This is a genomic window from Bacillus sp. FSL R5-0560 (assembly GCF_037966305.1).
Lineage (GTDB): Bacteria > Bacillota > Bacilli > Bacillales > Bacillaceae > Bacillus > Bacillus mojavensis.
Genome location: NZ_CP150195.1, coordinates 984,900 through 1,100,242, shown reverse-complemented (window position 1 = coordinate 1,100,242; position 115,343 = coordinate 984,900). Strand labels below are relative to the sequence as shown.

At 42.5% G+C, this 115,343-nt stretch carries 117 protein-coding genes, 1 tRNA gene and 2 pseudogenes (2 of these 120 cut by a window edge); 37 read left to right on the top strand and 83 right to left on the bottom strand.

Annotation, left to right across the window (positions count from 1 at the left end):
* Together khtT and khtU are read left to right on the top strand one after the other, a co-directional pair.
* Positions 1 to 293, top strand: the 3' portion of a protein-coding gene (khtT, locus tag NST56_RS05490; RefSeq protein WP_010333581.1) for a K(+)/H(+) antiporter subunit KhtT. 205 nt of this gene lie to the left of the window's left edge; 293 of the gene's 498 nt are visible here — the last part of the coding sequence; its start codon lies off the left edge, out of view; its stop codon occupies positions 291 to 293.
* 7 nt (positions 294 to 300) lie between these two features.
* Positions 301 to 1,521, top strand: a complete 1,221-nt coding sequence (gene khtU, locus NST56_RS05485; protein WP_339180571.1) for a K(+)/H(+) antiporter subunit KhtU — start codon at positions 301 to 303, stop codon at positions 1,519 to 1,521.
* Positions 1,522 to 1,539: 18 nt separating this feature from the next.
* On the opposite strand, the gene NST56_RS05480 is transcribed toward khtU, so the two are convergent.
* On the bottom strand, positions 1,540 to 3,045 hold the full coding sequence (locus tag NST56_RS05480; protein ID WP_326217163.1) for a coproporphyrinogen III oxidase: 1,506 nt from the start codon (positions 3,043 to 3,045) through the stop codon (positions 1,540 to 1,542).
* Positions 3,046 to 3,156: 111 nt separating this feature from the next.
* Positions 3,157 to 4,023 carry a Cof-type HAD-IIB family hydrolase gene (locus tag NST56_RS05475; RefSeq protein WP_010333578.1) on the bottom strand — a complete coding sequence of 289 codons (867 nt, stop codon included), beginning with the start codon at positions 4,021 to 4,023 and terminating at the stop codon, positions 3,157 to 3,159.
* 486 nt (positions 4,024 to 4,509) lie between these two features.
* Between NST56_RS05475 and NST56_RS05470 the strand changes: the two genes are divergently transcribed.
* On the top strand, positions 4,510 to 5,583 hold the full coding sequence (locus NST56_RS05470) for a DNA alkylation repair protein (protein ID WP_339180565.1): 1,074 nt from the start codon (positions 4,510 to 4,512) through the stop codon (positions 5,581 to 5,583).
* 44 nt (positions 5,584 to 5,627) lie between these two features.
* On the opposite strand, the gene NST56_RS05465 is transcribed toward NST56_RS05470, so the two are convergent.
* Entirely contained in the window at positions 5,628 to 5,981 is a 354-nt protein-coding gene (locus NST56_RS05465; protein ID WP_010333576.1) for a YlbF family regulator, read from the bottom strand.
* Between the two features lie 92 nt (positions 5,982 to 6,073).
* A complete protein-coding gene (locus NST56_RS05460) occupies positions 6,074 to 7,207 on the bottom strand; it encodes a DUF445 domain-containing protein (protein ID WP_339180562.1) in 1,134 nt (377 codons plus the stop codon).
* 262 nt (positions 7,208 to 7,469) lie between these two features.
* On the opposite strand from NST56_RS05460, the gene NST56_RS05455 reads away from it, so the two are divergent.
* From NST56_RS05455 to NST56_RS05430, 6 genes are all read left to right on the top strand, one after another.
* Entirely contained in the window at positions 7,470 to 8,561 is a 1,092-nt protein-coding gene (locus NST56_RS05455) for a YheC/YheD family protein (RefSeq protein ID WP_339180559.1), read from the top strand.
* A complete protein-coding gene (locus NST56_RS05450) occupies positions 8,551 to 9,912 on the top strand; it encodes a YheC/YheD family protein (protein WP_339180557.1) in 1,362 nt (453 codons plus the stop codon). The genes NST56_RS05455 and NST56_RS05450 overlap by 11 nt, the downstream gene beginning before the upstream one ends.
* A 158-nt stretch (positions 9,913 to 10,070) precedes the next feature.
* The gene (locus tag NST56_RS05445; protein ID WP_010333572.1) at positions 10,071 to 10,280 is read left to right on the top strand and encodes a YheE family protein; all 210 of its coding nucleotides are present in this window, start codon (positions 10,071 to 10,073) and stop codon (positions 10,278 to 10,280) included.
* Between the two features lie 210 nt (positions 10,281 to 10,490).
* On the top strand, positions 10,491 to 10,694 hold the full coding sequence (gene sspB, locus NST56_RS05440) for a beta type acid-soluble spore protein SspB (RefSeq protein WP_010333571.1): 204 nt from the start codon (positions 10,491 to 10,493) through the stop codon (positions 10,692 to 10,694).
* A gap of 106 nt (positions 10,695 to 10,800) precedes the next feature.
* Positions 10,801 to 10,926 (top strand): hypothetical protein, encoded by a 126-nt coding sequence (locus NST56_RS05435; protein WP_081720765.1) that lies wholly within the window; start codon positions 10,801 to 10,803, stop codon positions 10,924 to 10,926.
* 37 nt (positions 10,927 to 10,963) lie between these two features.
* On the top strand, positions 10,964 to 11,584 hold the full coding sequence (locus NST56_RS05430; RefSeq protein WP_339180554.1) for an NAD(P)H-binding protein: 621 nt from the start codon (positions 10,964 to 10,966) through the stop codon (positions 11,582 to 11,584).
* A gap of 45 nt (positions 11,585 to 11,629) precedes the next feature.
* Here NST56_RS05430 and NST56_RS05425 read toward each other — a convergent pair whose 3' ends face one another.
* Both NST56_RS05425 and NST56_RS05420 read right to left on the bottom strand, forming a co-directional pair.
* Positions 11,630 to 13,651 carry an ABC transporter ATP-binding protein gene (locus NST56_RS05425; protein WP_339180552.1) on the bottom strand — a complete coding sequence of 674 codons (2,022 nt, stop codon included), beginning with the start codon at positions 13,649 to 13,651 and terminating at the stop codon, positions 11,630 to 11,632.
* Positions 13,648 to 15,405, bottom strand: coding sequence for an ABC transporter ATP-binding protein (locus NST56_RS05420; RefSeq protein WP_268446633.1), 1,758 nt, complete (start codon positions 15,403 to 15,405; stop codon positions 13,648 to 13,650). The genes NST56_RS05425 and NST56_RS05420 overlap by 4 nt, the downstream gene beginning before the upstream one ends.
* Positions 15,406 to 15,850: 445 nt before the next feature.
* On the opposite strand from NST56_RS05420, the gene NST56_RS05415 reads away from it, so the two are divergent.
* The gene (locus tag NST56_RS05415) at positions 15,851 to 16,351 is read left to right on the top strand and encodes a universal stress protein (RefSeq protein WP_339182092.1); all 501 of its coding nucleotides are present in this window, start codon (positions 15,851 to 15,853) and stop codon (positions 16,349 to 16,351) included.
* A gap of 125 nt (positions 16,352 to 16,476) precedes the next feature.
* Positions 16,477 to 17,838, top strand: a complete 1,362-nt coding sequence (gene nhaC, locus NST56_RS05410; RefSeq protein ID WP_286058808.1) for a Na+/H+ antiporter NhaC — start codon at positions 16,477 to 16,479, stop codon at positions 17,836 to 17,838.
* Positions 17,839 to 17,875: 37 nt separating this feature from the next.
* Here the strand turns inward: nhaC and dat are convergent, their stop codons facing one another.
* Positions 17,876 to 18,727, bottom strand: a complete 852-nt coding sequence (gene dat / locus NST56_RS05405; RefSeq protein WP_268447633.1) for a D-amino-acid transaminase — start codon at positions 18,725 to 18,727, stop codon at positions 17,876 to 17,878.
* A gap of 282 nt (positions 18,728 to 19,009) precedes the next feature.
* On the opposite strand from dat, the gene NST56_RS05400 reads away from it, so the two are divergent.
* Positions 19,010 to 19,858 carry a polysaccharide deacetylase family protein gene (locus tag NST56_RS05400; protein ID WP_339180548.1) on the top strand — a complete coding sequence of 283 codons (849 nt, stop codon included), beginning with the start codon at positions 19,010 to 19,012 and terminating at the stop codon, positions 19,856 to 19,858.
* 25 nt (positions 19,859 to 19,883) lie between these two features.
* Here the strand turns inward: NST56_RS05400 and NST56_RS05395 are convergent, their stop codons facing one another.
* From NST56_RS05395 to NST56_RS05385, 3 genes are all read right to left on the bottom strand, one after another.
* Positions 19,884 to 20,627 carry an NAD-dependent protein deacylase gene (locus tag NST56_RS05395; protein ID WP_339180546.1) on the bottom strand — a complete coding sequence of 248 codons (744 nt, stop codon included), beginning with the start codon at positions 20,625 to 20,627 and terminating at the stop codon, positions 19,884 to 19,886.
* Between the two features lie 82 nt (positions 20,628 to 20,709).
* Entirely contained in the window at positions 20,710 to 21,825 is a 1,116-nt protein-coding gene (mscY, locus tag NST56_RS05390; protein WP_339180544.1) for a small-conductance mechanosensitive channel protein MscY, read from the bottom strand.
* A 150-nt stretch (positions 21,826 to 21,975) separates the two neighbouring features.
* Entirely contained in the window at positions 21,976 to 22,083 is a 108-nt protein-coding gene (locus NST56_RS05385; protein ID WP_003224203.1) for a YhdX family protein, read from the bottom strand.
* Positions 22,084 to 22,316: 233 nt separating this feature from the next.
* Between NST56_RS05385 and NST56_RS05380 the strand changes: the two genes are divergently transcribed.
* The 3 genes from NST56_RS05380 to crcB are packed head-to-tail and all read left to right on the top strand — an operon-like array spanning position 22,317 to position 23,783.
* Entirely contained in the window at positions 22,317 to 23,042 is a 726-nt protein-coding gene (locus tag NST56_RS05380; RefSeq protein ID WP_339180542.1) for a glycerophosphodiester phosphodiesterase family protein, read from the top strand.
* Positions 23,035 to 23,427, top strand: coding sequence for a CrcB family protein (locus NST56_RS05375; protein WP_268447629.1), 393 nt, complete (start codon positions 23,035 to 23,037; stop codon positions 23,425 to 23,427). Before NST56_RS05380 ends, NST56_RS05375 begins: the two co-directional genes overlap by 8 nt.
* Positions 23,427 to 23,783, top strand: coding sequence for a fluoride efflux transporter CrcB (crcB, locus tag NST56_RS05370; protein WP_339182089.1), 357 nt, complete (start codon positions 23,427 to 23,429; stop codon positions 23,781 to 23,783). The genes NST56_RS05375 and crcB overlap by 1 nt, the downstream gene beginning before the upstream one ends.
* 13 nt (positions 23,784 to 23,796) lie before the next feature.
* Here the strand turns inward: crcB and NST56_RS05365 are convergent, their stop codons facing one another.
* Together NST56_RS05365 and NST56_RS05360 are read right to left on the bottom strand one after the other, a co-directional pair.
* Positions 23,797 to 25,182 carry a hemolysin family protein gene (locus NST56_RS05365; protein WP_326330491.1) on the bottom strand — a complete coding sequence of 462 codons (1,386 nt, stop codon included), beginning with the start codon at positions 25,180 to 25,182 and terminating at the stop codon, positions 23,797 to 23,799.
* 673 nt (positions 25,183 to 25,855) lie between these two features.
* Positions 25,856 to 27,037, bottom strand: coding sequence for a pyridoxal phosphate-dependent aminotransferase (locus NST56_RS05360; protein ID WP_339180539.1), 1,182 nt, complete (start codon positions 27,035 to 27,037; stop codon positions 25,856 to 25,858).
* Positions 27,038 to 27,198: 161 nt separating this feature from the next.
* On the opposite strand from NST56_RS05360, the gene NST56_RS05355 reads away from it, so the two are divergent.
* The 3 genes from NST56_RS05355 to NST56_RS05345 all read left to right on the top strand — a co-directional run bounded on the left by NST56_RS05355 (position 27,199) and on the right by NST56_RS05345 (position 30,099).
* Complete coding sequence (locus NST56_RS05355) at positions 27,199 to 27,630, top strand: MerR family transcriptional regulator (RefSeq protein ID WP_010333555.1); 432 nt, start codon at positions 27,199 to 27,201, stop codon at positions 27,628 to 27,630.
* A 58-nt stretch (positions 27,631 to 27,688) separates the two neighbouring features.
* A complete protein-coding gene (locus tag NST56_RS05350; protein ID WP_010333554.1) occupies positions 27,689 to 29,023 on the top strand; it encodes a hemolysin family protein in 1,335 nt (444 codons plus the stop codon).
* 176 nt (positions 29,024 to 29,199) lie between these two features.
* Entirely contained in the window at positions 29,200 to 30,099 is a 900-nt protein-coding gene (locus NST56_RS05345) for an NAD(P)-dependent oxidoreductase (protein ID WP_339180537.1), read from the top strand.
* 25 nt (positions 30,100 to 30,124) lie between these two features.
* Here the strand turns inward: NST56_RS05345 and NST56_RS05340 are convergent, their stop codons facing one another.
* From NST56_RS05340 to NST56_RS05330, 3 genes are all read right to left on the bottom strand, one after another.
* Positions 30,125 to 31,252, bottom strand: a complete 1,128-nt coding sequence (locus NST56_RS05340) for an FAD-dependent oxidoreductase (protein WP_339180534.1) — start codon at positions 31,250 to 31,252, stop codon at positions 30,125 to 30,127.
* A 93-nt stretch (positions 31,253 to 31,345) separates the two neighbouring features.
* The gene (locus NST56_RS05335) at positions 31,346 to 31,945 is read right to left on the bottom strand and encodes a 1-acylglycerol-3-phosphate O-acyltransferase (RefSeq protein WP_010333551.1); all 600 of its coding nucleotides are present in this window, start codon (positions 31,943 to 31,945) and stop codon (positions 31,346 to 31,348) included.
* A gap of 124 nt (positions 31,946 to 32,069) precedes the next feature.
* A complete protein-coding gene (locus NST56_RS05330) occupies positions 32,070 to 33,077 on the bottom strand; it encodes an aldo/keto reductase (RefSeq protein ID WP_339180531.1) in 1,008 nt (335 codons plus the stop codon).
* Positions 33,078 to 33,273: 196 nt separating this feature from the next.
* Here NST56_RS05330 and sigM point away from each other — a divergent pair, with 196 nt between their 5' ends.
* The 3 genes from sigM to NST56_RS05315 are packed head-to-tail and all read left to right on the top strand — an operon-like array spanning position 33,274 to position 35,109.
* Positions 33,274 to 33,765: an RNA polymerase sigma factor SigM gene (gene sigM / locus NST56_RS05325; protein WP_024120735.1), complete on the top strand. Its 492-nt coding sequence runs from the start codon at positions 33,274 to 33,276 to the stop codon at positions 33,763 to 33,765.
* On the top strand, positions 33,755 to 34,831 hold the full coding sequence (locus NST56_RS05320) for an anti-sigma factor (protein WP_339180527.1): 1,077 nt from the start codon (positions 33,755 to 33,757) through the stop codon (positions 34,829 to 34,831). The genes sigM and NST56_RS05320 overlap by 11 nt, the downstream gene beginning before the upstream one ends.
* Entirely contained in the window at positions 34,819 to 35,109 is a 291-nt protein-coding gene (locus tag NST56_RS05315; RefSeq protein WP_010333547.1) for a hypothetical protein, read from the top strand. Before NST56_RS05320 ends, NST56_RS05315 begins: the two co-directional genes overlap by 13 nt.
* Before the next feature lie 29 nt (positions 35,110 to 35,138).
* On the opposite strand, the gene NST56_RS05310 is transcribed toward NST56_RS05315, so the two are convergent.
* Positions 35,139 to 35,570 carry a GNAT family N-acetyltransferase gene (locus NST56_RS05310; protein WP_339180524.1) on the bottom strand — a complete coding sequence of 144 codons (432 nt, stop codon included), beginning with the start codon at positions 35,568 to 35,570 and terminating at the stop codon, positions 35,139 to 35,141.
* Between the two features lie 108 nt (positions 35,571 to 35,678).
* On the opposite strand from NST56_RS05310, the gene NST56_RS05305 reads away from it, so the two are divergent.
* Positions 35,679 to 37,085, top strand: a complete 1,407-nt coding sequence (locus NST56_RS05305) for a PLP-dependent aminotransferase family protein (protein WP_339180521.1) — start codon at positions 35,679 to 35,681, stop codon at positions 37,083 to 37,085.
* 37 nt (positions 37,086 to 37,122) lie between these two features.
* Here NST56_RS05305 and NST56_RS05300 read toward each other — a convergent pair whose 3' ends face one another.
* The 4 genes from NST56_RS05300 to citA form a co-directional block, all read right to left on the bottom strand.
* Entirely contained in the window at positions 37,123 to 38,478 is a 1,356-nt protein-coding gene (locus NST56_RS05300) for a sodium-dependent transporter (RefSeq protein WP_339180518.1), read from the bottom strand.
* Between the two features lie 117 nt (positions 38,479 to 38,595).
* Complete coding sequence (bcaP, locus tag NST56_RS05295) at positions 38,596 to 39,993, bottom strand: branched-chain amino acid transporter BcaP (protein WP_168747299.1); 1,398 nt, start codon at positions 39,991 to 39,993, stop codon at positions 38,596 to 38,598.
* Between the two features lie 247 nt (positions 39,994 to 40,240).
* Complete coding sequence (locus tag NST56_RS05290) at positions 40,241 to 41,110, bottom strand: SDR family oxidoreductase (RefSeq protein WP_339180515.1); 870 nt, start codon at positions 41,108 to 41,110, stop codon at positions 40,241 to 40,243.
* A gap of 71 nt (positions 41,111 to 41,181) precedes the next feature.
* On the bottom strand, positions 41,182 to 42,282 hold the full coding sequence (gene citA / locus NST56_RS05285; protein WP_333513084.1) for a citrate synthase CitA: 1,101 nt from the start codon (positions 42,280 to 42,282) through the stop codon (positions 41,182 to 41,184).
* Between the two features lie 108 nt (positions 42,283 to 42,390).
* Between citA and citR the strand changes: the two genes are divergently transcribed.
* A complete protein-coding gene (gene citR / locus NST56_RS05280; protein WP_168747296.1) occupies positions 42,391 to 43,266 on the top strand; it encodes a transcriptional regulator CitR in 876 nt (291 codons plus the stop codon).
* A 69-nt stretch (positions 43,267 to 43,335) separates the two neighbouring features.
* Here the strand turns inward: citR and NST56_RS05275 are convergent, their stop codons facing one another.
* Positions 43,336 to 44,337 carry a peptidoglycan endopeptidase gene (locus tag NST56_RS05275; RefSeq protein ID WP_229147624.1) on the bottom strand — a complete coding sequence of 334 codons (1,002 nt, stop codon included), beginning with the start codon at positions 44,335 to 44,337 and terminating at the stop codon, positions 43,336 to 43,338.
* Positions 44,338 to 44,873: 536 nt separating this feature from the next.
* On the opposite strand from NST56_RS05275, the gene NST56_RS05270 reads away from it, so the two are divergent.
* Positions 44,874 to 46,250, top strand: coding sequence for an alkaline phosphatase (locus NST56_RS05270; protein ID WP_010333539.1), 1,377 nt, complete (start codon positions 44,874 to 44,876; stop codon positions 46,248 to 46,250).
* Between the two features lie 30 nt (positions 46,251 to 46,280).
* Here the strand turns inward: NST56_RS05270 and spoVR are convergent, their stop codons facing one another.
* The gene (spoVR, locus tag NST56_RS05265) at positions 46,281 to 47,687 is read right to left on the bottom strand and encodes a stage V sporulation protein SpoVR (protein WP_029441196.1); all 1,407 of its coding nucleotides are present in this window, start codon (positions 47,685 to 47,687) and stop codon (positions 46,281 to 46,283) included.
* Positions 47,688 to 47,988: 301 nt separating this feature from the next.
* Here spoVR and nsrR point away from each other — a divergent pair, with 301 nt between their 5' ends.
* A complete protein-coding gene (nsrR, locus tag NST56_RS05260) occupies positions 47,989 to 48,429 on the top strand; it encodes a nitric oxide-sensing transcriptional repressor NsrR (protein ID WP_229147619.1) in 441 nt (146 codons plus the stop codon).
* Between the two features lie 152 nt (positions 48,430 to 48,581).
* Positions 48,582 to 50,015, top strand: coding sequence for a LysM peptidoglycan-binding domain-containing protein (locus tag NST56_RS05255; protein WP_339180505.1), 1,434 nt, complete (start codon positions 48,582 to 48,584; stop codon positions 50,013 to 50,015).
* A gap of 42 nt (positions 50,016 to 50,057) precedes the next feature.
* Here the strand turns inward: NST56_RS05255 and NST56_RS05250 are convergent, their stop codons facing one another.
* Positions 50,058 to 50,381: a YqzG/YhdC family protein gene (locus NST56_RS05250; protein ID WP_168747292.1), complete on the bottom strand. Its 324-nt coding sequence runs from the start codon at positions 50,379 to 50,381 to the stop codon at positions 50,058 to 50,060.
* Between the two features lie 201 nt (positions 50,382 to 50,582).
* Between NST56_RS05250 and NST56_RS05245 the strand changes: the two genes are divergently transcribed.
* Complete coding sequence (locus NST56_RS05245) at positions 50,583 to 50,825, top strand: YhdB family protein (protein ID WP_010333534.1); 243 nt, start codon at positions 50,583 to 50,585, stop codon at positions 50,823 to 50,825.
* Positions 50,826 to 50,839: 14 nt separating this feature from the next.
* Here the strand turns inward: NST56_RS05245 and NST56_RS05240 are convergent, their stop codons facing one another.
* The 14 genes from NST56_RS05240 to NST56_RS05175 all read right to left on the bottom strand — a co-directional run bounded on the left by NST56_RS05240 (position 50,840) and on the right by NST56_RS05175 (position 65,898).
* Positions 50,840 to 51,364, bottom strand: a complete 525-nt coding sequence (locus NST56_RS05240; protein ID WP_168747291.1) for an NADPH-dependent FMN reductase — start codon at positions 51,362 to 51,364, stop codon at positions 50,840 to 50,842.
* Positions 51,361 to 52,008, bottom strand: coding sequence for a response regulator transcription factor (locus NST56_RS05235; RefSeq protein ID WP_339180502.1), 648 nt, complete (start codon positions 52,006 to 52,008; stop codon positions 51,361 to 51,363). The genes NST56_RS05240 and NST56_RS05235 overlap by 4 nt, the downstream gene beginning before the upstream one ends.
* Positions 52,005 to 53,147, bottom strand: coding sequence for a GAF domain-containing sensor histidine kinase (locus NST56_RS05230; RefSeq protein WP_339180500.1), 1,143 nt, complete (start codon positions 53,145 to 53,147; stop codon positions 52,005 to 52,007). Before NST56_RS05230 ends, NST56_RS05235 begins: the two co-directional genes overlap by 4 nt.
* Before the next feature lie 144 nt (positions 53,148 to 53,291).
* Positions 53,292 to 55,037 carry a phospho-sugar mutase gene (locus tag NST56_RS05225; RefSeq protein ID WP_339180497.1) on the bottom strand — a complete coding sequence of 582 codons (1,746 nt, stop codon included), beginning with the start codon at positions 55,035 to 55,037 and terminating at the stop codon, positions 53,292 to 53,294.
* A 133-nt stretch (positions 55,038 to 55,170) separates the two neighbouring features.
* A complete protein-coding gene (gene glpD / locus NST56_RS05220; protein ID WP_229148167.1) occupies positions 55,171 to 56,838 on the bottom strand; it encodes a glycerol-3-phosphate dehydrogenase in 1,668 nt (555 codons plus the stop codon).
* Between the two features lie 140 nt (positions 56,839 to 56,978).
* Positions 56,979 to 58,469: a glycerol kinase GlpK gene (gene glpK, locus NST56_RS05215; protein WP_010333529.1), complete on the bottom strand. Its 1,491-nt coding sequence runs from the start codon at positions 58,467 to 58,469 to the stop codon at positions 56,979 to 56,981.
* Positions 58,470 to 58,487: 18 nt separating this feature from the next.
* Complete coding sequence (locus tag NST56_RS05210; RefSeq protein WP_010333528.1) at positions 58,488 to 59,312, bottom strand: MIP/aquaporin family protein; 825 nt, start codon at positions 59,310 to 59,312, stop codon at positions 58,488 to 58,490.
* Between the two features lie 169 nt (positions 59,313 to 59,481).
* On the bottom strand, positions 59,482 to 60,057 hold the full coding sequence (gene glpP, locus NST56_RS05205; protein ID WP_339180494.1) for a glycerol uptake operon antiterminator GlpP: 576 nt from the start codon (positions 60,055 to 60,057) through the stop codon (positions 59,482 to 59,484).
* Between the two features lie 30 nt (positions 60,058 to 60,087).
* Positions 60,088 to 61,440 (bottom strand): aspartate aminotransferase family protein, encoded by a 1,353-nt coding sequence (locus tag NST56_RS05200; RefSeq protein ID WP_339182086.1) that lies wholly within the window; start codon positions 61,438 to 61,440, stop codon positions 60,088 to 60,090.
* A 133-nt stretch (positions 61,441 to 61,573) separates the two neighbouring features.
* Positions 61,574 to 62,488, bottom strand: coding sequence for an AEC family transporter (locus NST56_RS05195; RefSeq protein ID WP_339180492.1), 915 nt, complete (start codon positions 62,486 to 62,488; stop codon positions 61,574 to 61,576).
* Between the two features lie 112 nt (positions 62,489 to 62,600).
* Complete coding sequence (locus tag NST56_RS05190) at positions 62,601 to 64,142, bottom strand: bifunctional GNAT family N-acetyltransferase/carbon-nitrogen hydrolase family protein (RefSeq protein ID WP_010333525.1); 1,542 nt, start codon at positions 64,140 to 64,142, stop codon at positions 62,601 to 62,603.
* A gap of 15 nt (positions 64,143 to 64,157) precedes the next feature.
* Positions 64,158 to 64,820: an HAD family hydrolase gene (locus tag NST56_RS05185; RefSeq protein ID WP_010333524.1), complete on the bottom strand. Its 663-nt coding sequence runs from the start codon at positions 64,818 to 64,820 to the stop codon at positions 64,158 to 64,160.
* 122 nt (positions 64,821 to 64,942) lie between these two features.
* A complete protein-coding gene (locus tag NST56_RS05180) occupies positions 64,943 to 65,365 on the bottom strand; it encodes a CBS domain-containing protein (protein WP_010333523.1) in 423 nt (140 codons plus the stop codon).
* Positions 65,366 to 65,502: 137 nt separating this feature from the next.
* Positions 65,503 to 65,898, bottom strand: a complete 396-nt coding sequence (locus NST56_RS05175; protein WP_339180488.1) for a YhcU family protein — start codon at positions 65,896 to 65,898, stop codon at positions 65,503 to 65,505.
* Between the two features lie 111 nt (positions 65,899 to 66,009).
* Between NST56_RS05175 and NST56_RS05170 the strand changes: the two genes are divergently transcribed.
* On the top strand, positions 66,010 to 66,918 hold the full coding sequence (locus tag NST56_RS05170) for an RluA family pseudouridine synthase (RefSeq protein ID WP_326192501.1): 909 nt from the start codon (positions 66,010 to 66,012) through the stop codon (positions 66,916 to 66,918).
* Between the two features lie 33 nt (positions 66,919 to 66,951).
* Here the strand turns inward: NST56_RS05170 and srtA are convergent, their stop codons facing one another.
* Together srtA and NST56_RS05160 are read right to left on the bottom strand one after the other, a co-directional pair.
* On the bottom strand, positions 66,952 to 67,548 hold the full coding sequence (gene srtA, locus NST56_RS05165) for a sortase SrtA (RefSeq protein WP_268446603.1): 597 nt from the start codon (positions 67,546 to 67,548) through the stop codon (positions 66,952 to 66,954).
* Entirely contained in the window at positions 67,545 to 71,120 is a 3,576-nt protein-coding gene (locus tag NST56_RS05160; RefSeq protein WP_339182083.1) for a 5'-nucleotidase C-terminal domain-containing protein, read from the bottom strand. Before NST56_RS05160 ends, srtA begins: the two co-directional genes overlap by 4 nt.
* A gap of 141 nt (positions 71,121 to 71,261) precedes the next feature.
* Here NST56_RS05160 and NST56_RS05155 point away from each other — a divergent pair, with 141 nt between their 5' ends.
* A complete protein-coding gene (locus NST56_RS05155) occupies positions 71,262 to 71,918 on the top strand; it encodes a spore coat protein (RefSeq protein WP_229147607.1) in 657 nt (218 codons plus the stop codon).
* Here the strand turns inward: NST56_RS05155 and NST56_RS05150 are convergent.
* Positions 71,844 to 72,819: pseudogene (locus NST56_RS05150) on the bottom strand (hypothetical protein); the annotation flags it as partial. The gene NST56_RS05155 and the pseudogene NST56_RS05150 overlap by 75 nt on opposite strands.
* A 122-nt stretch (positions 72,820 to 72,941) precedes the next feature.
* The gene (locus tag NST56_RS05145; protein WP_010333516.1) at positions 72,942 to 73,511 is read right to left on the bottom strand and encodes a YhcN/YlaJ family sporulation lipoprotein; all 570 of its coding nucleotides are present in this window, start codon (positions 73,509 to 73,511) and stop codon (positions 72,942 to 72,944) included.
* Between the two features lie 154 nt (positions 73,512 to 73,665).
* On the opposite strand from NST56_RS05145, the gene NST56_RS05140 reads away from it, so the two are divergent.
* Positions 73,666 to 74,103 (top strand): hypothetical protein, encoded by a 438-nt coding sequence (locus NST56_RS05140; protein WP_326192500.1) that lies wholly within the window; start codon positions 73,666 to 73,668, stop codon positions 74,101 to 74,103.
* Between the two features lie 265 nt (positions 74,104 to 74,368).
* Here NST56_RS05140 and NST56_RS05135 read toward each other — a convergent pair whose 3' ends face one another.
* The 21 genes from NST56_RS05135 to NST56_RS05035 form a co-directional block, all read right to left on the bottom strand.
* The gene (locus NST56_RS05135; protein ID WP_339180480.1) at positions 74,369 to 75,541 is read right to left on the bottom strand and encodes a Rap family tetratricopeptide repeat protein; all 1,173 of its coding nucleotides are present in this window, start codon (positions 75,539 to 75,541) and stop codon (positions 74,369 to 74,371) included.
* A 213-nt stretch (positions 75,542 to 75,754) separates the two neighbouring features.
* Positions 75,755 to 77,068, bottom strand: coding sequence for a hypothetical protein (locus NST56_RS05130; RefSeq protein WP_339180477.1), 1,314 nt, complete (start codon positions 77,066 to 77,068; stop codon positions 75,755 to 75,757).
* Positions 77,069 to 77,189: 121 nt separating this feature from the next.
* On the bottom strand, positions 77,190 to 77,585 hold the full coding sequence (locus NST56_RS05125) for a cystatin-like fold lipoprotein (protein WP_133488375.1): 396 nt from the start codon (positions 77,583 to 77,585) through the stop codon (positions 77,190 to 77,192).
* A gap of 53 nt (positions 77,586 to 77,638) precedes the next feature.
* Complete coding sequence (locus NST56_RS05120; protein ID WP_339180471.1) at positions 77,639 to 78,145, bottom strand: hypothetical protein; 507 nt, start codon at positions 78,143 to 78,145, stop codon at positions 77,639 to 77,641.
* 14 nt (positions 78,146 to 78,159) lie between these two features.
* Positions 78,160 to 79,149, bottom strand: coding sequence for a bifunctional lytic transglycosylase/C40 family peptidase (locus NST56_RS05115; protein WP_253600789.1), 990 nt, complete (start codon positions 79,147 to 79,149; stop codon positions 78,160 to 78,162).
* A complete protein-coding gene (locus NST56_RS05110) occupies positions 79,146 to 81,599 on the bottom strand; it encodes a hypothetical protein (RefSeq protein WP_339180466.1) in 2,454 nt (817 codons plus the stop codon). The genes NST56_RS05115 and NST56_RS05110 overlap by 4 nt, the downstream gene beginning before the upstream one ends.
* Before the next feature lie 3 nt (positions 81,600 to 81,602).
* Positions 81,603 to 81,929: a YddF family protein gene (locus tag NST56_RS05105; RefSeq protein WP_041904620.1), complete on the bottom strand. Its 327-nt coding sequence runs from the start codon at positions 81,927 to 81,929 to the stop codon at positions 81,603 to 81,605.
* A gap of 15 nt (positions 81,930 to 81,944) precedes the next feature.
* Complete coding sequence (gene conE / locus NST56_RS05100) at positions 81,945 to 84,440, bottom strand: VirB4-like ATPase ConE (protein ID WP_339180461.1); 2,496 nt, start codon at positions 84,438 to 84,440, stop codon at positions 81,945 to 81,947.
* A complete protein-coding gene (locus NST56_RS05095; protein ID WP_339180458.1) occupies positions 84,328 to 84,852 on the bottom strand; it encodes a conjugal transfer protein in 525 nt (174 codons plus the stop codon). Before NST56_RS05095 ends, conE begins: the two co-directional genes overlap by 113 nt.
* 12 nt (positions 84,853 to 84,864) lie before the next feature.
* Entirely contained in the window at positions 84,865 to 85,113 is a 249-nt protein-coding gene (locus NST56_RS05090) for a hypothetical protein (RefSeq protein WP_094231416.1), read from the bottom strand.
* A gap of 11 nt (positions 85,114 to 85,124) precedes the next feature.
* Positions 85,125 to 86,189 (bottom strand): conjugal transfer protein, encoded by a 1,065-nt coding sequence (locus NST56_RS05085; protein WP_339180454.1) that lies wholly within the window; start codon positions 86,187 to 86,189, stop codon positions 85,125 to 85,127.
* Between the two features lie 27 nt (positions 86,190 to 86,216).
* On the bottom strand, positions 86,217 to 86,366 hold the full coding sequence (locus NST56_RS05080; protein WP_003328171.1) for a hypothetical protein: 150 nt from the start codon (positions 86,364 to 86,366) through the stop codon (positions 86,217 to 86,219).
* 23 nt (positions 86,367 to 86,389) lie between these two features.
* Positions 86,390 to 86,662, bottom strand: a complete 273-nt coding sequence (locus NST56_RS05075) for a hypothetical protein (protein WP_339180451.1) — start codon at positions 86,660 to 86,662, stop codon at positions 86,390 to 86,392.
* Positions 86,663 to 86,678: 16 nt separating this feature from the next.
* Positions 86,679 to 86,945, bottom strand: coding sequence for a hypothetical protein (locus NST56_RS05070; protein ID WP_106034475.1), 267 nt, complete (start codon positions 86,943 to 86,945; stop codon positions 86,679 to 86,681).
* Positions 86,946 to 87,210: 265 nt separating this feature from the next.
* Entirely contained in the window at positions 87,211 to 88,269 is a 1,059-nt protein-coding gene (nicK, locus tag NST56_RS05065) for a DNA relaxase NicK (RefSeq protein WP_339180448.1), read from the bottom strand.
* Complete coding sequence (conQ, locus tag NST56_RS05060; protein ID WP_339180445.1) at positions 88,262 to 89,704, bottom strand: coupling conjugation protein ConQ; 1,443 nt, start codon at positions 89,702 to 89,704, stop codon at positions 88,262 to 88,264. Before conQ ends, nicK begins: the two co-directional genes overlap by 8 nt.
* Positions 89,705 to 89,739: 35 nt before the next feature.
* Positions 89,740 to 90,117: a YdcP family protein gene (locus NST56_RS05055; protein WP_019716387.1), complete on the bottom strand. Its 378-nt coding sequence runs from the start codon at positions 90,115 to 90,117 to the stop codon at positions 89,740 to 89,742.
* A 47-nt stretch (positions 90,118 to 90,164) separates the two neighbouring features.
* Positions 90,165 to 90,281, bottom strand: coding sequence for a hypothetical protein (locus NST56_RS05050; protein ID WP_142394250.1), 117 nt, complete (start codon positions 90,279 to 90,281; stop codon positions 90,165 to 90,167).
* 205 nt (positions 90,282 to 90,486) lie between these two features.
* On the bottom strand, positions 90,487 to 90,747 hold the full coding sequence (locus tag NST56_RS05045; RefSeq protein ID WP_339180438.1) for a hypothetical protein: 261 nt from the start codon (positions 90,745 to 90,747) through the stop codon (positions 90,487 to 90,489).
* 53 nt (positions 90,748 to 90,800) lie between these two features.
* Positions 90,801 to 91,061: a hypothetical protein gene (locus NST56_RS05040; RefSeq protein WP_339180435.1), complete on the bottom strand. Its 261-nt coding sequence runs from the start codon at positions 91,059 to 91,061 to the stop codon at positions 90,801 to 90,803.
* Positions 91,058 to 91,249: an ICEBs1 excisionase gene (locus NST56_RS05035; protein WP_339180432.1), complete on the bottom strand. Its 192-nt coding sequence runs from the start codon at positions 91,247 to 91,249 to the stop codon at positions 91,058 to 91,060. The genes NST56_RS05040 and NST56_RS05035 overlap by 4 nt, the downstream gene beginning before the upstream one ends.
* A 176-nt stretch (positions 91,250 to 91,425) precedes the next feature.
* On the opposite strand from NST56_RS05035, the gene NST56_RS05030 reads away from it, so the two are divergent.
* From NST56_RS05030 to NST56_RS05020, 3 genes are read left to right on the top strand one after another with little or no spacing between them, the layout of a single operon-like run.
* Entirely contained in the window at positions 91,426 to 91,803 is a 378-nt protein-coding gene (locus tag NST56_RS05030) for a helix-turn-helix transcriptional regulator (RefSeq protein WP_268447599.1), read from the top strand.
* Complete coding sequence (locus NST56_RS05025; protein WP_339180428.1) at positions 91,800 to 92,321, top strand: ImmA/IrrE family metallo-endopeptidase; 522 nt, start codon at positions 91,800 to 91,802, stop codon at positions 92,319 to 92,321. The genes NST56_RS05030 and NST56_RS05025 overlap by 4 nt, the downstream gene beginning before the upstream one ends.
* Before the next feature lie 21 nt (positions 92,322 to 92,342).
* Positions 92,343 to 93,485 carry a site-specific integrase gene (locus NST56_RS05020; protein ID WP_268447597.1) on the top strand — a complete coding sequence of 381 codons (1,143 nt, stop codon included), beginning with the start codon at positions 92,343 to 92,345 and terminating at the stop codon, positions 93,483 to 93,485.
* Between the two features lie 174 nt (positions 93,486 to 93,659).
* On the opposite strand, the gene NST56_RS05015 is transcribed toward NST56_RS05020, so the two are convergent.
* Positions 93,660 to 95,051 (bottom strand): L-cystine transporter, encoded by a 1,392-nt coding sequence (locus tag NST56_RS05015; RefSeq protein WP_168747278.1) that lies wholly within the window; start codon positions 95,049 to 95,051, stop codon positions 93,660 to 93,662.
* A gap of 172 nt (positions 95,052 to 95,223) precedes the next feature.
* Between NST56_RS05015 and NST56_RS05010 the strand changes: the two genes are divergently transcribed.
* Positions 95,224 to 96,303 (top strand): diguanylate cyclase, encoded by a 1,080-nt coding sequence (locus NST56_RS05010; RefSeq protein WP_339180423.1) that lies wholly within the window; start codon positions 95,224 to 95,226, stop codon positions 96,301 to 96,303.
* A 5-nt stretch (positions 96,304 to 96,308) separates the two neighbouring features.
* Here the strand turns inward: NST56_RS05010 and NST56_RS05005 are convergent, their stop codons facing one another.
* Positions 96,309 to 97,136: a MetQ/NlpA family ABC transporter substrate-binding protein gene (locus tag NST56_RS05005; protein ID WP_339180420.1), complete on the bottom strand. Its 828-nt coding sequence runs from the start codon at positions 97,134 to 97,136 to the stop codon at positions 96,309 to 96,311.
* A 446-nt stretch (positions 97,137 to 97,582) separates the two neighbouring features.
* Between NST56_RS05005 and cspB the strand changes: the two genes are divergently transcribed.
* Positions 97,583 to 97,786: a cold shock-like protein CspB gene (gene cspB, locus NST56_RS05000; protein WP_010333511.1), complete on the top strand. Its 204-nt coding sequence runs from the start codon at positions 97,583 to 97,585 to the stop codon at positions 97,784 to 97,786.
* A gap of 92 nt (positions 97,787 to 97,878) precedes the next feature.
* On the opposite strand, the gene NST56_RS04995 is transcribed toward cspB, so the two are convergent.
* The 18 genes and pseudogenes from NST56_RS04995 to queG form a co-directional block, all read right to left on the bottom strand.
* Positions 97,879 to 98,820 carry an ABC transporter permease gene (locus NST56_RS04995; protein WP_010333510.1) on the bottom strand — a complete coding sequence of 314 codons (942 nt, stop codon included), beginning with the start codon at positions 98,818 to 98,820 and terminating at the stop codon, positions 97,879 to 97,881.
* Complete coding sequence (locus NST56_RS04990) at positions 98,813 to 99,730, bottom strand: ABC transporter ATP-binding protein (RefSeq protein ID WP_010333509.1); 918 nt, start codon at positions 99,728 to 99,730, stop codon at positions 98,813 to 98,815. The genes NST56_RS04995 and NST56_RS04990 overlap by 8 nt, the downstream gene beginning before the upstream one ends.
* A gap of 16 nt (positions 99,731 to 99,746) precedes the next feature.
* Complete coding sequence (locus NST56_RS04985; RefSeq protein WP_339180416.1) at positions 99,747 to 100,445, bottom strand: ABC transporter ATP-binding protein; 699 nt, start codon at positions 100,443 to 100,445, stop codon at positions 99,747 to 99,749.
* Positions 100,442 to 100,813, bottom strand: coding sequence for a GntR family transcriptional regulator (locus NST56_RS04980; RefSeq protein ID WP_010333507.1), 372 nt, complete (start codon positions 100,811 to 100,813; stop codon positions 100,442 to 100,444). The genes NST56_RS04985 and NST56_RS04980 overlap by 4 nt, the downstream gene beginning before the upstream one ends.
* Positions 100,814 to 100,818: 5 nt before the next feature.
* Positions 100,819 to 101,598, bottom strand: a complete 780-nt coding sequence (locus NST56_RS04975) for a hypothetical protein (protein WP_010333506.1) — start codon at positions 101,596 to 101,598, stop codon at positions 100,819 to 100,821.
* A gap of 169 nt (positions 101,599 to 101,767) precedes the next feature.
* On the bottom strand, positions 101,768 to 102,142 hold the full coding sequence (locus tag NST56_RS04970) for a hypothetical protein (protein ID WP_010333505.1): 375 nt from the start codon (positions 102,140 to 102,142) through the stop codon (positions 101,768 to 101,770).
* 12 nt (positions 102,143 to 102,154) lie between these two features.
* Positions 102,155 to 102,685: an NAD(P)H-dependent oxidoreductase gene (locus tag NST56_RS04965; protein ID WP_010333504.1), complete on the bottom strand. Its 531-nt coding sequence runs from the start codon at positions 102,683 to 102,685 to the stop codon at positions 102,155 to 102,157.
* 22 nt (positions 102,686 to 102,707) lie between these two features.
* Positions 102,708 to 104,312: an MFS transporter gene (locus NST56_RS04960; protein WP_010333503.1), complete on the bottom strand. Its 1,605-nt coding sequence runs from the start codon at positions 104,310 to 104,312 to the stop codon at positions 102,708 to 102,710.
* 40 nt (positions 104,313 to 104,352) lie between these two features.
* A pseudogene (locus NST56_RS04955) lies at positions 104,353 to 105,019 on the bottom strand (HlyD family efflux transporter periplasmic adaptor subunit).
* 35 nt (positions 105,020 to 105,054) lie between these two features.
* Positions 105,055 to 105,519: a MarR family transcriptional regulator gene (locus NST56_RS04950; RefSeq protein WP_010333501.1), complete on the bottom strand. Its 465-nt coding sequence runs from the start codon at positions 105,517 to 105,519 to the stop codon at positions 105,055 to 105,057.
* A 159-nt stretch (positions 105,520 to 105,678) separates the two neighbouring features.
* Entirely contained in the window at positions 105,679 to 106,857 is a 1,179-nt protein-coding gene (yhbH, locus tag NST56_RS04945) for a sporulation protein YhbH (protein WP_010333500.1), read from the bottom strand.
* A gap of 178 nt (positions 106,858 to 107,035) precedes the next feature.
* The gene (prkA, locus tag NST56_RS04940; RefSeq protein WP_010333499.1) at positions 107,036 to 108,931 is read right to left on the bottom strand and encodes a serine/threonine protein kinase PrkA; all 1,896 of its coding nucleotides are present in this window, start codon (positions 108,929 to 108,931) and stop codon (positions 107,036 to 107,038) included.
* A 358-nt stretch (positions 108,932 to 109,289) separates the two neighbouring features.
* Positions 109,290 to 109,997, bottom strand: a complete 708-nt coding sequence (locus NST56_RS04935; RefSeq protein ID WP_326331235.1) for a hypothetical protein — start codon at positions 109,995 to 109,997, stop codon at positions 109,290 to 109,292.
* A 10-nt stretch (positions 109,998 to 110,007) separates the two neighbouring features.
* Positions 110,008 to 110,721: a polymer-forming cytoskeletal protein gene (locus NST56_RS04930; RefSeq protein ID WP_268504763.1), complete on the bottom strand. Its 714-nt coding sequence runs from the start codon at positions 110,719 to 110,721 to the stop codon at positions 110,008 to 110,010.
* Positions 110,712 to 111,353, bottom strand: coding sequence for a YhbD family protein (locus NST56_RS04925; RefSeq protein ID WP_339180408.1), 642 nt, complete (start codon positions 111,351 to 111,353; stop codon positions 110,712 to 110,714). The genes NST56_RS04930 and NST56_RS04925 overlap by 10 nt, the downstream gene beginning before the upstream one ends.
* A 116-nt stretch (positions 111,354 to 111,469) precedes the next feature.
* Positions 111,470 to 111,952, bottom strand: a complete 483-nt coding sequence (trmL, locus tag NST56_RS04920) for a tRNA (uridine(34)/cytosine(34)/5-carboxymethylaminomethyluridine(34)-2'-O)-methyltransferase TrmL (protein WP_339180406.1) — start codon at positions 111,950 to 111,952, stop codon at positions 111,470 to 111,472.
* Positions 111,953 to 111,990: 38 nt separating this feature from the next.
* The gene (locus NST56_RS04915) at positions 111,991 to 112,920 is read right to left on the bottom strand and encodes an amidase domain-containing protein (protein ID WP_268470834.1); all 930 of its coding nucleotides are present in this window, start codon (positions 112,918 to 112,920) and stop codon (positions 111,991 to 111,993) included.
* A 79-nt stretch (positions 112,921 to 112,999) separates the two neighbouring features.
* The gene (gene queG / locus NST56_RS04910) at positions 113,000 to 114,145 is read right to left on the bottom strand and encodes a tRNA epoxyqueuosine(34) reductase QueG (RefSeq protein WP_029441191.1); all 1,146 of its coding nucleotides are present in this window, start codon (positions 114,143 to 114,145) and stop codon (positions 113,000 to 113,002) included.
* An 83-nt stretch (positions 114,146 to 114,228) separates the two neighbouring features.
* Here queG and NST56_RS04905 point away from each other — a divergent pair, with 83 nt between their 5' ends.
* Positions 114,229 to 114,852 carry a hypothetical protein gene (locus NST56_RS04905; RefSeq protein ID WP_168747268.1) on the top strand — a complete coding sequence of 208 codons (624 nt, stop codon included), beginning with the start codon at positions 114,229 to 114,231 and terminating at the stop codon, positions 114,850 to 114,852.
* Positions 114,853 to 114,942: 90 nt separating this feature from the next.
* Here the strand turns inward: NST56_RS04905 and NST56_RS04900 are convergent.
* Positions 114,943 to 115,016: transfer RNA gene (locus NST56_RS04900), tRNA-Gly, on the bottom strand.
* A 193-nt stretch (positions 115,017 to 115,209) separates the two neighbouring features.
* On the opposite strand from NST56_RS04900, the gene NST56_RS04895 reads away from it, so the two are divergent.
* Positions 115,210 to 115,343, top strand: partial view of a helix-turn-helix transcriptional regulator gene (locus NST56_RS04895; protein ID WP_168749409.1) — the 5' portion only. Its footprint extends 67 nt past the window's final position; 134 of the gene's 201 nt are visible here — the first part of the coding sequence; its start codon is at positions 115,210 to 115,212; its stop codon lies off the right edge, out of view.

Below are 115,343 nucleotides of genomic sequence, written 5' to 3'. Positions count from 1 at the left end.
TGGTCTATAAGCCGCAGGCGCTGGAATCCATCGAGATGGCGTTTAGCGACCTCATTATTGAATGGTTTAAGGTGGAAAAAGGCGCGAAGTCAATCGGGCGCACCCTCGGCGAACTTGATGTCCGTCAAAACTATGATGTCACTGTCATCGCCATCATTAAACACAACCAACAAAAGTTTTTAAATCCGGGTGCTGACTCGGTGATTGAAGAAGATGATACACTTGTCCTCTCAGGTGAAAGAAAGCATCTGAAGAAGCTGACTCATGATTTTCTTTCTAGAGAGGGCGTGTGATCTGCGGATGGATCATCTTGTGTTTGAAGTCGGAACCGCGCTTGTGCTTGTGGCGATTGCCAGTGTCATCGCAAATAAAATTAAGTTTTCAATTATCCCGTTTCTCATTATTTTAGGGATGCTGCTAGGCCCTCATGCCCCTAAAGTCGGGATTATTGACCTCACGTTTATAGAGAGCAGTGAAATCATTGAGTTCTTCGGGCGGATGGGCGTGCTTTTCCTCCTTTTCTATCTCGGACTTGAATTCTCTGTCGGAAAGCTGATCAAGTCTGGAAAATCCATCGCAATTGGCGGATCAATTTATATCTTGATTAACTTCAGCCTTGGACTGCTTTATGGCTTTATCACCGGGTTTTCTTTCCTGGAAGTCCTTGTGCTGGCAGGCGTCATCACCATTTCTTCAAGCGCGATCGTCGCAAAAGTGCTGGTCGATTTAAAAAGAACGGCCAACCCGGAAACCGAACTGATTCTCGGCATTATTATGTTTGAGGATATTTTCCTTGCCGTGTATTTGTCTGTTGTTTCCGGCCTTGTGCTTGGAGACGCGACATCAGTCGGGAGTGCGCTTTTGTCCATTCTGATCGCATTTGGCTATATGCTACTGTTTTTTATCGCAGCCAGAAAGCTCCCGCCGCTTTTGAATAAGCTGTTGGACATTCGCTCGAATGAAGTGTTTATTATCGTCATTTTTGCAGCGCTCTTTTTCATCGCCGGGTTTTCAGAGACAATTCATGTGGCAGAAGCCATCGGCGCGCTGCTGCTCGGTTTGGTCTTTTCAGAAACAGAGCATTCCGATCGGATTGAGCACCTTGTCGTTCCGTTTCGCGACTTTTTCGGCGCGATGTTCTTTTTCAGCTTCGGCCTCAGCATAGACCCTTTTTCACTTGGTGAAGCGGTTTGGCTGGCATTGGGAGCTGTGATCCTGACCATATTCGGAAACTTTATCGCCGGAATGGTGGCGGGACGCCGCGCAGGGCTTTCTCATAAAGCCTCATCTAATATCGGTCTTACGATCGTATCACGGGGAGAGTTTTCGATTATCGTCGCCAATCTCGGCATAGCCGGCGGCCTGTCAGCCACATTAAAGCCATTCGCCGCACTATATGTCCTTATTCTGGCGATTTTGGGGCCATTATTAACAAAAGAATCAAAATGGATTTACCGCCAGCTGAACAAGGTGTTTAAATGGAAGCAGGACGTTCAGCCTGTGAAAAAACAGCGGGGATAAAAAAAAGCAGCACTGTGATCAGTGCTGCTTTGTCGTTCTCTCAAAAATCTGCTCTAAATATTTGATCTTTTCGTCCGTGTAGTGCTCAAATCGGTCATTGTATGATTTCGGGTCTTTCGGATTGGCAAAGTGTGTGATTTTCCCTGTATCCGGATCAATAAATTTACTTGCCGCACCGCAGCCGATGCCGATAATCGTCTGCACTTCTTCCATAATCATAATGTTGTAGATGCTTTCCTGGCCCGGAATCGAATACCCGACGTTTTCCAGATTTCCAAGAATATTTTTCTGGCGGTATAAATAATACGGCACGTATCCATGCTCTTTCGTCCAAGCTACCGCATCATCCATCATTTGAGAAACCTCTTCTCTCCCCGCAACTTTGTATTTATGTTTATTTCTTGTCATTTCTGACGCCCGCTTAAAGGAAAGGGTGTGAACAGTCAGCGATTCCGGCATCAGTTTCCCGGTTTCTGAAAGGCTGTGTCTGAACTCCTTCACGCCTTCGCCAGGCAATCCGATAATTAAATCCATATTGATATTATTCATGCCGTGCCGGCGTGACAGATGATATTTTTCAATGGTCTCTTCCACCGTATGATGACGGCCGATCGCCTTGAGCGTTTCGTTTTCATAGGATTGCGGGTTAATGCTGATCCGGTCAATATCATATTTGTTCAACACGGCAAGTTTTTCTTCAGTAATCGTGTCGGGGCGGCCGGCTTCCACAGTAATTTCACGAATATTTTTCACATCCGGGAAGGAGCGAACCATTTCTTCATACAGAAGATCCATCTCTTCCGCTGTAATGCTGGTAGGCGTCCCGCCGCCAAAATAAATGGTTGTGACCTTGACGTCATGCTCCTTCAGCCATTCGCCGATTTTCTGCATTTCGTAATGCAGCCCCCACAAAAATGAGCCGACTCTGCCTGCTTGTCCTTGGATGGCGTACGCAGGGAAGGTGCAATACGCACATTTGGTCGGGCAGAAAGGAATACCGATATAAATACTGACTTCTTCCTTTACTTGATACAAATCAGGCACCGCCGCCAGCTGCCGGTCGACAATTTGCTGCATCAATTCGATTTTCTCATCATGAATTAAATAGTCTTTTTTCAATTCTGCATGCGCCTGTTCCTTCGGCATCCCGCTTTGCAGCTTTTTATGAAGCAGCTTCGTCGGGCGGATTCCCGTGAGGATTCCCCACTTTTGCGTCATGCCCGTATGCGCTTGAAGAAGATTTAAGTAAACATAAGAAATTGTGTTTTTTACTTGTTTGAAAGCTTCTTTTTCATTCATATCAGGAGAAAAAGATTTCGTATGGTGTTCCTTAATTCCGGTTCCTTTCACTTCTCCTGAAACCGTCACATGCTCATCCGTTTGCGTACACGCTAAAGAGATGACAAGATCCGCCGGCTCCTCTCCGCCGTAGACAAGATCGCATTCCTCATAAAACAAATTTGCGATATTCTGCAGTGGCCGATGAAGGCGGTCATCGTGTATGCCTTCTATTTTCATTTGCAACTTCATCACCTAATTTATCAGATTCAAAACTTTCTTAAGTGTACAGAAATAAGTAGCTAAAATCAATCCGGCAAAAAAGCCGCCGCACCTGTCTGGGCGCGAGCGGCTTTTTTATACGCGTTTCATGTGGAACTTATCGAGGAACCCTTTTCGCTGCTGCATACGGAAATATTCCTTCATCATATATGCGACGCCTTGCTCGTCATTTGATCTCGTGACCCAATCGGCCTTTCTCTTAATTTCCGGTGCAGCGTTCCCCATTGCTACTCCAAGGCCGGCAAGCTCAATCATCGGAAGATCGTCTTGCTGATGGCCGATAGCGACTACATCCTCCATCGCCAGTCCCAGTTCCGAAGCGACAAGTGCAAGGCCCGCTTCCTTCGAAACTCCCTTTGGAACAATGTTCATTTTCTCATCGTTTACGCGAATCACGTCAACCGCCGGGAAGGCTTTTGTGATCGTTTCTGTAATGTCTTGCTGAATATCGTGTTCTGTATACACTTCGATGACGGGCGCACTAACCGGTTCATCCATCAGAAGATCGCTTAACGATTCAACAAACTGAACCGGGTAAAAGATGGGATCTGACGGGTGGATCAGCGCTTTTCCAAGCAAATTTGAATTGACCTTTTTCTTGTTTCCAATCGAATATTTCTCGTGAAGAAGCCTGATGTTGCATTGATAGCTCTCAAGCACTTGAACGATATTAAAAGTATGGTCGTCAGAAATTCTTTTTTCAAAAAAGGGCGCGTCTATTTTCTCAGCGATATAGGCGCCGCTGTGGGTGATCAGCTTTGCATCAAGCTTCAGCGATTTTGCTATTTTCTGAGCCGAGCGAAAATGGCGGTTGGTGACAAGTGTGACGTAAATCCCTTTTTTCTTAACATATTCAATCGCATCTTTCGTCGCCTGATGAATTTTCCCATTCGATCGAAGCAGCGCTCCATCTATGTTTAAGGCAAGCAATTGTTTTGACACAGAGATGTCCCCCTCCTTGATGACTGTACTTGTGTATAGGATATGACCCTGTCTCTGTGTTTAGAACAACCTTTTCTGTACAGCAAAAAAAGCCTGACTCAGCAGGCTTTATTTATGCAAACATGATAGGATACGATCGAAGCAGCCATTCTCCCTAATATCGTTATTTCGATTTACGAAAAATCATGTATTAGGAACCCCTTATTTGACCAATGATGCGCTCCGAACACTTACTCTCTGTTGCTTATCCCCTCTATATAACGGCATGATATGCGACCGTATCCATTTGAAATAGGTAAGTGTAGGCGCTTTCAATGTTATTATCGCAGTTTTCTCTGCAGAAGACAAGGGTTTTTTTAACTAAAAAAAGTAACCAATATCTGTGTAACTAAGGTAGCGTAGAATGTTAATTATTGGATATCATCCCTTGAACAAGAACATACATTCGCATATAATAGAAACAATCAACTGAAAAGCGGTGGTCCGATGACTGTATTAAAAGAAATTTATAATCAAGAACTGATCTCTCAATTAATAGATACTGTAAAAAAAACCTATCCAGCGTTCAACAAAGACAGATTCGAGGAACTCTTAATGCAGGAAGAATGGCCTGCGCTCGCTTTAAAAGAACGCATGCGCCGCATTACCGTTGCTTTATACGAAACATTGCCGAAACATTACGGTGAAGCGCTTGCAGTATTATGGGATGCAGCTCCTCATTTTAAGGGACTCAGCGGAATCATTTTTCCTGACTATGTGGAACAGTACGGATTAGAGCATTGGGATGATTCAATGAAGGCGTTAGAATACTTTACGCATTATTCTACTTCAGAATTTGCTGTGAGGCCTTTTTTGCTTTTAGATCAGGAAAAAATGATTGCGCAATTGCTGATATGGTCTAAGCATGAAAATGAGCACGTGAGAAGACTTGCGAGTGAAGGAAGCAGGCCCCGCCTTCCATGGGGAAAATCGGTACCCGCTTTAAAATTGGACCCCTCACCCGTGCTGCCGATCCTTGAGCAGCTGATGCAGGACGAGTCTTTGTATGTGAGAAAAAGTGTGGCCAACAACCTTAATGATATATCAAAAACACATCCTCACTTGCTGAAAAAAGTCGCTGAACAATGGTATGGAACACATCCTCATACAGACTGGATCATCAAACACGCTTACCGGACCTTGTTAAAAAAGGGCGATAAACAGGCTTTATCACTTTTTGGCTATCATGATGCTGATTCGATTCAACTGCAGGATTTAACATGCGAGTCCAGCCGTATTTCTATTGGTGAAACCCTCAAGTTTACTTTTCATATTCATTCAAACAGGGACCAAAAAGCAAGAATTGAGTACGCCATTGATTACGTAAAAGCCAGAGGCCAGCGTCATCGAAAGGTATTTAAAATAACAGAAACGAATATAGGAAAAAACGAAACAAAATCATATACCAAAACGCAATCATTTAAGGATTTATCTACAAGAAAACATTACAAAGGAATTCACACATTATCAGTGATCATTAATGGAGAGGTCAAAAAGTCGCTGGATTTTCAAATTTGCTGAACGAATAAAAAAATCCCTTCTTATCCAGAAGGGATTTTGATTGATTAGCCTTCGACACTGCCGTAAAGCTCTTCTAAAGGCTTCATGATGATTTTGTTTAATTCGCCGATCAGCATACTCATACGCTGCTCCGCCTCCATCAGCTGAGAAATTTTTTCGTGCTGCTGCACAAGCGCAACAGTTTTTTGAGCCTGCTGCACTTCGTCTTCTGTAATTTCTTCTCCAGCCATTTGTTTTTGCTGAAGTCTCAGCTGCACATCACGGAAGTTTTCGAACATTCGTTTCGCAGACTCGTCTGCGTTTACTTCATCGTACAGGTTTTTTAAACGGGTAAACTCTTCGCTCCCGCGCAATGCATTTTCCAGATCATACGCTACATCATAAAAATTAACAGCCATTGTACATAGCTCCTTTCATCATTGCCAATTGACATACCCCTCCACTATAACAGACTATGGAGCTCCTTTCATTAATCGAAACCCGTTTCTTCTTAAAAAAGGATGACAAACAAAGCTTGAATCGCACCTATGATTCCGCCGAGAAGGCCGCCCAAATAGGTTATCATTTTAAATTCTTTTTTCGAAATCGACAGCACCATTTCTTCAAGACGCTGTACCGGGAACTGATCCACCTGCTCCTTTACAATTTCCTCAAGGCGCATTCGTTTTAATACACTTTCGAGATTGGTTGAAATCCCCTCAAGCAATTTGTCTAAAAGCGCCGGCAGGACACGATGGCTCAGATCATCTTCATAGCGGGCAGTAAGCGAGCCAATCGTATTTTCAAAAAACGGAGCAGTTGAAAATGCTTGCAGCACTCTTCGCTTCAGGCTAAAGATTAATACTTTTGCGTTCCATTTTTCGTCCGCTTCATTAAATGTATACTCCTTCAGCTTGCCCCATTCGTTTTTCAGAAGATCAGAAAGCAGCTTATTCGTTTCCTCATTCCGCAAAAACTTCAGAAGCTCCGGCAGCACGCGATCAGCAAGGCTTGAATTACCGAGAAACATTTGCACCATACTTCCAAGCATACCGCGTTCTTTTAAGAAGTCATCAATCATATTGCCGAGACGGATTTTTCCTTCTTCACTTTCAAAATAATGAATGCTTCGCGATAAAATATAGCCTGAAATCATCGGTATCTTCTCTTCAAGCTTTTCCTGCACTTCCAATGGCAGTGCTTCTTTTAACGTTTGATGCTCATATCGGCGGAATAGTTCATTCAATTTATCATCCGTCCAGCGGCTGATCCAGGCATCTGCCGCTTCACCCGGATGCTTTACTCCGATTTTTTCAAGCGCTGCTTTTACTGTCATTTCAGATAACGACAGGTTCTGAATCAGCTGTTCCCCGACTTGCAGCGCCTGCTTTTTGGCTGAATCTGAGACAAGCCGCTTTTTAATACCCTCAGGTGTTAATAAGTGGTTTACCACCATCAGCCCCATTTGTTTCGCAAGCTCATCACGTCTTCTTGGAATCAATCCCGGAGTAAAAGGGACTCGTTTTCCAAACAAATAATATGCCTTATACGGCCTAAATAGCATTTGAATTGCTAAATGATTGGTCACCGCGCCGATAACTGCGCCGATCACGATCATAAATATAAAGGTTCCTGCAATACCCATTCCTGCTCATCTGCCTCCATCTGTGCTTTTACTTTTTCATAAATAGAATGACCTATTTGTATTATAGAGGTTGGTGTGATCACTTAGCAAACAAGGAGACAAAACACAGTGCCATAAAATCAGCTTGTTTAACAGGAATAGGGCAAGATGCTGAATCGTAATCTGTAAAGTAGACTACCGACAGCTGTGTTCCTGATGTTTTTTGAAGCGTTACGCTGCTGACACCCGCCGGCAGCTTTTTAATAAAAGGGGGAGTCTCACCATGATAACACTCGGTTTTATGTCCTTAACCCGCCAGCATGAGCAGGATTTTTCCGCAGAATTGGCCGTAAGAGCGCCCGAATTCGGCATACGTTTGATCCGCTTTACACCGTTTGACATTTTGCCCGACACCCTGCGTGTCAAAGCGCTGGTTTATCATCCAGCGAGCAGCAATTGGAACGAAACAGAACTTGCGATTCCCGATTATATTTATGACCGCTGTTTTTATGGGAAGGATTCACAATCCCAAAAAGCAAAGCCGATCGTTGAATGGCTCAAAAAATATCCGAAAACCGAATTTATCGGGCGGGGTCTTCCTGATAAATGGACGGTGCTTCAAGATTTGCAGGAGCATTCTGTGATCAATCCTTACATTCCAGAAACCATGAAGGTGAGCCGATTTGAACAAATCCATTCGTATTTATTGAAAGGAAAAGCCTGTATTTTAAAGCCGGCGTTCGGTGCTGGCGGCAGAGGCGTGATACTTCTGGAGTTTGGCAAAAAAAACATAACCGCCACCTACCATATCGGAAAGGATAAACAGACAAAATCCTTTTCTAACCAAGCTTCTTTTAAAACCTGGTGCAAAAAAGTGCTGCAGCACCAATATTTGATACAGCCTTATTTAAATATCCAAGATAAGGAGCAATACCCTTGTGATATTCGGCTATTTATGCAAAAAAATGAGGACGGTGAATGGCATACCGTTGGAAAGGCAGTGAGACGCGGATACAAAAATGGGCTGCTGGCCAATTTATCAGGCGGATCGGATACGCTTACATTTGATACATGGTTTGAAAATATTCCGAAAAAACAGCAGGTAGTTCTACTGGATGACGTATTCTCGATTACCCAATCGGTTCCTTATTATCTGGATGAGCGATACGGGCCGTTATTTGAACTTGGTCTGGATATATGCCTTGCGAAGGACGGGAGAATCTGGATCCTGGATATCAATTCTAAACCAGGCAGAAAATCAATACTTCATGTTTCCCCTGAGAAAAAAGAACATCTATTTACTTGTCCTCTTAAGCGGTGCAAATATCTATTTTCGCTGCAAAACCAGAAAGGAGTCCTTCCGCGTGAATCGTAAACGGTTTTTGATCGGCATAGACAAAAACAGTGAAAATACTCTGTTTCTGCCCTCCGCAATGAAGCAAGACGGCCTTTTGTCTGCCTCATTTGGAACGAAGGTTGTCAGATGCCATGTTACTTTCAGACGAAATCTCGAACAGACAGTGCTCCTCTCTGAAAATCTGTTTCACGAACTGTTGATACCGCACCGCAGCCGGGCTGATATTCTCATTCATGATCATTCAGTGCACATTGGTCCGTTAATCGGCATCTTCACCGCGGGGTTTACCGCCTCACTTGAGCGCCCTTTTAAGGATCGATCTCTCTTTTTTTCTAAACTGCTCACTTTGCATGAACAAACAGGAAGCTATTGCTTCGTGTTTGGCGCGCACCAAATCAATTGGCAGGAAGGGACGATTGAAGCGCTTCTGTATAGGGAAAACGGCTGGGAGAAACACATTGTCCCGCTGCCGAACGTCGTGTATGACCGTTTGCCAAACAGAAAAATCGAGAATTCAATTGTCTTGCAGAATACAAAAAACCGGCTGATCAATGAATATCAAATTCCATGGTTCAACAAAACATTTTTCAACAAATGGGATGTTCATCAATTGCTGGAAAAAGACCCAAGAACGGCTCCTTTTTTACCAAAATCAATCCTTCATCCTACTGTTGAGCAGATTGAAGAGCTGAGTGATTCATTCGGCAAGGTTTATATAAAACCGGCGGACGGAGCACTCGGCACCGGGATTTATCAGCTCGCCAAAACGGAATCCGGTTTGACTGTGAAACATACGAATGATGCTAAATCTTTTTCTTCAATCGACTATCCCGATGCTTCCGCATTTTTGGATGAATTTCAAAAACAGCATGATCCCGCTGTCTTTCTCGTTCAGCAAGGGGTACATTTAATTGAATTTGAGGGAAACCCAGCCGATTTCCGCGTTCATACAAATAAAAACGGGAAAGGGAAATGGACTGTGACTGCCATCGCAGTAAAAATTTCAGGAGAAAACAGCATTACAACACACCTATCCAATGGCGGGGAAGTGAAAACACTGGCCGAAGTATACGATGATCCGACGGAACGAATACGTGTCATTAAAAAGCTTTCTGCGGCGGCGCTGACCGCCAGCCAAGTGCTTCATGACCATATCGATGGGTTCGTTGGCGAGATTGGTTTTGATTTTGGCATTGATCAAAACGGTAAGGTATGGATGTTTGAAGCGAATTCACGTCCGGGCCGCAGTATTTTTTCTCATCCGAATCTGCAGTCTGTCGATTCTTTGACAAAACGAAGAAGCTTTGAATATGCGTCATATCTTTCGAAGATGGCGATTACCTCCCATGAATCGCTGTGGCCATCCTAATTTGCCCGCTTTATGTAAAAGCGGGCTTGAAGTTTATTCATCGCTGGGACAAGTCACATTATAAAGTCCCTTCAATGATGTTTTGCAACAATGATACAATGAATATAATTCGTTCGTATCCATGTCAATTGATATCAACTCAAGGAGCGTGGCCCCTGATGATTTCTCATTTCAGCTGGAAACCTTTGTTTCAAAAAGAAAAACTGCCCGGATGGACCATTTCGTTTTACTATAAAGGCACGCATTATGAAGGCATCTATCATAAAAACGGCGAGATTGAATGGGGAGGTTTGTATCCCGCCCGTGCTGATGAGCCTGCACTCAAAAACGAGGTACATGAATTGATGCTTTTTCATATTTACGATTAGCTTAGCCTGAACGGCTAAGCTTTTTTATGTTTCTCAAGATTTACCACTAAAATGCCCGCATGAGTTTCAGTCAAATCTAACATAATACGTAGTAACAAGCCGGCAAAGCATTGGGTTACGCCGAGACGGCAGTGACACCCGAGTCGGGTCCACAGACTGGTGCAACTCCAGTTAACCCAACCATATCAAATAAAAAAGGAGATTTTACACATGGCTAACCAAAACTCTTCAAATCAATTGCTAGTACCTGGCGCAGCTCAGGCTATCGACCAAATGAAACTTGAGATCGCTTCTGAATTCGGCGTTAACCTTGGAGCGGATACGACTTCCCGCGCTAACGGTTCTGTCGGAGGAGAAATCACAAAACGTTTAGTATCTTTCGCTCAGCAGAACATGGGCGGCCGCGTACAATAACAATTCAATAAATGGCTGACAGAAGGCGCGGTTTCCGCGCCTTCTTTATATTTGTCACCCTTTTTTCCTGCTCCACATATCCTAGAAAAAAAGGGAGGGAATCAGGGTGCCATTCATCGCGATTGTGAATTGGGAGCTGGTGCAGTTCGTAAGTATATCCATGATTAACGAATATGTTTCCCATCGTTCTGCATTCTTGTACAGGTATTCTTTCCCACGCTGTTCAAACTGAGTACATCCTTTTATAATGGGGGCGAGGAGGTTTTTTCATGAAAATTGCTTTATTTGGGGCAAGCGGCCGGGTAGGACAAGCCTTTTTAAAATTGGCAGGCAACGATGAACAACTTGATATTTACGCCTTGCTCAGGTCACCAAGTAATAAACTTGGCCTGCCGAAAGAACGGATCGTTATCGGGAATGCTCGCTGCCGGGAACATGTGAAAGAAATCATGAAAGATGCTCAGATCGTCATCAGCTGTCTCGGTACAGATGGCGATGATACGCTGTCAGCTGCCATGACACATATTCTTGCCATTATGCAGGAACAGCATATCCAACGGGTCATAACGATCGGCACCGCGGGCATTCTTAATTCACGGATTGAACCAGGAAAATACCGATTTGAAACAAATGAATCAAAACGAAAACTGACCCGCGCTGCCAAGGAGCATGCAAAGGTATATGAAATGCTCAAAGCTTCTTCCTTAGACTGGACCATTATCTGCCCCACATATCTTCCCGACGGAGAAGCAGCGGGTGAATACCGTGTAGAACGCAACGTCTTGCCGGTAGAAGGCAAAATGATCACTGTCGGCGACACTGCGGCTTTTCTGTATCACGAGCTTCTTACAGGAAACTATATCGGCTGCCGGGTAGGACTGGCTTATTAATGCGTACAAAAACCCAAAACATTGGATGTCTTGGGTTTTTGAAAGCTATGCAATGGAATGCTTCTGCCCTTTTTGCAGCTTATACATTTGATAATATTGCCCTTTTAATGCCATTAGTTCCTCATGATTCCCTTTCTCAACAATTTCGCCTTTTTCAAGCACTAAAATTTGATCCGCGTTTCTGATGGTTGAAAGCCGATGGGCAATGACAAATGTCGTGCGCCCTTGTTTCACTACATCCAGCGCCTTCTGGATCAGAGCCTCTGTCTCAGTATCAATATGCGCTGTTGCTTCATCCAAAATCAAAATGGCGGGATCGTACGCCAGAGCTCTTGCAAAGGAAATAAGCTGCCGCTCTCCCGATGATAGCGTGCTGCCTTTTTCAATGACAGGTTCGCTAATGCCTTTCGGAAGCTTTTCAAGTAGCGACTCAGCCCCGACTTGCCGCAGTGCTTCTATGATGTCTTCTTCTGAAATTCTTTCATCCTCCAGACTGACGTTAGAACCGATTGTTCCTGAAAATAAATAAGGGTCCTGAAGCACAATTCCCATATGGGATCTAAGTTCCTGCCTTGACATGCTGTAAATGCTTCTCCCATCGATGAGCACATCCCCTTTTTGCGCATCATAAAAGCGGAAGAGGATATTCAAAATCGAGCTCTTGCCTGATCCGGTATGGCCGACAAGCGCTACAGTTTCGTCTTGTTGTGCTGTAAAGGAAATGTGTTTCAAAACATTTTCTCCTTCTTGATAAGCAAATGATACGTCTCGAAATTCAACCCGCCCCAGCGCGCGCTCCTTCGCCGGTTCACCCGCTTCTTCCGTTTCCTTTTCTTCAAGCAGTTCAAAAACACGCCCGGCGGACACCCGCGCCAGTTCCAGTTTAGAAAACTGATTGACGATACCTGTAATCGGCTGGAATAAGCGGTTTAAGTAATCCACAAACGCGTATAGCACACCGATGGAAACAATTCCTGCCGCGTTTAGGCTTGCGCCGCCAAAATGCCAGATCAGACAAACAAACGCAAGGTTGCGGATCACATTCACAAGGTTGTGTGACATTAAAGAGTTTAAATTCAGCATCCTGTTCTGATAGTAATAATGAGATTCATTTAATTCCTCAAACTCTCTCATTGTTTCTTTTTGATGGCGAAAAGCTTGAATGATTGGCATCCCTTGAATGGACTCATTCATTTTTGCATTAATGTCACTATTGATCGAACGGATTTGATGATTATAGTAGGAAGCGTATTTCCGGTAGATAATCGACCACAGCCAGATGATCGGCACAATCGCCAAGCATAAAAACGCGAGCTTTACATCCAGCAGGAACAACGCCGTAAATATCCCGATCATATATATGCCGCTTGTCACAAACGTCGATAGCACTGTCACATATAAATCTCTGATTGCCTCGGTATCATTTGTAATTCTTGCGACTACTTTGCCCGCGGGAAGATTATCAAAATAACGGATCGGCAGTTTCTGAATGCGGGAAAACACATCCTGTCTCATCTTTTGAATAATGCGGTTGGCACTCATCTGCAATAAATAATGCTGCCCATATTGGAAAAATACCGAGAAGACAAGCAAACCGGCATACAGAAAAATGAGAAACGTCATCCCCTTCATTTCCGGCTTATAGAACTGAAAAATCTCCTGCTTTGTCAGCTGTTCAGCAGGATACGTCCGGCTTTCGTTCCCATTAGTGATCGTCAGCTTTCCGTCAGAAACCGTTCTGTTCCCGTCATAGCTGACAGCCTGATCAACGAAATAAAACGCCATTCCCACTTGATAAATATGGACTTCTTTCTCTTTAGCAGCCGATTCCTGCATCCGGTCCTCCCTGACGTAGGAAGTGCCGTTAAATCCAACTGCATTTTTATCTTTTTCTGAGACCTCATACCATGTTTTTTCAATGCCGAGAATGTGGTCGTCAATCATTTTTTTGCCGATAAACGGTCCGGTCAGCTCTGCCCCGACTGCAATCGCAAGCAACAGGACGGCAGTGATGAGCAATTTTTTATATAGGAGTGCGTATCTCCATAAGGTTTTTCCTGTCTTCATGCCCCTGCTCCCCCTTCTTCCGCATTGAACAGCTGCTGCCTTTCGTATTGTTCCCGATACCATCCGTTATTGGCCATCAGCTCTTGATGTGTGCCTCTCTCAGAAATCACGCCGCCGTCCATCACAAGGATGAGATCGGCATGCTCCACAGCGGATAAACGGTGCGTCAGAATAAATGTCGTTTTCTCTTGGCGGTTTTTCCTGATATTGCTGATAATGGCCGCCTCCGTTTTCGCATCTACAGCGGAAAGAGAATCATCCAGGATTAAAATCTCCGGATTCGCCATCAGCGCCCTCGCGATTGAAATTCTTTGTTTTTGCCCTCCAGAGAGTGCGACACCTTTTTCACCCACCATTGTCTCCAGACCGGCCGGAAGCATTTGCAAGTCTTTTTCAAAATGAGCTTCTGAAACAGCCTTCTTTACCTCAGCATCACTTGCGTCAAGCTTTCCGTACAAGATGTTTTCTTTTACAGACCGTGAAAACAGTAAATGATCCTGTGGCACATATCCAATCCACCCGCGGAGCCGATCAAGAGGAATCTGCTCAATCGGCACACCTGAACATGTAATGCTCCCTTCACCGGCTGGATACTGGCGCAAAAGCTGCTTAATGATCGTCGTTTTCCCGCTCCCAGTTTTACCGGCAATCCCGACAGTCTGCCCTTTTCGCACGGTAAAAGAAATATCCTGAATATTTACATTTGTTGAGCTTGGATATGTAAAGCTGACATGGCTGAAAACGATGTCTCCAGGCTCTTTTAGATCAGACGGCCGCTTGGGATCTGTCACGTCCGGTTCATAAGAAAGGGTTTCATTTACCCGATCTAAGGACGCGTTGCCGCGCTGCATCACATTAATTAATTCACCGATCGCAAACATCGGCCAAATCATCATGCCCAAATAGACATTAAAGGAAACAAGCTCACCCAGCGTCAGCTCATTGCGGAAAACAAGAAACGCTCCATACCCCAGCCCAATCAGATAGCTGGCGCCGACAAGCAGCTTAACAGTCGGCTCAAACAGAGAATCGATAAAGGCTACCTTCATATTCTTCCGGTACACATCGGCCGTCATTTCATTAAAACGGCGTTCATCATTCGTTTCCTGCACATAAGCGCGAATCACTCTCACACCCGAGACCGATTCGAGCACCCTGTCATTCAGCGCTCCGAATGAATGTTGTGCCTCTGTAAACCTTTCATGAATTTTACTTCCGTATATGCTGATCGCAACAGCCATAATGGGAAGCGGTAGTATGGCTGCAAGCGTCAGCTTCCAGCTGATCAAAAATCCCATCGTCAAAAAGATCGTCATCATAAACATCGTGGAGTCGACTAATGTCAAAATGCCAAACCCCGTCGTTAAACTGACAGCCTGGAGATCATTTGTCCCCCGCGCCATTAAATCTCCTGTTCTGTATTTTTCATAAAACGGAGGCGCCATTTTCAGCAAATGACCCATCAGCTTAGAGCGGAGAATTTTCTCCATCACATTCGCTCCGCCGAACAGCTGGTGCATCCAAAAATAAGACATGATATACACCACCGCCGTCAAACCTAAAAATACGCTGACATAAAACAGCAGCCCGCCTGAGGTAAACTCCCCCGATTTCATATCGTCGATGGCGTTTCCCAACAGTTTAGGCGGGAACATCTCAAGTACATTTACACATAATAAAAGCACAATCGCAATCGTATAGCGTAGCCAGTAGGCTTTAAAAAACCAGCCCAGCTTTTTCAATACTGAAAACATCCATCCCCATCTCCTTTATCTCGTCAGCCGCCTTCTATTTTTTCCTTGCAGCTCTTTTCGTTCAGTTTGTCATAACCAATCCTTGCCTCTGTATTTGTCTTCACATCCGATACACCTGTCTTTCTTAAGATTTTGTATATAAAAAAGGCATGAAGCGTCAGCTCCATGCCTTTTGTTATCGATTATGATGTACAGAGCGCTTTTCGGCGCGCGGATTAACCCAAATCAAAAAAAACAGAATAAGGGTTTGCCGCGCCAATATGAAACTGTTCTGTAAGACATATCATTCCTTGGCATAGCAAACCCTCCATTCATTCTGATTTTTCACTCTTTTTTCATAATATAAACAAAACCTTTTTTTGTCAATCATTACTACCGAGAAAAAGATTAAATAGATTTTATTTCGGGTATTGTATTGTACGACGTTTTTGAAAGGGTGAGAATGATGTTTCATGCTGACCGTATTATTGTTGCGTTTGACGGAAGTGAAAACAGTAAGAAAGCGCTTCAGACAGCCATTGATCTTGCGAAAACGGTAAATGCAGCCATTACAGTCGCCCATTCACATGATATGAAAGACAACCAGACCATCATCGACCCGCCGAGGCCCGCAGCAGGGGCAAGCTATATTGGCGGAGGCATGACAAGTGTTCCTGATCCGCTGATATCAGATGTTGCGCCACCGGAGCCAATGATTTATGAAGACCGTATGGAAGAAGTCATCGCCGAAGCCAGAATGATGCTGAATGATCAGCTGACAGAGGGAGATATCGATATATTAGAAGGTGACCCGGCTGAATCAATTATCGAGCATGCCAACCGGGTTTCAGCCGATCTGATTGTAACCGGAAGCAGAGACCAAAACAGACTGAGGAAACTTTTGTTTGGGAGTGTAAGTGAAAAGCTTTCGGCGAAATCAGACATACCGGTTCTGATCGTAAAGTGAGCACGCCATGTGCTCGCTTTTTTAAATTCATAATTGTGAAAAAACACGGATTTTCGTTTTTTTCTGATATAATGCTTTCGTGCCCAAAAGCACAAAAGCATTAAAGAAAATGGTGGGGTGTTGTTTTGGATTCTCAAAAAAAGCTGACGTTTCCGTTAGCCGTCGGTTTATTTATATTCATGTTAGGAGTCATTATCTCCTGCTTATTTTTTCTTCATACAGAACCGCATATCCCGCTGTTCCTATGCGTTGTCCTGCTTTCAGCAGCCGGTTTATGGTACGGTTTTTCCTGGAACAGCCTTGAAAAAGGAATTGTAAACGGGATTAAAAATGGTGTACAGCCGATTATCGTTCTGGCGCTGATCGGTATCTTAATCGGCGCTTGGATGTACAGCGGCGCCATACCGTCCGTTACTGTTTATGCATTGTCCTTTATTGAACCGAGCCACCTTCTTTTGACTGCTTTGTTTTCCTGCATGATCATCAGCACACTTGTCGGCTCAAGCCTGACAACAGTAAGTACAATTGGCGTGGCACTGATCGGCGTGGCAAGCGCGGCAGGTGTTCCGCTCGAATGGACGGCAGGGGCAGTCATTTGCGGAGCCTGCTTTGGTGATAAAATGTCACCGATGTCGGATACAACAAATTTTGCTGCGGGTATAGGCGAAATATCGATCTTTGAACACATTCGCCACATGATGGGCACAACCATTCCCGCCTTGCTGATCACTGTTGTCCTTTTTTACTTTCTTGGTTTATCAGTCTCAGCGGACGCTGCTTCAACAGATGATATTGCACACGTTATTGCCGGAATAAAAGATGCAGCAAATGTCACACCGTGGGCGCTTCTTTCTCCGCTCTTAGTTGTTTTGCTGGCGATTAAGCGCGTGTCCGTTATTCCCGTTCTGACTGCGGGTATTATTTCCTCGGGAATTTTGACAGCCATTTTCGTTCCCGACAGCAGCATTCAGGCTTTTATGTCAGCCCTGCAAAATGGCACCATGTTCGAAACTGACAATGAGGCAGCCGCTAAAATCATCAACAGAGGCGGACTGCAATCCATGATGGGCTCAGTTTCTCTTATTATGATCGCTTTTGCACTCGGCGGTTTAATGGAGAAAATCGGCCTGATCTCCGCACTATTGGAGGGTGTGATGAAAGGAATCCGTTCAAAGGGCAGTCTCATTGCAGCAACTGTCTGCTCAAGTATCGGTGTCAATCTTGCAACAGGCGAACAGTACTTATCTATATTAATACCAGGACAATCTTTTAAGTCTTTATATGACAAACAAAACATTCAGCGGAAGTTTTTATCAAGATCATTAGAGGACGGCGGAACCTTAATTAATCCATTGATCCCTTGGGGCGTCAGCGGGGCTTTTATGGCAACCGCGCTTGGTGTTCCCGTCATTGATTATATCCCATTTGCATTCTTCCTCTATATATCCCCGATGATCTCGATTCTAGTTGGATATGTAAAAAAATAAAAAGAGCGCCGCTTGCAAAGCGGGCTCTTTTTTATCATTAAAATGATACGCGGGCTGCCTGCTGAATGCATTCTTGAAAAGCCGCCTGCAGCTGTTTTGTCACCGGTCCGGGCACTCCGCTTCCAACTGATTTTCCATCAAGCGTCACAACCGGAATAATTTCTGCCGTCGTGGAAGAAATAAAGATTTCGTCCGCCTGTCTCAGCTCTTCCTCAGTAACGGGCTTCTCATCAAGCTCTATGCCGTTCTTTACAATGAGATCCAAAATATTCTTTCGTGTAATCCCATTGAGAATCATTCGGTTAGCCGGATGCGTCCGCACCGTACCGTTTAAAACGGCATAAACATTAGAAGATGTACCTTCTGTAACAATTCCGTCTCTTATTAAAATGCCTTCAAATGCTCCCGCTTCATAAGCTTTCTGTTTTGCCATCACATTATACAGTAAATTCAGACTTTTAATATCGCATCTCAGCCAGCGAAGATCCTCATCCGTGATGGCAGAAACGCCATATGCCTGCTCCTGTTCCGGCTTTTTAACAGAAAATGTATAGGCAGTCGTCTGCGGCTCAAGCCCCGCTTCATATTGGTGTTTTCGCGGAGCAACCCCTCTGGTGGTTTGAATGTAAACCGCTCCGTCGCTGACCGCATTTTCCTGCACAAGCTTTTGCAGGTCCCACTCTAAATCTTCTAAACTGAACGGCAGTGAAATTCCGATCTCAGCCGCGCTTCTGAATAAACGCTCCGCATGCTCGCGTAAGCCGAATAATATTCCTTTATACACCCTGATAACCTCGTAGATTCCGTCTCCAAACTGATAACCGCGATCTTCCACATCAATGGATGCCTCGTTCCGCTCCACCAGCTGGCCATTAACTAAAATCTTCATATAAGCCCTCCCTTTTTCGTATTTATCATGATGTCTAATCAAGCTGTCATTGTCACTCATTCTACCATATCAAACCAGCTGAAAAACAGAAAGATCAAGAGCTCGATAGCTGGGAAGGAGATTATTTTTTCCTTAAAATCTGACATTTCGACATTTTTTCTATGTTCTTTCCAGTTTTATTCCTGTATACTTGACTCGTAATACATAGGTTGTAAACAATGGCACCTTCAGAGCTGCCAATACAGCGGTATGTAGAGATTTTATGCCACTGGAGAGATTGATATGCGACAAACGAGAGGAGACGCTTCTCCTTCTGCAGTTTCGCTTGCTTTTAAATTTGCAAGTTTAGCAGTTTTATGTGTGCTGCTTTTGTTTATGGTGATTTTAGGTTATTCCAACAGCTCCTCGAAAGCAAAAGAAATCACTGTCACAACAAACAGCCAGCTTCGTGATGAGAAGGAAAGCCTGAAGCTGAAAGACGACTCCCCAGGCCTGCTCATAAAACATTTGCAGACCGAACAGAATATGGGAGACAAAACGGTTTACTTAACATTCGATGATGGCCCATCAGCCTATACAAACCGCTTGCTGGACGTATTGAAAAGCGCCGATGTAAAGGCGACATTTTTTATGCTGTCACCGCGAATGAACGAATTCAAACACGCGGTTAAAAGGGCCGAAAATGAAGGGCATGCACTCGGCTTACACGGAGTCACGCATAATAACAAATTGTTTTATCAAACGCCGACATCGCCGCTAAAAGAAATGCAGCAGGCGCGTGACACACTGGAAAGCATTACAGGCTATCGCACCGATCTCGTCAGAACGCCCTACGGGAGCAAGCCGTCTCTTACAGATTCACAAATTCGCAATCTAGAAAAAGACGGTTTTGTATACTGGGATTGGACGATTGACAGCATGGACTGGAAATACCGCAACTCAACATACGTAGCAGAAGTACTGCAGCAGCTTGACAATATGGAACACAGCCATTCAAATCGGCCGTATGTGATTCTCATGCACGATCTTCCTGCTACAGTAAACGCACTGCCGGTGCTCATCCATAAACTGAAAGAAAAGGGCTATTCCTTCGGTGTGTTAAAAGACACAATGGTTCCTGTTCACGAATAAAAAAGTGAGGCGCTTATCTGCGGCCTCACTTTTTTATGCCCAAGCTCCGGGCAAACTCTCCGATTTTTTGATGGATGACGAAATCAAACAAACTGTCGCAGTACGTCGGCTCCAGGTTAATAATAGCTTTATTAATGCCTGGAATCCGGCTTGCATCCTCAGGCACAAATCTGGCGGGAGCAACTTCAAGAGACGTGCCGATTACCAATAATAGGTCGGCTTTATCCAGCTTTTCATAAAGCGTGTCAAAATGCAAAACGGCATCGCCAAACAGAACGACATCGGTTTTTAATACCGTTCCGCACACCTCACCGTCATGTCCGACCGCAGTACACTCCGGCACATCATGCTTCAGCAAATGAGGGAGATCATATCGGGCGCCGCATGAGAGACAGCTCGCTGTTTGGATAGAGCCATGCAATTCGTATACATGTCTGCTGCCGGCTTTTCTATGAAGGCCGTCAATGTTTTGTGTGAATATATCCACCTGCTTCCCTTGTTTCTCCAGTTCAGCCAAAAGCAAATGCCCTTCATTCGGTTCATAGCTCCCGCTCATCTTCATTTGAAACAATTCTTTGAACTTAGGCCAAAACAGACGCGGTTGGCTTAAAAAATAATCGAGGCTCATCGCCTCCATCCTTGAGGCATCCTCAGTCCAGATGCCACCGGCTGAGCGGAAATCGGGTATGCCTGATTCTGTGCTCATTCCCGCTCCGGTCAGCACGACAATTCGCTGTGCTTCATTCAGCATGTTTTTGAATGCTTCCAATTCAACACCGCCTTACAGTCATGTTTTCTCTTATTTTACCATGAAAAAGACTTCGCCTCTTTGCAGACGAAGTCTTTCTTTTTTATGCCCGTTCCTTTTCCTCTTTATTTAGATTCACTTGGAACGGATCGTTTTGGTGCTTTTGCTTTACAACAACCATTTGGCCGGGATATGCAAACTCGACACCCTCTGCGCCAAGGATTTCGATGATTTTATAGTTGATGTCCTCTCTAATATCGAGGTTTTCAGCCCAAACCGTTGTTTTTGTATAGAAGTTGAAAAATAAATTGTAATAGCTGTCGGCAAACGTATCAAAATTGACCATGATCGTTTCATTATGAACGCCCTCATGCTCTAAGAGCATTGTTCTGAGAGAACGAATAGAGCGTTCAAGGTTCTCAATTGGCGTAGCGTAGGATACATGAATGGAAAACGTAATCTGGCGCTTGGTCATTCTCGTCCAGTTCGTGATGGCTTCCATCGACAGCGTGGAATTTGGCACCGTTACTAGCGCACCCTGCGCTGTTCTGAATCTTGTGCTTCTGAAGGTAATATCCTCTACAGATCCTGTCACTGTCGCCGTTTCCACCCAATCACCGATTGTAAACGGTTTTTCAGTGATAATGATGATCCCGCCAAAGAAGTTGCTGATCGTGTCTTTCGCAGCTAGCGCAAAAGCCAATCCGCCAAGCCCAAGACCAGCCACAAACCCATTGACGTCATAATTAAATTCCTGGGCGATCACGCTCACACTGAGCGCTATAATGACAAAACGGAGCAGTTTAGACAAAAACGGCGCCAGAATGTCATCCATATCCAGTTCGAAGCGCTGATTCACTTTATGAAAAATAAAAGATGATGTAGCAGTCAAATTACAAAGCCCCCAGCACAACAGCGCTACAATCAGCGAGCGATGTATTTTGCTGATCAGCGGCATCTGCTCATCTAAAAACGGTGAATAACGGATCGCCAAAAACAGCCCTAAGGCAACAAAAAACCATCTGGCAGGCTTATCGAATGCCACAACCACCTGTTTAAAAATTTCAGTTTTCGGTTTGTTTGTCATATTAAAAAGCAAATTAAAGAGATATCTTGTAAACAATTTTCTTAGTATAAGAAACAACAGCAACATTGCCAAACTGATGCCGGTTTGAATGATTTTATCAAGCGTGAAATATTGCTGCAGATAATCTAGCATGGCAGTCTCCCCTCTATCCCAATCGAATGTTTATTATACTAAAACATTCGGCAAAATGCTCCTCTAAATGTCTTTATAACATACAAAACCCCGGCGGAGCGCCGGGGCAATTTCTCATTTTAACCATTCAGCCAGATTCAATAGGGACAGTCACTTACTTTTTTTCGTTTGTGTCTGATCAAGGAGAGTTGCTTTTTGCATTTCAGCATCTGTTTCGGCCTTAATTCTTTCCTCCACTCTGATTCTCCCTTTTCCCATGATCTCGCCTCCTTTTTTGCTATTATAAAGTAACAGAATATTTTGTGAATATGTCGAAAGCACTATTTTTCTGTAGAAGTATGCTTGGATACGATGGGTGTTCCTATTTCAGTTATACGTTGCGGTCAGCCTGGACTATTCAACTATGACAGAAAAAAATCACAAGTTGGTATCGCGGCGCATATATGGATTTGATACAATAACAGAAATGCCCATATGAGGAGCTGACAAGCTTGTACACCATTGCCCACCGCGGAGCATCCGGCTACGCTCCCGAAAATACAATTGCTGCATTTGATCTCGCGGCAGAAATGAATGCAGATATGATTGAGCTGGATGTCCAGCTTACAAAAGACAGGCAGATTGTCGTTATACACGATGACAGAGTGGACCGGACAACAAACGGCTCAGGCTTTGTTAAGGATTTTACACTGAAGGAGCTGCAGGCACTTGATGCAGGAAGCTGGTACGGCCCCGCTTTTCAAGGAGAAAAAATCCCAACTCTGGAGGCGGTGCTCAAGCGCTACCACAAAAAAATCGGCCTTTTAATTGAACTAAAGGGTCACCCTTCGCAAATCGGGATTGAAGAAGAAGTGGGACAGATGTTAGGACAATTTTCTTTTTCTATTAACAATATTGTTCAATCCTTTGGTTTCCGTTCCATCCAAAGGTTCCGCGAGCTTTATCCATCGATTCCGACAGCCGTTATTACAAGACCGAATTTTGGCATGCTGTCCAGAAATCAGCTGAAAGCCTGCAAAGCTTTCGCAAATTATATCAATATCAAATACACACGTCTCAATCGTCTCATGATCGCTTCCGCCCATAAAAATGGATTAAAAGTGTTTGCATGGACCGTAAAGCATCAGAAAACAGCAGCCAAACTGCAGGCCATGGGCGTCGACGGGATTGTCACAGACTACCCGGACTACGTATTAAAGGATGGAAAACATGAATAGATATAGTGCAGTTTTTATTGGAGGCGCCCTTGGCGCTTGTCTCCGATACGGATGTAACATCAGCATAAACAATAATATATTTCCGGCTGCAACTTGGCTGGAGAACGCGGCAGGCAGCCTTCTTTTAGGCATTCTGACCGGTTTTTTTATGATTAGGGCGAAACGGCCTTTGCTATCGGCTTTTTTAGGCACCGGTTTTTGCGGAGGCTTTACAACCATGTCAACGTTTTCTAAAGAAACGGTCATGCTGTTGCAATCGCATTCGTCATTAGCTGTTTTGTATATGGCGGTCTCATTCATATCCGGAATCGGGCTTGCGCTCTTTGGCGTTTTGGCAGGACGGCGAATAGCCCAATTTCAAATAGGAAAGGGGCGGAAGCAATGATGACACTGGCTGGTATTTTCGCAGCGGGAGGACTCGGTGCTGTGCTGCGTTTTTGGCTTGGCAATATCATAACATCTAAAACGCAAAGCCTTCGTTTTCCAGTCGGCGTTTTGACCGTTAATATACTGGGTGCCCTCGGTCTTGGGCTTTTTACAGGGCTTCATGTGACAAATTCATCTGCAGCACTCATCATCGGCACCGGCTTTTTTGGCGCCTTTACCACGTTTTCCACTTTCAGCGTTGAAAGTGTTCAGCTCTTGCTGGCCAAGCGTGTAAAGGAAAGCATCCTATACATCGGTGTAACGCTTTGCGGGTCCCTTTTGGCGTTTTGGTGCGGCTGGACGCTGCTGACATAAAAAAACCTTGAGCTTATTTCTCGCTCAAGGTTGCACCGTTCAGCATGACTGGCTCGGGCATCGGCAGCGTATGGTGGGCCGTAATCCCGGTTGTCTGGCTGATTTCTTCTTTTATATCTATTTGCTTAATCAAACGGCCATCCATCTTCAGCACCTTTATTGTATATGATCCGATGCGAATGGATTCGCCAGCCTCAATATCAATGTTTTCTTTCAATATCAGCCCGCCGATGGTGTCCACGTCTTCTTGAATTGTCGCGCCGAGAAGGCTGTTCACCTGATCCATGCGAACCTTTCCATCCATAACATAATGGCGGTCGCCAAGCTTTTGAATCAATGGCTGTTCGTCTTCATCAAATTCATCTCTGATCTCGCCGACAATTTCTTCAAGAATGTCCTCTGTCGTGACAAGCCCCGAGGTTCCGCCATATTCATCCGACAAAATCGCCATATGAATGCGTTCACGCTGCATTTTAATCAGCAGATCATGAACCGGAATTGTTTCAATGACTTCGATCACTGGCCGCACATACGGATGGATCGTCATTTTCATTCTTTCCTCTTCTGTCATAAACAGCAAGTCAGAAAACAAATGCTTCGTATTGACCAAGCCGATGACACTGTCTTTGTCCCCATCTGTGACAGGCCAGCGGGTGTATTTTTCTTTCAGCATAACCTCCAGCATCTCAGCCATTGTCATATCCGTTGATACAGCGGCCATTTCCTTCCGCGGTATCATAATTTCTTTGGCAATGCGGTTATCAAATTCAAAAATCTTATTCACATATTTATATTCAGACGGATTAATCTCTCCGTTTTTTAAACTCTCAGACAACAGCATTCTGAGTTCTTCTTCAGAATGAGAACCCTCATGTTCTGACGCCGGCTTCAAACCAAACATGCCGCATAAAAGCCGCGCCGAGCCATTCAGGATCCAAATAAACGGAAACAGAAGCAAATAGAATAGTCGCAACGGACCCGCTATCAGCAAGGTTAGCTGTTCAGCCTTTTGAATCGCGACCGTTTTCGGGGCCAGTTCACCTACAACAACATGCAGAAATGTAATCAAGCCGTACGCGACCGCAAAAGAGACTGCATGAGAAACCGATTCCGGCAGGCCGAGCTGTTCAAACAATGGATGCAGCAGCCGTTCAAATGCCGGCTCCCCCAGCACGCCGAGTCCAATTGATGTCACTGTAATGCCCAGCTGGGATGCAGATAAATATTCATCCAAATCTGTAATGACACGCTTTGCGAGTATCGCCCGTTTGTTTCCTTCTGTTATAAGCTGATCAATTTTGGATCTCCTTACTCTAACAATCGCAAACTCACTTGCGACGAAAAATGCAGTTAAAGCAATGAGCACACCAATTAAAATCAGACTGTCAATATCGTCCATTTAACCTTATCCCCTCATTAAAGGATAAGGAGTCACCTCCTGATATAATCATTTTTCCTTAACATTGAGGTACGCGGTGTATTGTTGCCTAAGCAGAGGGCCCCATCATACCACCTCCAAGTCAAAGTTTGATTATAAATTGTATATTTTATTGTAACACAACTCATTACAAAAATGATTTTAAATTTTTAGACTTCTATCATAGGACAGCCTATTGATTCATCTGGCCAGCAGGTTCTTGATATCCGTGCATAGCCTTTCAAGACGATGCTAAGATTATTGGGCAAGGTGCTGTTCACTGAAATATCGGACATATATCTGTTTTTCAAGCTGAAGCTTGTACGGCTCATTCGCTCGTATCTGCTTCGGCGGCGTGCATAGGATAAAGTTCGTTTGAGGCCAGTTTGACTGTTAGATCATGACGTGTGCTTTTAAATGCTTACTAGATGTGTCTGGTCACACAGCACAGGCAAGGGCCAGGAATGGGCTCGACCAGTTTGCGTTATAAACGGTTTCTATCTTCAGGCCGGCTCTGCTGTTATGGTTGAATTTGGCGGTTTATTCGAGGGAGAGATAAAATCAGGAATTGAAAAACGGGCCAAAGCCTGGGGCATACGTCAAATAAAAAAGATAACAGCCTCGGGATCGCTGTTATCTTTTTGTGCGAGCTGGCTTATAAAAAATCTTTATATAAGGCGATAAAGATGTCGCGTGATTGTTTGATTTGCTCCAGCGGCACACTGAAGGATAAACGGAAGTGCCCTTTCATCCCAAAACCGCTGCTCGGCACAATTAACAATTTATACTTTTGCGCTGCATGCACACAAAATGCGACTTCATCTTCAATTGGCGACTTCGGAAAAATGAAGAAACCACCTTTTGGCATTTCAAATTCAAAACCGGCTTCCTTTAAAATGTCAACCATGACATCTCTGCGTTCTTTATAAGCGCTTGCGTCTATTCTTAAATCATCCATTCTCGCCACAGCCCGCTGCATCATGACAGGTGCATTTACAAACCCAAGCGTTCGATTGCAGTACACAAAAGCATTTATCAAAAGGTCGGCATCCGGCATGCTGCTGTCTAAGCCGATATAACCGAGCCGCTCCCCTGCTATGCCGAGGTCCTTACTGAATGAACTCGCCAAAATGACACGATGATACGATTGAAACGGATTTGCCAGCACTTCATCATAAATCAGCTGACTGTACGGCTCATCAAACAGTACATAGATGGTTTGGCCGTTTGTCTCTTCAATCTCTTTTAACAGAGCGCCTAGATCATCTATATTTTTCTGGCTGAGTACGGTTCCCGTCGGGTTATGAGGTGTATTCAGAATAAGTCCTTTCGTCTGCGGGGTAATCGCCTGCCTTACCGCTTCAATGTCAATCTCGAACCGGGCTGTCAGCGGGCAGCTGACAGCCTTCCCCCCATAGTTCTCAATATACAATTTATATTCTGCAAAATAAGGAGCGAGAATGATGACCTCTTCTCCCGGATTTAATATACTTTTTAGCGCCACATTCAATGCTCCGCCCGCACCTACTGTCATGACAACACGCTCAGCTGAAAACTCGGCAGCAAAGCGGCCGGCCAGAAATTGCGCGACTTTTTCTCTAGCTTCAGGGAGGCCCTGATTTTGTATGTATCCGTGATTTCCTTTTTCAGCTTCTTCTATTAATGCTCTCGTAAAGGCTTCAGGCGGTTCAACGACCGGGTTGCCGATTGAAAAATCAAACACCTGGTCATTTCCGAACTCTTTCTTCAGTTTCGCTCCTTCATCGAACAGCTTTCGAATCCACGATCCTTTATTAAGGTTCTCTTCAATTTCCCGCGATAAACCAGCCAATCTCATCTGTCCCTTCTGCACATATAAATTGAACATTCTATCTATCTATCTATGTTACTTCAACCAGAATTCGGATGCCACTTTTTCCATATCCGGCTTCCCGAAAAAACAATAAACTTGTGTAAGGCACCCTTCATATATTAAACTATTCTCATAACTATAACGTGATGGTTGGGAGGGATTTAGATGGGGCTGAGACTTATCGTATCAGTGAACTAGCGGCACTTGCCGGAGTAACGAAACGAACAGTTGATTATTATACGAATCTTGGTCTGCTGACGCCGGCCAGATCCTGTTCAAATTATCGTTACTACGATGAAAACGCACTTAAACGACTCATATTTATTGTAGATTGCAAGCAGCAGCGATTGGCCCTGTCCGATATTAAAGATCGACTGGAGAACCAGTTTCCCTCTTCAGCCATAGATCATGATGAAATTGGAAATCTGGCATCTGAAATTGATTATATGAATCAAAACATCTCCGGGATCTTGCATCGGTTTGAACGGCTGAAGCCTGAGGATCGTGACGAGCTGAAAAGCAAACTTACGCCCGAAAAGCTCGCCGTGTTCCAATCATTTATGCTGCTGTTAAGTTAAAACCATTTTACTAACAGGAGGTGTTACCTTCATTCTCATTGTAGAGTGAAGGTTCTAATTGGACATAGTGAATTTGATTTTAGTCGCTGTTTTAATTGCCCTGACGGCATTTTTCGTAGCATCTGAGTTTGCCATTATCAGAATCAGAGGCTCACGGATTGATCAGCTGATCGCGGAAGGAAATAAAGCAGCAATTGCCGCAAAAAGAGTGACCACGCATCTTGATGAGTATCTATCTGCGTGTCAGCTTGGAATTACATTGACTTCCATTGGATTAGGGGTTTTAGGGGAATCAACGATTGAAAGGCTTGTTCATCCGCTTTTCGTACAATTGGACGTACCAAGTTCCCTTTCACATATCATATCGTTTATTTTGGCGTATGCCATTATCACGTTCCTGCACGTTGTTGTCGGAGAACTTGCACCTAAGACAGTTGCCATCCAAAAGGCGGAAGCAGTGTCTATGCTGTTTGCGAAACCGCTGATTTGGTTTTACCGCATCATGTTCCCGTTCATCTGGCTTTTGAACAATTCCGCACGGTTATTGACAAAAGCTTTTGGCCTGGAGACCGTATCAGAAAACGAATTGGCTCACTCTGAAGAAGAGCTAAGAATCATTCTGTCGGAAAGCTATAAAAGCGGTGAAATTAACCAGTCAGAGTTTAAATATGTGAATAAAATCTTTGAATTTGACGACAGGCTCGCGAAAGAAATTATGATCCCGCGGACCGAGATTGTCAGCCTTCCGCACGATATTAAGATTTCTGAAATGATGGAAATCATTCAAATTGAAAAATATACCCGCTACCCAGTAGAAGAGGGCGATAAAGATAATATTATCGGGGTTATTAATATTAAAGAAGTGCTGACGGCCTGCATCAGCGGCGAGGTTTCTGTTGATTCCACCATCTCACAATTCGTGAATCCGATCATTCATGTGATTGAATCTGCGCCGATCCATGATTTGCTTGTCAAAATGCAAAAAGAAAGAGTCCACATGGCAATCCTGTCAGATGAATACGGCGGAACTGCCGGACTGGTGACGGTAGAGGACATTATTGAAGAGATCGTTGGCGAAATCCGCGATGAGTTTGATATTGATGAGATCAGCGAAATCCGCAAGATCGGCGAAGGCCATTACATGCTGGACGGTAAAGTCTTAATCGACCAAGTGAACGACCTGCTCGGCATTCATTTAGAGAATGAAGAAGTCGATACGATCGGCGGCTGGTTCCTTACTCAGAAATACGATGTTGAAAAGAACGATTCTATTATCGAAGAAGGCTGTGAATTTATTATTAATGAAATTGACGGCCACCACGTCGCTTATATTGAAGTGAAAAAGCTCGCAGCAGAAGAACTGATAGAAGTTGGAGAGTCACAAGAAGCATAATTTTGAAAAAGACACCTTTTATTGAGGTGTCTTTTTTATTCTGGTTCGTTTTTGACATTGTCATACCCCTCTTCTGAAAACTGCTGCTAATAAATCGGTCATCCGCGGGAACTCTAAAAAAGTGCAACTGCGAGAAAAACGAATATTTCCGCATCATTATAGAAAGGAGCGAAAACATGAAAGTTGTCGTAACTGGAGCAGCAGGTAAAATCGGACGCTGGGCTGTAAGAACGTTATTAGAGGCCGGCCATGATGTGACAGCATCAGACAGAGTATTAAAAGAAGAGTCCGCATCGAAAACATTTATTCAAGCAGATTTACGGGATTACGGCCAGGTATGTCAGCTAATCATGGGCTGCGACGCTGCAGTTCATCTTGGGAATATTCCTACAGATGTCAGGAATACCTCCCAGGCGATATTTGAAAATAATATGCTTGTTAATTTTAATATCCTGGAAGCCTGTAAAGATTTTAAAATCCGTAAGCTTGTGTGGGCTTCAAGTGAAACGGTGCTGGGATATCCATTTGTACCGGACGAGCTCAGTTACCTTCCCGTAGACGAGGAGCATCCAACGATCGTAAAGTCATCTTATGCGATGGCAAAACGGCTGACCGAAATCCTCTCAGATATGTATTCAAAGCTGATCAATACACAAATTGTCACTCTCCGCTTTGCGAATATATATGAGCCTGATGAGTACGAAAAAATCCCAGGCATGCACTGGAACGAGCAGCAAAAGGATATTCAAAAGAAAAATGCATGGGCGTATTGTGATGTCAGGGATGCTGCACATGCTTGCCTTCTAGCACTCGAAAAAAACAATCTCGGAAATGACGTCTTCCATATTACTGCCCCCGATACCATCATGAAAGAGCCTAGTGAAGACTTAGTAAAACGATTTTTCCCCGATGTATCTTTAAAGAGAGATATAAAAGGATATGAAACGCTGATGGCAATCGATAAAGCCAAAAAGGTCCTTGGCTATGAACCGCGTTATACATGGCGCTCTGTATTAAATAATGACGGCTCTCTTAAAGCACTGCCAGAGGATCAGCTCTCATTATCAAAAATATAAAAACCACAAAAAAAGCAGCAGGTGATCATCGAACTCCTGCTGCTTTTTTTATATCATAATCATCTAAATTGATATCCAAATCCATTCTAAGGGCCAGCTTCGCCAACTGCTCCCCCATATAGGGGCCCATTGTTAAACCAGACGATCCAAGACCGTTTGCGACTATCACCCCATCCCAGCCGGGAAGAGATCCGATCACCGGCACATCACCTGGTGTAAAGGGGCGTAAACCGACTCTTGCCTCTTGAACGGTGCTGTTTGCTAAGCCGGGAGCCATTTCTAATCCCTTGTTTAGAAGTTCCTGCAGCCCGCCAGCCGTTATCCTTACATCACGTTCGCCTATCTCATCTTCACGTGTCGCGCCGATAGCTATTCTATTGTCATGATAAGCTAAAAGATATTCTTTGGAAGGCGGCATCACTGCAGGCCAGCTGTCCATATGATTTACATTCGGCACCTGCACATACAGAATTTGCGCTTTTTGCGCACTTACTTTGAAGTGAATGCCTAAAGGCGCTAACAATTGATCTGCCCAAACACCGGCACAAACAATAACCTCATCAGAAGAATAGATTTCATTACCGACAGTGACGCCTGTGACACGATTCGAATGATGTCGGAGCGCAGCATCACCTTTTAAAATGACTGCGCCGTTTCTTTGAGCAGATCTCAATAATGTATCTCGCAGCACTTCTCCATCCACGCGGGCAGCTCCGCTTATATGAACAGAATGGTACCGTTCAGCAAGCAGAGGAAACAAATCTGCGGTTTGTTTTTCATGAAGAAAGGATATCTCACCGATTTCCAAGGCAGCTTGTTTACGCTCCCGCACACGTTTTTCGATCGTTTCGATCTTTTCTTTCTCGTGATGAATACTAAGAGCACCGACTTGAGCATAACCAATGTCCGTCTCGCCTTCTTTTCTAAGTTCTTCTATGAACCGAGGATAAAAGCGCGCTCCGTCCTTTGCCAGCCGGTACCAAGCCTGATCACGACGAGGAGACAGCCATGGACAGATAATGCCTTTCGCTGCATGGGTGGCCTGGCCCTTATCTTTCCGATCTATAACCAGAACCTCTGCACCCATTTTGGCTAGCTGATATGCTGTTGATGCTCCCAAAATTCCAGCTCCGACTATTATCATTTTTTTCATGAACCATAACCTTTCCCAATGATCAATTCCTCATTTAGTATAGCTAATGGCCCAGGAAATTATAAACAATCGGGATATTGGCGAGTGCATAAATTACAGTTGTTCCAGCTTCTTTTCAAGCTCTTTAATGCTGTGATTCAAAGCCTCTGTCATAGCCGCCAGCCTTTCCTTAGACGGAAGGTGGGCAAAATCAGCCTGCTGCAAAGGTTTACCGATAATCAGCTTCATTTTTCCTTTTTTGAACAACGCCTTTCCGCTTGAAGGTCCTTTATAAGCAGCCGGAACAAGGGGCGCTTTCCCCATTTGCGCAATTGTCACTGCGCCTCTCTTCAAAGGCACATCCTCAGAAGTTCTTGTTCCGCTTGGGAAGATTCCGACAATCTCTCCTTCTTTCAGCAGCTTAATCGGCGTTTTAATGCTGCTTGGGCCAGGATTTTCCCGGTCTACCGGAAAGGCATGAATTTTCTTCAAAAACGAACCGATCCATTTATTTTGAAAAAGCTCTTTTTTCGCCATGTAGTGTATTTGATAAGGAAGAATCCCGACTCCGAGTGTGATCACATCAACCCAGCCAGAGTGTGTACACGCGATGACAAAACCTGAATCGGCCGGAAGGTTTTCTTTGTTGTATACCTTCACTCCTCCGCGAAGAGAAAGAATAACTTTTAAAGCATTTGCACAAAACTTATACATATCGCACTTCCTTTGTCGTAATCAATGATTCTTTCTGTTACTTATTATAACAACATTTTTTATTACCTGGTACTAATTTTTAAGATTTCTCTTTTCTTAACGTCAAAAAGCTGAGGAATCATCCTCAGCTTTTTGTTATATACCCCTCTCTTGTCGGAGGCGCCATAAATTCCGGTCCAACCGGGTTTGATATCGTATTTTTCAAAATGGTATTAATGTCTTTTTTATCTTCATTGCTCAGCGTCCAGCCGGTAATTTCTGATACCGCCTCTATTTGATGAGGTTGTCTTGCCCCCCAAAGGGCAATTCCTGCTCCCGGCTGGTCTAAAATCCATCTCACGGCCAGATGAATCACAGATTTTCCATAACGTGTCTTCGCCAAGTCTTCTAATTGATTGACTGCAGAAAGATATTCTTTAAATCTCGGCTTCTGAAATTTCGGATCGTGATTTCGAAGATCGTCTCCCTCAAACGAATGATCTTCTGTCATTTTTCCCGTTAACAGCCCTCTGCATAAACTGCCGTATAATAGTGTTGTCAACTGTTTGTCTTTCGCATACGGGAGCACATTCTCTTCAATGTCCCTTTCAAAAAGATTGTAAGGAGGCTGGATTGTATGAAGCGGAGCAACAGCCCGAAATGTATCCATTTGTTCAACCGAGAAATTACTGACGCCGATCGCGCGTATTTTCCCGGCATCATATAATTCCTTCATCACTTCTGCCGTTTCCTCTATCGGCACAAGCGGATCTGGCCAATGCACCTGATATAGATCGATATAATCTGTCTGCAGCCGTTGCAGGGAATCCTCGACTTCCTGTATAATTCTCGCTCTGTTAGCATGGCGGAACAGCTGATTGTTTTTCCAATCCAGCGCCGTTTTAGTGGCAAGAACAACCTGATCTCTTGCCCCATGCTGCTTGATCGCCTTCCCGACAATTTCTTCGGACTGCCCGAAGCCATATGCCGGCGCGGTGTCAATCAGTGTGATCCCCTTATCAAGAGCGGCGCGGATGGTTTCGATCGATGTTTTTTCATCAGTGCCTCCCCACATGGTTCCGCCGATCGCCCATGTGCCGAGTCCAATTCGGGAGGCTTTTATTCCTGTGCCTGAGATACTGGTATATTCCATTGTGCCACTCCTTCACTTTTTCACTATGTTTTCCCTGATGGAAAAAATGTTAAACATTTCTCACCTCTATCTTTCAGGGCGAATTTTTTGTACTATAGAGTAATGGTGTTTGATTACGTATTAAAAAGCCGTTTGCATGTAATGTGCAACTTTAAACCTTTCTTATGCGTGTATAACATAGAGGGGAGAAAAGGCAGTGACGATCGATGAAATTTACCAAATGTACATGAATGATGTTTATAGGTTCCTGCTCTCCATGACAAAAGACAAGCATCTTGCCGAAGACTTGCTGCAGGAAACCTTTATGCGGGCATACATACACATTCACTCCTATGATCACAGCAAAGTAAAGCCCTGGCTTTTTCAAGTGGCGCGGAACGCCTTCATTGATTACGTCAGAAAGCATAAGAAAGAAGTCACCATTTCAGATGATTTGATTGGAAGCCTCTTTCAAACTGCTGTTCAGAGCCCTGCCCACCAGGTAGAGATAAAGGAAGTGCTGACTGGTTATATGTCCGAGCTCCCCGATAACTATCGGGAGGCGTTAACACTATATTATTTAAAAGAATTAAATTACAAAGAAGCATCCCATATTATGAATATTTCAGAGGCGAATTTTAAAAGTGTTTTGTTTCGTGCCAGACAGCGGCTGAAAGCACTTTATAATAGAGGTGTTAATGATGAATGAAGAATTTAAAAAGCGTTTTGATCAATATAAAAACGGTGAAATGAGCGATCAGGAAATGACCGCGTTTGAAGAGGAACTTGAGAAGCTCGAAGTGTATCAGGAACTGATTGATAGTGAGCTGCCAGACGATCATGATTGGGATGTCGACATCAGTCCTGAAAAACAAAAAGCCATTCTGGCCTACGGCAAACGGAAGTCTTATTTGCGTATTTCCGCTCTTGCCGTCATATCGACATTAATGATTTTGCCGCTATGTACGCTGGGAAGCTACCTCTACTACGGAATGGGAGGAAAACACAGCACCGGCAATGAATTTATGGAAACTGCCGCAGTCACTGTAGCCCTGACTATGCCAAATGTTCTTGTCGATACTTCTGGACTGAAGAGCCAGGTGAAGCTGTTTGGCATGAATACAGAATTCCCGCTGCAAAAACAGATTGGCACGAAAACAACTGCCGTGGGGAATGAACGGGTGGAAATGTTTTATGACAGAGTGAAAGCGCCGGTCGTCAACTACTATGACTTAGAAATCCATAAAGGCGGCCATTACTTTACACACCCATCAAGCGGATCTGAACAAACAACCGCAAAAGCGGAAAAAACATTAAAAGCTTTGCCTGAAGGGACTGTTTCCGAGGTCTACCTTTCTTATGACCGGGCATATCCGACAAAAGAAGTGTATAAAAAATTCAGAGGTTATGATGTAAGCTTTTTGTGGAACGCGATTGAAACAGAGAACAATACAAAGGATACCGCTTACGCAGAGCCGCTTGGCTACCCAGGGAAAGACTCAAAGTTCCTGGCTGCGCTTAATACAAAAGGGAAGTCAAACGGCGACCAATTTATCGATGCTTTAACTTACATATCGAAGCACGAAAAATGGGCGCAGGTCATTTCAAAACGAAAAGACTTAAAAGTAGATTCCCGCTTGGATTATGTAGAGAAAAATGGTGTTAATGTATACGGCTCTGTCGTTACAGGACCGACCAAGGAAATCCAGCGCATGCTGAAAAACAAATCAGTAAAATCAGCAAATGTCGGCGAGGTGGAATTATGGAATTGGTAAGAATTTTTAAAGAACATAATGTATTTGGCTGGATATCTGTCGGGACAGCGATTCTGTCTTTGCTCTTGCTTAATTTGGCGATTATCAGCAATGTGACCTCTTATTCTTATCAAATGCTGCCGTTTGCCATGGCCGCCGTTCCGTTTGGCATTATTGAGCTATTCATTAAAAGAGGACGCACGGGTCCCGGCCTGCTCGGCGTTGTCCTTAATCTCTTTGTGATTATCTGTGTGTATACTATTGTGTCTGTGGATACCAACTTACAGTTTGGCTTTTAGAAAAAAGACGCCTGAAACGGCGTCTTTTTTTATGACAGCTGTTTTCTGAATAAATAGCTTTCAATCGTAAATCCCATTTTATCCGTATAAAATCTGTGGGCGTCTTTGCGCTGAAGACCTGATGAAAGACTGACAGAACTGTAGCCTGCATCTCTTGCCCAGTTTGCCGCATCATCCAAAAGAAGTTTGCCGTACCCTTTAGACCTGTGAGGCCCGCTTGTGACAAGATCTGCTATCCATACGTACTTTCCTTGATGAAGCGAAACCCTTGGCAGTGCGCCGCACAGTGCCCTGATCGCTTTATCCTCATATAAGGCAAACAGCATATACGACTCTTTTTGGACACAGCGCTCCAGCCTATGTAAATACGTCTCTTCATCCAGCTCTGTTCTTAATTCGTGCATCACCGGATATGCATCCATCCACTCTTCTCTAGTCGTTAATTGTTTGATATGAAGCATCTTATCAATCCCCTCTCCATTCGTTACAATGATGATATCCGATTTATGGCATTCGCCAAATAGCCAAAACCAGAAAAAATGACCACGCCAGATGCAAGGAGAGATAAAATGGATATCACGCCGTTTCTGGACAAAACAAGCAAAACACCTCTGTATGAACAGCTTTACACCTATTTCAAACAAGAAATGTCACATGCCAGAATCACCAAAGGAATGAGGCTTCCGTCAAAACGCAGGCTCTCCGGCTTGCTCGGTGTCAGCACGGCAACGGTAGAACGCGCCTACGAGCAATTAACCGCTGAAGGATATGTCAAAAGCAAGCCTAAAATCGGCTGGTTTGCAGCAGACATTGAACCTGAGTTTCCGGATGCTCCAATACCATATCAACCGCCTCCGCAACCGGTCACTCATAAAGAAGTAGAATCTGTTATTAACTTTCATCAAGGAAATGTCGATCTGCTCCACTTTCCCTTTAACGCGTGGCGAAAAAGCATGGTGAAAAGTCTGGATCGGTATTCTGAACAACTTCACATCTCAGGCGATCCTCAAGGAGAACCTGCACTCAGAGAAATGATAGCCCGATTTGTCAGACTATCACGCGGTGTCAATTGTGATCCCAGCCAAATTATCATTGGAGCAGGCACTACCGTCCTTCTGCAAATTCTTTGCCTTACGCTTCAGCCGGGAACAAAAATCGGTTTTGAAGAACCGGGATTTCACCGTTCAAGACGAATGTTTGAGGCCAATCACATGAACGTGATTCCCATTTGCACAGATGAAGAAGGAGTCCTGCCGGCTAGCCTTACACACGAGAGCCCGCATCTCGTCTATACGACTCCCTCACATCAATTCCCGCTCGGGACCATAATGACGATCGCCCGAAGACAGGAGCTGTTGTCTTGGGCAAAAGAGGCAAATTCATTTATTATTGAGGATGATTATGATGGAGAATTTCGCTACAGCGGGCAGCCCATTCCATCGCTGCAAGGCCTTGACCCGAATGGCAGGGTCATTTATCTCGGCACTTTTTCAAAATCATTGCTCCCTTCCTTGCGGATCAGCTATATGATTCTTCCTGCTGCACTTATTGAACCCGTAAGAAAAAATGCGCTTTTGATGAAACAGACGGTCTCTTCCCATAATCAATTGGCACTGGCAGATTTCATTGAAAACGGCGGATGGCAAAAGCATTTGAACAGGATGAGATCCTTATATCGAAAAAAACACGCTGTTCTGCTCGAAGCGATACGAACTGAGCTGGGAGACAGCGTGGAGGTTCTCGGAAAAAACTCGGGGCTCCATATCCTCCTTCGGCTTATGTTTTCAGCCAGTGAGGATGAAGCGATAAAAGCCGCTGCCAAAAACAGAGTGAATGTCTATCCGGTTTCTCCATCGTACAAGAGCCAGCCGCCGTTTGTTTCTGTCTTAATCGGTTATGGAGGGCTTTCTGAAGAGGACATCCGGCTCGGTATCAAAAAGCTGAAAACTGCATGGGAACCGCTGATGAAATCATAATAAACAAAAAAACAGGCCCCCAGCGGAGCCTGTTTTTCTAAAAGGATATAATCCCAATTAAATTTAAGAACACAATAATAATAGCCAGCGGCACAACGAAACGGAGCAAATAAAACCATATATAAAAGTATGCTTTTCCGGGATGTGATCCTTGTCTCATCTCTGCCCATAGGTCCTGTTTCGATATTTTCAGCGGAATGAAAATAGAAATTAACAGGGCGCCTAACGGCAGCAAAACATTGCTGACGGTAAAATCGACAACGTCAAAAAACGTCTTATCAAATATGCGCACATCGCTCAGCACGCCATAGGATAAGCAAGATGGGATACCGACTAAGAAGATCAAAAACCCGCTGGTCCATGACAGCTTTTTCCTCTTCGTTTCGTCCCCTTTGCCGATAATGGCTACAATCATTTCCACCATCGAAAAGGCAGAGGTCAGTGCTGCAAATAAAAATGCGACAAGAAAGCCGATGAAAAACAGGATACCGAACGGAAGCTGTTCAAAAACGGCCGGAAGCACTGTAAACAGCAAAGTCGGACCTTCATTCGGCTCCAATCCGAAGGAGAAAACGGCAGGAAAAATAGCCAAACCTGCCAAAAGTGTCACAATGATATTCATAACGACAATGGACGCTGCAGAACGCGGGATATTTTGCGTTTTCGGCAGATAGGAGCTGTAGGTCACCATGACCGAAACCCCCAGTGTTAACGTAAAGAAAGCCTGTCCCAGCGCAAACAAAACAGACTCCGGGGTCAAATCGCCGAAATGGGGCACAAGCAAAAATTTCACACCTTCCATCGCATGATCCAGCGTGAGCGACCGAAGAACAAGCAGGACAAACAATATAAACAAAATCGGCATCATCACCGCGCTTACGCGTTCAATCCCTTTTTGAACCCCTCTGGCGACAACCAGCACAGTCAGTACCATAAAGATAAGCTGAGCCGCGAGCGTCTGCACAGGGTTTTGAATAACAGAGCCAAAAAGTGCACCGTACTGCTCCTGGGTGAGACCGGACAGTGAACCCGATGCTGTTTTCACTATATATAGTAAAATCCATCCTCCGATCACACTGTAAAACGATAAAACTAAGAAACAAGCCGCTACACCGACCCATCCTGTGAGAAACCAAGCTGTTCGCGGCGCTTCTTTTTTATATGCATCAATGGCATTCGTTTGGTTCCGTCTTCCAAAGATAAATTCTCCCACTAAAAGCGGATAGCCCAAGAGAATGGTAAATAGCACAAAAATAAGGAAAAAGGCGCCTCCTCCATTCGTCCCCGCTACATAAGGGAACTTCCAAATCGCGCCTAAGCCGATGGCTGATCCAGCGGCAGCCATGACGAAACCGATTTTTGAAGCCCATTGGACTGGTTTTTGCTCAGACAATGATGTCACTTCCTTTCCAGCCTATATTATCTCTTATTTTCATGCTGATTTCTATAAATTCATTTGATGAGAATAGAAAAGAGAGCGGCCAGTGTAAGCCGCTCTCTTCTTTGAGAGTTATTGATTTAATTTTGAATGCTTTCTTGAATATAAGAAATAGATCGCCATGCCAATTAACAGCCATACAAGGAAGCGGACAATCGTCACCCAGCCGAGATTTAAAATTAAGAACAGGCAGAATAGAATTGCTAAGCCCGGGATAACCGGAACCCCCGGACATTTAAAGGCTCTCGGAAGATCAGGCTGTTTCTTTCTCAATACAATAACCGCGACAGAAATCAGCACAAACGCTGAAAGCGTTCCGATGTTTACCAGCTTGGCAAGCTCATCAAGCGGAACAAGTGAACCGAGGAGCGCCGACATTATGCCGAAAAACCAAGTCGCAACATAAGGAGTTTTATGCTTCGGATGAACCTTAGAAAGCGATCCCGGAACCAGGCCGTCACGAGACATAGCAAACATGACACGTGTCTGTCCATAAAGCATTACAAGCATAACCGTTGTCATTCCCAAAACCGCACCGATATCGATAATGCCTGCCACCCAGTTTTGCCCCGCGCTTTGAAGAACGAGAGAAACCGGATGATCGATGCCTTCAAACTGGGCAAATGGAACAACGCCTGTCATGATGGCTGATACAGTAACATATAAAATGGTACAAACCAATAATGAGAAAATAATTCCTTTCGGCAGATCCTTCCCAGGGTTTTTCGTCTCTTCCGCGGCAGAGGATACAGCGTCAAATCCGATAAAAGCAAAGAAAACGAGTGCTGCTGCACTGAATACGCCGCCAAAGCCCATTGGCATAAACGGCTGCCAGTTATCCGGCTTCACGTAAACAGCTGCCACTGCAATAAATAAGAGAACGACCAGCACTTTTAAAATTACCATAATATTGTTGACTCTTTTAGATTCTCTGATGCCTAAATAAAGCAAATACGTAATAGCAAGAACAATGACAAACGCAGGCAGATTAAAAATGGTAAAGGTTCCTTTTACAGCCCCCGGAGCAGCCGTTAAGGCCACCGGAAGATGAATGCCAAGCCCGGACAAAAATGATTGAAAATACCCAGACCACCCGACTGAAACGGCACTTACCGCCAGCATATACTCTAAAATTAAATCCCACCCGATAATGAAGGCCAAAAGTTCTCCCATTGTAGCATAAGTAAATGTATACACCGAACCTGAGACAGGCACACTTGAAGCAAATTCAGCGTAAGACAATGCAGCGAATAAACAAGCCAGCGCTGCGACAACAAATGAAACGGTCAGTCCGGGTCCGGCAGTAACTGCCCCTGTCCCCGTCAGTACAAATATCCCGGTACCTATAATGGCCCCAATCCCAAGCAGTGTTAAGTCAAATGCCCCTAATTCTCTTTTTAAAGATTTTTCACCTTTTGTTGCAGCGATTAAATCCTGAATACTTTTCTTCCTAAATACGCTTCCTTTCATTCCCCTTCAACTCCTAGCTGATGATCTCTTTATACTTTATTTGAATTTTCTGAATTCATGAGCAACAATGACCGTTTTTCTTTTTTCTACTATATTTGTACTGGTGATGAATCATTCCTTTCTCCTACTCAATATTATATATAAAAATCTAAAAATGAAAACTAAATTTTTAAAAAATTCGACAAATTTCTGCACTGGCCTATTTTCATGCACAAAAAAACCAGCAATTCTGCTGGTTTTTTGTACATTATGTTGAAATAAAACGGCCGCCATTCACATGAATCGTCTGTCCCGTCATATAGGAAGATTCATCAGATGCGAGTAAAACGTATACACCTGCATGCTCAACCGGCTGTCCCGGTCTGCCCATCGGCGTATCAAGTCCATGCTGTTTCACTTTTTCTTCCGGGAATGTCGCCGGGATTAGCGGTGTCCAAATCGGGCCGGGCGCCACCGCATTTACTCTGATGCCTTTATCCACAAGAGATTTGCTCATTGATCGTGTAAAGGAGACAATTGCACCCTTTGTACTGGAATAATCAATTAATGCGGTATCTCCTTCATAAGCGGTAATCGATGTCGTATTAATGATTGCGCTCCCTTCTTTCAAGTGAGGCAACGCTTTCTTTGTCATATGAAACATGGCAAAAATGTTCGTGCGGAAGGTTTTTTCAAGCTGTTCTGTTGAAATATCAAGAATACTGTCCTGCGGGTGCTGTTCAGCAGCGTTGTTAACCAAAATATCCAGCTTTCCAAAATGGTCTACGGTTTGCTGTACAGCCTGTTCACAATGCTTCTCATCTCCGATATCCCCAGGAATCAGCAGGCAGCGGACGTTTTCCTGTTCAACTTGTTTTCGCGTTTCCTCCGCGTCAGAATGTTCGTCCAGATAAAGAATGGAGACGTCTGCCCCTTCTTTTGCATACGCAATTGCTGCCGCTCTCCCGATTCCGCTGTCGCCTCCTGTAATGATCGCGACTTTTCCTTTCAGTTTTCCGCTTCCTTTATAATCACGGTCTTCTGTTAAAGGAAAAGGATTCATTTCAGACTCAATCCCCGGCTGTCGGTCCTGCCGCTGCGGTTCTTGTCCTTCTATTTGTCTGTCCATTGGGTTCATATTGATCACTCCTAGACATGATGATATTGAATGTTTACCACATCACAGAAGCGAATAAACTGCAAAATATGTTATGAAAGTACTTCTTCAGGAATAGCCCCTGTATATTTAGCTGACGGACGGAAAATCACGTTGTTTTCTGCTTGCTCCAGCACATGTGCGCACCAGCCTACCATTCGGCTTGCTGAAAACGTCGGTGTAAACAAGTCATCATCAAAATCAATCGCCTTCATGACAGCAGCTGCATAAAATTCAACGTTTGTGTACAGCTTGCGGCCCGGTTTGTAGATGTCCAGCAAACGGATCGCTTCTGCCTCCACATGCAGCGCCAGATCCAAATCACGGTCATCGCCTGCAACCTCTTCAGCTTTCTGTCTCAAAGCTTCTGCCCGCGGATCTTTCGTCTTATACACGCGGTGCCCAAATCCCATCAGGCGTTCTCCTTTTTCAAGCTTTGCTGTCAAATACGCTGCAGCATTCGCTTTTTCTCCAATGTCTTCAAGCATTTTTGTTACAGCAGAAGGAGCCCCTCCATGAAGCGGGCCTTTCATCGTGCCAAGCGCCGCGGTAATGGCCGATACCAAATCACTCTCTGTAGACAAAGTAACCCGTGCCGAAAAAGTTGATGCGTTCATGCCATGCTCCATGGCCAGAATCATATATGTTTCAAGCGCTTTCTTTTTTGCTTCTGAAGGCTGTTCACCTGTGAGCATATAATAATAGTTTTCAACATGTCCGTACTGGGAAGATGGTTCAATGGCTTGCTCGCCGCGCACCCAGCGTTTTCTGTAAGCGATAATAGACGGCGTGATGGCAATCAGCCGAATCGCTTCTTCTATTTTTGGATAAAACGTGTACGTATTTTCCCCTAATGCTGAAACAACCGTTCTCAGCACCGACATGTCGTCCATGTTATTAGGCAGCGACTGAATCAAACTTTCTATGCGGTCAGGCAAGTTTCGCTCCGCGATCAGCTTTTCTTCAAATGTCCGTAATTCATCTGATGCCGGCAGTTTTCCAAATAAAATCAAGTAAGCGGCTTCTTCAAAGCTGTGTTGCAGCGCGATGTCTTTTGCATGATGCCCTCTGTAGATAAGGCGCCCTTTTTCGCCGTCAATATGGCTGATTGATGTGTCCACACATGTAATTCCCTTTAATCCGTAATGTACCATTTGTATTCCCCCTATCCTTTTCTGTTATTATAGTAAATATAATATTTAAAAAATATTGAATATTTTAAAGGGAATTAATTAAAAATATTAATCAGAGGGAGAATGGAAATGGATTTCAAATGGCTTCACACCTTTGTGACCGCTGCGAAATATGAAAACTTCAGAAAAACAGCGGAAACGCTTTTTTTATCTCAGCCCACTGTAACTGTACATATCAAGCAATTAGAAAAAGAAATCAGCTGCAAGCTGTTCGAGCGAAAAGGCAGACAGATTCAGTTAACCGATGAAGGCAGGGCTTATTTGCCGTTTGCACTAAGGCTGCTTGATGACTATGAAAACAGCATGGCAGAGCTCCACAGAGTAAGACAAGGCTACTCTCAAACCTTACAGCTCGCGGTTTCGCCGCTTATTGCCGATACTGTGCTTCCATCTGTTATGAAACGATACACATCAATGAATACTGAAACAGAAATTGCAGTGAAGATTTTTGAATCGGCAGAAATCTCGTCTCTGATTAAATCTGGCGAGGCGGATATCGGACTGAGCTGTTTAAAAGTCCAGTCTTCTTCTTTAACATGCCACTGTTTATATAAGGACCCAGTCGTCCTCGTTGCGCCTCCTGATCGGCGCTTCACAGCAGACGAAGAAATTGATGCCAAAGAGGTGCTTGAGCAGTACCTGCTTTTGACCCACAATCATCCTGACTACTGGGACGACTTACTCCGTCAAGTCAGAGTGACCCTTCCTTTTGTGAGGACAATGAAAGTCACACAAACCCATATAACGAAACGGTTTATAAAAGAAGGACTTGGCGTTTCATTCCTCCCCTTATCTACAGTAAAGCGCGAATTAGAGGAGAAACAGATGATCAGAATCCCTTACCATTCTGTGCAGCTGCCCTATGCCGGTGCTTATGCGATCGCCCTTTATGAAAATAAGAAGGAAAAAAAGTTTTTGGACTTTTTATCACATTTTCATTTTTAGATGTAACCAAAACAAAGATGCTCCGTCTAATGAAAAAAACCCGTTCTATGAACGGGTTACTTTGTAAAATTAGAATCTTTTCGCACCAAGGTAGCGAGGCTTCCAGTAGCTGTTGTTCAGGCTGCTGATTTGTACGCCGTCAGATCCTGCATGAACGAAACTGTTGTTTCCAACGTAAATCCCCATGTGAGAAGGGCCGGATTTATATGTTGTAAAGAATACGAAATCACCGACAGACGGGCTGGCAATGCTCTTCATGGAGCTCCAATATCCCGCAGTGCTCGTTCTTGCCACACTTGTTTGTTTGTTTAATACGTACCAAATGAATCCGCTGCAGTCAAAACCGGAAGTTGTTGTTCCGCCCCATTTGTACGGCGTTCCAGTTAGCGCTTTTGCATCAGAGACCAGTTTGCTTACGTTAAGTGATGTAGATGATACTTTGCTGCTTGAGCTAGATGAAGGCTTAGATGAAGTTACAGTTTTTGAACCTGTTCCTTTCACCTTCAATACTTGTCCGACATAGATTAAATCTGATTTTAAGCCATTGAGACTCTTTAATTTGCTAACCGTTGTACCGTATTTTTTCGCGATTTTAGATAGACTGTCGCCGCGCACTACTTTGTATGTAGAAGTTGCAGACGTAGACACGTTTGATGAGTTTGAACTGCTTGAACTGCTTGAGCCCTTCACTTTCAGAACTTGTCCGATACGGAGAAGATCTGATTTTAAGCCATTCAGTTTTTTCAGTTCATTGATCGTCATGCCGTATTTTTTAGAAATTTTCCAAAGGCTGTCGCCGCTCACTACTTTGTATGTAGAAGAAGATGAACTGCTTTTTGAACTTGATGCTGTCGATTTACCGTTAATGGATAAAGTCTGTCCTGCGTAAATGATATCGGAATGAAGCTTGTTTTCTGATTTAATTTTACTTATTGTCGTGCCGTATTTTCTTGAAAGATCCCATAACGTGTCGCCTTTTTTTACCTTGACGCTTTGTGCAGATGCCGCTCCTGCAAATAAAGTCGATCCTAAAACAACCGCTGTTGTAGCTGTAATGATTTGCTTTTTCATGTTTTCCTCCCTAAATATGTATATCTATGTTTATCTCTTTTTTTAATTAATCATCTTGTTTTCTATTATAAGGTTGTATTCCCAATAGAAATAGTCTTGACTTCACGTGACAAATTTCTTAATTATTCGTTTTCAAAAAAAGTTTTTAAGGGTATTAAATATTTCATTTTCGTTTCAAAGGTGACAAAAAACGAGTGCTTTTGTCATGTTATTTGGGCGCTTTATCAACATTTAGGAAATAATTGAAGGGAATTTAGGTATTTAGAACATAGCGGAAGAATGAGAGACTGATAGCATTCGATAAAAACTGCGATTATTCGCAGTTTTTTTATTTAAACAACCATATCACGCATCAAACATGTGGTAAAGATTTTTCTGGAAAAATGAATGCTTTGATAAAAGAAAGGCAAGATAACGGAACAGCCATTTTATATTCATCACAATCCTTTACTGAATATTTACAGGATCAACTGCCGCACTTTACAAACATTCCCTATCGTAATAAGCAGAACAAATTAAAGGAGGCCTGCAAGAAAATGAGCCTGTTTCAAAAAATGAAATCAAAATTGCTGCCAGTCGCAGCTGTTTCCGTGCTTACAGCCGGTATATTCGCCGGTGCAGAGCTGCAGCAGACCGAAAAAGCAAGCGCCAAAAAACAAAACAAAGATGAGATCAGAAATGTCATTGTGATGATTGGTGACGGCATGGGAGCATCATACATAAACGCCTACCGTTCCTTGAAAAATAACGGTGAAACACCGAACAACCCGACGTTAACTGAATTTGACCGGAACCTGACAGGTATGATGATGACGCATCCGGATGACCCTGACTATAATATTACAGATTCAGCAGCTGCCGGAACAGCATTAGCGACAGGCGTTAAGACATATAACAATGCAATTGGCGTCGATAAAAACGGAAAAAAAGTAAAATCAATACTTGAAGAAGCCAAACAGCAAGGCAAGTCAACAGGGCTTGTCGCAACTTCTGAAATTAACCACGCCACACCCGCAGCATACGGCGCCCACAATGAATCCCGGAAAAACATGAACCAAATCGCCAACAGCTATATGGATGATAAAATAAAAGGCAAACAAAAAATTGACGTTTTGCTTGGCGGCGGAAAATCCTACTTTACCCGCAAGGACAGAAATTTAACGAAAGAATTTAAGCAAGCGGGCTACAGCTATGTGACAACAAAACAAGCGCTGAAGAAAAATAAAGATCAGCAAGTGCTCGGGCTTTTTGCAGACGGAGGGCTTGATAAAGCGCTCGACCGCGACAGCAAAACCCCATCCCTGAAAGATATGACTGTTTCAGCAATTGACCGGCTGAATCAAAATAAAAAAGGATTTTTCTTGATGGTCGAAGGCAGCCAAATTGACTGGGCCGCTCATGACAATGATACTGTCGGAGCCATGAGCGAGGTAAGAGATTTTGAACAGGCGTATAAAGCTGCCATTGAATTCGCGAAAAAAGATAAACATACACTGGTGATAGCAGCTGCTGATCATACGACAGGCGGATTTACCATTGGGGCAAACGGTGAAAAAAATTGGCATGCGGAGCCTATATTGGCCGCGAAAAAAACACCTGAATTTATGGCCAAAAAAATCAGCGAAGGCAAACCTGTCAAAGATGTGCTGGCCCGCTATACAGATCTGGATTTTACACGTGAAGAAATCAAAAGCGTTGAAGCCGCTTCACAAGCTGACAAAAGCAAAGGCGCATACAAAGCCATCATCAAGATTTTCAACACCCGTTCTAACAGCGGCTGGACCAGTACCGATCATACCGGTGAAGAAGTGCCGGTATACGCGTACGGCCCCGGAAAAGAGAAATTCAGCGGACTGATCAACAATACCGATCAGGCAAAAATCATATTTAGGATTTTGAAAACAGGAAAATAAAAAGGATGCAGATCGCTGCATCCTTTTTTCTTATAAATACCTGCGGTGAACCCCTTTTCCGTCATACGAAAACATCACTTGCTTATCCTCCAGCACGGATTCGATATGCACGCTTCTTCCCCACAGCTGGTATAAATAAGGAAGCACTTTCTCCAAGTATTTCAAATCCAGTTCTATGCCCTCATACCAATGCTTAATTAAGAGCTCGTTATTTTTCAAATAATCCCCATCGTCTACAGTCAAATACGGAAACCCACCGTTTACCCGCATGCTCACAAGCTGGTCGCGCACAGCCTCCCACTCTTTATCGACGATTTTGTAGTCTCTGCCCTGCTTTTGGAACAAGTAAAGGTCCTCGCGCATCACTAAATCTTTTGTTAAATAATTGCGGATGAATGAGATATCTGATTCAATCTCTCTGACTTCAAACATTTTTTCCCGGCCCGCGTTCGGCTTGACGCCCATTTTCTTCATTTCCTCAGTCGGATTGTTATACCGTTCCTCAATATCTTCAAAAATCTTCAGTCCCAAATAATAAGGGTTGATTCCCGTTTTTGACGGCTGGACAACCCCGGCATTCAGCTTGGCGAACTCTATCGCTTCATCAGAGGTTAAATCAAGCTCCCGGATAATTCTTTGATGCCAGTATGAAGCCCATCCTTCATTCATTATCTTCGTTTCCAGCTGAGGCCAGAAATAAAGCATTTCTTCTCTCATCATCGTCAAAATATCACGCTGCCACGGCTCAAGTTCCCTTGAATGCTCCTCAATAAAAAGCAGAATATCTTTTTCGGGCCGAGGCGGGAAAGGTTTTTTTGATTTTTTCAATTGTTTTCTCGGTTTCTTCTCATCTAAATTCCATAGATCATCGTACGGCGTAGCCATTTCCTCACACTCTTCTTCCTCATCATCCACACTCCACTGGAGCTTCGGACGCACCAAAGACGGATCGATATGCTCCTGGATTGAAAGAATCGCGTCTAAAAAGGCCTCTACTTCCTGGATTCCATGAATGCGTTCATAATGCTTAATCCGCTCCGCCGTGGCTGCCATGCTTTCCACCATGTCACGCTTCGTGTTTTGGAAGCGGCAGTTGTTTTTGAAAAAGTCACAGTGGGCGAGAACGTGGGCGACAATCAATTTATTTTGAATCAGTGAATTGCTGTCCAGCAAAAAGGCGTAGCATGGGTCTGAGTTAATGACAAGCTCATAAATTTTGCTTAATCCAAGGTCATAATGCAGTTTCATTTTGTGAAACTGTTTCCCGAAGCTCCAGTGGCTGAATCTCGTCGGCATCCCGTACGCGCCGAATGTATAAATAATTTCAGCCGGGCAGATTTCATACCTCATCGGATAGAAATCAAGGCCGAATCCTTTTGCTACTTCGGTAATTTCCTCAATCGCCCGCTGTAATCCCTTTTTCTCCTCCGCGTTCAACCGAATCCCCCCTACTTGGACTTATCTATAATGTATGAGCCCGCCTGACAAAAGATGATAAGTCACATTTCTGCCTGACAAAAACGTGCCCGGCACACTAACCTGTTTGCCGAATGTGTCATTGAACGCAACATTCAAAAGATGAAGTTGATTACGAAAAACCGGTCAAAACAAAATCCTCCGAATGACATGCACTAAGAAAATCGTATGCTCAGCTTCTATTAAAAGGAAAATTCCTTTTTTTTCATTTTATAATAGATTGTGATAAGATATAGAAAATGTCTTATTCCGAGGTCTTAATATGAAGTTAACAAATTATACAGATTATTCATTACGAGTTTTGATTTTTCTGGCTGCAGAACGTCCCGGAGAACTTTCAAATATAAAACAGATCGCCGAAACGTATTCTATTTCAAAAAATCATCTCATGAAAGTCATATATAGGCTCGGTCAGCTCGGATACGTGGAAACGATACGCGGACGAGGCGGCGGCATACGTTTAGGCATGGATCCTGAAGACATTAATATCGGAGAGGTCGTCAGAAAAACAGAAGACGATTTTAATATTGTTGAATGTTTTGATGCGAATAGAAATCTCTGTATTATTTCTCCGGTGTGCGGCTTAAAACACGTGCTTAATGAAGCGCTTATGGCCTATCTTGCCGTTCTAAACAGATACACGCTGCGAGACCTTGTCAAAAACAAAGAGGAGATTATGCAGCTTTTGAAAATGAAGGAATAATTGATGATTCCTTCTTTTTTTATGCCTTTTTTCATGCGTTCTGTTAAGAAAATGTGACTGATTTTTTTAAAAAGCAAAACGATGAGATGAATCTGCCGATATAAAAAAGAAACAGCATATTCAAAATCATTGGGGGAAAAAGGAGAGCTAAGATGAAAAAAAAATTAGCAGCAGGGCTGACAGCAACCGCGATTGTCAGCTCAACATTAGCGATTACACCCGCTGAAGCAGCAACGATTAAAGTCAAAAGCGGAGATTCCTTATGGAAGCTGGCGCAAACCTATAACACAAGTGTAGCAGCCATTTCATCCGCCAACCATCTTTCGACGACCGTCCTGTCAATTGGCCAGACGCTTACCATTCCAGGCAGCAAATCCGACACTTCATCATCTTCTTCAGGGTCAAAAAAGAAGAGCGGGAATGCTGTTTATACAGTGAAAAGCGGCGATTCACTATGGCTGATTGCCAATGAGTATAAGATGTCGGTACAAGAACTGAAAAAGTTAAACGGATTGAACAGTGACATGATTCGTGCAGGCCAGAAATTAAAAGTATCCGGAAAAGTTTCTTCACATTCAAGTTCCGGCACTTCAAGCAGCTCCAAATCGAGCTCAAGCTCTTCAGCTAAGACTGGCACTTACAAAGTGCAGCTTGGTGATTCGCTTTGGAAAATCGCAAACAAAGTCAATATGTCCATCGCTGAATTGAAGGTACTGAACAATTTGAAATCAGATACCATTTATGTGAATCAAGTGTTAAAAACAAAATCAGCGGGTTCTCATTCGTCATCCAAAGACAATTCATCCAAATCGAATCAATCAGCGTCAGCAACAACGAAGTACACCGTGAAAAGCGGAGACTCACTTTGGAAAATCGCAAACAAATATAACCTGACTGTACAGCAAATCCGAAACAGCAACAATCTGAAATCAGACGTTCTGTACGTTGGACAAGTGCTAAAGCTGACCGGCAAATCATCTTCCGGCACATCAACATCACCGTCTTCGTCAAATTCAAGCTCCGGCACCACGACGACTACATATACGGTGAAGAGCGGTGATTCCTTATGGGTGATCGCTCAAAAGTTCAATGTGACAGCCCAGCAGATTCGGGAGAAAAACAACTTGAAAACCGATGTCTTACAAATCGGCCAGAAGCTCACGATTACAGGCAAAGCTTCATCCTCTTCTTCAAGTTCCGGATCTTCAGGCAGCACCATCTCAACCAGTGCGAAGATTAACAAAATGATCGCGGCCGCTAAGGAGCAGCTTGGCGTTCCATATCGCTGGGGAGGAACGACACCGGCCGGATTTGACTGCAGCGGATTCATTTACTATGCGCTAAACAAAGTCACATCTGTGTCCAGATTAACGGCGGCCGGCTACTGGAATACCATGAAACCTGTCAGCCAGCCTGCAGTCGGAGACTTTGTCTTCTTTTCGACATACAAAGCCGGTCCTTCTCATGTCGGGATTTATCTCGGAAACGGGGAATTCATTAATGCCAACGACTCCGGGGTTGTCATTTCAAATATGAACAACTCATACTGGAAACAGCGCTACCTCGGTGCAAAGCGTTATTTCTAAAAATGAAACTGTATGGCCTTTGTCGGCTGTACAGTTTTTTTATTAAAGACGAAACACATTGATGCTGATCATATGTTTTGTCACAGGGTGAAAATATACTTCAGCTCGCACGGAAAATGTTTCGTCATTCTGTCTGACGGTCACCCGAAAAACATCCTTTGTTTGCTGGTCATTCACCTCGGTCCGCCCCATATAGGCGTAATCGGAAAAAGAAGCCCCTTTATATTCATCTTGAATTTTACTCCAAGCGAGCTGTTCCCACTTTTGAACAGACTCGTTCATGTTTTCTGAATGCCCTTTTGCAGCCATTGATACGAGGATTAGTCCGCAAAAAAGAAGCGCAATCGTATACGGCAGAGATTTCATGTGTTCAGTCTCCTGTACCCAGATTATTTTCCTCTTAGGTTTTCCAAAACGGCTTTCTTCATTCAGACATTTTCATTTTATGTCTCCCTCATATTGCTACCCCAGTTCTGACGCAGACACCAAGTTTTGCACCGTCAATAACAGCTGATACGGCATAAACTAATCCTGAACTTCTCACACAGGAAAGGAGAAGCGGTTGACATGGATTATGCTGATTATGACAAAGCACTGTATTACACCCATCGTTCCCAATGGGATAACTTATTAATTTTAATGGTGCGGACAGAGGATGATTTGTTATCAAAACGAATTGAGCACTTTTTGCATGCATACCATTTTGAACAGGATTATGCTGTATTAGAAAAGGTGCTGTATTCTCTTCTCCGCTATATTGACCATGCCACTGAGCTGACATATGAGGATCAATTAACGCTTCTCACATAAAACAAACCCCGGGGTTAGACGCCGGGGTTTCCTGTATTTGCGAACATGTGCAATTCTTCCATCAGCTCTTTTATGCTGACCGCCATGTGTTCTGTTACTGTTGCATTTTCCACATCAATCGTTACCGGATCAAGCACAAGCTGCCTCGGAATGACATTGGCATATAAGCCCCGCATCACGGTTCTCATATTGTTCAGCGCATTGATTCCGCCTTTTCCGCCGCCTGCTGCTGCCAAAAGTGCTACTGGCTTATATTTGAATTGTTCGTTGCTTAAAAAATCCAGTGCATTTTTTAAAGTGCCGCTCATGCCGCTGTGATATTCAGGAGATAGTAATACAATCGCATCCGCTTCGCTGACACGCTGCTTTAGCTCCTGTACCCGCATAAGTTCAGCCTGGTCGGCTTCACCGTTAAATAACGGCAATATAAATTCGCTTAAATCAATCAAATCCGTGTGATACAGAGATGATATAAAGGCTGCCGCAACTCTTGTCCTGCCATGTTTTCTCGGCGAGCCGCTCATGACTAATATGTTCATTTGGTGATCTCTCCATTCAGGTTGTATTTCACTGCAAATAGCGCCGCTTGTGTGCGGTCCGCCAGCTCAAGCTTTGCTAAAAGATTAGACACATGAGTTTTTACTGTTTTTTCTGAAATAAACAACGATGCCGCGATTTCTTTATTGCTTTTTCCGCAAGCAATTTCATTTAGCACATCTCTTTCGCGCCGGGTTAATTGATAATATTTTTCTTTTTCCGGTTCATTCTGTTTTTTCATATGTGTCAGCACATGGGGCATAATAGCTGAAGATAGCATGTATTCACCTGAATAGACCTGTCTCAATGTTTTCACCAATTCCTCCGGCTCTGTATCCTTCAGCTGATACGCCTTCGCTCCTGCCTGAAGCGCAGGGATGACATGCTCCTGATCGGAGTAGCTCGTCAGTACGATGATATGCACGCCGGGAAATTGCTGTACTGCTTTTTTTGTTGCCACTATTCCATCCATTTCCGGCATCGACAGATCTATCAGCACGAGATCCGGCTTTGTTTCTTCAATGACACGGAGGGCCTCAATTCCGGTTGCCGCTTCTCCGACAACGTCAATGTCGTCCTTGGTGGCAAAGAAAAAACGAAGCCCCTTCCGGACAACATGGTGATCATCCGCAATGACAATTCTCATCTCACTGTCCTTCCTTTCTGATTGGTGAGCGGAAGCCTGACGGACAGCTTCGTGCCCGCTCCAAGTTCTGATTCAATGAAAAATTCCGCGCCGGCTTTTTCTGCCCGTTCTTTCATTCCTTTGATGCCAAGTGAAGGCAGTCCGGCGTGCGCTTCATAACAAAACCCTATCCCATGATCGATAATATCCAGTTCTGTATAGGACGAAGAAAAAGCCATTCTGACATATGCCGTATCAGTCCCGGCATGCTTTTTGCAATTATTGAGGGCTTCCTGCGCGACACGCCACAGCATATGCTCCTCTTCATCACGAAGGACCGGACATCCGTTTTGTGTAAAGACGACATTCAATCCGATCAGTGTGCCGTAGCTTTTAATGGCTTCAGCCAGCCCTTTTTCTAATCCTCCGGGGCGAAGCTGCCAGATTAAGGACTTCATTTCAGCCAGAGCGTCCTGTGATAAAGTTTGAATAAAATCAATCATTTGCTGCAGGGTCTCGTCCTGTGTTAATGTCTTTGCCGCTTTGGCAGTTAAACTGACGGAAAACAGCATCTGGTTGACTGAATCATGCAGCTCCTGAGCGAGACGGTTCCGCTCCATTAAAAGAGCGTTTTTTTGTTCGTATTCAGCAAGCCTCATCCGCTGTATTGCCGTTCCGATCTGAAAAGCAACGGCCTCCAGCAAATGAAGCTCCTCCTCATCAAAAAGTGTTTTTCCGGCCGCCGCCACATTTAATAAACCAAACCGTCTGTCTCCATCTTCTAAGGGAACGGTCGCATGATGGGTAATCCCTTCTGTGTCAAAACAATGCAGCTCTTCAGCTGATTCTATGCGTTTACAGTTCATAATATTGGCTGCTTTTCTAAGTCCGCCGTTATTGAATTTCGTCAGGCAATAGCACTCCCCTTCACACATCAGCACTTTTTCCCTGCGGCTTAAAGCAGGCGGCAGGTATGCGTCTGCGGCTAAGGTATAGGAACCGTCCTCTTCAATGAGAAAGATCCATCCAGACTGAAGATTCGTTAAGCTCAGCAATTCTTTTAAAACTTCATTCAGCGTTGCTTTGACATCGTGTCCTTGATTTAAAGTCTCCGCAATGGTTTTCAGCGTTCTTAATTTTTCCATCCTCGGTTTGGTCACGTCTCTCACTCCGGCTATGGTTATTATCTAAGATTATACCAGTTTTTTGAATATTGTTACTTCGCATGACGGATGATTTTCTTTCAGACTTTTGGATGAGAATAGAAAAAAGCTGGATCACTGCATGATCCAGCTTTTTTTGAATTATGTTGCTGTTGCTTCGACAATTTCGTCAACTGTCTTCATAACATCGTCAGAAAGAGCGGCAAGGCGCTGTTCACTATCTTCTAATGAAGTTCCTTTTACGGCGAAATAAAATTTGACCTTCGGCTCAGTACCAGAAGGACGGAGGCAGAACCAAGATCCGTCTTCCAGGAAGTATTTCAGCACGTTTGATTTTGGCAGGTCGATGGCTTCTTCTTTATTTTCCGTCAGAACCATCCGTTTGCTTACAGCGTAATCCTCAGCTGTTACAACCTGTTTACCGGCCATTGTTTTCGGCGGATTTTGTCTGAAGGAAGCAAGAATCGCTTCAATCTGCTCCGCTCCCTGTTTTCCTTTCAATGTCAGTGATTTCAGTCCTTCACGATAAAAGCCATATTCTTTGAAGATATTCATTAACGCTACATATAATGAAGTTCCTTGTTTCTTATAGAACGCGCAAACCTCAACTGCCAAAAGCGCGGCCTGAATGGCATCCTTGTCGCGGGCGAAATCACCGATTAAATAACCATAGCTTTCTTCATACCCGAATTGGAAGGTGTACTGGCCTGAGGCTTCGTATTCTTTAATCTTTTCACCGATAAACTTAAAGCCTGTCAGTGTATCAATCGTATCGAGTCCGAATGAAGATGCGACATCGCGTCCGATTTCACTTGTTACGATTGTTTTGAGAACGACGCCATTCTCAGGCAGGATTCCTTGTTTTTTCTTTTCAGAAAGCAAATAATGAAGCAGCAGCGCGCCGGTTTGGTTTCCTGTCAGCACTGTATATTTGCCTTCATCATTTTTCACCGCAATGCCAAGGCGGTCCGCATCTGGATCTGTTGCGATAAGAATATCTGCATTTTGTTCTTCGCCAAGCTTAATAGCGTATTCAAATGCAGCATGCTCTTCCGGGTTCGGAGATGTTACAGTTGAAAAGTCCGGATCTGGCCGTTCCTGTTCCTTCACAACCGTGACATTTTGATAACCAAGAGCTTCGAGTCCGCGTCTGACCGGTTTGTTTGCGGTTCCATGCAGCGGAGTGAAAACCACTTTCACATCCACTTCTCCGGATAACTCAGGATGAACGGAAATAGATGTCAGTTTTTCAGTATAGACCTTATCAATTTCTTCACCGATGATCTTGATTAAGCCTTTTTCTTTTAGCGCTTCTTCATCGTCAACTGTAATTGTCAGCTCATTTTCGATGGCGTTTACCTGCTCAATGACGATGTCTGCTTCCCGCGGAGGAAGCTGGCCGCCGTCATCACCGTACACTTTGTACCCATTGTATTCAGGCGGGTTATGGCTCGCCGTCACAACAATTCCGCCATAAGCGTTCAATTGTCTGACAGCGAATGACAACTCTGGCGTTGGGCGAAGCTCATCAAACACGTACGTTTGGATGCCTTGTGTAGCAAGTGTTTTTGCCGCTTCCATCGCAAACTCCGGTGATTTATGGCGGGAATCATACGCAATGACAACGCCCCGCTTTTTCGCTTCCTCACCCTGCTGCAAGATGTATGCCGCGAAGCCCGCTGATGCCTTGCGCACCGTGTAAATATTCATCCGATTCGTGCCGGCGCCAATTTCTCCGCGCATCCCCCCAGTTCCGAATTCAAGGTTTTTATAGAAGCAGTCCTCAAGAGCCTGATCATTTCCCTCTAATTCAGTGAGGAGCTTTTTTAATTCAGGATCTAAATTTTCTGTCTGTTTCCAACGTTCATAGCTCTTTCTCCAAGTCATAATTCGTCCTCCTATGTATTAGCCATATGCCATTATTTTAATATGAAGAGAGCGCCCCTGTCACTTGATATCTTGAGATCTGGCGCTTTCTGGCTCATAAAAGAAAAAACGGGCTGCAGACAGCCCGTTTTTTTTATTGCTCGATCGGCACAACCGCATCGTGTAATAGCTTGTTGAGGTTTTCTGTATGTTTATTTTGCGTCTGCTCATCCCACTGGAATCGCTCGCTCATAAAATCAATAACGGCGTCTTTATATGTTTTTACCCAATTAATATCAAAAAATAAACGTCCTGTTCTGCGGACAAAGAAGTCAGCAGGCGTTGCAGTCAATTCTTCTTCAATGCTGTATTCCGCCTCGGCAAGGATATGAACCGGGATATTTCGCTTCACCGCCTCGTCTTTCAGCGCCTCGACTCGATTAAAGACACGCTCTACGTTGGAGCCGTATCTGATAGCCAGCTGTTTCGCATCTTTTTCTGATAAGCCGGCTTCAATGCCTTCTTTCGTTTTCGCTGTCACAAAGGATGCAAGGTTTTTAGATCCTCCGACATGCCCGCCTGAAATCGGCATGTTTTTTGTTTTGCATGGGCCGAAGTCCTTTTCGCCTTCCTCTTTTAACCGATCACGAACAAGATCGACAATGTGCTCCGCCATTTTTCTGTACCCGGTCAGCTTACCGCCGGCAATAGTGATCAAGCCTGAATCTGACGTCCAAATTTCATCTTTGCGTGAAATCTCGGAAGGATCCTTTCCTTCTTCATGAATGAGCGGACGCAGGCCAGCCCAGCTTGATTCGATATCATCCGCTTTAATATTCAGTTCCGGGAACATGTAATTAATTGAATTGATGACGTAATCACGATCCTCAGTTGTCATGCGCGGATGCTCCAGCGCCTCTTTGTAAACGGTATCGGTTGTGCCGACGTATGTTTTGCCTTCACGAGGAATAGCAAACACCATGCGGCCGTCCGGTGTATCGAAATATACCGCCTGTTTCAGAGGGAAGACAGATTGGTCAAATACAAGGTGAATACCTTTTGTATGCTGAAGGTGCTTTCCGTTTTTAGAATGGTCTTTTTCTCTAAGCTGGTCTACCCAAGGGCCTGTCGCATTGACGATTTTTTTCGCATATACTTTATATTCTTTTTTGGTCAAAACGTCTTCAATTAATACACCGACTGCTTTGCCTTTTTCATAAAGGAGTTCTTTCACTTTGGAATAATTCACAGGCTCTGCCCCGAATTTGACCGCTTCCTTCATGACTTCGATTGTCAGTCTCGCATCGTCAGTGCGGTATTCAACATAGTAGCCGCCGCCTTTTAAGCCATCTTTTTTCACCAAAGGCTCTTTTTGCAGCGTTTCTTTTGCTGAAAGCATACTTCTGCGTTCTGATTTTTTTACGCCGGCTAAGAAGTCATAAACCCTTAAACCGATAGAGGTTGTGAAAGAACCGAATGTGCCGCCTTTATGAAACGGAAGCAGCATCCATTCCGGTGTGGTGACGTGCGGGCCGTTTTCATAGACAATTGCCCGCTCTTTCCCTACCTCAGCGACCATTTTCACTTCAAATTGTTTTAAATAGCGCAAGCCGCCATGAACCAATTTTGTTGATCTGCTTGATGTTCCAGCCGCGAAATCCTGCATTTCGCTGAGTGCGACCTTCATTCCCCTTGATGCCGCGTCAAGAGCCGTACCTGCTCCTGTAATTCCTCCTCCGATAATAAATAGATCATATGTTTTTTTCGTCATGTCTGTCAGCATGCGATCCCGCTCAAGACTTGAAAATTGATTTTTCATTATTACGTTTCCTCCTTGTTGTCACGGTAAATAGAAAAAGAGACCACAACAGCCAAAGTGCATGTTCACACTTTGGTGCTGTGGTCTCTCCTCATCTCAGGACCGTTCTTATTAACTTGTCACCATTATAACATACTCTTATCTTATTTAAAAGCCATAGCTGCTTTAACGGCTTTTTGCCAGCCTGTATACAGCTCATTTCGTTTTTCTTCTTCCAATTTAGGTTCATAACGCTTATCCAGTTTCCACTGGTTGATAATTTCAGAACGATCCTTCCAGAATCCCACAGCGATACCTGCCAAATATGCCGCGCCAAGCGCAGTTGTTTCATTGATTTCCGGTCGTTCCACAGGCACATCCAAAATATCCCCTTGAAACTGCATCAAAAAGTTATTTTTAACAACGCCGCCATCCACACGAAGCGTTTTCAATGAAATCTTAGAATCCGCTTCCATTGCATCAAGCACATCTTTCGTCTGATAAGCCAATGACTCCAGCGTGGCACGGATAAAATGTTCTTTTGTTGTGCCTCTTGTCAGGCCGAAAACAGACCCGCGCACATCGCTGTCCCAGTAAGGCGTTCCCAAGCCGACAAAGGCCGGAACGACATATACGCCGTCAGTTGAATCAACCTTTTCCGCGTATGATTCGCTAAGCGAAGAGTCTTGGAACATTCTCATTCCGTCTCTAAGCCATTGGATGGCTGAGCCTGCGACAAAAATACTTCCTTCTAAAGCATATTCAACTTTACCGTCAATGCCCCAGGCGATCGTTGTCAGCAGCCCGTGTTCCGACTTAATTGCTTTTTCCCCTGTATTCATCAGCATAAAACATCCTGTGCCGTATGTGTTTTTCCCCATGCCTGCTTCAAAGCACGCCTGGCCGAACAGCGCGGACTGCTGATCGCCTGCCGCTCCCGCAATCGGAATATTTTTTCCGAAGAAGTGATAGTCAACTGTCTCCGCATACACATGAGAGGACGGTTTGACTTCAGGAAGCATTGATTTCGGCACGCCTAAAATCTCAAGCAGCTCATCGTCCCATTTCAAATCGTAAATATTAAACATCAGCGTTCTTGAGGCATTGGAATAATCCGTCACGTGCGCTTTTCCGCCTGACATTTTCCAAATGAGCCATGTATCAATCGTTCCAAACAAGAGCTCGCCTTTTTCCGCTTTTTCTCTGGCGCCTTCCACATTGTCTAAAATCCATTTCACCTTCGTGCCAGAAAAATATGGATCTATCAAAAGGCCTGTTTTATCTCTGAAGGTATCATTATATCCTTTTTCACGAAGCTCCTCGCAGATTCCAGCCGTTTGTCGTGACTGCCAAACGATCGCATTATACACAGGCTTTCCTGTATCTTTATCCCAAACAACCGCTGTTTCCCTTTGGTTGGTAATGCCGATTCCGGCAATTTGAGAGGCGCTGATTCCCGATTCCGAAATGACTGATGCGATAACAGCAAGGACAGAGCCCCAAATTTCATTTGCATTATGCTCGACCCATCCTGGATGCGGGAAATATTGTGTAAATTCCTTTTGAGCAGAGTGAACGATCTTGCCTTCTTTATCAAACAGAATCGCTCTTGAACTTGTTGTCCCTTGATCTAAGGATAAAATGTAAGTTTCCATAAGATGTCTCCCCTTTGCCTAAATATATTTTGAATTTGATAGTGTTTTAGCTGCATGTTTTTTCGTATAGCCATAGAGTCCTAACAATACCACAACTAATACAACGCTTACAATCCAGAAACTGCTCGTGATCTGCCCCCGAAACGCGGCGTTGTAAAATACACCGCCGAATGATCCGCCCAAAATCGGGCCGGCAACAGGAACCCATGCGTACTTCCAGTTAGATGATCCTTTCCCCGGAATCGGCAGAAGTGCGTGGGCAATCCGCGGGCCTAAGTCGCGGGCGGGATTAATTGCATATCCAGTGGTTCCTCCAAGAGAAATACCGATAGCAACAATGAGAAAACCGACGATTAAAGGGTTAAGTCCCTCTGTAAACTCATTTGCCCCAATCGCCAAAATTCCAAGCACAAGGACAAATGTCCCAATAACCTCACTTAAAACGTTTGCAAACGTATGCGGAATGCTGGGTCCGGTTGAGAAAACACCCAGCTTGGCAGCGGGATCATCGGTAGACTTCCAATGCGGCAGGTAATGAAGGTAAACAACCACCGCACCGATCATTGCTCCGATCATCTGCGCCGCAATGTATACCGGAACCTCTTTCCACGGAAAATCACCAATAAAAGCAAATGCTATTGTTAACGCGGGATTGAGATGGGCGCCGCTGATGCCGCCGACCGCATAAGCGGCCATTGCCACACCCAATCCCCATCCAAATACAATAACAATCCATCCAGATTGATATGAAAGCGATTTCTTTAAATTAACTCCTGCACAAACACCTGCGCCAAAAATAACAAGCAGCATCGTACCGATTAGTTCTCCCCAAAATGCTGTCATAGATAATTCCTCCTAAGGTTGCGATTAAGAAGTATGATAGGGAATAAAAAAACCACAACAAACCGCTTTACGGGTGTATAACCTTTACCGTAAAGAGCTGCTGTGGTCTCCGGATTCTCCATCACATTGTATTAACCTAGTGCAATTGTATCAGTGGATGAAAGCGGTGTCAATCACTTTTTGTCAAAAAGCTTTCATATTTTTTCCATAATTTGGTGTTAGATGTTGTGACAGCAACGGCACCAGCTTTCAGGGCCTGTTCTACATCCTGTTCTGTGCGGATGAAACCTCCCGCAAAGATAGGGATACCTGTTTTCTCTTTAATTTCCTGAATAAGTGACGGCACGATGCCCGGCAGTACTTCAATGAAGTCAGGCTTATGCTTGCCGACAAACTCCATGCTTTTTTCCATTGCGCTTGTATCAAGCAGAAACAAACGCTGGATCGCATAAATTTTTTTCTGCTTCGCTTTTGCAATCACGTTTGATCTAGTTGAGATAATCCCCGCCGGCTTAATATCCTGGCAGATAAATTCCGCTCCGTATTCATCATGTTTGATCCCTTGAATTAAATCAACATGGACCATCATCTTCTTCCCGTGCTTTTGCGCCTCTCTGATCACACCCTTTAATTGTCCGAGATGAATATCAAGTATCACGCCGTATGAAAACGAACTGTTTAAAAACTCATCAAATTGCTTCATATTACGAATAGCCGGTAAAATAGGCTGGTTGTGAAAACTCATAGTGTGCTCCTTTAACAAATCACTTTTGTATCAAATCGTGAGTATGCTTTCCTTCACTGTTTTTACGATAAATGCAAGGTCCTCTTCTGTCAGACAAAATGGCGGGGCGAGCTGAATGACATTGTTGAATCGGGCGACTGTATCGCCGTTTTTGCCGATGATCAGCCCTTTCTCTTTGCATGCCGCTACCACTTGGTTCACTTGGTCAGCGCCAGCCGGCTCTTTCGTCAGTTTATTTTTGACAAGCTCGATTCCGACCAGCAGCCCTTTCCCCCTTACATCCCCTACTGCAGGGTGTTCTTTCAATGACTGAAGCTCACCTAAAAGCTCTGCTCCGAGATCGCGGGATCGCTGAATCAGCTGTTCGTCCTCCATAATTTGCAGGTTTTTCAAAGCCAATGCGCAGGCTGCCGGGCTGCCGCCGAATGTGTTGACGTGGCGGAAACGGTCATAGGGAGCTTCTCCTTGGTAGGCTTCAAAAATTTCCCGTTTAACCGCGGTCGCTGACAATGGCAGATACGCGCTTGTAATTCCTTTCGCCATTGTAATGATATCGGGCTTCACGCCGTAGTGCATATATCCGAACGGCTTGCCAGTCCGCCCAAATCCGCAGATGACTTCGTCACAAATCAGCAGGGCGCCGTGACGGCGGCAGATTTCCTCCACTTTCTTCATATATCCGTCCGGCGGCATTAAAATGCCTCCGCCTGTAATAATTGGCTCCATAATGACACCGGCAATCGTTTCGCTTAATTCCCATGTCATGATACGGTCAATTTCATTTGCGCTCTCTAGCGTATCGGCGTCTTCAGGATTTCGGTAGACATCAGGCGGGGCGGCGTGCAGGAATCCTTGGCTTAACGGTTCATATTTATATTTCCGCTGTGCCTGACCGGTGGCAGAGAGCGCTCCCAACGTATTGCCATGATAGGCTCTATATCTAGAGATGAATTTATAACGGCTGTGGTCGCCGTTTTCCAGATGGTACTGGCGAGCGATCTTAAAAGCGGTTTCATTCGCTTCCGATCCGCTGTTGGAAAAGAAAATCACATAATCGCCGCCAAGCCACTCATTCAGCTTTTCCGCCAATTGAATCGCAGGTGCGTGACTTTGCGTTAACGGGTAATACGGCAATTCCTTTAATTGTTCATAGGCAGCCTCCGCAAGCTCTTTTCTGCCGTAACCAATATTAACGCACCATAAACCGGACATCGCATCAAGATAGCGGCGTCCGTCTATATCAGTCACCCATGCTCCTTCCGCTTTTTGGGCAATCAGACTGTCCGCTTGATGCGCTCCCTTCATAGCATGCCACACGAATTGCTCATCCTTTTGCTTTAATCCCTGATTTTGCTGAATGTTTTCCATCCCCATCATCTCCATTTCATTAGCGTTCAATAAATTGAAACAGACCTTCTCTTATGTGATGTCTAGGTGATGATTTCCCTGACTTCAATATAAAGCCAGACGACAAAGGAGTCAATAAACCTCCGGGTAATTAAAACATCCTCTTTCATCAAGAAGAAAGAGGATGCAGCATCCAAAGCAGGACCGGCAAAGTGACTATGCTCAGCATTGTGCTGATAAAAGTGGCACTGGAAACGACCTCAGGCCTTGTATTAAACTGAACGGCCATTAAGGTCGTATTGGCAGCGGTCGGCATGGCTGCTACGAGAATCATAATTTGCTTCGTCATGTCATCCACAGGCAAAATCGATGTAAAACCCAGCGCAATGAACGGAGATACCATCAGCTTCAGCAGCAGAGAATAAGAAATTTTTCTGTATTCAATATTCTTGAAAGATATCAGCGCAAGCTGCATGCCAAGAATAATCATGATCGTCGGTACCGTGGCATTTCCGACCAGTTCAATGCCTGTCATTAACTCTTTGGGAATTGAAATATGCATAAGCTGAAGTATCGTCCCTATAAGTGCTCCGTACACCACAGGCATACGGATAACCCGAGTCATCACCGTTTTACATCCGCCTTCCTCCGAACCGCCCTTTGCAGCGTAATACATGCCGATGGTGCTCATAATTAACTGCTGCAAGACCATTAACACAACAGCCGTATCCAGCCCCGCCGTCCCAAACACAAGCAGTACGACAGGCGTGCCGTAATTGCCGTTATTCATAAAGGCAGATGAGAGAATCATGGCACAGCGATCTTGATTCGAATACTTATGAAAAAAGGATAAAAAGGAGACCAACAGCACTAGAACCAAGCATAGACCCAGCACAAAAATAGACAGATACACATAGTCCATCGTCAGCTCGTTTGAATAAAACGTATCAAAAGCCAAAAAAGGAGACATTAAATATAAGGACATTTTGGACAGTGTCTGTATATCAAAACCGAGTGTTTTCTGTCCGATATAACCAATTGCGAAGATTCCGAAAACAGGAACTAAAACAAGCAAAAACTCCATAAGGCACCTTTTTTTCCGATGTAACATATTTATTTCTATTGTAGAGAAAGCGCGGCAGCGTTTCAATTCCGCTTTTTTAAAAAAAGCCCGCCAATTCAGGCGGGCCTTCGCATTATTTCTTATAGTGTATGTGGTATATATCACGGCGTCTGTCTTTGAGCTGGCGCACCGTTCCGTTTTGGCGCTGTCTTCTGAGAATTTCTAAGTCAACATCGCCAATGACGACCATTTCAATATTCGGGTTGGTTTCCCCAACGATGCCGTCTCTTGCAAATTCAAAATCAGAAGGAGCAAAGATGCCTGACTGAGCATATTGGATATCCATATTTTCCGTTTGCGGCAGGTTTCCAACCGTTCCGGAAATGACGGTATAAATTTGATTTTCGACCGCTCTTGCCTGTGAACAGTATCTGACACGCAAGTAGCCTTGACGGTCTTCCGTACAAAAAGGCGTAAAAATAATTTTGGCGCCTTTATCGGCCGCAATGCGGGCAAGCTCAGGAAATTCAATGTCATAGCAAATTTGGATCGCAATTTTTCCGCAGTCCGTATCAAACACACGCACCTGGTCGCCCGCACTGATTCCCCACCATTTGCGTTCATTCGGCGTAATATGCAGTTTATATTGCTTCTCAATCGTCCCATCGCGTCTGAACAGGTAGGCGATATTATAAATTTTCCCTTCCTCTTCTACGAAATGAGATCCGCCGATGATGTTGACATTATACTTAACAGCCAAGTCTGTAAACAGACTGATGTAATCCTCAGTATACTCAGTAATTCTCTGTACCGCCAAGCTTGGTGAACGTTCCTCAAGGAAGGACATCAGCTGGGTTGTGAAAATTTCCGGGAACACTGCAAAATCGGATCTCGCGTCAGACGCAACATCGACATAGTACTCTACTTGATTCGCAAATTCCTCGAAGGAATAGATTTTTTTCATTTCGTATTGGATGACACAAATTCTCACAGGGAAGGCCGATTTATAATAACGCTTTGTCTGCTGCGGCAGATAATCGACATTATTCCATTCCATCAGCGTCGCATATTTGAATGAAGCTGTATCATCCGGGAGATAATCCGGGTTAATCCGCATCAGGGTAAAACCGTTCATCAGCTGAAAGGAAAGAACCGGATCGTAAATTTGATGGCGTGTTACCTGTTCAACATACTCTCTCGCCGTCATTTCATCAGCATATTTATGATAGTTCGGTATCCGTCCGCCTATGATGATGCTTTTCAGATTTAAGCGTCTTGCCAAATCCTTTCTTGCCTCATACAAACGATGGCCGATTTTCATCCGTCTGTAATCAGGATGCACCATGACCTCGATCCCGTACATGTTTAAGCCATCCGGATTGTGATTGGTGATGTATCCGTCATCTGTAATGTCCTGCCACGTATGGCGGTCATCATATTCATCAAAGTTAATTAAGAGGCTTGAGCACGAACCGATGATTTCACCTTCGAATTCTGCACAAAACTGCCCTTCGGGAAAATGCTCCAGATGGCTGATTAAATGCTCGCGCTTCCACGGCTCCATGCCTGGAAAGCAGTCCTTTTGAAGGTCGATAATGTTGTCGATATCTTTCTCTTCGATATTACGGATGACCATTTTCTTTTCAAAACGGGTCAAATCTAATTTCTCAGACAATCTACTCGCTCCTTTCTATTTTTGTGCGTTTAGATGATCAAGCAATAGGGTGAGTTCCATCTCCGCCATTGATTCGAGCCTGTGATCATATTCTTCAAACATCAGGGTGCCTGTTACTTGATTCGGAACGATGACACACTTCATGCCCGCTCGCTTGGCAGCAATCGAACCATTGACGGAATCCTCGAATGCGAGACATTCCGACGGCGATACTCCAAGATTCTTTGCCGCTAACAAATACAGCTCGGGATTGGGCTTGACCTCTTCTACATCATCAGCTGTCTGAATCACTTCGAATTCGTCAAACAGGCCCAGTTGCTTCAAATGGCCGGATACCCATTTATAATCTGAGCTGGAAGCCAGACCTACTTTTAAGCCTAAATCCTTTGCCGCATTCAGATACGCTTCAACACCTGGTCTCGCTTTTTCTGTTTCCATGCGTTTTGCAAACCGGTCTCTTCTCAGTTTTGTCAGCTCTTCATGGTTCAGCTTTTTGCCTATCTGCTCTTCTAAGTATTCAAATGGCCGAAATCCCGCCGCTGTTCCGATAACCTTTCCCCATACGGATAGTGGCAGTACTGAGCCATGTTCCTCAAAAATTTCCTGAAGGACTTCATATTCATGCGTTTCTGTATCAAGAATAAGCCCGTCAAAATCAAAAATTAACGCTTTTATCACTGCGTACAACTCCTTTGGCCCGAATTGAGACATATGTATACACTATACCCCGAAACGTCTCTGCTTTCAAAAAGTAAGGGTCTATGTGAAGAAAGAGCCTGCACACTGCAAGCTCTTTCTAATTAATGCAAGTTTTGATGAGAAATGTTTGTCAGCGCTTCTCCAGCAGACTCGTTCGACATCTGATTGACAGCCAGGTCTCCAAGCGCAACGATCCCGACTAGATTGTTTTGATCTACAATAGGAAGGCGGCGGATTTGGTGCTGGGCCATCAGCTGCGACGCGTCTTCCAGACTCATATTAGGGTTTCCTGATACGAGGTCTGTTGACATCACTTCTGAAACGGGTGTCTGGCCATCTCGGCCCTGAGCTGTGGTTCTCAATGCAATGTCACGGTCAGTCAGCATTCCTTTTAAAACACCTTGCTCTACAACGGGAATCGCCCCGACGTTATGCTGTTTCATCAGAGAAGCCGCTTCCTGAATCGTTTGATTCGGAGAAACGGTTGCTACCTGCGTTGTCATTGAATGTTTAACTGAACTCATTGGTCAGCACCCCTTTCAATCATTAGTATGTTCAGACACCGGATGATTAAAAAGGGAGTTGCAGGAAAGGTTTTGTGGTATGATTTCTCTGATGCAAAAAGAGCTTTTCTTGAAACGGAAAAGCTCTTGCTGCGAGATTATATCAGTCTTCTGTGACCGGATAAAGCTTTATTTGTTTTCATTTGAAAATCAGATAAAGCAAACGGAAAATATATTCCGCAATCATTCAGCAACTTGCTGTTTTTATTAAAAATGGCTTGATCACTTAAGTCATCGTGCGGTGAAGGCTTTGTCAGGATAATATGTATCATTTGCAGACAAGCCATAATTTGAAAAGCTTCTTTTAATGTTCCTTGGTAATATTGGTTATTTAAAGACAGAACGCCTTTCTTTTTAAAGCGCTGAATGTCCAGTTCGGAGAAATAAAGAGGAAATACATGATGGAAAAGCTCCATTGACAGTTCCTTGATAAAGCTTTCCTGTTCTTCAGTTGCTGCGTTCATAATTCTCACGTCTATCACCTTTCTTGCCATCGAATATCCAAAGTCTTTCTCAAGAATATCACAGAAAAAAACGCGAATGTTAAGGTAAGTGTTTCCTATGAGAATCAACGGCCTTTCACGCGAAAAAGGAGCCATTTGATCATGAAAGAAAAAGGCAAAGGGCTAGAGCTGATAATCAGTGAAAAACAGGACGGACAATGGCTATTTTCCGTGCTGAAAACAGAGCTCAAAGCTTCGAAACCCGTTATCCAAGAATGGATGACTCATCACAATATAAAAATCAATCATGAGGCTGTCAAAAACAACATACTCGTAAAAAAGAATGACCGCCTGTTTATTGATCTTCAGGAAAACGAAGAATCCTCTGTCATACCTGAGTATGGAGAGCTTGATATTTTATTTGAAGACCGCCACATGTTAATCGTCAATAAACCAGCCGGTATTTCCACTCATCCCAATGAAGAAGGTCAGACCGGTACGCTCGCCAATTTGATTGCATACCACTTTCAGGTAAATGGCGAAACAATCAAAGTGCGCCATGTCCACCGTCTTGATCAGGATACATCGGGTGCTGTCGTATTCGCCAAGCACCGTTTGGCGCATGCCATCTTAGATCAGCAGTTAGAGAAAAAGACGCTGAAGCGTACATATCTCGCAATTGTTGAAGGAAAGCTGAAGCCCAAAAAAGGCAAAATTGATTCGCCGATTGGAAGAGACAGATCACACCCGACAAGACGGCGGGTTTCACCAGGCGGACAAGCCGCCGTCACCCATTACCGTACCCTTACTGTCAATGCGGGAGAAAAGCTCTCGCTTGCTGAATTAGAGCTGGAAACGGGCAGAACGCATCAAATTCGTGTGCATATGGCAAGCATCGGCCATCCGCTAACGGGCGATACACTTTACGGAGGCGGGGGCCAATTTCTTAACAGGCAGGCGCTTCATGCCAAAAAGGTACAGGCTGTTCATCCGATTACCGGAGAACTGGTCGTTGCCGAGGCACCGCTTCCTGCTGATATTGAAAGTCTTTGCCATACTTATTTATCATGAAAAAAAGCCGCTGAGATTGACCTGCGGCTTTTTTTACGAAATACGTTTTCCGTAAATAATATAACGTTTTGGGGCATTTCCGACGTATGAAAAAGGATAGCAGGTGGTCAGTATGAGCTCTTCCTTTTCGTGCTGCAGCGTAATAATGGACGTATCATCCTTGTCTACAATTTTTGTTTTTTCAATTTCATATGTAAAATCACCATATGACAGGATGATGTTGAGCCGGTCACCTTTTTCAAGCTCTCCCGTCCGGCGAAACACAGTATCACGATGTCCTGACAGCACAATTTGTCCGTTTTCATCTGGATAAAAGCTGTCCTTGTAGTGCCCCACACCTTTTTCTAAGTCATCAGCATCGGTTCCTTCCACGATTGGAAGCTCCGCATTGATTTTAGGGATTTCCAGTATGCCGCTCGCTTGACCTGTTTTCGGCTTAAACGATGATTTTTTTTCGGCTTGATTAGCGTTTTTCTTCGTGCCTGCAATGGCCGGCGGCTGTTCAGCCGCCTTTTTTGCTTCTTTTAATGTTTGCTCAGTTTTCATGCTGGTATCAATCAATTTAAAGCCCCCGTATCCAGTGATCGCAAGACCGATCACAATGATTACAAGAGGAATATATTTTTTCACGTTGTAGCGGCACTCCTTTTCCTTCTAATATATAAATACGTTCCGGACAGTGAGACCGCTGCACCGATCACAATAAAGTTGTAGTATCCTGCTGACGTATCCGGGAGCTTAGGATCAGAGCCGCTTTCCTTACCTTCTTTATGCAAAGGCAGTGTGTTTAAACGGCCGGCGGCAGTAGCAGGCTGATTGGTCTTTGTTGTAAATTCTTCAAAGGTCGAAATGACTGCAGGCGGGAGCTGATGGACCGGAGCAATGCCCGGGGTCTCTTTTAGATCAGGCTGTTCTTCCCCAGGTGTCGGATTTACCTTGCCTGGATCGTCTGTTCCCGGACTGTCTGCCGGGTCTTTAGTGACTGGGTCTTCGGCATGACTGTCTTCAGCCAGTTTAATTCTGCCTTCTTTCGTATATGAAATCGGCTTTTCAAAGCTTTTTACATACTCTACAGTCGCTTCTAAATCCTCAGGCCCTGTAACCGGATGTTTCCCAAGCAATCCGATTGGCTGGTATTTGGCTCCTGTCGCCGTCGCCATAAAATGATTAACGGTCAATGTGTATGTGGCATCCGGCTGGATTTCGGTTCCATCTGCCATTTTTATCTCAACTGCTTTGCCTGTATCTTTATCCCACGTATACGTAAACCCGCTTATGCTGTAGTCAGGGCCGAAAACCGGTGAGATTTGCGCATTGATGATCTCCCGTAAATCTTTTCCTTTAATCTCAAGTTTCGTCAACACATTTCCGAACGGCTGAATGTTATAAAGATCCCCCCATGTAATCGGGCCTTTCTTCAGTCCTTCCCGTATCCCGCCGCCATTCATTAGCGCAAAATCAGTTTTCATCGCCGCTCTCATGCCATCGGCAATCAAATTCCCAAGAGGCGTGTCGCCATCATTAGAATAACCGCCTTCCATATCAACAGCCGCTTCACCGACTACTTCGCTGATAATCGGTTCAGCAATGGCCTGATACTTACTTAAAATAGCTGAGGCGCTGGCATCAGGTTTTTTCTTGCTTTGATCGACGTATTCGATTTCAGCCGACTTTTTGACGATGTCTCTTGTCTGTTTATTGATTTCCAGATCAACGACACCTATCGCTTTTCCGTATTCAAACGCCTGAACGATCAGCTTGCCGTTCACTTCACCATTGACGACCTTATGATTATGCGCTGCAAAAATGATGTCTATCTCAGAATCAGATTTGTTTGCAAGGTCAGCGGACTCACCTGTTATTGTGCTGCCGTTTTGTTCGGCAGACATATGTGCGAGCACCGCAATTGCCCTGATGCCTTTTTTCTTCAGCTCTTCGGCAGCAGCATTTACTGCTTTTACTTCATCGGTAAACTCAATATCCTTTATTCCGTCAGGCATTACCATTCCGGCCGCCGACTGTGTAACAACTCCAATAAAAGCAACGGGTATGCCCTCTACATTTATAATGTCATAAGCCGGCAAAAAGGGTTCTCCGGTAGACTTCATTTTACAATTGGCGCACACGAGGGGAAAATTTTGCCCGTCATAGCCGCTAGTGCCTTTCGGATCATCTCCCCCTTTTAACATTCTCATGAGTTCATCCGTCCCTTCATCGAACTCATGATTGCCCACAGTTCCAACATCAAATCCGATATCCTCCATCAGTTCGACAGTTGGTTCGTCTTGAAGAAGGGATGATACAGGCGAACTGCCTCCGATCATATCACCGGCGTGCACAGTGAGCGTATTTTTCTTTTCTGTCTTTTTCTCTTTCAAATAAGCAGCTGCATAGTCCATGCGTCCGAATGTGCCATCTGGAGTGCCGTCTCCATCAAGGTCAAGCTGATATTGCTGATCGATTTTCCCATGCAAATCGTTCATGCTTAAAATCCTAAGCGGTATATTTTTTTGGGGAGAGGTTTGCTTTTTCTTGTAACCGGCACTCTCTGCTTCAGCTTCTGAAGCAAAGAAGATCCTGTTTTCCACAGCCACCTGCTTCCAGTCTGCTGGCGCAACATAGGTCTTGTTTGATGAGTCTCCCAAATACCTTGTCAGCCCTTTTCCCTGCTCTCTGGCTCTAAATTCAAACGGCATTTCCATAAGAGGATCCGCTTCATTCCAAATGCCTTTTTGCTCTTTTTTTGCATTAGCGACTGCAGCCTGAAATTCCTGATAATCCTCTTCATTTTCAACAGGCCAAATAAAATATGTTGGAGCATAGCCATTTTTCACGAGTTCTAAATTCACATTTGACCCTATTTCAGTCACAACCTGCCCAAGAAGTCTGCCATAGCTGTCCTTGGCTTCACTGCCGACTTTTACAGTAATGTGATCTCCTGGAGACAAAACAGTTTTTAAATAGTCAGATGCTTTCTTTCCAAATCTTAATTGATTTTCATCTGCTTCATTTTTTGGTGTGTGGTACGTTTCTGGCGTGTCTACATTTACAAAACGAATTTTTGTCGCACCAAGTATCGGTTTTTTGACATGAATGGTGTCACCGTCTACAACGCGATCAACCACAGTTTCATATTCGCCTTCTGAAGCCGGCGGGGCAGGCTGCTCTTGAAGCGGCTTGATGTCTGCTGATTTTCGCGGAAGAAGCTGAAGGGATTGATATCTGCTCAACACGCCTGTGATTTCATACCATTTATTCTCAGTCAGTCCATCAATGATACCTGTCTCATTCATAACACGTAATGTCATTGCGTGGTGATCGTTATCAATCATTGTTACATTGTAACCGCCGCCCGCTTGAGAATTTGGAATGGAAGAAATATAAGCTTTGACCGTCACAAGACGCCCTTCATATTGATCACCCAAGCTGCCATTGACCAGTTCATTGATCGTTGAAGGTTCAGGGACAGGGAGAGGCTGATTGGATTGGATAATACGGATGCCGGATGTATCCGGAACAATTTCAGTAAGCCCTTGGTAAGTCGTTATTTTCCCTGTTACCGTAATATCCATTCCTTCTTTTAACTCAGGGAACTTCTCTGGCGCTGCCGAATAAATGTTGATGCCGCCTGTGTCATCCTGCATAAAGGTCGACAGCTTTCCGCCTCCGATTGCGTTTTGATCGGCAGTAACAACACCTTTAATCGTGACATGCTGATTCATTCTGCCGCGCGCTTCCTGTATTGTAATAGGCTGTTCTGTCGACGGAGATTCAGCATCATCCTTTAAGACCATCGACTGAACCTTCTTAAGACCTGTCGTATTAAAATAATGTTCAAGCTCTCCTTGAACAGCTATCTTTTTCCCAAGAAGCAGCGGGTTCGTTTGCAGTCCGAATTGGCTTCTGAACGCGGAGGGTATTTGCACGGGAAGAATGTGATTGGGTGATGTCTCGTTTTTGCTGTCTGCTATAGCAACGTTATAATCATTTGAAAAAGGACTCGTCAGATTATAATGCTGAGATGAAACGGCTTGGCCGATTGTATATCCTTCGACAAGAGCTTGTCCCTCTTTTTGCTGTATCGCTTTTTCAACCGATATTGCTTCTGCCGGCTCAGCAGCCCTTACAGCTTCATAAGCGGACATGACATTCAAGAAAATGAAAAGCATGATCAAAACAACATGCAAAAAACGCCTCATCAGTTTTCCTCCCTTACATCTTGCATGATTCGTTTATTTGTTAATCACTTCGACAATCAGCATATAATTCCTGTCAGTCACTGCATAAAACACAGCGGACAGGCACAAAATACAGCTGATCTGAAAAAAAAGGAGGAATTCGGTTTGGATCAGCAATTTCAGCAGCAATCACAGAACAAAGGGATACCAGGTAAACCGCATCAGAATCACGGAGGACATGAAATGTTTGATATGCACGAGGTGCTTTCCGGAACGCTTACTGTGCTTGATCAGTTTATGATGCTGAGACAATTCTGTAAGGATCAGGAATTATTAAACATCCTTGACCGCCAATATCAATTCATTACATCTCAATATAACTTAACAGCAGAGTGCTTCAAAACAGGAAGCGAGCCTTCACAAAAAACGGCAACTTATATGATGAAGGAAGACAACCAGACTGTTTACGGCATGCAGCCGGCACAGCCTAAGAAACCTGTTCAATCTATGAATGATATTGATGACAGCATCATCAGCCGCCAAATGCTTTGTGCTGTTAAGGCACAGGCATCTATGCTGACGATGGCTTCTCTAGAAATGACAAATCCGGCCGTTAGACGTGTACTGTCTGCGCAAATTCAGCAGTATGTCGAAATGGCTTTTGAGATTTTCCTTTACCAAAACAAACATGGTTACTACCAAGTTCCGCAGCTTGACGCGCAGGATATGGAACAACTGAGAAATTCCTTTGCCCCTGCACAAGGACAAATGCCTCCGACTCAAGCAACTCAAGGCGGTATGGGTCAGCAAGGACTTCATTAATTAAAAAAGGCATTGGATAGGTTCTATCCAATGCCGCATTTTCTTCAAACGATCTGGTGAAATCTTCTTCAAATTGATCAAGACTATCCTGTGTCGCTGCTTTAAACCCTTTTTTAAAATCCCCTTTTTTCGCTGTTTCCTTTATAATCTCCAAAATAATGTCTTTCCCGTATGTTTCCGTCAGCTCATTGACCATATAAAAACTTTGCAAATAAACATCGGTTTCATATTCCGATCGAGCTTCCTGCCAGTCCTGATCTGTCTGCAAACGGTCAAACGGCACGACAGAAAACGTGATCGGATCTATGAGCAATTCATAGTTCGCGATCCACTCGCTTAATCCTTCATGGAACCATAAAGGGAACTCATCAGGATCTGCTTCGAGCTCCCGTAATTTCTGATGAAACGCATGGTGTGTGTACTCATGAATCAATAATCTCTGATACAGATAAACCGCTACCTCATCACCTTCTAAAAGCTGCTTTTTCTCTTCAGGCAATAATCCGATCAGCTGCTCCCGCTCAGAATAAAAGCCGACAACATCCATTAAACCGGAATAAGCCTCCATCTGTTTTTCATTAGGAAAAAAAATAATATCAATAGGCTTCGGATTCGAATATTCAAGCATGACCTGATTAATACTCACCGCATATTCAAGCGTTTCTTTCGTTAATGGCAGTAAGGATTTTTCCTTAGAAGTGTAATAAACATCGGCCTGTGTAAATGACTCTTTCTTCATGTGCTTCGTCACTTGTTCTTTCGTTATCCCAGATGCCTGCTGCCCTGGCAAAGACAGAATATACATCGTGCTTGATACGATGGCCGAGCTTACGGCCAGCATCACAAGGACTCCGCACAGGAATAGAGCGGATGCCGCACGCTTTCCTATGCCACCCTGCAAACGTCTCCCTCCCTGAGCCGGTCCGTCTTGTACCTTTTTATTTTTACTCTATGCAGCCTTAGTTCACAGCGTGTCATTTCTGCAAAGAAAAAAGCCGCACAAGTTATGCGGCTTTTTATCTTTTATTCAGCTTGCGGAAATACACGTTGCACTGTTTGACTAAATTCATCAAAGAATCCTGCAATCGGATCACCATTTTGGATTCGTTTGCCATACCCCTGCATCCGGTCAACAAAGTCTGGATTTGCAGAAACATACACGTTGTCCATGTTCTTATCAGTATCTTTTACTTTATCGGAGATCTTCTTTTTCAGATCTTTTCCAACTTCTTCTTTTCCATTTGTTAATACAACCGCAACATACGCTTGATTTCCGGCAACAATTACATTTGCGTGTTTCACTTCTTTCATTTCGGTAATTTTATCGGCAGCATCATCAGCAACTTCCAACTGACGGTTATCATTACCGTTATTGTTATCACCATTATTCGTCATATTATTGTCGACGTTGTCACGGGTATCATTTGCATTGTTGATATTTCTTGTACCGTTGTCATTTCCCGGATTGCGGTAGTTAACATTTTCAGGCTCTGCATTATCACGTCTGCCCTCACCCTGATTGGCCATACCACAGCCAGTCATAAGCAAAGGGATAAGAAGCATGGACGCAAGGACTTGTTTTTTTCCAAGCATGTGAATTCCTCCTTTATCACTTTACTTATAGGTTTTTCTAATTGGCTCTAAATATGCATGAAAAAATATCGGAAATGCTTTCCCGGGAAATAAAACGGTTAATTTGTCTAATGAGCGGGGAAAATATCAATACACTTATAAAGGAGGGATCACGTTGTTCAAACAGCGAAAAGGAATCAGTCCGACAGCCTTAGTTATCGGTTCAACTATGCTTGTTGCTGCTTTATCACCACAGATCCGGCAAAAAATCAGCGGGTTTATTACAGGCCAAATGAACAACCGGAATGCTCAAAATAAGTCGGTTGATCTTCCTAATGTTGGAGATATGATGAAACAGGCGTTTGGCGGAAATAATCAAGATCAATCTCAAAATCGTCAGCAAACTGGCCGTCAGCATCAGCATGCAGGCCAGCAGCAAAGCCAGCCTCAACAGCATCAGTCTCAGTCTAAGCAAAATCGTCAAACGGACACAACAACCAGAAATAGACAGCAGCAATATGCAGAGCCAATCCATTTCGATCAAAGCGCAATGAATGTAATGGATGACAATACTGTAATGGAAATGCTGGAAGACTTAGAACCCGGCCGTTAAAAAAACGTGTAATCCTCTGACGGATTACATAATGGTTCAAATAGTTAATTACCTTGGCTTTTAAGGTGTTTTTTGCTTTTAATTTTCTTGTATTTTATATTTTTTCGTCAGTTTTGGAGTACAATTGGTGAGCATAAAAAAATCCTTCTTGCGTTCAATGATGAACGTTTGAAGGATTTTTTTTATTTATGCTGCTACTCTATCCGAAGCGATCTTTATCGATTCGGTGTTAGTTCCCACATCAAAAGTTGAAAAGGACAGAACGCTAGTTAACACTGCTACTGCCAATATAACTCGACTGAGTTTCATTAATAATCTCCCCTTTTTTAATTTTGTTTCTTGCTTCAACGCTCAACATATAATATTCACTCGAGCGTTGAAAGTCCTGTTTCCGATGAAAATACTGCGCCACTTCAATAGCATAGTTCTCTAAGTCTGCATACATTTTCATTGAATCAAAATATGCAAAAGCCTCACTAATTAATTCATATTCACCATTTGAAAAATAAAGTCCTTCTAATATTTTGAATTTGGCAATATATTCAGCATCATTTGATTTTCTTACAAACTCATGCCCTTTTTGAAAAAAGAAACCAGCTGATTCTTTGTCATCTTGCTTGATTTTTACATGTGTTAAAATAAAAAGAGTTTTCGCCACAAAGCTATGATCATTAACCTCAAGCAAATCCAAAGCCTTTTTAAGATGACTTGATGCATTTTCATAATCTTTTAACTCATCAAAGCAAATACCTATGTTTATGTGCGCCATCCCAATTAAATAATCTATTTTAATCTCTTCAGCAATTCTTAATGCTTCCATAAATGTGTCCAAAGCCTTTTCGTATTCCAGAGAGTCAATAAAGTTTCCGCCTAATATAAATTGACATCTTAATCTCTGTATAAAGTAATCATCATACCTTTTATATATTTCAAGAGCTCTATAGGCATAATTAAGCGAAAAGTATGTTTGCTTCATATAGTAATAAACATAAGATACTTTAAAAAAGAATTCTGCTTTTTCAATCTCATCATCTACTTCGCTTAATTTTGCTTCTGCTTTTCTATAAGAAGTTATTGCCGCAGTTAACTCTTTTCTTCTGAATTCATACATCCCCATAAAGAAATGAAAGTAATATTCCAACATTCCAGTAACATTGCCCTGCTCTTCTAACCTCTTCATAGCTTGATATGAGGTTTTTAATTCTTCTGTTTTTTCCGAATTCATATAATTAACTAATAATTCATGTCGGAATTCAAGCAATTGATAATACAGTAAAGCATCTTTACTTTCTTCCATAGTTTTCAGATCTTCTTCAACTTCTTTTTTTATTAGTTTAGCTTGATCAAGTTGATCATTTTTTATATGGGTATACCATTCGTTCAACTTTTTTGTAACTACATCATATGGAATTTTATCTTTATCTAAAACACCTCGCAAGAAAATTCCCCCATCCTTAAAATTGTGCGAATATTTACATTAATTGTATTATGTCAGAACACCCTTTATTTTACAAAGACGAATTGTAAAAAGGTACAATATATCTACACCTTTGCGTTTTTTTTGCGGGCATAGCAATTCTTTCGAGACTTGACTTTATTGTTGTAAAAAAAAAGAGAGCACTGATTGGCCCTCTTTAATTCTTTTATCTTATTAAAATATGTTTTGATAATTAGCTTCAAAGCCTTCTTCTAAGTGTTTACAGACTTCATCTTTAATTATCTTATAATCAGACTTAAAATCATTTCTTTTATAGCATTGCGGATTACCATTAATCCCCTTTAAAAGTTTTTCAAATTGTTCTTTGTTAAAGTTCTTATAGTATGGCGTAACACAATAATTAAACGTATAATCAGCATTCTTAAAGAACTGACTATGTATGTGTTGACTGATCATAAGATCATAAAATTCTTCTAAGCAATCATGTTTAATCGCTAATTTTTTTAGAAACACTATCTCGTCTTGTTTAAACAATATATATTGAGCGTATGGTGTTACAGAGTTTATATATTCATATTCATATGACTCGGAATCAAGTTTTTCAAAATGCTCTTTTACAGATGGTAAGAGAAAATGTGCTAAATATTTGTACTTATTATTTTCCTTCACTCTATTTCGAATTATCTGTTGAGAATGTGTTTTCAATTCTTTGAAGATATTTGGAAATAAAGCTAATAAATTAATTAACTTCGATACTATTATTGTTTCGTCAGTAAAATCACTAAATAATTCAGTTTCCTTTTTAACTAGGTCCTCTAACAGATCTTGATTTTGTTCTAATAAGATTATAAGAACATCGTAGTTCACCTTTCTATTTTTGTCCTCATTTTCCCCCTTCTTTTTGAAGACAAATTTCCAAAGGTTTTTAAAAACATACTCTGTTAGCTCATCATTAAAGTAATTAATATATTTTGAATTAAGATAGGTCTTTAACTTTTCATCTGATGAAAATTCATTCTTAACCCTTGCAATCTCCATGAGAAATGGAACAAAAACTTGCTTTGAAAATATCGGTTTCTTTTTAAGCAAACCGTCCAACATATTTCTAATATGCGATTTAACTAATTCCTCTGTAGGTGCGTATAAAATCTCGATAGAACTGACAACTGGATGGGCAGATAAATTTCTGTCATTTTTCAATGCCAATATATGTGAATACACATCATTTTCTAGGATCTTTACTTCTCGAAATGCTTTTTCTATTAAATCATTTTCCCATTGTGGCGAAACTGGATTTTCATCCTTATCAGTATTTAAATCATTAAGTACTTTTTCTGCTTTTTGGTCGTTATGGATATCTCTAAGATCAGAGAGTTTATAAATCAAATCACAAATGACTACAGAATATAACATCACTATTGCAGATCTAAAATTTTTATTTTCATAAGAACTTATAACTTCCTCGAAATAACTTTTAGTCTTGTGATGGTCTATTTTCTCCATCTCTTCTCTAATATTATACGACATCTTAACACCCTTCTTAATAGGATTTTCTTGTATTCACGTTTTTTATATTATACATCACTACTTCAAATAGAATACAGCAATCCTTTTATAAACAGAAAAAAAAGAGGAGCAAACACATGGTCTACTCCTCTAACTTTGTCTCTTCACCTTTTGCTTCTTCATAGTCTGGTGTTTTCTTTGACAAACCCAATCTATCATTCTCTCCGTTTCCAGGCATGCTATCCATTTCTTCATATTTATCACCTAGTTTTTCAAAGTAATCATATGGTGAAAGTTCACGGGAATGATCTTCTGGAAGATAAAAAGCAACTTGAATATACTTTCCCCCATCATACACACGTATTAAAGCATTTTCTCTTGTATATATACTGGTATCAGCGCCCGATTCTTTTGCGCTTTTTTTGTCTAGATCAATAACTTCATTAATCGCATCATCATACTTATTACCACCACATGCAGTTAAAACGAACATCATCATCAAACTAAGGAAAATAAAAAGGTTTTTCAAAATAAACATTCCCTCCTTTTTCAATATTTAGTATAAACAAACAATTTAACCTTTTCCACTTTTTATCCATTTCCCTTAACCTGCACATTATCGACTAACCAACCATCTTTATCTTTTTTCATAGTCGTTTGAACAATCAACACTTGATTCGTAGTAACTGAATTTGCAGTCGTTGAGATTTCTACAATGTTCAAAAACAATTCATGGGATTGATCTAAGGGTTTTGAATAACTCTCTAAGGAAAGTAATTCACTTTGCACACTGACTGTGTGCTTTTGATCAGAACGAGAAGGGAATGCATAGTCAAATCCTTTTCCAGTTGTATGCTTCTTAACTGTCTCATATCGCTTATCTATGTCCGAGTAATTAAAAAACGCTTCAAAAAATGCCTTGTTTTCCGAAGTGCTGCTTGTTGATTCTATATGGTTCAATTCCTTAATTTTTTCTGTCAAAACTTCATTCTTATCCTTTAACTTTTCAATCTTATACGTTTGCTGTCCATTCGTGAAAAATCCCGTCAGCAATATTAATAACAAACAAGACGAAGCCCATGCAATATGTGTTTTCATGTTTCCACTCCTAATTATTTAATTCGTCCAAAAGATACAAGGTGATCTCTCCAATAACCTGATTTCAGATTAGAATATTCGATTCCACTGTCATTTGAATTAAACATTCTGCCATTGCCAACATAGATGCCGACGTGAGTAATGGCTTTTCCTTCATATGTGCCGCCAAAGAACACCAAGTCACCCGCAGTCGCTTCTTTTTCACTTATTTTCTTTGTTGCCCCATGTTGTTCCTGTGCTGTTCTTGGAAGAGTAATTCCGGCTTTGGCAAAAGACCACTGAACAAGGCCCGAACAATCAAATCCAGTTTTCGGGTTTGAACCACCCCAGGCATACGGTTGCCCTTCATACTTCAAAGCTTCTTTCATGACCGTTTCATAGAAATCCATAGAGCCATTCACAGGCGCTACATTTTTATCAGAACCTTTCACATACCTCATAACGTGATCAACATAGCTTGGATCACCATAACTTTTCCATCCCATTTTGAAAGCTTGCAATCGGCTGAAATCAAGTGCCAATTTCTTTGTGTATTTCCCGCCATTCTTTTTGACATAGTCTATAAATCCAGAACCAAAGTTGTATGCCTGTAAGGTTAAACGAACATCACCGCCAGCCTGTTTAAAAACCTTCTTAAAATGTTTAATGCCGACTTCAATCGAACGTTCTGGGTCAGTTATGGAGTTGGGAGGTAAGCCGATACTTTCGGAACTTTGCATTATATCTAAAGAACGCCCACCACTTTCTTGCATGGTGAGCGCCATAATAATATTCACTTGATCAAAAACACCTTCCTGACGGGCGTACTTCTCAAATACAGCCCTAAATCGTTCGACTTCCGGCGCAATGCCAACTGTTTCATATTCGCCATCCCCACCGCCTATAAAATCGTCACCCACTTGATTTTCTCTTGAAATTGTCATAACCACTACGATACATAAAACAAAAAAGAAGATAAAAGGAGCCGAGAACACCAAAGGAAGAACTACCTTTTTACTTATCATCTTTTTCTTTCATCCCTTCTCAGTCGATCTTCAACTTTTGACGAGGTGCGCCTTCCAATATCATTTAAAGACACTTGCTCAAATATATTAACGCTTTGTTCAGTCCGTTTAATGGTTTGTGATGAAGGCTGTTTTTCTCTTGATAGAGCCTTACTTTCACCAGCAGGAGCAACAGTCTGTTTTTCCTCAACACGAATACCATCTGAATGAACTTTTGCGGGTTCAGATGGTCTGATTTTACGTTCGTTATTGGCAATAGGCTGATTTTCTGCTTTTGTTGATTGAGGACTTTCAAAGCCGAGCTGCGGTTCAGGTTGATTCGTCATCACTTTTTGGTCTGATCGTTTGATGTCTGCTGTTTTCTCTTGTGCTACAGGCTCACTCTTTGAAACAGAATCATCTTTCTGGACTTCAAAATCTTGTTGCTGATCTGTTTCAGGATTCTGATTTTGTTCTTCATAAACATACGCTTTCTGATCAGTGCGTTCTGTATCTTTTTCATTCTCTTGTAAGACTGGTGCTCTATTAGAAGTAGTTTCTTCTTCAAGTTGTAATGATGCATCGTCAGTTTGTTGCTGATTATCTGGCTGTTTAAGAAGCTGTTCAACATATTCTTTTTGATCTGTTCTAGCTGATTCATCCTTTTTATCCTGCAAGATAGGTGCTCGTTTGGGTAGATCCTCATTTCCTGCATTCAAAGCATCTTTCAGCATAGGAGAGTTTATTCCGTCTTTTCTCAATCTGTCTAAATGGGATTGCTGTTTATTTTCTTTTGCATTTGCAAAGGCTTCTTTTTGTTTTTGTTGTTCTTTGGATAGAGTTTGAGGATTTCGCTTTAAGTTTCGGTTGTTATGGCTAGCTATTCCGTTAGCAGTCTCTTTTTGCGGAGTTCTTGAAATAGCATGAGTATTATCATATCCCATAGTAGCCCCACTCGGAGAATTTCCGCCGCCACTTGGAGTACCAGTTGCACCAGTTACGCCATCAGTATTTGAACCATTTTTTCTCCCCCTAAAATTCTTAGCAAAGTCAGTAAATACGCCCCCTCCGTTACCCAATGTGCTTCCTATTTTCTTCGCATTTTCCCAAGCTGGTTGAACAACATTTTGTCTCATGTTTTCCATCATATTATTATCAACTGAAACAACTTTTCCAGCAGTCACAAACTTGATAATGGCATCCCTCTTGTGAAAACCAATCCACAAGATTGAGGCAAGGACAGCGACATTTAAAAGATACATTCCGAAACCATTTGGAGGAATTAACTTGTCAACGATAAAGCAAGTTACGTACACAAACAGAACGATAATACCTAACATTGCTTTCAGTAGATAAACACTCCCTAACCGTCCAAGCGTAACGAATCCCGAATAAGCTAATTGGGGAACATACGCCAATATGAAAGCAAATGGCACAAAGAATACAATCACTAAAGCGATAATTTGAAGCAAGAAATTAAAGAACGCTAATGCTAAAAAAGGTATCCCAATGACAATAGAAGCGATCACAGCGATAAAAGATTCTCCAAGTTGATTAAAGACATTCCCAGAGGTCATAGACTCATTATCGTATTTTTCAATTTCAGTGTCCTTTATATATTTCTGTTTTGCTTTTTCTCCGTCTTTTGACAGCTTGTATGAAAGCAATTTATCGACCCTTGATAACTTATCTTTCGAATCACCTTTCTCATTAATTTTTGCTTCACTTGTTTCTCCAAAGTTCACGATTAGAAATGGCTTCATCAAAGCAATGTCAAAGTAAAGATTACGCATAACCGCAACTGTGCCTTCCATTTCCTTTCCTTTTTTAATCGCAGAACTGTCCGCAAAATTTCCTTCATCTTGAACAATGCCAACCAAACCATTTCCCGCAGTTAAAAGCTTTCCTTGTGCTTCTACAGACAAAGCATTCAACGCTTTCATGTAATAACCAGCGTTTGACATCCAAAGTCCGCCGATCACCATGACACAAATAAATAGAATACTCCGTCGCATTGCTTCTTTTGCGCTACCTCTAACACAGAACAGATAGACGACATAGCCACACGTGAAGATGAATAAGGCTTCACCGAAATTCTTTTTCAGAGTTTTATAAACTGATTTAGAAACGTTTGTAATGGAGTTTGCGAACTCGTCAATCGGTTGCAAGTTATACAAAATATCCATTCCCGCATCAACCACACGGACAATGTTTCCCGCAAAAGAAAAAGTGACGTTTGTCAGTCCAACAAACGCCCCCTTTATTAAATCGTCAGATGCTTCATTATTCGCTTGATAGCGTGAGATAGGAAACCTTTTCACCTTCAATTCCACGCCGCCAGCTTTTTCGACTTTTGGCTGAGTGGTGGTATCTCCGTCAGCCGAAAATACTGTTATAGCTGATGCCACAGTTAGAAACAGCAACACGATTGCCGATACAATTAGAATCCTTTTTTTCTTCATCACAGCCACCTCCTAATCTAACCGAGTTAATAAATAAAATTGGTATCTGGCTTTCTCTAAGTCTCTTTGCGTTAGCAGCACGTTTTCGGGATATCGTTCATACAGAGAGAAACAGATTGCTTTTTGATATTTCATATGCCTGAAAGTCTTTCGGTTTTGTTCAATCTTGATACCTAATAATTTTTGCAGGAACTGCGCTGTTGATTTATGCCCGATGAAGCTTTTGTATCGACCGTCATAATGATTCAGCCATTGTTTTACTTCGTCCAGTGTAATTTTTTCAGCTTTATAAAATCCTGGACTCGTGACCACAAGAGAGTTTAAGAAAGCTATTTCCATGTACTTCAACCCCTTTTATAAATATTTTTCTTCCGCATATGCGACAGCTTTTTTCTCAACTGTTTTCAGAGCACCTTGCCATTCTTCGAATAGGCATTCAATTGAAATTTTGGAGGTGCGCCCATAGTAATCTTTAAATAAGCATTGACCTTGGAACATGGATTCCATCATTTTTTTGTTTTCTTTTGTGACCTCCATATTCATCCACTTCAACACTTCTTCACGTTCGTTTGGTTCGTCAAAGGCGAAGGCAACGCCAAAGTTTCCGGAATCTTCTTCTTTCAAAGCGTCTTTTGTGGATTGGGAAATGAAGTATTCCGCATTGTTGTATGAGCGACCAATCCGGCGCATTTGTCTTTCTACTTTTTTTCCTTGTTGTGACGTGGTAAATATCCAAGCTTCATCTATAAATTCAACTGTCTGTTCATCTTGATTCATGCCAAATAGTTCGCAGAACTTACCGAGTGCAAACATAACCGCACTAGACTTTAGTTGTGATATCGTGTAGTTTTCAAGTCGCTCAGCATGATCCGGCAAATCCATATTTTCAACTTCTAAAATGGTGATTCGTTTTTCAAGTGACAATGCAGGATTTGAACCATCATGAATACAAAGTTTCAAAATGGAATCTGAAACGACCTCATTTAAATAGTCGCCAGCTTTTTGTACAGCTTCTTCCGGATGTTTCTGCATCCTCCGAATAATATCAAGTGAGCCAACCTGTTCGCCTTTCTGTTTTGCCTCAATTACTTCTGACGTAGCCCGAAGGAAGGCTGTGTTCACATCGTCTTTCCCTTTAAAGTCATATACTTGTTCAAAAATAACTTGAACCAGCTCTTTTGCTTTCATAGGAGGGAGGAAGGAGATAGGGTCAAGCGCCCCCCAATTGTGCGTGTTTTCATGATCTAGTGTGATATAGTTGTATTTTTCTAAATGTGCAATATATAAGGGAAAGTTCTCTCGAATATACTCATCATTCAAGACTCTTTGAATCCACTTTCTCATTTCCTTTTTAGGGTCAATATAAAGAGATTTAATGTTTAACATGCTGATATAGTTAAAGATCAATTTCGCCAGATATGACTTGCCGTTTCCTGTGTCTCCTGTGATTAGGCAGTGAGGAGAACGTGTCTTTGAACCTTTTAACTGCTGATTCGCTAAGAAAGGGTGGAATAAGACAAAATCACGGCTGGACATAATGGCACTTTCTAAGTCGGTGTGCTCTTGGAAACGATCAACCCAACCGAGAAAGAATCCAATTTTCGAACCAATATCAGAGTTAACAGCGAAAAGGCCTTCTGCCACGCCGTCTTGCGTTGTTTTTTGAATCCAGTTCTTGTCGGTTATATCTAATTTTTCGCCGGGAAGCATCTTATAAAAAAGATTCAGTTGGTCAGCTACCGGAAGGCGACATGTAATGCCAGCGCCTTTTAAGTGTCTTTTGACAATTGTTGCTTTACCCACACATTCTTTTTTTGTTTTCCCATGAACGACAATCACAGATAGCCAGTTCATCAAATGCACTTCTTCTTTCTTAATCTCATCTTGTAAATGTCTTACCATCGTTGCACTTGTGACAGTGGAAACATCACTTCGATCACCTGTGCTTTGTTGTTCTTTTTGTTCTTCTTTTAGTTGCTGTTTTTTGAGGTTGAGGGCAGGTTTAGTAATTGATTTTGATTCCGTTTGTATTTTCATTTGGACTTCGACAGGGAAGGGAAGTGACTGCGTTTCATAAAACAAATCACTTTCAGACATATTGTGAAGAAATTCGTCAATCACCACAAAAGCCGTATAACCTTCATCTTGGTCACTATGCAAATGTAAAACTGATGGGTCAGTAGGATCTATGATAGTATTTGTTATCGAACGAACATCCTTTATTTCGCTTTCCTCATTCGTCTGGTGATTCAATCCACGCACAAAGTGATAACGGTTAATATATGTCATTTCTGATTCTGAAAGCCGTTCTCCGCGAACAGAAGCCATAATGTTGGCTAGTGTTTCTTCGACTTCCTCATATTTTTCAAAAAAAGAGGTGGAAACATTTTGTTCCCACCCGAGCATTTTCACAACAGTATCAGTCGCCGTATTGAATAGAGATAAAATATTATCTTTTAGTTCGACACTAATATTTACAAGACTGCTTTTCAGCTTTACACCTAAAATGAAATCATACTTTGTCAGCCTTCCTAATCGCTGTTCTAACAGCCTTACCGTTTCTTCATTGTAGTAACGAGCCACATCCATTGCATCTGCCGCAATATCTGTTTCTAAATCCTTAAATCGTTTTTTTAATTCATACTCACTTGGATACATCATCAAGTGAAAATCCTCATAAGATGTAATTTCTTCGAAAAGATGCTGCCACTTCTTCTTATACGATTCAACTTTTTCTCTATTTTGCATAGGAATCGAATTGCTCTTTATTCGGTAGTACGCCCAAACGTCGCCCGTTCTTGTCAACAGCAAATTCTTGTGTATTGCCTTCATAGGCGTTTTTAGTCTCATTCGAATAATCCACCACCTTCACAAGTTTTCGAAACTCAATTTGTTTTTCATTACTTAAATCAACCTTTCGGTCATTGCAAAACTTCTTTTGTGGAAGCTTGATGAAGAAGTAATACATTGCAAAATCAAAGAAGTATAAATAGATGTTTTTGCCTTCCGGCTTTATTTTTGTAACCAGCATTGTTAAAAAAATCGGTATTCCAAAAATTACGATGACGAAACTGTTATCAAAAGCGTGAGGAAAAATCATCCTCACGCCGTACCAAAAGCCAAAGCAGATACCAACAAAAATGAAGTAGTTAATAGCCGGTATTAATTCAACTGCAAAAGGTAATGAATAGTTGTCGGTTAATTGCTGAATCTTTTTCGGCTCTCTCATTGCCTTCCGATAGTTGAACACCAGACGACTCATTCAAATGCCCCCTTACAATTTTTCCATTAGTGCATTGATCCAACCGGAGAATTCTGACCAGTGTTTAATAATCCAAGTCACCGCACTACCAATACAGCAGACAAAAATAATGCCGCCCATTTTTAATTTCGTAAGATGCTTTGCGGCTATGAACATGACCACGATCGTAATGAATTGGACAACAACATCTGATGCCCATCCTTTTATCCCTCCAAGTGTTGGAAGGTCTGCGCCAAGAATAAAGAAATTCATGAAATCCATATTTAAACCTCCTATTGATGTTTGATTTTATTTACATAAAACTGACCGCTGTTTTCCGTAATCTCTAAACTGAATTTTTCATTTACCGGAATATCATTTTCTTTTTCCTTAAATCGAACAGCACAAAAAACCTCGAAACCTTTTTTCGTCTCGAAGATTTTCATTGACTGAACTTCCCCAAATAACAAGTTTCCTTCCAACGCTTCGGGCTTTTTCATCATATAAACCATTTCTTCTTTCTTTTCAGAAGCGTATTTTTCAAAGAAAGTATGAAGGAATGATTCGATAGATTCTTTTTTCTCGCCTGCATATTCGTCTCTAGTTTCTTCTTTACTCTCAGAAGCAATATTGCCTTTCAGATCATAGATCTGTGTAAAGTAAGGAACAGCAGACACCGCAAAGGAATCACCTTTATTTGTGACTGGAATATTCAGCAACATTTGTTTTTCGGATTTTTCGTTTGTTTTAACCTTTTCTTTCACCTTCTTTTTCTTCTTTCCGTCTTTAACTTCTTTTTCAACTTCCTTTTCTACAGGGTATAGATTTTCATATGTGACCTTATATTGAAAAAGGCTGTTTTTATCACCTTCTTTCACGTTATATAAGCTGTAATCTTTCAACTCTCGATCACCTTTTAAACCATCCACATTGAAGCGTTCTTCATCTTCAAAATGGTTATCCTCCTGTTTCACCATGTAGCTTTCAAGGCTCTGCATGCGTTTTTCAATAGATTCTTGATCGTTCTTCACATTCACATATTCATTGATGAACCCTGATAGAAAGTTTTCAGCAGCAGTCACCGAAATTTTTTGTTTATCGTCATTTGTTGGCTTATTGGCTTCTTCTTTCATGTCATTAATTTGGGATCGTGTGTTAATTGATAGAAGCACAGCGAGCAAGCAGATAAACAGCAAGCCCCCAACACAAGACCACAATGTAACGGCTATCAGCTTCGACCTGTCACGAGGAACTTTCTGTTTATCTTTTTCCGGTCTTTCAATTCGTTTCAGCTTTTGAAAGGCAGATCGAAAAAATGAATCATCTTTTTTATCCGAGCCAATTTCTTTATGGAGCAATTTGTTTCACTCTCCTTTCATAGATTTCTAAGCACTTTCCTCCTGGTTAACTTTCATGTTTCTTGTCATTTTCAAAATGGCTCTCGCCATTTTTTCATAGTTCGGTTCATTTAACTCCGTCACGATCACTTCCACTGGCTTACCTTTAATTTCAACAACCTCAACACTCTGTTTCATGAAAGACCTCGCTTTCTTTAAACCTATTTTGTTTTTTCGAGGAATAATAAAAAGGATGCTACACGATGTAACACCCTTTTTATGCTTTGATTCTCCACATAAACTTTTAAGCTAGTCATTCGACCGTCCGGCAAATACCTTGTCTTGTAAAATGTGTAACGATATTCAGCAAAACCTTTTATTCGTTCGCCTTCGACAACCAACATACAATCTCTGCTTAAACTTCTCACAAAAACTAAAGAGGGGATACCCACATTAAAACCCAAGCTTTTGAATCGTTTGTCTACAGCAGACACCGCACATTTTCACCCCTTATTGGTAGTAGCTAATTCCTTCAAACTCCACAATTCTTTCATCTGTCTCAGCATCTTCATCCTCCAGTATGTTGAATGTGGCTTGAAGTTTGGCATTCACGTTATCTATAACCGCAAGAGTTTGAACTATGACTCTTTGAGCAACATCACTGTAAAAGACATCTTCCATCATTCTTTCGATCAATTCCTCAGCAATATCCAAACAGCCAAGAGACTCCAAATCACTTTCCAGTCGGGCCTTATTCAACAGATTAATGTTAAACATCTTATCCCTCCGATTTAAGTTCTTGGGTTTCACCCAAACCCACCAACGGATGCCCGTTGGATTGCTGTTAATCTAGCCCCCTATTCCCCCGAATCATCGGGGGACTCCCTCGCCGGTAGGCAGGAACAAACGGTTGTTTGTTCAATGCCAAGAGGGTTTGGGTAGCGCTGAATATGTCAACTCCTTATCCTCACTTCGTTCCGGTACCGTTGACACATACGTTTACTCGCATCACCTGTGTTTATAAAGATTTAGCAGATTGTTTTTAAACGACCATGTCTGTAACATCAGCAAGAAACACATCTAACATTTTTTTATGTTTGTCTGCCAGTTCAGCTTCTGCAATCATATCTGATAGATCGGTTTTCCCTAAATGTTCATCGGCTTCAAGCACCATTTTCATAGTGGGAGCACAAGAGTTACGAAGCCAGTTTCTTGATTTCTGATAGAAGTCTTTTTGTGGTTTGACGTACAAAGGAAGTCTTCCAATATCACCTATAAATTCAGACCAAAAAAGGCTCGTTTTCCAATGCTCTCTAGTGATGTTTTCATCAGCATCAACGAACCTTACATAGTTATTAATGATCTGCATAGCGATTAAGGTTAAATCCTTTGTTTTCAATAAAGCATCTATGGCAACTTGTGCACGTTCATTTTTAAGCCGCAGTTCATAACGATTCCAATCGCCTAGTTCTTCTAACGAAATGTTATACTTTTCTGCTTGTTCATAGTTTTTTTCATAAAAGCAAAGGTACGCTTCTGACTTTTTAGAACCGAAATATATTGTCGTCCCGCCTGTAATGCCATCAGATAGATCAAAGGAGCCATTGAAATCAGATTTTCTAAAGCGTGAAATACATTCGCCCTTTTGGGCTTTCTTTAATAATTCCGGTATAGAAAAGTACGTCTTTTTATCATCAATCGCCAAATCAAAGCGAGTAAATGAACCGCCTTGCGCCATGCAATCTTGAAAGAAGTCGTACCATGTTTTCTTCCGGCATTCCAAGAAGGATTCAAATTGACGGCAACCTTGACCGGACATTTCTATCAAAACACCTCTGTTGTCATCTGGCGCAGAATAAAAGACTTTGATATAGTCCAGTTCATACGTGCCAACATAGCCATAGAAACCAGATTGTTTTTCAGTCATAAAGTCTTTGCTAAGGTGAAGAACTTCTTCAATAATTCGGTCAACATCATGAGTTTTAAAAGAGACTCGAATATAGTCAACCATTGATACCAAAGGACTTTCAACGGTTTCATTTTTTTCTTTTACGATTACTACCCCCCTGTTAGCGTGGGGGGGTTGTTTTAGCTCATCCATTCGCTTCGCTCACTCCTTCGCCGCTGGCCGTCTGGTCGCTTACGCTGCCGCTGGCGACTGCCGTCGCCTGCGCTCCCTCGACTCCAGCCAGCGATTCTTTAATAGACGACATAAAATCATATCCTTTCGGTACGATAGGGCTGTAAAACTCCAACACCGAACCAGTGCCAACATTGGCATATCCTCGCCCTGTCTCTTTTTTATTCACATATGCTTTATCAACATCACCAAACATCATCCCGTAGCCCGTATCTGACATTAAACCTAACGACACACGGAAGCTAAACTGATCACGAATACCATCAGCCAAGTATTTTGCATCTGGACGTTGTGCCCCTAAAACGAGAAAGTAACCTGGCTGTCTCCCCAACATGACCAACTGCTTCATGTAAGAAAGGGCTTCATTTCTTTCTTTCATATCTAACAAATCCATAAATGCCACATATTCATCAAAGAAGATAAAAACAGGTTTTAAGCCTAAATAGGCATAGTTTTCACCTGTCTTATAATTAGGCATTTGCTTCATTTCATCCATGCGCTCCATCATGCCATCTACAGACCTTCTCAGACACATAAGAATACCGTTCTTTTGGGAATACACCTTTTTCGGAAGCACTTCTTCCAAGTCTGCTAAATCAGCATTTTTAGGGTCCAATATCCTTATATCTGCCCCCAGTCCAACACATGCTTTAATAATCGTTAGCATGAAGTATGTTTTTCCTCCACCTGTACCACCCGCAATAAGCATGTGCGGCAATTTATCAAATTGCCATGAAATATGCTTCATTAACGGAAGGACTCCATTCTCAGCTACTGCATCATCAATGGAAATACGATTCTTTTTCACATCATAAAGAAGCTTAAAACATACAAAACCTTCTTCTATTTGCTTATCCACCAGGTCACAAAATAAGCCGTTTTCCAAATCCTTTCCTAAGTCTAGGAAGCGATTCTGAAAACGGCTCATATCCATAGCAATACGGATATAAATGTGGTTGTTTTTGACCCTATAATACATTCTAGGAAAGTATGTGATTTTTTCCTTTGAGTCAGTTTCATTTGAAAAGAGTTTTCTTACTTTCACATTTTCTTTTTCGTAAAACTTGTTAGAGAAAATCATTTTAGCAATCTTTTGCCTGTGAAGGATTTTCTTATAGCTGTCAAACAAAAGAAAGTAAGATGCAACTATGCTTCCAACAGCAATTAACACAGAACATAAAACACTTTTAATGATTAAAGGTACATTCCACTCAAAATGTTTTATAACACGGTTAAGATCAAAATGAACCAGTTGTTCTCTCCAAAAGATCAACATAGACAATAAAAAAACAGGCACAAAGATAATTGCGCCTGCTAATTTTACGTTATTTCTCATGTACGGGCGGATTCGTTTGCCCCTGTATTTCCAAAATCTTTTGTTTAAGAAATCACTCATATATATCACCTGCCCGCCGATATGAGAGCATCACGTTATTTCTTTTCATTTCCACTAGTTACCGCGGCAGGTTTTGAGGATACAGCAGACCCTGCGCCTTTTAATACCAGGTCTTCTGCTTCAACAGTCCAGTTAACATTAGCAAAATTCCCATTTGCTCTAGCAGAAGCCATGATTTTCGGATTTTTCAATTCAACATCCTTAAAGAAATCAAATTCCTTTAAGTCAACATAAGCAGGAATTGTCACTTCAATCTGCCCGCCTTGTACACTAGACCCTAAATTATATATCCTTGATTCCAATGTATCTGTTCTTTTACCATCCACATAGGCATAGCGCTCACGGTTTAAACCTAAAAATTTCAGTTCACCAAAAGTCATATTGATATCCGGTACAATAAAGTTTAAGTTCATTTTTCATATCCCCATTTCATTTTTTATTATTTATTTTCAAAAGATCATTAAATTTCGATTTTATATTTTGGATTCGCTCCGGTTCTGTATCCATCTTGGCGCTTATCAGTTGCTAACGGCGTTATGCCCTCATGGCAACCTAGTAGGCTAATTATAGCCATCAAGCTGACTACAGCTATTCCGCACGCTTATTCTAGCCTGCTACAGCATTTAAGGTGATTGCTGTTCATCACTCAAATACTCACGCATGACTTTTCAGCAAGAATGCCGTATAATAAAAGTGTCTAGTTTTTATTTGCCGGCGTTCTTGATGATCATTCGTCAAGGCGCTTTTTTTGTCTGTATATAGTTTTCAAAGAACAAACACCCCTAGCGACATAAGTTATACAATTCATCGTTATATAAAGTAAACACTTGGTTATCCTTCTTACTCAATGGACGAGTTGACCAGATACACCACCAATCCCAACCTTTTAACTGCTTGGATACTTGTTCATTAGCCCTTAAATGATTATCTTCATCGACAACAAAAGTTTCACAAATCACATAATCTTTAAAATGTTTTAAATCTTTATCAGCCTTTAAAGCTTCAACATCAGTGATGATTGTTGCATTTACCCTTATTTTCATTGCATCCCCCCTTTCAAAGAGTTTCTAACGGATAACTATAGTGGTATATAACGTCACACTATGGATGATTGCCGCAACTTTGCAATGTCTTTTCTTCCAATGCAGTAATGCTTACATATCCTTCGATAAGAAACTCCTTTCCGCAGTAATTCTTTAACGCTATCATTTGTTAATGGAAGGTTTAAATAATGATTTATGATGACTGAATTTAGAGCAATTTTCATTCGTGCTACCCAATCACCTTCCATTTGTCTGGCTAAAGGAACAGCTTCCTGCATAAAAGAATGTGTTTGTTGTAAATTCATATGACTCACCCTGTTTTACTCTGGTTACCATCGTAGAAGTAACATTTTTCAAAATAACGTCTGTTAACTCTTCCTTTAACAACCTTATAGCCTTGATTTTGTAACTGGGCATTTAATTGCCTAATGACTTCATATGCTTTACCCTTTTTAACCTTCAGCAATTTAACAATATCTTCTGCTGTAAGAAAGTCATCCACTTTGCTCCCCTCCATTTTGAAACGCTTTGTTGATAATTTAATTATATTGAAACTTTTTGTATAAGTCAATGATTTTTTGAAACAAAATGATTAAAATAAAAAAATAAACACATTATAAAAAACATAATGAATAAAACAATTTCAAATATCTTTAAAAGCGATTGGATGATATAAAAATGACATTAGGACAAAGATTAAAAGAATCTAGATTGAAAGCTGGTTATAAATCACAAACAGAAGCTGCAAAACAATTAGGAATTACAAGCCAAGTATTATCTAACTATGAAGGAGGGAGACGGGATCCAGATACACAAACCTTAAAAGCATTGGCGGAGTTATACAATGTATCCGCAGACTACCTATTGGGAACTGAAAAAAAGAAACCTTCGAAATTGGATGAATCAATAAACGAAGCCATTGAAGAATTAAAAAAAGAAGAAACATTATTGCTAATGAGGAATGCTGATATTGACGAAGAAACAGCTCAATTGATCAAACAAGCATTAATCAATGGAATAAAATATGTAGATGCAATGAAGAAAAAGAAAGAGTGATTATTATTTATACAAATAAATCAATTAAACATAAAGCACAGGAGATTATCAAAAAATTCACATATAATGATCCCTATGAGATTTGTTCCGCACTCAATATCCCTATTCTTGAAAGTAATTTAGGACAAAAATTAAACGGTTTTCTTCAGTATTACGAAGAAGAAGATCAATACATTATTCAAGTAGCAAAGAACAAAACACACAAAAAATTCATTATCGCTCATGAACTTGGACACTATTTCTTACACAAACAATTGAATACATTTAAAATGCTTAATTGTTCAATTACTTTAGAAGAAAAACTCGAAAGGCAAGCTGACATTTTCGCAGCAGAACTTATTATCACCGACAGAATGATTTATGATGAGTTACCTTATATAAAACATTTATCAAATATCCAGTTAGCATCATACTTTAACATTCCAATTTCCATCATGAATCTGAAATTGGAACAAATGAAATTTTTCCACTTACACAATTCTGCTAATACACCAAATATGATATTTAAAATTATTTGAAGTAAGGAGGTAATTCTGAATATGCCTATAAGAAAATTGTCAAATGGTAAATACCGAGTTGATATAAGTTTGGGGATTGACCCAATCACAGGTAAAAGAAGAAGAAAAACAAAAATCGCAAATTCTTCTAAAGAAGCCGAAGAAATTTATTATTCAACACGTCGAAAATATCATAATGGTGATCTACCAAGTGCTATAAAAAGATCTTATTCTTTTACAGAACTAACAGAAAAATTCTTAGCAATAAAAAAAAGAGAAGTAAAACCATCAACGTTCAGAACAATTGAAAATATAGTTAATAGCAGGATACTCCCTTATTTCAAGAATTCCACAATTAAGTCGATTACACATAACGATATATACAAATATAGAGAAAATCTTCAAAATGATAATCTAAAATACACATATATAAATAAGGTTATGGCTTATGTAAAAGGCATCTTTGATTTAGCCATCCAAGAAAACCTTTTATCAGAACACCCCTCCAAAAAGTTAAAAAAACTAAAGAATAAACATGGTATTGAAGAAAATATTAAATTCTGGACTCCAGAACAATTTCAAAAGTTTGTCACGATATTTGATGACAACAATTACAAAGATTTCTTCAAGAAAACATATTATACTTTCGCTTATTTTACAGGCGTTAGAATGGGCGAACAGCTAGCATTAGAATGGAAAGATTTTAATATATTTACTAATGAAATAAAAATAAATAAAACATTAACACTAATAAAGCAAGGAAATGATTTCCTTGTCACGTCTCCTAAAACCTCAAAATCAAATAGAGTCATTACAGTTAATAAAAAATTGTCATCCGTACTCAAGCAGTGGAAAGAACGACAAAAAGAAGCATTAGAGGATTACGGTATAGAGCAAACTGACGAAACAAGAATTTTCAAATTCAATCATAGAACACCAAACCGAAACTACTTAAATGAATTTATAAAGCAAGCATGTGAAAAGTACAACCTTGATATCCCTCCAATTAACATCCATGCACTTAGGCACTCACATGTCTCTTTACTAATTAATAGTGGGGAAGACATTTTTATAATCTCAGAACGATTAGGACACATGAAAACCAACACAACTTACGAGATATACGGCCACCTTTTCCCCAATCGACAAAAAGAACTTGCAGATAGATTAGATAACCTATTTTAATTAAACTTCTTCCGACCTTTGTTTCCAGTAACTTTTAGTAAGTGGAGTAAAAAGGAGTAAAAGCAAATCATAAAAAAGAAAAAAGAACCCATGAAACCCTAATATTACAGGATTCATGGGTCTTTTATTGAGATTAACCAGTAATCCTCTGACGGATTACACGTTTTACTATGTCTAGGCTTCTTCCGCTTCGATCACATTGGATCGATCTTGGAATACACCAGAATCTATTTCCTTCGTGACTTTGCTGGTAATCAGGCCTGATGTCATACTTCCGCTGACATTCAGCGCAGTACGTCCCATGTCAATCAACGGTTCGATAGAAATTAATAAACCGGCGAGCGCCACAGGCATATTTAACGCTGATAAAACGAGCAGCGCTGCAAATGTAGCTCCGCCGCCAACTCCGGCGACACCAAACGAGCTGATGGCAACAACCGCGATAACTGAGATGATAAACGCCGGATCAAACGGATTTTGGCCGATTGTCGGAGCAATCATCATTGCCAGCATAGCCGGATAAATGCCGGCACAGCCATTTTGGCCGATAGATAGTCCGAACGAGCCGGCGAAGTTCGCAATTCCTTCCGGCACACCCAAGCTCCTTTGTGTTTTAATGTTCAGCGGCAAAGCGCCTGCGCTTGATCGTGACGTAAATGCAAACACGAGTACAGGCAGCGCTTTTTTCAAATAAACAACCGGATTTAATCCGCTGATCGTCAACAGAAGCAAGTGGATGATAAACATTACAATTAACGCGGCATATGAAGCAATGACAAACATACCAAGTTTCAAAATGCTGTCAATATCACTTGTCGCAATCGTTTTTGTCATAATGGCCAGCACACCGTAAGGCGTCAGTCTCAAGATGAGAGTAACAACCCGCATGACAATGGCGTAAACAGCATCAATCAATTTTTTGAACGTTTCTGCCTGTTCAGGCTGTTTCCGTCTCACACCTAGAAATGCAATGCCTAGAAAAGCGGCAAAAATAACGACTCCAATCGTTGATGTCGGTCTAGCCCCTGTAAAATCCAAAAACGGATTTCCAGGAAGCAGTTCAATCATTTGCTGAGGCAGTGTTTTCGCTGTCATCTCCTCTGATTTCTGTTCAAGCTCCTGTCCCCGAGAAAGCTCTGTACTTCCTTGGTCAACCTGGATCGCCTGAAGATCAAAGGAAAGGGCGGACACAATACCAACCGCCGCGGCTACAGCTGTAGTCGCAACCAAAATCCCGATAATCAAACCGCTGATTTTCCCGAGATTTTTTGTCAGCTTCATCTTTGTAAAAGCGCCTAGAATGGAAATAAAAACAAGCGGCATGACAATCATCTGAAGCAATTTGACATATCCGCCCCCGGCAATATTAAACCAGTCGGCTGTTTGAACCACAATGTTTGAAGTCGGACCGTATATCAGCTGAAGCGCAAACCCAAAAACGATTCCCAGCCCCAGCGCAGTAAACACACGTTTTGAAAAAGAAACATGTTTCTTCTGCATGGCAAAGAGCCCAATAATGAGTAAAAGTAAAATAAATACATGCAAAATGACTAGCAAAGTCTCCAATTGAGGCAAACTCTCCCTTCAAAATTTTTCTTATATACTATATTACACAAATTCCGATAGTTCAAGTAAGAATTATTCCAGCATCAATATTTGGATAAAAAAAACCAATGAATACCGTTTTTGTTCTTTTCATTCCCCCCTTTCTTTAGTAACTTATAAAAGGGTGATAATATTGCTGAAAGAACTGTTCGTAAACTTGACTATTTTAATCACATTTAATTATCTGTTCACCCACCTGTTTAAAGAAAGGTTAATACATAAAAAAGACCGCCTTTCCTTTCAGCTAGTAAAAGGAGCTGCTTGCGGTCTCCTCGGGGTTATTCTTATGAATTTTGGTTTGACGTATCACCATTCAATCATTGATTTTAGAAATATCCCTATTATGATCGCCGCTCTTTATGGAGGCTGGGTGTCTACGGTGACAGCCCTGATGATAATCGCAACAGGCCGCATGCTGATCAGCTTGAATGAATCAGCGCTGTATTCCATGATTACAATTTGTATCGCTGCTGTGCTGTCACTTATTGCATCAAGGAGAGAAGAAGTTCAGCTGAAACACGTCCTATTACTTTTAATCATTTCAAATGGGTTCATCTCCTTTTTCTTCTATGTATTTGTTGATATCCATTCACTTAAGCTGCACTTTTACTTTTGGCTGATTTCAATTATCGGCGGCATGCTCAGCCTATATATTATCGAGCATGAAACCAATGCACATCTTTTATTTAAACAATATAAGTTCCAGGCGCACTATGACTTTTTGACAGGTATTTATAACCGCAGAAAGTTTGAAGAAATCACACAAGACCTGTATCAACAGGCTGCACACACTCCATCTTTACAATTTTCGCTTATTTATATGGATATCGATCACTTTAAAACCATTAACGATCAATACGGCCATCATGAGGGAGATCAGGTTCTGAAAGAGCTGGGATCCCGACTAAAACAAAATATCCGCAACACTGATCCTGCCGCACGGATCGGCGGCGAGGAATTTGCCCTCCTCTTGCCAAATTGCACGCCCGAGAAAGCAGTCCAAATCGCCGAACGGATCAGGCACTCGATCAGTAATACACCGATTGTATTAACAAACGGAGAAAAGCTTGCCGTTACGGCCTCACTGGGAGTAGCCCATTACCCCCGAAACACAGATAAGCCGGAAACCTTGCCTGTTCTTGCTGATCAAATGCTGTATAAAGCGAAAGAAAACGGCCGAAACAAAGTATGGTTTACCATAAAAAAAGAATGAATTCATTATTTGAATTCATTCTTCCAATCTGAAAGACGATGTAAAGGCAAAAAAGCGGGAACAAGCATCCCTTGATACTCTTGTTCAATAAATGCCGCTGTATCATCTGATTGATAGAGTTCAAGGATGGTTTGCAATGTTTCGCGATCTCTGTCCTCAGCCCTGACAACAATTACATTCATATCTTCCTTCACGGTTTGCCTGCCGCCCTTTAATGTATGCTTCTGCGGGTTCAACCCCGCTTTTTTTGCGGCAGCTGTTTTCATCACAAACACATCAGCTCCGCTCATTGCATCCTGTTGGCGTACGGTTTTCAATTTCAAGTGTTTCGGATTATCTTTTATCACATCAATTGAACCGGTTCCATTAAAACCGTTCTTCAAAGTAAGCAGTCCCGCTTCCTGCAGGAGTGTAAGGGCCCGCCCAAAATCGAGCGCTTCATCCGGGACAGCAACAACAGCACCGCGCGGAATATCTTTGATTTGCCGATATCGTTTTGAATAAATGCCCATAGGCGCTATGTATGTCGTGCCAAGCGGTGCCAGTTTATGTTTGTATTTCTTTGAGAACGACTGAAAATATGAAATGGATTGAATAGCATTGGCATCAATCTCTTTGTTTGCCAGCGCTATATCTGATTCTGCATAATCAGAGAATAGAATCAGCTGAATATCAAGCCCTTCCGCTTCAGCCTTTTTTACGATATAGTTCCATATCGCTTCGTCCGACTCAGCAATTCCTATTTTTATCGTTTCATGTTCTGCTGACCGTGAGCATGCAGTAAATGAAACGAAAAGAACAAGAACAAAACTGCATACAAGCCACTTTTTCATTGTGACACCATACTCCTATCTATCTTATTAGAGCATGCAAGCAATATCAGACATAAAAATCAGACGCTCTTAGTTGATAAACGTTGTCATTTGTAACATTGGTTAACTTTACCTTACTCATATCAGATAGGGTTGTCAATTACTATTACCCCTACCTTTCCGTAAAGAGATACAAAAGAAAAAAGTCCTGCAAACATATGATCACGTATCGAAAAAACAGATACATTTCGGCAAATAAATATCAAAATGAAAAATAATATGTTATTTTCCGAAAAAAGTTTCGTTTAACAGTTGTTTTTTCTCGAAATTACTGGTAGAGTAAAGGTAATTATTTTTGTTCGAACTATCTTTAAGAAGAAAGTTTTGTAAGAGTTTTCGTCTTGGAAGTTTGTTTTAGAGCAAGAATAGTGAATTTAAGCGTTATGATCGCTTTAGGAGGAAATTTCATGTTAGAAGGTAAAGTAAAATGGTTCAACTCTGAAAAAGGTTTCGGATTCATCGAAGTAGAAGGTCAAGACGATGTATTCGTTCATTTCTCTGCTATTCAAGGCGAAGGCTTCAAAACTTTAGAAGAAGGCCAATCAGTTTCTTTCGAAATCGTTGAAGGAAACCGTGGACCACAAGCTGCTAACGTTACTAAAGAAGCGTAAGCATAAATTGATAATAAGAACTGCAGGTGCAAGCCTGCAGTTCTTATTTTAAAGAAAAAGCTGTTTTGCTTATGCAAAACAGCTTTTTTTCATTAGTTCGCAATATCCCGTTTCATAAAGATTCCGAAAGCAAGCAACAGGAAGACAACAAAATAAATCGCCAGCATCACAATGGAGAATGTCATTGTCATCCCTTCCACTAACGGTGTTCCTTCTACATACTGCATCAGATTAACATTCGCAAATAAAATATACTTTGCCCAGTCAAACTTCACCGCCATAAACGCAGTGGCTGTCGTGCCCGTTACCAATAAAAAGATGGAGAACCCTACAGCAAGAGAGCTGTTTCTAAATACTGCGGACAGCATAAATGCCATCGTAGCCAGCATTAAAGCCGCAACAGATTCTGAGAGATACGTTTTGGCCAAATATCCCAACATATTTTGCTCCAATACATGACCATCCTTATAGATTAAATGAACATTCGCGGCAGTGTCCCCGCCTGTTCCGAAAAAGACCAGTCCCAGCAAAGTTGAACCTATAAATAAAATAAACAGCAATAAGAGACCAAATAAAAGAACGGTAATATATTTAGAAAGCAGAATTTGAAAACGGCTGAGCGGCCGGATCATTAACAGCTTAACCGTACCCCAGTTAAATTCGTTTGCGACGATGCCAGCTGCAATTATAATCGTGAACAGCCCAGTAAGGATTGTAAAACCGGCAGAATCCGTTACATAAGACCAAACGGTATATCCAGTGTCACTCGGGATATTATGTTCAATGCGATAGTTATTGATTGTGATCGTTTCTTCATATTGTCCTTTCAGGGAAGGATCTTCTTTCATTGCCTTCTTCAAATCACTATTTTGTGCTTGAAGCGTCTCTTTCCACTTCGGATTTGCTTCATCGGTTGAAAAGTGGTTTGTTAAAAATGCCCACCCGATCATTGTCAAAGCAAGAATTCCGATCATCACCCATGTTCCGACACGGCTGAAAATTTTGATCCACTCATTATAAATCAAATTAAGCATGTTGAACCTCCTCTTTTGCTTCGCCTGTGATTTCTAAGAAACGGTCCTCTAATGATTTTGTAATCACTTTGACTTCATAAATGCGGATTTGCTGCATGACCAGCAATTCAATCACTGCAGGGACGTCTTCTTTAGCCAGTTTGATTTCCAAACCGTTTGTCTTGATTACCGAATCATATTCTCTTAGAATCGCAGCAGTTTCCTTCGGCTGCTCCACTTGGAAGAAATATGTATCCTTTTCATCAGTTATTTCATCTCTTACATTCTGAATATCGATAAGCTTTCCTTTTTGGATAATCGCAATTCGGTCACACATCAGTTCCATTTCTGACAGCAGATGACTTGATACGATGACAGCCATTCCTCTTTCTCGCGTCAGCTTCTTTAAATGGTCTCTGATTTCTCTGATTCCCGCCGGATCAAGGCCGTTTGTCGGTTCATCCAAGATCAGCACTTTCGGATCGTGCAGAAGGCATTGTGCCAAGCCAAGACGTTGTCTCATCCCCAGTGAGTAGGTTTTCACTTTATCATGGATTCTATCTTTGAGGCCGACTAGTTCCACCACTTCATCAATTTTTTCCTTCGTGACACCCTTTACCATCCTTGCGTATTGCTGGAGATTTTTATATCCGCTTAAAAATTTATACAGCTCTGGATTCTCTACAATAGCCCCGATATGTTTGATTGCCTTGGCATAATCTTTCGTGATTGATTGGCCGCAAATAAGCACATCACCTTGTGACAGCTTCATTAAACCGACCATCATTCTGATTGTCGTCGTTTTCCCCGCTCCATTCGGTCCCAGAAATCCAAATACTTCGCCTTCGCGAATCGTAAAACTCAGTTGATCAATGATCGTCCGGCCTCTGATGTTTTTTGTCACATTTTTTAATTCCAATACAGTTTTCATCAAATTCCTCCTCTTTCTAGTAAACTTCCATATTCGTTTTAAACCATTGCAGCACGGACATACCTTCCTGCTCGCGAATCTCTTCCACATTACGCTGTGCCACTTTTTCTCCGTCGGCGAGTACGATGACCTCGTCAAGCAGGGTTTCAATTTCATCAATTTCGTGTGTGGCTATGACAACGATTTGCTGCTCAAAATCAATATAAGAAACGAGGCTGTTGACAATTGAATCCCTGACCATCGGATCAAGACCGGAAAAAGGCTCATCCAATAGAATGACGGAAGCTCTTCTTGATAGTGCCAGCACGATTTTAAGACGGCCTCGACTCCCCTTGGAAAGCTGCTTTATCTTTTTTTCAGGCTTCAGCTGCATTTCTTTAAGCAGCTGATAGGCTTTTTCCATTTGAAAGTCAGGGAACTGTGATTCGTAAAAATCGAGCATATCTTTCACCGTAAATCCGGGATAAAACATGTCTAGCTCTGTTAGATAAGCCGTGTACTTGATCATGTCTCTTGTTACAGGCTGTTCACCTGCTTTCACTGAACCTGAAGTAGGGAACATCAGTCCGGCGATTAATTTTAAGGTCGTCGATTTCCCGCTGCCATTCGAGCCCAAAAGCCCGTAAATTTTTCCCGGGAATAAAGTAAAGGATATTTTATTCACCCCCGTATGGCCGCCGTATCTCTTAGACACATTGTCAAATACAATATTCATTCCTGTCCTCCTTTCGTGTATTTTTTAATCCCTGCCAGCATTTCTTCTTTTGTTAATCCCAGCTCTGCCATTTGATGAATAAAACTTTCAAACACTTCACGGGTAAGCCTCTCTTTCAGTTCATCCACGATTTCAGCTTTTTCAGCGATAAATGTCCCTTGCCCTCTTCTTGTCTCCACAATTCCCAGCCTTTCCATTTCACTGTAGGTTCTTTGAATCGTATTCGGATTTACTTTTGTTTGAATTGCCATTTCTCTGACAGACGGCAGCTTGTCTCCGGGAACAAGCTCCTTTCTGACCAGCCTATAAAAAATTTGATCAGCAATCTGCATATAAATCGGTTTAGAGGATTGAAAGTCTTGTTTCATTTTCTCTACACCTCAACTTTTCGCTGCAGGAGCCTGGAAGCCAGAAAAAGAAACACAGCTGCCAACACCAGCATGACAATAATGGACGGATATGGAAGATGGAAGATGTTTAATTCCACACGCCACCCTAAGGATCCCTTGTATGTAAAACCGACATCTCCATACGTTGTGAAATAATACAGTTTATCCAGCGGTGTCAGCCAAGGTATGATCAAATGGTCCTCTACATAAAACCACCCTACCCCCAGTAACATACAAATGAACCAGCGAAACCGTCTGATGAAGGAAGAACTTGATTTTAAAGAATGAAACACATTCCACAGCAGGATTACCGCACAGGAAAGATAAGCAGTAAATACCAGCCCATAAAGATTAAAGACCAGTATCGTGCCTGCAAGCGGGACTTGATCAGCAATGAGCGCTTTTGAGTCAAGGTACTGATAAAGAGAGATTCCGTAAACTGAAATCAAAAACTGAAAAATGAATTGATAGACAAGACCGGCAGTCAGCTTCGAGAGTAAAAGCGTGGCTGCGCCGTTCGGATTATATAACCATAGCTGGTTTTTCCCCTCTACACGAAGACAATTGTAGACCAGCAAAGGAGCTAAAAATACTTGAAAAATGGCAAGCACAACCCAGCATCCAAAAACAGCTAAAGGTTCTTCAGCCAGCCGTTCGAATAAAAAGCTCCCGGCAGATAATAGTATGACTGCACAGAGACATGCAAAAAACCGCATTTTTGACAGTCTCAGATCCTTTTTTACTAAACCCCAAAACGGCTTCATTGTTTTTCCCCCTAAAAACACTTATAAAGTGTATGAATCAAATAGTACACTATGACTTTCCAAAATACAACATATTCCATGGATTTATTTAATAAATAACCAAGTTTTATACATTTAAACAGCATAAAAAAAGCAAACCCGCCATGAGTAAACGGATTTGCCTTTGATATTATTTCTTTTTGTTTTTCATGGAGAGCAGCGCATCTCGATAACTGCTGTCCTGCATTTTGTCACTTTTTTCAGTGACCTCTTTTTCTTTCTGATCTTCCTCAGAATGCTTAAACTTTTGAAGCGCCTGCCGGTAGAAATCATCCCCAATTGAGTCACTTTTCTCTTTTCCAGAGTCAGTTTTTACAACGGCTGGGACATGCTCAGCAGCCCGTGCTTCAGCAGGGTATTTTGCTTCGTTTTTTTCCTCTTCTGGAGGGGCGATTTTTTCAGCTGTTTCTCGCTTCTCGAGTCCAGCAGAGGCGTTGCGGACATTATACGTGATAAGGCCCGCAATCACAATGACAGCAGCAATAATTGCTATTATAATGGCCATTTTAACCTCTCCTTACTGTCCGGCTGTTAAGTTTCCTGTGACTTGGCTGACACGTCTTCCTAATGCGCGGCCCAGCTGAATACCTTCCTCAGACATTAACTCATCACTGTCTACTGGACAAGTGACGCCCGCTCCGTAGTAAGAACCGTACAGTGCGTTTTCAGGCACATTGCCAGGCAGACCGACAACAATCATCCCTTGGTGGAACATTGGCGTGATTAAGTTGTGCATTGTCATTTCCAAACCGCCGTGTGTTGTTGCCGTTGTGCAGAATACTGCGCCGACTTTGTTGATCAGCTCGCCTTCAGCCCACAAGTAGCCGAGTCTGTCGATCCAAGTTTTCAGACCTGCACTGATTGTACCGAAATGCCCTGGGCATCCCCAAATAATCGCGTCCATGTCTTTAAGCTTGCGGATATCCGCCTGATCTACGTGGTCGATGAATACTTCAGCCGTGTCGTTTTCCCGAGCGCCTTCAGCAATCGCTTCTGCCAATACCTTTGTATGTTCACCTTCACTGTCATACACTACATAAATTTTCATTTAGGAAACCTCCCTGTACAGTTTAAGATTCCTTCACTTCTTTTGGAGCCGGAAGCAATGAAAGCTCCTCTTTTTTCTTTTTCTCCGCACGCAATTTATCTTTTCTGACATCACGCAGGAAAAGACTGAGAATCACACCTGCCACACAGAATAATGTCGCCCACATAAAGGCGTCATTAATCCCCATGACGTTTGAATCGAGTGACGCGTGTTTGTAAATATGTGAGTAAACATACGTTTTCGCTGTCTCATAGGGTACATTCATATTCACCATTATATTCGAAACTGCATTTTGGAACGCATGGAGGAAGTTCGGGTCCGCCGTGCTTGTTTTATCTGCAATTTGTGAATAATGGAATGTCGTACGGTTTGTATAAATCGTCGTAATTAAGCTTGTTCCAATCGATCCGCTGATTTGGCGGAGCGTGTTGCTCATCGCTGTTCCGTGACTGTTCAGACGGGCAGGAAGCTGGTTCATCCCAGCCGTCATGACAGGCATCATTAAGAGTGACATACCGAATGCGCGAATTGAGTATACAAGCATAATGTGTGTATACGGTGTATCAATGGTCAATTGCGTATATTGGAATGTTGTCACCACTGTCACGACCAGTCCGATAATCGCAAGCGGTCTCGGGCCGAATTTATCAAACAAAATACCTGAGATCGGTGACATGATCAGCATCACGATCGCACCCGGAAGCAGAAGCAGACCGGATTGAAGCGCCGTAAATCCGACCAGGTTTTGCAGATAGATCGGTAACAGGAACATACCAGTGTAAAGTGCCACTGTAATAATGATATTAATAACACTTGAGAGTGAGAAAATGTCGTATTTAAACACTCTGAAATCAAGCATCGGATCATCATGACGCAATTGCTGAACAACAAAAGCAATAATTGCAATGACGCCAATTATAACTGTAGACAGTACAACCGGGTCGGTCCAGCCGTCAGAACCCGCTTCACTGACTCCGTATAATAAGGATGCGAATCCGACAATCGAGAGGATCGCTCCAAGAGTGTCGAGTTTGATTTTTTGCGGCTCCACCAAATTCTTAAAGATGAAGAAAGCCACGATGATAACAATTGCGCCGACTGGCACAAGTCCGTAAAACATGATGCGCCATGTGTAATGCTCAATAATCCACCCGGAAAGAGTCGGGCCGACCGCTGGAGCAAACATCATCGCAAGTCCGAAAATCCCCATTCCTTTCCCCCTGCTTTCAGGCGGGAAGATTAACAGAATGGTTGTCATAACAAGCGGCTGCAAGATACCTCCGCCCACGGCTTGGATCAAACGGCCGATCAGCATTGTAGAGAAGTTAGGTGCGATACCGCAGACTAACGTACCGAGCGTAAAACAGAACATGGCGACGAGAAAGAGACTCCGTTGGCCAAAACGTGTAATCAGGAAGGCAGATAACGGAATTAATACGCCGTTAACAAGCATGTAACCTGTTGTGAGCCACTGAATCGTCGTTGCACTTACGCCAAATTCAGTCATTAAGTGCGGCATTGCGACGTTAAGCAATGTTTGGTTTAGTATTGCCAAGAATAAACCCGACATTAGCACAATCAGCAATGTCATAGGGCTTTTTGTATTTTTTTCTTTGCCTGTAGCCATCTAAGACAACCTCCTTTCATGGTTTGATGACTGATCTGTTTTACTCAGAGATTTTAACAGATGCATTCATACCTGGAAGCACCTTATCAGATGGGTTTTTGATTGAAATTTTAACTGGAACTTTTTGAGTTACTTTTGTGTAGTTTCCGCTTGAATTTGTAGATGGAAGCATATCAAAAGTTGAGTTAGTCGCATAGCCAATTTCTTCTACAGTACCATCAAATGTTGTATCAGGATCTCCGTCGACTACTACGTCTACACTATTTCCTACTTCAACATCTGCAATATCTGTTTCTTTAATATTTGCTGTGATATAAAGGTTGTCCATGTCAATCGTTTGCGCAATTGTTGTGCCAGCTTGTACGGTTTGTCCGTTTTTCACTTCGTTTTTCACAATTGTTCCATCCATGATGGATTTTACATCAACAGTTTGTTCACCTTTGATTTTTGCAACTATGTCGCCTTTTTTCACTGTTTTTCCTTCTTCAAGATCCCAGTCGGATACTTTACCTGCTGCCGGAGCTGAAATAGCTGCCATATCGCCGGCTACTTTTGCTTCATCTGTTTTTACGTAGTTTGTGCTTTGATAATAGTAGTAAGCACCTCCGCCTATAATTGCAAGAACAACAATCAAACCGATAATGTTGGTCAGAATTAAACGTCCTCTGTTCATTTTGTTTTTCTCCTTTCGTTTCTTCCTCTATCATTTTGTGGAAAGCTGGTGAAAATATGTGGGATGTTTTTAATTACCGCTTTTTTCTGCACAGCCTTCAGCAAGCTTTGATAAACTTCCGGCAAGCTTACGCAAATATTGAAGCTGAGACGTGTCAAGCTTCTGATACAGGCTCGCGCCCATTTTTGCGTATTGCACAGCGGCTTCTTGTAAAAGTTCTTCCCCCTCTTCGGTTAACTGAATCATTACGATACGGCGGTCATCCGGACTGTCATACCGATTCATCAATTGCCGGTTATATAGGATATCGGTCATCCGGGTCACAGAAGCAGGCTTAAGATCAAGAGACATGGCCAGCTTGCTGAGCGGCGTGCTTCCGCTTTGATGAATTTTAAACATCAGTAAATATTGAAGGACTGTAATATCAAAAGGCTCAAGCACAATCTCCAATATCTTCTTCTGTTTTTTATAGATAGCCCGAGACGTATCGAAGAGCTGTTCAAAAGTGAGCAAAGCACGTTCTGATTCAGTCAACTCCTTTTCACCTCATTCCTCAATAATAGTTCACAAGATAAAATATTAATAAATGAAAGAAGATTTGTCAAAGGAAAAATCTCTTTTTCCCTCTTATTTTTTTCGCAATCGCTTTCTTACTTTTTTTAAATAAAAAAAAGCCCTGAAATGGGCTATTCACTAGGATAATTGATGGCTGATGCCAGCTTCTTCATTTCTAAAAAAGTTCTTCAGCGCCTGAAAAACATCTGACTTTTGTTTTAAAATATAGTATTTGAATTTCTCGTCTTTTACATTTTTATAAGCCGACATTAACGTCGAATGTCTGTTGTATTGATTGACCTCGCCATAGCAGAACAAATTCGCTTTCTTCATAATATCATTCACCAATTTCACGCAACGCGCATTATCAGATGTCAGATTGTCGCCGTCAGAGAAGTGAAAAGGGTAAATATTATAACGGGCGGGGCTGTATTTTTCATCAATCAGTTCAAGTGACTTTCGATATACGGAAGAACAGATTGTTCCGCCGCTTTCTCCTTTTGAAAAGAAATCTTCCTCAGACACAACTTTTGCTTCTGTATGATGAGCAATAAATTCAATTTCAACTGTTTCATATTTCGTCCGTAAGAAGCGGGTCATCCAGAAAAAGAAGCTTCTCGCCATATACTTTTCCCACACGCCCATACTGCCGCTCGTATCCATCATTGCTAACACGACAGCTTTTGACTCAGGCTTCGTGACATCGTTCCATGTTTTATATTTTAAGTCCTCCGGATAAATCGGATAGAAAGACGGCTTCCCTGTCATCGCGTTGCGTTTAAAAGCCGACATCATTGTTCTTTTCTTATCAATATTACCGGTTAACCCTGTTTTTCGGATATCGTTAAACTCGATATCCGTGTGAATGATATTATCTCTTTCTTTTTGCTGGAGATTCGGAAGCTCTAATTCTTTGAAGAGCGCTTCTTCTAAATCCATTAGTGAAACTTCTGCTTCATAATAGTCCTCGCCCGCCTGATCTCCGGCTCCCTGTCCTTTACCCGGCCCCTGTTTTTTGTCTGATCCGTCCCGGGCTACAACATCTCCAACCTGGCTGTCGCCGTCCCCTTGCCCTACGTGTTTATTTTTATCGTAGTTATAGCGGATTTTATACTCATCCAGTGAGCGGATAGGAATTTTCACTACATCTTTGCCGTTAGACATAATAATGCTTTCCTCAGTTACGAGATCCGGCAGATTGTTTTTGATGGCTTCCTGTACTTTTTTCTGGTGGCGCTGCTGGTCATCGAAGCCTTTGCGATGGAGGGACCAGTTTTCCTCAGAAATCAAAAAATGGCCGCTGTCATTTTGGGACATGAATTCCCCTCCTTAACCATTTGTGGTCGTGATACATACCTATTCCGGCTTGTGCCAGATTATGAAACAAGTCTTTCGAAAAGATTTATATTCATCATATGCGCATAAGTACAGTTAATTGACAAACTATTTAGAAAATGGTACAAAACAACCCGCCCTGTCCGGACGGGTCACTTGCTTATCGGTTCAGCAGGCTGCCGACGTATTTCAGCAGCTCATTGGCACTCGTCGAGTTGTAGCCGTGCTCATCAATTAAACGGGCTACGACTTCATTTACTTTCTTCAGCTGCTGCTCATCAGGGGTTTTCGTTGAGGTCGTAATTTTAACAACATCCTTCAAGTCAGCAAACAATTTTTTCTGAATGGCTTCACGCAGTCTTTCGTGGGAATTGTAGTCAAACCGCTTTCCTTTTCTCGCATACGCGGAGATGCGGATTAAAATTTCTTCGCGGAACGCTTTTTTAGCATTTTCGGAAATGCCGATCTGTTCTTCGATTGATCTCATCAGCTTTTCGTCCGGATTCATTTCTTCTCCTGTCAAAGGGTCACGCAGCTTATTTTTATTGCAATAAGCCTCTACGTTGTCGAGGTAATTATCCATCAGCGTTTTGGCTGATTCTTCATATGAATACACAAACGCTTTTTGGACTTCCTTCTTCGCAATATCATCATATTCCTTACGGGCTGCAGAAATAAGATTCAAGTACCGTTCCCGATCCTCGTTTGAAATAGACGGATGCTGATCAAGTCCTTCTTTTAAAGAACGGAGAACATCAAGGGAATTGATCGACTCCATATTTTTTCTGATAATGGTAGAAGAAATGCGGTTAATCACGTAGCGCGGGTCAATTCCGCTCATGCCCTCATCATTATATTCTTTCTTCATGTCCTCAACGTCCACTGAATTAAAGCCTTCCACACTTTCTCCGTCATATAGTCTCATTTTCTTCACCAGATCAATATCAGACCGCTTCGGCTCTTTTAATCGCGTAAGGATTGAAAACATCGCGGCGACCTTAAGTGTGTGCGGAGCAATATGAACATCCGATACATCACTTTCTGCGATCATTTTTTCATAAATTCTTTCTTCCTCAGACACTTTTAAGTTATAAGGAACAGGCATCACAATGATTCTGGAGTGCAGGGCTTCGTTTTTCTTATTAGAAATAAATGAGCGATACTCCGTTTCATTCGTGTGAGCCACGATCAGCTCATCAGCAGAAATTAACGCAAATCGCCCGGCTTTAAAATTCCCTTCCTGTGTCAGTGAGAGCAAATGCCAGAGGAACTTCTCATCACATTTCAGCATCTCCTGAAACTCCATCATGCCTCGGTTCGCCTTGTTCAGCTCTCCGTCAAACCGGTAGGCGCGCGGATCAGATTCAGAACCGTATTCAGCAATGGTTGAGAAATCAATACTTCCCGTCAAATCGGCAATATCCTGAGATTTCGGATCAGACGGACTGAAGGTGCCGATTCCCGTACGCTTATCCTCAGAAAAGAAGATTCGCTCCACCCTCACATCTTCAATTCGCCCTCCGTACTCTTCCTCCAGCCTCATCACATTTAATGGTGAAAGGCTTCCTTCTATTCTAATGCCGTATTCTCTGTAAAAATCCTCCCGCAAATGATGGGGGATTAAATGAAGGGGGTCCTCGTGCATCGGGCAGCCTTTAATCGCATATACAGCACCATTATCCGTCAGCGTGTACGCTTCAAGACCTTTTTTGAGCATTGTGACCAGCGTTGATTTACCGCCGCTCACAGGGCCCATTAAAAGCAGAATCCGCTTTCTGACATCAAGCCTTTTCGCGGCCGGATGAAAATATTCCTCCACAAGGCGCTCGAGGGATTCTTCAAGCCCGAACAGCTCGCGGTCAAAAAAGCTGTACTTCTTCCGTCCGTCAATCTCCTCTATCCCGCTGTCTTTTATCATATTAAAAACACGAGAATGAGCAGATTGCGCGACCATTGGATTTTCTTTAATAATCTCCAAATAATCAGCGAATGTTCCTTCCCATTTCAGACGCTGCTCTTCCTCTCTGTACTTTTCAATTTTCTTTAATATATCCATAAGGACCTCCTCTATCATGTTTGATGCGCTGTGCAAAAAAAGGTACTTTGATACAATCTATGCCGTCAGCTCGTGATACATGCTTTGGTTTCTTAAAAATAAAGATACCCTATGCAGCGTTGACAAGGCAGACTGCGTGCGTTCATAATAAAGAAAATACAGAATCATCCAGACTCGGACAGCAGGAAAAATTGAAGAGGGGGAGAGACGGTGAAAACAATCATCATGATGGGTGTCATTGTCACTTTTTTAGTATCAATTTTTACCGCAGGATACGATAGTAAGCCGGGAAAAGAATAAAAAGAAAAGGGGTGCTCCCTCTTGAGAGCACCCTTTCTCTGTGTAACAGAACAATGTTTTACAACTTAACTCTTTTCATAACTTTTGAATGCTGATCGCATTCGCATTTGTTTTCAAACTCAATTGTGCCGATTTTACAGCCTGGCCCGATAACAACTTCTTTCCCTCTGACCACCGCCGCCTCGGTATGTTCCAAATAGATTTTATCTCCCTCTATCAGCTCCGCAGTTAGTCTCGCTTTTTTTCGCGTAAAAAAGCGCGCACGTTTTTTTACTTTAATTGACGTTCCGCCTATTTCACGGACCCGGCTGGCATCATGACTCAATCCGATATCAATCTCGCCTGCATTCAGCAAACCTGTTACGTCCACACAGCCAGTGATATGAAACGATTCGATTTCACAATCGCCTTTAACGCTGAGCTTTCCTTTTGCTTCGCACGAATCCCCTGCCATATTGCCGCCGATCTCTGTCAGACCTTTCAGCTTCAATCGGCCAACATGAAGAGCGCCTCTGACTTGCATTGTCCCGTATATGCTGATTTTGCCCGCACTCAAATCGCCTTCAAACTCGCTTTCTCCGAGTACTTTCAGCCGTTCAGTCTCCGCGTTCCCGAGAAAACGGCCTGTGCCGTATATGCGGCAGCCTGCAGCGGACAGTCCTTCTCCAATCACACCTTCACCTTTGATGCTGACATGGTGATAGGCGCCTCCCGAAGCGTGCCCGGCACCATATAATTTTAAATGTCCTAATTTTGCTGTTTCCATATGATCCTCCTTACATTCTTGTGTATGTGCCTACCGAAGCGTTCGGATCACAAGTGTAATCGCCGCTGTATTCCACAGTCTCAATCTGGCAGTTCGGACCGATTTTCACTGTGTTTCCCCGCACAATCTTGGCGTTCGTATGTGTCAGCTCAATCACGTCTCCCTCAATCAGTTCAGCTGTTAACACAGGCTGCGGCATCAGCTTCAGCAATGTCAGCATCCCTTTTCTGCCCGTCACTTGAAGATGGCGGCAGCCGATCTCCCGCACATAACTCTCTCCAGAAGAAAGCTTGATATTCACCTGATCAGCATTTAGGAGACCGCTGACTTTGCATTTCCCTTCAGTCTGAAATGTTTCCGTTTCGCAATCGGCTTCCATGACCGCCTTTCCGGTGATCACAATGTCATCAGCCTTGACTGCTCCGCCAAATGTTGATGATCCCGCGACCTTCAATTGTTTAGCGGCGGTCTCACCTTGGATAAAACCTGTTCCATTCATGCGGATGGATTCTGCATTAACATCCCCATGAATTTTGCCTGAGCCGCTGATGGTTACTGTTTTTGCCTTGACGCTCCCGTCCGCTTTACCGGTGCCGTTGAATGAAAAAGAGTCACACTCCACATCTCCGGCCACAGTTCCGCTGCCATTAATCTCAACTGATTGAAATTTTCCGCCCTTCGAACTCCCCGTACCGTTTATCACCAGATTATCCATTATTTCCATTGATGGCCCTCCTGCATATATTTTGTCTTTAGTTCCTCTGAAGCATTGGCTAAATCCACTCTTTCCACAATCTTAACGGACGACTCAAAAAGGATGCTGTCTGCGGCAGCCGCTATAAAACAAGTCGTTACACCCAGCTTGCGCAAAATGATCAGTTCCGTCTGTTTCTTGATCTCCGCTGTTTCATGCTTCTTCAATACGTCAGCAGCCAATTTCGCTTCTTCCAGGCTGACATTTCCGGACTGTAAAAGCCCTTCAAGCACATACAGCGACAGCAGATTACGAGAAGAAAAAACCGTTTCTGCTCCGCCTTCTGAATAGACATGGAGAGCCGGCTTTGATATCAAGCCTTTCGTCAGCAATTCATCAGCCGTCATGCTCACATCCTTCATTTTCGGTGACAGCATCTCCCGCATCTCATCCAAAGACAAATTTTCTTTCATCTTTTGAATGATTGAAATGCGCTTTAAAATATCCTCTCTAGGAAAAAACGTCTCTTGCCCTGTAAATGTGGATTTACGTATAAACCACTCCTCAGGGATTAAATTTTTCCGTTTCCATCGATACAGCTGACCGTATGAGATGGATGTTTCTTCAAGCAATTCTTTTTTAGAGATTAATTGATCTTCCATAAGTCCAGCTCCTTTGATGGATACATTGTAACATAACACTGTTACGTTGTTAAGCCTAAAATAACAAAACACAGTTCTATAAAAAAACCCGCCCATACACATGGGCGGGTTTTTCACTATTTTAAATCTCGGTAATTTTGCTGACGCAGCGCCTCATACACTAGAATCGCTGCGGTATTGGACAGATTTAGCGATCTGACATGCTCTGTCATCGGAAGACGCAGGCATCGGTCCATATTATTTTGAATTAATTCCTTTGGCAAACCGCTTGTTTCTCTTCCGAACACAAAGAAATAATCCTCGTTAATATCCGTGTAGTCAAAAGATGTATGCGGCCTTTGACCGAATTTCGTGATGAAGAAAAACTGCCCGTTTTTATATGCCTCAAATAATCCTTCTAACGAGTCATGATACACTACGTTTACAAACTCCCAATAATCAAGTCCGGCGCGCTTCAGCATTTTATCATCAGTTGAAAAGCCGAGCGGACGAATCAGATGGAGCGTTGTATCTGTTGCTGCGCAAGTACGTGCGATATTCCCTGTATTAGCAGGAATTTCTGGTTGATATAAAACGACATGTAATGCCACTGTGTTCACCTCTAATTTTTCTTATCCGCTCATCATTATATCATTAATTACTCTTTTGTCGTATCATCAACGATATGAAAAAAGGCATATCGGATAGACGGTGTGTATGCTGTTGAATCTTCGTAAGACCAATACCTCATCCGGCTGTCATAGGACTGGGCGTTGACAAGCGGCATATTGCCTTTATCCTTCGCCACCACAATCGTTGTGTGATTAAACCGGCCGTCCCCTTCAAAATCATAGCAAATCACATCACCCGGCACCAGCTCTTCCGCTGATTTTACACGCACCGCCCGAAGGCCAGCCTTTGAATTCGTCAAATACATTTTCATCGAGTGAGCCACCGTCCAGCTATAGCTCCAAGAACTTTGTTTCATCCACCAGCCAGACCCTCTGTTCGGGTGGCCTCGCATTGGCGCTCCCCCTGCATGAAGACACTGAGAAATAAAATTCGTGCAATTATCGCTGAAATTTTTATAAGCCGGATTACGCTTGTTCCAATATTTTTCGGCATATTGTACCGCTCCGAGCCGGTCATATTGAAAAGCTCGGCCAAACGCTTCCCTTTCTTCCTGGGAATAGTCAATAATGCTTTGGCCTTCACTAAATCCCGCCGGTTTTTTTTTCACTTCCTGATCCTTAATCAGAATTTGATCATAAAGAAAAGCGACTCTTTCTTCTATATGCTCTTCCATATACAGAGTGTCATCCTGCTCCTTGTATAAATATTCGAAGTGTATGATATACCTGATGCAGGTGGTTCCGTCATCCTCAACCTGCACATTGTCAATGACAGCTTTCGCTTTCGCTTTTATCATCTCAATCTTACGTTTTTCCAGAAGCTTCTTCTTACGTTCCATGACTTCCAGGTCTCCGACTTGAGGCTCCTGTCTCAGATCATGCCCGTTCACCAGATAGCTAAGACGCTCCTCCGCTAGTTGTTCTAATATGTGCTTCAAGTTCACCCCACCCGACATACTTTTTTATAGAGAAAAAACACTTGGCTGCATCTCAAGTGTTTTTTCCTTCTGCTCTATACGTATGTCAGGACAAGACTTATTTAGTCATGCCGGCTTTTAGCAATTCAATTCCTTTTTCAATTTCCTGCTTTGCCTCTTCATCATTTTCTTTTTCCAGTGCTTTTTCAAGCTCCTCCGCGTATGTGTTGTCTCCGATTTTCCCGATCGCCCAGGCAGCCGTCCCCCTGATGACCGGGCGCGGATCTTTATGCATAAGCTCCGTCAGTTCAGACAGTGCGGAGGTGTCTTTAAAGTGGGCAAGCGCCAGAATCGCATTCCGTTGAATCGGTTTTTTTCCGCGCCACGAGCCTGAAACATGTCCGAATTTCTCTTTAAATTCACGGTTGCTGATGGTTAAAAGCGGCTTCAATAATGGTTTTGCAATCTCGGGATCCGGTTCCATTTCAGGATGAAGATGAAAATCCTTCCCTTTATTGATTGGACATACCGTTTGGCACGTATCGCATCCATACAGGCGGTTTCCAATTTTCGTGCGGAATTCATCCGGCAAAAATCCTTTTGTCTGGGTCAGAAAAGATATACAGCGCTGAGCGTTAAGCTGCCCAGGGTTCACAAGCGCTCCCGTCGGGCAAGCATCTAAACATTTGGTGCATGATCCGCACATATCCTCAATCGGGACATCCGGCTCGAAAGGTATATTTGTAATCATTTCCGCCAAATACACATAAGACCCGTACTCCGGCGTTGTAATCATACAGTTTTTGGCGCTGAACCCAATTCCGGCCCGTTCCGCCACTGCCCGATCAGACAATTCACCCGTATCGACCATTGATTTTGTCCTGATATCCTCATGCTTGCTTCTCAGAAAATCCTCCAGAAGATCGAGCTTTTCCCGCAGGACGTCATGATAATCCTTTCCCCAGGAGGCTCTGCAAAAAATGCCTCTGCGCTCAGTTCGCGTGCTTCTTGGCGCATCCTTCATTCTCGAAGGATAAGCAAGTGCAATGGCCACGATTGATTTCGCTTTCGGCAAAAGCAGCGTTGGCGTCACTCTTTTTTCAATATCAGGCTCTTCAAAACCGGAAAGATATCCGAGTGACTCCTGAAGAATCAAACGGTCTTTTAAACTGTCAAATGTATCAGCGGTCGTAAAACCGATCTTGTCCACGCCAATGCTTTTTGCGTATTCAATTAATTCTTCTTTCAGCTGATAAACGTTCATGTTTTGCACAGCCTCCTTTCTTTGTGATAAAACAATAAGCCGTTGTATAATAGGTTGATATCCCGTAATTGGAGTGAATACATGTGAATATCAAACTTGATCCTGTTATTACTGAACGTGCGGCAGGAATAAATGCAGCCGCTGTGATATATGAAAATATTGAAGTCGGCTCCTCTCCGCAAATGCTGAAAGGCAGACTTCGTTTATTTCAAGAGTCTCTGTTTTTTGACTATGCGGACGGCGGAATATCGGACCAGCCTTTCGTCAAAGAATGGCAGACAATCTTTAAGCAGCTGGACCCTTCATTCGAGGGAGAAAAAACGCCGATGGAGCAAATGCTGATCCCGATATCCAAAGAACAATTCATGGAAAGCGAGGATTCAGCCCATGATACCATACATTTTTTCGCGTTAAAATATTCTCTTCCCATTATGATCTATGATGCCGGCAAGCTTCAGGAGCCAGTCCGGATTTCAATAGGAGAAAAAAATAACATACTGATTTATTCTGATGAAAACGGTGTATTTGGCGACTTCAAAACCAACGTCAATCAAAAACCCGTGACAGCAGATACAAAAAGCATGCTGCAAATCATCTTTTTCCCGCCATCGATTGAAAAAGAAAACGCCGTTAACCTTTTAACATCATTAACGAAAATGTTTGAACAAATTCACGGCGGCGGCCATACAGTACATTGGCTTACGTAAAAGAACACGAGATTCGTGTTCTTTTTTACATAAAAAAACGCAATACTTCGTTTATCTGAGAAACGAAACACTGCGTTAATAACGTATGTATGGAGCGGGTGATGAGAATCGAACTCACGACATCAGCTTGGAAGGCTGAGGTTTTACCACTAAACTACACCCGCATTTGTGATTGTCGGTGTCAGCACCGCTTTGACTTTTATTATGTTACACGTTTATTAAAATTTCGTCAAGGGAATATAAAAAATTTGTCGAAAAAAATTTTTATTTTTGCAATGTTGTTAAGTTACATTTACATAATGTTAAATAAACTATACAATGGAAGAAAGTGAGAATATGAAGGTGGCATACGTCATGATGAAAAATAAAGTGAAAGAGCTCAGAGCGCGCTTCAGCTATTCTCAGGAAAAACTCGGAGAAACGGTCGGCGTTACGAGACAAACGGTAGCAGCAATTGAAAAAGGAGACTATGTTCCCTCACTGTTATTAGC

Excerpts from the sequence above, each read along its gene's own strand:
- NST56_RS05270 (WP_010333539.1), top strand. The coding sequence starts at position 44,874 with ATGAGCCTGTTTCAAAAAATGAAATCAAAATTGCTGCCAGTCGCAGCT.
- NST56_RS04915 (WP_268470834.1), bottom strand. The coding sequence starts at position 112,920 with ATGTCGGGTGGGGTGAACTTGAAGCACATATTAGAACAACTAGCGGAG.
- NST56_RS05430 (WP_339180554.1), top strand. The coding sequence starts at position 10,964 with ATGAAAATTGCTTTATTTGGGGCAAGCGGCCGGGTAGGACAAGCCTTT.
- dat (WP_268447633.1), bottom strand. The coding sequence starts at position 18,727 with ATGAAGATTTTAGTTAATGGCCAGCTGGTGGAGCGGAACGAGGCATCC.
- NST56_RS05120 (WP_339180471.1), bottom strand. The coding sequence starts at position 78,145 with ATGAAAACACATATTGCATGGGCTTCGTCTTGTTTGTTATTAATATTG.
- NST56_RS05200 (WP_339182086.1), bottom strand. The coding sequence starts at position 61,440 with ATGGAGATGATGGGGATGGAAAACATTCAGCAAAATCAGGGATTAAAG.
- glpP (WP_339180494.1), bottom strand. The coding sequence starts at position 60,057 with ATGAGTTTTCACAACCAGCCTATTTTACCGGCTATTCGTAATATGAAG.
- NST56_RS05055 (WP_019716387.1), bottom strand. The coding sequence starts at position 90,117 with ATGAACTTAAACTTTATTGTACCGGATATCAATATGACTTTTGGTGAA.
- NST56_RS05315 (WP_010333547.1), top strand. The coding sequence starts at position 34,819 with ATGGAATTGGTAAGAATTTTTAAAGAACATAATGTATTTGGCTGGATA.
- khtU (WP_339180571.1), top strand. The coding sequence starts at position 301 with ATGGATCATCTTGTGTTTGAAGTCGGAACCGCGCTTGTGCTTGTGGCG.
- NST56_RS04980 (WP_010333507.1), bottom strand. The coding sequence starts at position 100,813 with ATGAAACAAGACTTTCAATCCTCTAAACCGATTTATATGCAGATTGCT.
- NST56_RS05240 (WP_168747291.1), bottom strand. The coding sequence starts at position 51,364 with ATGAACATATTAGTCATGAGCGGCTCGCCGAGAAAACATGGCAGGACA.
- NST56_RS05250 (WP_168747292.1), bottom strand. The coding sequence starts at position 50,381 with ATGAAATCTCTGCCGTATACGATTGCGCTTCTTTTTTGCGGACTAATC.
- NST56_RS05305 (WP_339180521.1), top strand. The coding sequence starts at position 35,679 with ATGGATATCACGCCGTTTCTGGACAAAACAAGCAAAACACCTCTGTAT.
- NST56_RS05030 (WP_268447599.1), top strand. The coding sequence starts at position 91,426 with ATGACATTAGGACAAAGATTAAAAGAATCTAGATTGAAAGCTGGTTAT.
- NST56_RS05020 (WP_268447597.1), top strand. The coding sequence starts at position 92,343 with ATGCCTATAAGAAAATTGTCAAATGGTAAATACCGAGTTGATATAAGT.
- NST56_RS05375 (WP_268447629.1), top strand. The coding sequence starts at position 23,035 with ATGAATAGATATAGTGCAGTTTTTATTGGAGGCGCCCTTGGCGCTTGT.
- NST56_RS05455 (WP_339180559.1), top strand. The coding sequence starts at position 7,470 with ATGATAACACTCGGTTTTATGTCCTTAACCCGCCAGCATGAGCAGGAT.
- NST56_RS05130 (WP_339180477.1), bottom strand. The coding sequence starts at position 77,068 with ATGTCGTATAATATTAGAGAAGAGATGGAGAAAATAGACCATCACAAG.
- NST56_RS05255 (WP_339180505.1), top strand. The coding sequence starts at position 48,582 with ATGAAAAAAAAATTAGCAGCAGGGCTGACAGCAACCGCGATTGTCAGC.
- NST56_RS05465 (WP_010333576.1), bottom strand. The coding sequence starts at position 5,981 with ATGGCTGTTAATTTTTATGATGTAGCGTATGATCTGGAAAATGCATTG.
- conQ (WP_339180445.1), bottom strand. The coding sequence starts at position 89,704 with ATGAGTGATTTCTTAAACAAAAGATTTTGGAAATACAGGGGCAAACGA.
- NST56_RS05115 (WP_253600789.1), bottom strand. The coding sequence starts at position 79,149 with ATGATAAGTAAAAAGGTAGTTCTTCCTTTGGTGTTCTCGGCTCCTTTT.
- glpK (WP_010333529.1), bottom strand. The coding sequence starts at position 58,469 with ATGGAAACTTACATTTTATCCTTAGATCAAGGGACAACAAGTTCAAGA.
- NST56_RS05170 (WP_326192501.1), top strand. The coding sequence starts at position 66,010 with ATGAAAGAAAAAGGCAAAGGGCTAGAGCTGATAATCAGTGAAAAACAG.
- yhbH (WP_010333500.1), bottom strand. The coding sequence starts at position 106,857 with ATGTCCCAAAATGACAGCGGCCATTTTTTGATTTCTGAGGAAAACTGG.
- NST56_RS05180 (WP_010333523.1), bottom strand. The coding sequence starts at position 65,365 with ATGAGTTCAGTTAAACATTCAATGACAACGCAGGTAGCAACCGTTTCT.
- crcB (WP_339182089.1), top strand. The coding sequence starts at position 23,427 with ATGACACTGGCTGGTATTTTCGCAGCGGGAGGACTCGGTGCTGTGCTG.
- NST56_RS05070 (WP_106034475.1), bottom strand. The coding sequence starts at position 86,945 with ATGTTTAACATTAATCTGTTGAATAAGGCCCGACTGGAAAGTGATTTG.
- NST56_RS05235 (WP_339180502.1), bottom strand. The coding sequence starts at position 52,008 with ATGAGAATTGTCATTGCGGATGATCACCATGTTGTCCGGAAGGGGCTT.
- NST56_RS04975 (WP_010333506.1), bottom strand. The coding sequence starts at position 101,598 with ATGAAGCCGTTTTGGGGTTTAGTAAAAAAGGATCTGAGACTGTCAAAA.
- NST56_RS05415 (WP_339182092.1), top strand. The coding sequence starts at position 15,851 with ATGTTTCATGCTGACCGTATTATTGTTGCGTTTGACGGAAGTGAAAAC.
- citR (WP_168747296.1), top strand. The coding sequence starts at position 42,391 with ATGGATTTCAAATGGCTTCACACCTTTGTGACCGCTGCGAAATATGAA.
- mscY (WP_339180544.1), bottom strand. The coding sequence starts at position 21,825 with ATGCTAGATTATCTGCAGCAATATTTCACGCTTGATAAAATCATTCAA.
- NST56_RS04935 (WP_326331235.1), bottom strand. The coding sequence starts at position 109,997 with ATGGAAACAGCAAAATTAGGACATTTAAAATTATATGGTGCCGGGCAC.
- NST56_RS05225 (WP_339180497.1), bottom strand. The coding sequence starts at position 55,037 with ATGACTTGGAGAAAGAGCTATGAACGTTGGAAACAGACAGAAAATTTA.
- nsrR (WP_229147619.1), top strand. The coding sequence starts at position 47,989 with ATGAAGTTAACAAATTATACAGATTATTCATTACGAGTTTTGATTTTT.
- NST56_RS04990 (WP_010333509.1), bottom strand. The coding sequence starts at position 99,730 with ATGAAAACTGTATTGGAATTAAAAAATGTGACAAAAAACATCAGAGGC.
- NST56_RS05365 (WP_326330491.1), bottom strand. The coding sequence starts at position 25,182 with ATGGACGATATTGACAGTCTGATTTTAATTGGTGTGCTCATTGCTTTA.
- NST56_RS05460 (WP_339180562.1), bottom strand. The coding sequence starts at position 7,207 with ATGGGTATTGCAGGAACCTTTATATTTATGATCGTGATCGGCGCAGTT.
- NST56_RS04965 (WP_010333504.1), bottom strand. The coding sequence starts at position 102,685 with ATGAAAATTTATGTAGTGTATGACAGTGAAGGTGAACATACAAAGGTA.
- bcaP (WP_168747299.1), bottom strand. The coding sequence starts at position 39,993 with ATGAAAGGAAGCGTATTTAGGAAGAAAAGTATTCAGGATTTAATCGCT.
- NST56_RS04960 (WP_010333503.1), bottom strand. The coding sequence starts at position 104,312 with ATGGCTACAGGCAAAGAAAAAAATACAAAAAGCCCTATGACATTGCTG.
- NST56_RS05080 (WP_003328171.1), bottom strand. The coding sequence starts at position 86,366 with ATGAAACAGAGTGTTGAGGTTGTTGAAATTAAAGGTAAGCCAGTGGAA.
- NST56_RS05335 (WP_010333551.1), bottom strand. The coding sequence starts at position 31,945 with ATGTATAAGTTTTGTGCAAATGCTTTAAAAGTTATTCTTTCTCTTCGC.
- NST56_RS04970 (WP_010333505.1), bottom strand. The coding sequence starts at position 102,142 with ATGGCCATTATAATAGCAATTATTGCTGCTGTCATTGTGATTGCGGGC.
- NST56_RS04930 (WP_268504763.1), bottom strand. The coding sequence starts at position 110,721 with ATGGAAATAATGGATAATCTGGTGATAAACGGTACGGGGAGTTCGAAG.
- NST56_RS05340 (WP_339180534.1), bottom strand. The coding sequence starts at position 31,252 with ATGAAAAAAATGATAATAGTCGGAGCTGGAATTTTGGGAGCATCAACA.
- NST56_RS05330 (WP_339180531.1), bottom strand. The coding sequence starts at position 33,077 with ATGGAATATACCAGTATCTCAGGCACAGGAATAAAAGCCTCCCGAATT.
- NST56_RS05310 (WP_339180524.1), bottom strand. The coding sequence starts at position 35,570 with ATGCTTCATATCAAACAATTAACGACTAGAGAAGAGTGGATGGATGCA.
- NST56_RS05095 (WP_339180458.1), bottom strand. The coding sequence starts at position 84,852 with ATGAGTCGTCTGGTGTTCAACTATCGGAAGGCAATGAGAGAGCCGAAA.
- NST56_RS05360 (WP_339180539.1), bottom strand. The coding sequence starts at position 27,037 with ATGAGATTGGCTGGTTTATCGCGGGAAATTGAAGAGAACCTTAATAAA.
- NST56_RS05105 (WP_041904620.1), bottom strand. The coding sequence starts at position 81,929 with ATGGAAATAGCTTTCTTAAACTCTCTTGTGGTCACGAGTCCAGGATTT.
- conE (WP_339180461.1), bottom strand. The coding sequence starts at position 84,440 with ATGAGACTAAAAACGCCTATGAAGGCAATACACAAGAATTTGCTGTTG.
- NST56_RS05275 (WP_229147624.1), bottom strand. The coding sequence starts at position 44,337 with ATGAAAAAGCAAATCATTACAGCTACAACAGCGGTTGTTTTAGGATCG.
- NST56_RS05425 (WP_339180552.1), bottom strand. The coding sequence starts at position 13,651 with ATGAAGACAGGAAAAACCTTATGGAGATACGCACTCCTATATAAAAAA.
- NST56_RS05005 (WP_339180420.1), bottom strand. The coding sequence starts at position 97,136 with ATGAAAAAGTGGCTTGTATGCAGTTTTGTTCTTGTTCTTTTCGTTTCA.
- NST56_RS05175 (WP_339180488.1), bottom strand. The coding sequence starts at position 65,898 with ATGGCAAGAAAGGTGATAGACGTGAGAATTATGAACGCAGCAACTGAA.
- NST56_RS05355 (WP_010333555.1), top strand. The coding sequence starts at position 27,199 with ATGGTTGGGAGGGATTTAGATGGGGCTGAGACTTATCGTATCAGTGAA.
- nicK (WP_339180448.1), bottom strand. The coding sequence starts at position 88,269 with ATGGATGAGCTAAAACAACCCCCCCACGCTAACAGGGGGGTAGTAATC.
- cspB (WP_010333511.1), top strand. The coding sequence starts at position 97,583 with ATGTTAGAAGGTAAAGTAAAATGGTTCAACTCTGAAAAAGGTTTCGGA.
- NST56_RS04995 (WP_010333510.1), bottom strand. The coding sequence starts at position 98,820 with ATGCTTAATTTGATTTATAATGAGTGGATCAAAATTTTCAGCCGTGTC.
- NST56_RS05210 (WP_010333528.1), bottom strand. The coding sequence starts at position 59,312 with ATGACAGCATTTTGGGGAGAACTAATCGGTACGATGCTGCTTGTTATT.
- NST56_RS05290 (WP_339180515.1), bottom strand. The coding sequence starts at position 41,110 with ATGAACCCAATGGACAGACAAATAGAAGGACAAGAACCGCAGCGGCAG.
- NST56_RS05385 (WP_003224203.1), bottom strand. The coding sequence starts at position 22,083 with ATGGGAAAAGGGAGAATCAGAGTGGAGGAAAGAATTAAGGCCGAAACA.
- NST56_RS05420 (WP_268446633.1), bottom strand. The coding sequence starts at position 15,405 with ATGTTTTCAGTATTGAAAAAGCTGGGCTGGTTTTTTAAAGCCTACTGG.
- queG (WP_029441191.1), bottom strand. The coding sequence starts at position 114,145 with ATGAACGTTTATCAGCTGAAAGAAGAATTAATTGAATACGCAAAAAGC.
- NST56_RS05125 (WP_133488375.1), bottom strand. The coding sequence starts at position 77,585 with ATGTTTATTTTGAAAAACCTTTTTATTTTCCTTAGTTTGATGATGATG.
- NST56_RS05470 (WP_339180565.1), top strand. The coding sequence starts at position 4,510 with ATGACTGTATTAAAAGAAATTTATAATCAAGAACTGATCTCTCAATTA.
- NST56_RS05195 (WP_339180492.1), bottom strand. The coding sequence starts at position 62,488 with ATGGAGTTTTTGCTTGTTTTAGTTCCTGTTTTCGGAATCTTCGCAATT.
- NST56_RS04925 (WP_339180408.1), bottom strand. The coding sequence starts at position 111,353 with ATGGAAGATCAATTAATCTCTAAAAAAGAATTGCTTGAAGAAACATCC.
- NST56_RS05045 (WP_339180438.1), bottom strand. The coding sequence starts at position 90,747 with ATGAAAATAAGGGTAAATGCAACAATCATCACTGATGTTGAAGCTTTA.
- NST56_RS05245 (WP_010333534.1), top strand. The coding sequence starts at position 50,583 with ATGGATTATGCTGATTATGACAAAGCACTGTATTACACCCATCGTTCC.
- NST56_RS05400 (WP_339180548.1), top strand. The coding sequence starts at position 19,010 with ATGCGACAAACGAGAGGAGACGCTTCTCCTTCTGCAGTTTCGCTTGCT.
- prkA (WP_010333499.1), bottom strand. The coding sequence starts at position 108,931 with ATGGATATATTAAAGAAAATTGAAAAGTACAGAGAGGAAGAGCAGCGT.
- NST56_RS05090 (WP_094231416.1), bottom strand. The coding sequence starts at position 85,113 with ATGGATTTCATGAATTTCTTTATTCTTGGCGCAGACCTTCCAACACTT.
- citA (WP_333513084.1), bottom strand. The coding sequence starts at position 42,282 with ATGGTACATTACGGATTAAAGGGAATTACATGTGTGGACACATCAATC.
- sspB (WP_010333571.1), top strand. The coding sequence starts at position 10,491 with ATGGCTAACCAAAACTCTTCAAATCAATTGCTAGTACCTGGCGCAGCT.
- NST56_RS05145 (WP_010333516.1), bottom strand. The coding sequence starts at position 73,511 with ATGCTTGGAAAAAAACAAGTCCTTGCGTCCATGCTTCTTATCCCTTTG.
- NST56_RS05320 (WP_339180527.1), top strand. The coding sequence starts at position 33,755 with ATGATGAATGAAGAATTTAAAAAGCGTTTTGATCAATATAAAAACGGT.
- NST56_RS05345 (WP_339180537.1), top strand. The coding sequence starts at position 29,200 with ATGAAAGTTGTCGTAACTGGAGCAGCAGGTAAAATCGGACGCTGGGCT.
- NST56_RS04985 (WP_339180416.1), bottom strand. The coding sequence starts at position 100,445 with ATGAATATTGTATTTGACAATGTGTCTAAGAGATACGGCGGCCATACG.
- NST56_RS05445 (WP_010333572.1), top strand. The coding sequence starts at position 10,071 with ATGATTTCTCATTTCAGCTGGAAACCTTTGTTTCAAAAAGAAAAACTG.